This is a genomic window from Streptomonospora arabica (genome assembly GCF_039531585.1).
GTDB lineage: Bacteria > Actinomycetota > Actinomycetes > Streptosporangiales > Streptosporangiaceae > Streptomonospora > Streptomonospora halophila.
On sequence record NZ_BAAAQI010000014.1, the window covers coordinates 57,672 to 138,799 of the forward strand.

67 protein-coding genes, 2 tRNA genes, 1 pseudogene and 2 riboswitches (1 of these 72 only partly in view) are annotated in these 81,128 nt (G+C 73.5%); of the genes and pseudogenes, 46 read left to right on the forward strand and 24 right to left on the reverse strand.

The window, feature by feature from the left end:
• Positions 1-583: the start of an amidase gene (locus ABD284_RS19495; protein WP_344145516.1), read on the reverse strand. It extends 842 nt beyond the left edge of the window; only the first 583 of its 1,425 coding nucleotides appear in the window; the start codon lies at positions 581-583; its stop codon lies off the left edge, out of view.
• Positions 584-860: 277 nt separating this feature from the next.
• Positions 861-991, forward strand: a riboswitch (cobalamin riboswitch).
• 56 nt (positions 992-1,047) lie between these two features.
• Here ABD284_RS19495 and ABD284_RS19500 point away from each other — a divergent pair.
• The gene (locus ABD284_RS19500) at positions 1,048-3,183 is read left to right on the forward strand and encodes a putative cobaltochelatase (protein WP_344145518.1); all 2,136 of its coding nucleotides are present in this window, start codon (positions 1,048-1,050) and stop codon (positions 3,181-3,183) included.
• Positions 3,184-3,322: 139 nt separating this feature from the next.
• Entirely contained in the window at positions 3,323-3,925 is a 603-nt protein-coding gene (gene cobO / locus ABD284_RS19505; protein WP_344145520.1) for a cob(I)yrinic acid a,c-diamide adenosyltransferase, read from the forward strand.
• Positions 3,926-4,546: 621 nt separating this feature from the next.
• Here cobO and ABD284_RS19510 read toward each other — a convergent pair.
• Together ABD284_RS19510 and ABD284_RS19515 are read right to left on the reverse strand one after the other, a co-directional pair.
• The gene (locus tag ABD284_RS19510) at positions 4,547-5,140 is read right to left on the reverse strand and encodes a GNAT family N-acetyltransferase (RefSeq protein WP_386699601.1); all 594 of its coding nucleotides are present in this window, start codon (positions 5,138-5,140) and stop codon (positions 4,547-4,549) included.
• Positions 5,137-6,516 carry a cobyrinic acid a,c-diamide synthase CobB gene (locus ABD284_RS19515; RefSeq protein WP_344145637.1) on the reverse strand — a complete coding sequence of 460 codons (1,380 nt, stop codon included), beginning with the start codon at positions 6,514-6,516 and terminating at the stop codon, positions 5,137-5,139. The genes ABD284_RS19510 and ABD284_RS19515 overlap by 4 nt, the downstream gene beginning before the upstream one ends.
• 280 nt (positions 6,517-6,796) lie before the next feature.
• Here ABD284_RS19515 and cobI point away from each other — a divergent pair, with 280 nt between their 5' ends.
• From cobI to cobJ, 6 genes are all read left to right on the forward strand, one after another.
• On the forward strand, positions 6,797-7,540 hold the full coding sequence (gene cobI, locus ABD284_RS19520; RefSeq protein WP_344145522.1) for a precorrin-2 C(20)-methyltransferase: 744 nt from the start codon (positions 6,797-6,799) through the stop codon (positions 7,538-7,540).
• A gap of 98 nt (positions 7,541-7,638) precedes the next feature.
• Entirely contained in the window at positions 7,639-8,496 is an 858-nt protein-coding gene (gene cobM, locus ABD284_RS19525; protein WP_344145524.1) for a precorrin-4 C(11)-methyltransferase, read from the forward strand.
• 4 nt (positions 8,497-8,500) lie between these two features.
• Positions 8,501-9,694: a cobalt-precorrin-5B (C(1))-methyltransferase gene (locus ABD284_RS19530; protein ID WP_344145526.1), complete on the forward strand. Its 1,194-nt coding sequence runs from the start codon at positions 8,501-8,503 to the stop codon at positions 9,692-9,694.
• Complete coding sequence (locus ABD284_RS19535) at positions 9,691-10,227, forward strand: GNAT family N-acetyltransferase (RefSeq protein WP_344145528.1); 537 nt, start codon at positions 9,691-9,693, stop codon at positions 10,225-10,227. The genes ABD284_RS19530 and ABD284_RS19535 overlap by 4 nt, the downstream gene beginning before the upstream one ends.
• Positions 10,224-11,456 carry a precorrin-6y C5,15-methyltransferase (decarboxylating) subunit CbiE gene (gene cbiE / locus ABD284_RS19540; protein ID WP_344145530.1) on the forward strand — a complete coding sequence of 411 codons (1,233 nt, stop codon included), beginning with the start codon at positions 10,224-10,226 and terminating at the stop codon, positions 11,454-11,456. The genes ABD284_RS19535 and cbiE overlap by 4 nt, the downstream gene beginning before the upstream one ends.
• A 25-nt stretch (positions 11,457-11,481) precedes the next feature.
• Positions 11,482-13,266: a precorrin-3B C(17)-methyltransferase gene (gene cobJ / locus ABD284_RS19545; RefSeq protein ID WP_344145532.1), complete on the forward strand. Its 1,785-nt coding sequence runs from the start codon at positions 11,482-11,484 to the stop codon at positions 13,264-13,266.
• 393 nt (positions 13,267-13,659) lie between these two features.
• Here the strand turns inward: cobJ and ABD284_RS19550 are convergent, their stop codons facing one another.
• From ABD284_RS19550 to ABD284_RS19565, 4 genes are read right to left on the reverse strand one after another with little or no spacing between them, the layout of a single operon-like run.
• On the reverse strand, positions 13,660-14,532 hold the full coding sequence (locus ABD284_RS19550) for an energy-coupling factor ABC transporter ATP-binding protein (RefSeq protein WP_344145534.1): 873 nt from the start codon (positions 14,530-14,532) through the stop codon (positions 13,660-13,662).
• On the reverse strand, positions 14,529-15,284 hold the full coding sequence (gene cbiQ / locus ABD284_RS19555) for a cobalt ECF transporter T component CbiQ (protein WP_344145536.1): 756 nt from the start codon (positions 15,282-15,284) through the stop codon (positions 14,529-14,531). The genes ABD284_RS19550 and cbiQ overlap by 4 nt, the downstream gene beginning before the upstream one ends.
• 6 nt (positions 15,285-15,290) lie before the next feature.
• Positions 15,291-15,689 carry an energy-coupling factor ABC transporter substrate-binding protein gene (locus ABD284_RS19560; protein ID WP_344145538.1) on the reverse strand — a complete coding sequence of 133 codons (399 nt, stop codon included), beginning with the start codon at positions 15,687-15,689 and terminating at the stop codon, positions 15,291-15,293.
• Between the two features lie 3 nt (positions 15,690-15,692).
• Positions 15,693-16,430 (reverse strand): energy-coupling factor ABC transporter permease, encoded by a 738-nt coding sequence (locus tag ABD284_RS19565; RefSeq protein WP_344145540.1) that lies wholly within the window; start codon positions 16,428-16,430, stop codon positions 15,693-15,695.
• 30 nt (positions 16,431-16,460) lie between these two features.
• Positions 16,461-16,667, reverse strand: a riboswitch (cobalamin riboswitch).
• Positions 16,668-16,825: 158 nt separating this feature from the next.
• On the opposite strand from ABD284_RS19565, the gene ABD284_RS19570 reads away from it, so the two are divergent.
• The 12 genes from ABD284_RS19570 (at position 16,826) to ABD284_RS19625 (ending at position 34,090) form a co-directional block, all read left to right on the forward strand.
• Entirely contained in the window at positions 16,826-17,026 is a 201-nt protein-coding gene (locus ABD284_RS19570; RefSeq protein WP_344145542.1) for a 4Fe-4S binding protein, read from the forward strand.
• 39 nt (positions 17,027-17,065) lie between these two features.
• On the forward strand, positions 17,066-17,662 hold the full coding sequence (locus tag ABD284_RS19575) for a precorrin-8X methylmutase (RefSeq protein ID WP_344145544.1): 597 nt from the start codon (positions 17,066-17,068) through the stop codon (positions 17,660-17,662).
• A 276-nt stretch (positions 17,663-17,938) separates the two neighbouring features.
• Positions 17,939-18,877: a sirohydrochlorin chelatase gene (locus tag ABD284_RS19580; RefSeq protein ID WP_344145546.1), complete on the forward strand. Its 939-nt coding sequence runs from the start codon at positions 17,939-17,941 to the stop codon at positions 18,875-18,877.
• Positions 18,867-19,919 carry an Rv2231c family histidinol phosphate aminotransferase CobC gene (gene cobC, locus ABD284_RS19585; RefSeq protein WP_344145548.1) on the forward strand — a complete coding sequence of 351 codons (1,053 nt, stop codon included), beginning with the start codon at positions 18,867-18,869 and terminating at the stop codon, positions 19,917-19,919. The genes ABD284_RS19580 and cobC overlap by 11 nt, the downstream gene beginning before the upstream one ends.
• A 112-nt stretch (positions 19,920-20,031) precedes the next feature.
• Positions 20,032-22,692, forward strand: a complete 2,661-nt coding sequence (cobT, locus tag ABD284_RS19590) for a nicotinate-nucleotide--dimethylbenzimidazole phosphoribosyltransferase (protein ID WP_344145550.1) — start codon at positions 20,032-20,034, stop codon at positions 22,690-22,692.
• A gap of 322 nt (positions 22,693-23,014) precedes the next feature.
• Positions 23,015-24,325, forward strand: a complete 1,311-nt coding sequence (gene cobA / locus ABD284_RS19595; protein WP_344145552.1) for a uroporphyrinogen-III C-methyltransferase — start codon at positions 23,015-23,017, stop codon at positions 24,323-24,325.
• 32 nt (positions 24,326-24,357) lie between these two features.
• On the forward strand, positions 24,358-26,190 hold the full coding sequence (locus ABD284_RS19600) for a GTPase (RefSeq protein ID WP_344145554.1): 1,833 nt from the start codon (positions 24,358-24,360) through the stop codon (positions 26,188-26,190).
• Entirely contained in the window at positions 26,187-28,748 is a 2,562-nt protein-coding gene (locus ABD284_RS19605) for a GTPase (RefSeq protein WP_344145556.1), read from the forward strand. Before ABD284_RS19600 ends, ABD284_RS19605 begins: the two co-directional genes overlap by 4 nt.
• Before the next feature lie 404 nt (positions 28,749-29,152).
• Complete coding sequence (locus ABD284_RS19610; protein ID WP_386699605.1) at positions 29,153-30,544, forward strand: sensor domain-containing diguanylate cyclase; 1,392 nt, start codon at positions 29,153-29,155, stop codon at positions 30,542-30,544.
• Positions 30,545-30,624: 80 nt separating this feature from the next.
• Positions 30,625-31,680, forward strand: a complete 1,056-nt coding sequence (locus tag ABD284_RS19615) for a DUF4192 domain-containing protein (RefSeq protein WP_344145560.1) — start codon at positions 30,625-30,627, stop codon at positions 31,678-31,680.
• A 145-nt stretch (positions 31,681-31,825) separates the two neighbouring features.
• The gene (gene ettA, locus ABD284_RS19620; protein ID WP_344145562.1) at positions 31,826-33,490 is read left to right on the forward strand and encodes an energy-dependent translational throttle protein EttA; all 1,665 of its coding nucleotides are present in this window, start codon (positions 31,826-31,828) and stop codon (positions 33,488-33,490) included.
• A 156-nt stretch (positions 33,491-33,646) separates the two neighbouring features.
• Positions 33,647-34,090: a globin gene (locus ABD284_RS19625; protein ID WP_344145564.1), complete on the forward strand. Its 444-nt coding sequence runs from the start codon at positions 33,647-33,649 to the stop codon at positions 34,088-34,090.
• Positions 34,091-34,473: 383 nt separating this feature from the next.
• Here ABD284_RS19625 and ABD284_RS19630 read toward each other — a convergent pair whose 3' ends face one another.
• The 5 genes from ABD284_RS19630 to ABD284_RS19650 all read right to left on the reverse strand — a co-directional run bounded on the left by ABD284_RS19630 (position 34,474) and on the right by ABD284_RS19650 (position 40,585).
• Positions 34,474-35,712, reverse strand: coding sequence for an MFS transporter (locus ABD284_RS19630; protein ID WP_344145566.1), 1,239 nt, complete (start codon positions 35,710-35,712; stop codon positions 34,474-34,476).
• 191 nt (positions 35,713-35,903) lie between these two features.
• On the reverse strand, positions 35,904-36,587 hold the full coding sequence (locus tag ABD284_RS19635; protein ID WP_344145568.1) for a glycoside hydrolase family 11 protein: 684 nt from the start codon (positions 36,585-36,587) through the stop codon (positions 35,904-35,906).
• Between the two features lie 681 nt (positions 36,588-37,268).
• Complete coding sequence (locus tag ABD284_RS19640) at positions 37,269-37,667, reverse strand: hypothetical protein (RefSeq protein ID WP_344145570.1); 399 nt, start codon at positions 37,665-37,667, stop codon at positions 37,269-37,271.
• Between the two features lie 228 nt (positions 37,668-37,895).
• On the reverse strand, positions 37,896-38,354 hold the full coding sequence (locus ABD284_RS19645) for an acyl-CoA thioesterase (RefSeq protein WP_344145572.1): 459 nt from the start codon (positions 38,352-38,354) through the stop codon (positions 37,896-37,898).
• Positions 38,355-38,473: 119 nt separating this feature from the next.
• Positions 38,474-40,585 carry a prolyl oligopeptidase family serine peptidase gene (locus ABD284_RS19650; protein ID WP_344145574.1) on the reverse strand — a complete coding sequence of 704 codons (2,112 nt, stop codon included), beginning with the start codon at positions 40,583-40,585 and terminating at the stop codon, positions 38,474-38,476.
• A gap of 341 nt (positions 40,586-40,926) precedes the next feature.
• Here ABD284_RS19650 and ABD284_RS19655 point away from each other — a divergent pair, with 341 nt between their 5' ends.
• Together ABD284_RS19655 and ABD284_RS19660 are read left to right on the forward strand one after the other, a co-directional pair.
• Positions 40,927-41,427, forward strand: a complete 501-nt coding sequence (locus tag ABD284_RS19655; RefSeq protein WP_344145639.1) for an HNH endonuclease — start codon at positions 40,927-40,929, stop codon at positions 41,425-41,427.
• A 130-nt stretch (positions 41,428-41,557) separates the two neighbouring features.
• Positions 41,558-41,758: an FmdB family zinc ribbon protein gene (locus ABD284_RS19660; RefSeq protein ID WP_344145576.1), complete on the forward strand. Its 201-nt coding sequence runs from the start codon at positions 41,558-41,560 to the stop codon at positions 41,756-41,758.
• Here ABD284_RS19660 and ilvD read toward each other — a convergent pair.
• Together ilvD and ABD284_RS19670 are read right to left on the reverse strand one after the other, a co-directional pair.
• Positions 41,755-43,617 (reverse strand): dihydroxy-acid dehydratase, encoded by a 1,863-nt coding sequence (ilvD, locus tag ABD284_RS19665; protein ID WP_344145578.1) that lies wholly within the window; start codon positions 43,615-43,617, stop codon positions 41,755-41,757. The two genes, ABD284_RS19660 and ilvD, sit on opposite strands and share 4 nt — an antisense overlap.
• Positions 43,618-43,872: 255 nt before the next feature.
• Positions 43,873-44,670: a nuclease-related domain-containing protein gene (locus ABD284_RS19670; protein ID WP_344145580.1), complete on the reverse strand. Its 798-nt coding sequence runs from the start codon at positions 44,668-44,670 to the stop codon at positions 43,873-43,875.
• Positions 44,671-44,879: 209 nt separating this feature from the next.
• Between ABD284_RS19670 and ABD284_RS19675 the strand changes: the two genes are divergently transcribed.
• On the forward strand, positions 44,880-46,304 hold the full coding sequence (locus tag ABD284_RS19675; protein WP_344145582.1) for an amidase: 1,425 nt from the start codon (positions 44,880-44,882) through the stop codon (positions 46,302-46,304).
• On the opposite strand, the gene ABD284_RS19680 is transcribed toward ABD284_RS19675, so the two are convergent.
• A complete protein-coding gene (locus ABD284_RS19680) occupies positions 46,225-47,523 on the reverse strand; it encodes an MFS transporter (protein WP_344145584.1) in 1,299 nt (432 codons plus the stop codon). The genes ABD284_RS19675 and ABD284_RS19680 overlap by 80 nt on opposite strands.
• A 152-nt stretch (positions 47,524-47,675) precedes the next feature.
• On the opposite strand from ABD284_RS19680, the gene malQ reads away from it, so the two are divergent.
• Entirely contained in the window at positions 47,676-49,727 is a 2,052-nt protein-coding gene (gene malQ, locus ABD284_RS19685; RefSeq protein WP_344145586.1) for a 4-alpha-glucanotransferase, read from the forward strand.
• 126 nt (positions 49,728-49,853) lie between these two features.
• Here malQ and pepN read toward each other — a convergent pair whose 3' ends face one another.
• The gene (gene pepN / locus ABD284_RS19690; RefSeq protein ID WP_344145588.1) at positions 49,854-52,400 is read right to left on the reverse strand and encodes an aminopeptidase N; all 2,547 of its coding nucleotides are present in this window, start codon (positions 52,398-52,400) and stop codon (positions 49,854-49,856) included.
• A 283-nt stretch (positions 52,401-52,683) separates the two neighbouring features.
• On the opposite strand from pepN, the gene ABD284_RS19695 reads away from it, so the two are divergent.
• From ABD284_RS19695 to ABD284_RS19715, 5 genes are all read left to right on the forward strand, one after another.
• Complete coding sequence (locus ABD284_RS19695; RefSeq protein ID WP_344145590.1) at positions 52,684-53,322, forward strand: mycothiol-dependent nitroreductase Rv2466c family protein; 639 nt, start codon at positions 52,684-52,686, stop codon at positions 53,320-53,322.
• An 85-nt stretch (positions 53,323-53,407) separates the two neighbouring features.
• Positions 53,408-53,563: a hypothetical protein gene (locus ABD284_RS19700; protein ID WP_344145592.1), complete on the forward strand. Its 156-nt coding sequence runs from the start codon at positions 53,408-53,410 to the stop codon at positions 53,561-53,563.
• Positions 53,564-53,629: 66 nt separating this feature from the next.
• The gene (locus tag ABD284_RS19705; RefSeq protein ID WP_344145594.1) at positions 53,630-55,057 is read left to right on the forward strand and encodes an aldehyde dehydrogenase family protein; all 1,428 of its coding nucleotides are present in this window, start codon (positions 53,630-53,632) and stop codon (positions 55,055-55,057) included.
• A gap of 119 nt (positions 55,058-55,176) precedes the next feature.
• On the forward strand, positions 55,177-55,338 hold the full coding sequence (locus ABD284_RS19710) for a hypothetical protein (RefSeq protein WP_344145596.1): 162 nt from the start codon (positions 55,177-55,179) through the stop codon (positions 55,336-55,338).
• 106 nt (positions 55,339-55,444) lie between these two features.
• Positions 55,445-55,921 (forward strand): ribose-5-phosphate isomerase, encoded by a 477-nt coding sequence (locus tag ABD284_RS19715; RefSeq protein ID WP_344145598.1) that lies wholly within the window; start codon positions 55,445-55,447, stop codon positions 55,919-55,921.
• A gap of 242 nt (positions 55,922-56,163) precedes the next feature.
• Here the strand turns inward: ABD284_RS19715 and ABD284_RS19720 are convergent, their stop codons facing one another.
• Entirely contained in the window at positions 56,164-57,438 is a 1,275-nt protein-coding gene (locus ABD284_RS19720; protein ID WP_344145600.1) for a GNAT family N-acetyltransferase, read from the reverse strand.
• A gap of 303 nt (positions 57,439-57,741) precedes the next feature.
• Between ABD284_RS19720 and ABD284_RS19725 the strand changes: the two genes are divergently transcribed.
• The 3 genes from ABD284_RS19725 to ABD284_RS19735 all read left to right on the forward strand — a co-directional run bounded on the left by ABD284_RS19725 (position 57,742) and on the right by ABD284_RS19735 (position 60,704).
• Positions 57,742-58,845 (forward strand): PP2C family protein-serine/threonine phosphatase, encoded by a 1,104-nt coding sequence (locus ABD284_RS19725; RefSeq protein ID WP_344145602.1) that lies wholly within the window; start codon positions 57,742-57,744, stop codon positions 58,843-58,845.
• 150 nt (positions 58,846-58,995) lie between these two features.
• The gene (gene mgtE, locus ABD284_RS19730) at positions 58,996-60,339 is read left to right on the forward strand and encodes a magnesium transporter (protein WP_344145604.1); all 1,344 of its coding nucleotides are present in this window, start codon (positions 58,996-58,998) and stop codon (positions 60,337-60,339) included.
• 140 nt (positions 60,340-60,479) lie between these two features.
• Positions 60,480-60,704, forward strand: a complete 225-nt coding sequence (locus ABD284_RS19735; protein WP_344145605.1) for an antitoxin — start codon at positions 60,480-60,482, stop codon at positions 60,702-60,704.
• A 109-nt stretch (positions 60,705-60,813) separates the two neighbouring features.
• Here the strand turns inward: ABD284_RS19735 and ABD284_RS19740 are convergent, their stop codons facing one another.
• Positions 60,814-61,617, reverse strand: a complete 804-nt coding sequence (locus tag ABD284_RS19740) for an ABC transporter ATP-binding protein (protein WP_344145606.1) — start codon at positions 61,615-61,617, stop codon at positions 60,814-60,816.
• A 144-nt stretch (positions 61,618-61,761) separates the two neighbouring features.
• On the opposite strand from ABD284_RS19740, the gene ABD284_RS19745 reads away from it, so the two are divergent.
• Positions 61,762-62,490, forward strand: coding sequence for a (2Fe-2S) ferredoxin domain-containing protein (locus tag ABD284_RS19745; RefSeq protein ID WP_344145607.1), 729 nt, complete (start codon positions 61,762-61,764; stop codon positions 62,488-62,490).
• Positions 62,491-62,688: 198 nt separating this feature from the next.
• Here ABD284_RS19745 and ABD284_RS19750 read toward each other — a convergent pair whose 3' ends face one another.
• The 4 genes from ABD284_RS19750 to ABD284_RS19765 form a co-directional block, all read right to left on the reverse strand.
• Positions 62,689-64,323, reverse strand: a complete 1,635-nt coding sequence (locus tag ABD284_RS19750) for an MDR family MFS transporter (RefSeq protein WP_344145608.1) — start codon at positions 64,321-64,323, stop codon at positions 62,689-62,691.
• 93 nt (positions 64,324-64,416) lie between these two features.
• A complete protein-coding gene (locus tag ABD284_RS19755) occupies positions 64,417-65,052 on the reverse strand; it encodes a TetR/AcrR family transcriptional regulator (RefSeq protein WP_344145609.1) in 636 nt (211 codons plus the stop codon).
• Positions 65,053-65,345: 293 nt separating this feature from the next.
• Positions 65,346-67,238 carry an ABC transporter ATP-binding protein gene (locus tag ABD284_RS19760; RefSeq protein ID WP_344145641.1) on the reverse strand — a complete coding sequence of 631 codons (1,893 nt, stop codon included), beginning with the start codon at positions 67,236-67,238 and terminating at the stop codon, positions 65,346-65,348.
• A 337-nt stretch (positions 67,239-67,575) separates the two neighbouring features.
• Positions 67,576-68,079 carry an adenylyltransferase/cytidyltransferase family protein gene (locus ABD284_RS19765; RefSeq protein ID WP_344145610.1) on the reverse strand — a complete coding sequence of 168 codons (504 nt, stop codon included), beginning with the start codon at positions 68,077-68,079 and terminating at the stop codon, positions 67,576-67,578.
• Between the two features lie 198 nt (positions 68,080-68,277).
• On the opposite strand from ABD284_RS19765, the gene ABD284_RS19770 reads away from it, so the two are divergent.
• From ABD284_RS19770 to ABD284_RS19780, 3 genes are all read left to right on the forward strand, one after another.
• Positions 68,278-68,709 carry a DNA-binding protein gene (locus ABD284_RS19770; protein ID WP_344145612.1) on the forward strand — a complete coding sequence of 144 codons (432 nt, stop codon included), beginning with the start codon at positions 68,278-68,280 and terminating at the stop codon, positions 68,707-68,709.
• Between the two features lie 146 nt (positions 68,710-68,855).
• Positions 68,856-69,314 (forward strand): hypothetical protein, encoded by a 459-nt coding sequence (locus tag ABD284_RS19775; protein ID WP_344145614.1) that lies wholly within the window; start codon positions 68,856-68,858, stop codon positions 69,312-69,314.
• An 87-nt stretch (positions 69,315-69,401) separates the two neighbouring features.
• Entirely contained in the window at positions 69,402-69,524 is a 123-nt protein-coding gene (locus ABD284_RS19780) for a hypothetical protein (RefSeq protein WP_344145616.1), read from the forward strand.
• 138 nt (positions 69,525-69,662) lie between these two features.
• Here the strand turns inward: ABD284_RS19780 and ABD284_RS19785 are convergent.
• A tRNA-Gly gene (locus ABD284_RS19785) sits at positions 69,663-69,733 on the reverse strand.
• Positions 69,734-69,846: 113 nt separating this feature from the next.
• Between ABD284_RS19785 and ABD284_RS19790 the strand changes: the two genes are divergently transcribed.
• From ABD284_RS19790 to clpX, 5 genes are all read left to right on the forward strand, one after another.
• Positions 69,847-69,921, forward strand: a tRNA-Pro gene (locus ABD284_RS19790).
• A gap of 228 nt (positions 69,922-70,149) precedes the next feature.
• Positions 70,150-71,589 carry a trigger factor gene (gene tig / locus ABD284_RS19795; RefSeq protein WP_344145618.1) on the forward strand — a complete coding sequence of 480 codons (1,440 nt, stop codon included), beginning with the start codon at positions 70,150-70,152 and terminating at the stop codon, positions 71,587-71,589.
• A 272-nt stretch (positions 71,590-71,861) separates the two neighbouring features.
• A complete protein-coding gene (locus ABD284_RS19800) occupies positions 71,862-72,467 on the forward strand; it encodes a ClpP family protease (RefSeq protein WP_344145643.1) in 606 nt (201 codons plus the stop codon).
• 47 nt (positions 72,468-72,514) lie between these two features.
• The gene (locus ABD284_RS19805; protein WP_311543648.1) at positions 72,515-73,174 is read left to right on the forward strand and encodes an ATP-dependent Clp protease proteolytic subunit; all 660 of its coding nucleotides are present in this window, start codon (positions 72,515-72,517) and stop codon (positions 73,172-73,174) included.
• Positions 73,175-73,425: 251 nt separating this feature from the next.
• Positions 73,426-74,706: an ATP-dependent Clp protease ATP-binding subunit ClpX gene (gene clpX / locus ABD284_RS19810; protein ID WP_344145621.1), complete on the forward strand. Its 1,281-nt coding sequence runs from the start codon at positions 73,426-73,428 to the stop codon at positions 74,704-74,706.
• A 216-nt stretch (positions 74,707-74,922) separates the two neighbouring features.
• Here clpX and ABD284_RS19815 read toward each other — a convergent pair whose 3' ends face one another.
• The gene (locus tag ABD284_RS19815) at positions 74,923-75,642 is read right to left on the reverse strand and encodes a DUF305 domain-containing protein (RefSeq protein ID WP_344145623.1); all 720 of its coding nucleotides are present in this window, start codon (positions 75,640-75,642) and stop codon (positions 74,923-74,925) included.
• A gap of 324 nt (positions 75,643-75,966) precedes the next feature.
• On the opposite strand from ABD284_RS19815, the gene ABD284_RS19820 reads away from it, so the two are divergent.
• The 5 genes and pseudogenes from ABD284_RS19820 to ABD284_RS25830 all read left to right on the forward strand — a co-directional run.
• On the forward strand, positions 75,967-77,391 hold the full coding sequence (locus ABD284_RS19820; protein ID WP_344145625.1) for an LVIVD repeat-containing protein: 1,425 nt from the start codon (positions 75,967-75,969) through the stop codon (positions 77,389-77,391).
• Between the two features lie 240 nt (positions 77,392-77,631).
• Positions 77,632-79,044, forward strand: a complete 1,413-nt coding sequence (locus ABD284_RS19825; RefSeq protein ID WP_344145645.1) for an LVIVD repeat-containing protein — start codon at positions 77,632-77,634, stop codon at positions 79,042-79,044.
• Positions 79,045-79,183: 139 nt separating this feature from the next.
• On the forward strand, positions 79,184-80,530 hold the full coding sequence (locus ABD284_RS19830) for a bifunctional folylpolyglutamate synthase/dihydrofolate synthase (protein ID WP_344145647.1): 1,347 nt from the start codon (positions 79,184-79,186) through the stop codon (positions 80,528-80,530).
• A 2-nt stretch (positions 80,531-80,532) separates the two neighbouring features.
• Positions 80,533-80,901: a DUF4233 domain-containing protein gene (locus ABD284_RS19835; protein ID WP_344145627.1), complete on the forward strand. Its 369-nt coding sequence runs from the start codon at positions 80,533-80,535 to the stop codon at positions 80,899-80,901.
• 62 nt (positions 80,902-80,963) lie between these two features.
• Positions 80,964-81,128, forward strand: a pseudogene (locus ABD284_RS25830) (IS982 family transposase); the annotation flags it as partial.

An 81,128-nucleotide genomic window follows, 5' to 3' on the forward strand; every position in this document is an offset into this window, starting at 1 on the left:
CCACGTTGTTGAACGACGCGGGGTTGCGCAGCGACCCGCCCATGTCGGAGCCGTCGGCCATCACGTGCATGCCCGCCGCCAGCGCCGCGGCCGCGCCGCCGCTGCTGCCGCCCGCCGAGCGCGCGGTGTCGTAGGGGTTGCGGGTCAGCCCGAACACGGGGTTGAAGGTGTGCGATCCGGCGGCGAACTCGGGGGTGTTGGTCTTGCCGATGGTGATCGCCCCGGCAGCGCGCATCCGCGCCACCACCAGTTCGTCGCGGTCGGGCACGTGGCCGGCGAAGACCGGCGAGCCGAACGTGGTGCGCACGCCCGCGGTCTCGTGGGTGTCCTTGTGCGCCACCGGCAGCCCGTGCAGCGGCGGGGGTTCGCCGCCCGAGGCCAGCAGTTCGTCGGCGGCGTGCGCCTCGTCCATGGCGCGCTCGCCGCACAGCGTCACCACGGCGTTGACGGCCGGGTTCACCGCCTCGACGCGCTGCAGGTGCGCGGCCACCACCTCGCGGGCGGAGACCTCGCGTGCGCGCAGCATCCGCGCGAGCTCGCGGGCCGGTCGGCGGGTGATCTCGGCGGTCTCGTCGTCGCGCATCGCGGTAGGGTCCTCCGGTCGTCTGATGCTGCCCCGCAGGCCGCGGGCCGGGCGGGCGCTGGTGTCCGGGTGCGGCCATCCCATCCCGATCGGGGCGCCGCCGCAAGGGTGATCGTCGCCGGAGCGCCGCCCCGGCGGCGGGCGGATCTCGCCGAGGCCGCTGCGCTGCGCGGCGGTGGACGCGGTGGAGGCCGGACGGGCGCGGTATGAGACTCTTGTTGGCGGTGCCGGCGCCGGGCGTACCCGGCCGGGAGCATCCCGGCCGCGCCGCGGCGCGCAGGAACCCGGTGTGAATCCGGGACGGTCCCGCCACTGTGACCAGGGAGCGGCCCCGCAACGAGCGCCACTGCCGGAACCCCTCCGGTGGGAAGGCGGCGGGCGAGCGGTGATCTGGAAGCCAGGAGACTGCGCGGCACCGGGCAAGACCCCTATGGGCGTGGACTCCCGAGGAAGGACTGACCTGCGTGAGCGCTCCTGCTCGCTACCCCTTCAGCGCGGTCGTCGGCATGGACGACCTGAAGCTCGCGCTGCTGATCAACGCCGTGTCCCCGGACGTCGGCGGCGTACTGGTCCGCGGTGAGAAAGGGACCGCCAAGTCGACCGTGGTGCGCGCCCTGGCGGCGCTGCTGCCCGACCTCGACGTCGTGCAGGGCTGCCGGTTCGGCTGCGACCCCGCCGCCCCCGACCCCGAGTGCCCCGACGGCCCGCACGCCGACTCCGCGGTGCCCGGCGAGCGCCCCGCGCGGCTCGTCGAACTGCCGGTGGGCGCCAGCGAGGACCGGCTGGTGGGCTCGCTGGACATCGAGCGGGCGCTGACGGAGGGCGTCAAGGCCTTCGAGCCCGGCCTGCTCGCCGAGGCGCACCGCGGCGTCCTCTACGTCGACGAGGTCAACCTGCTGCACGACCACCTCGTCGACCTGCTGCTGGACGCGGCGGCCATGGGCACCTCGCACGTTGAGCGCGAAGGCGTCTCGGTGCGCCACGCCGCGCATTTCCTGCTCGTGGGCACGATGAACCCCGAAGAGGGCGAGCTGCGGCCGCAGCTTTTGGACCGCTTCGGCCTGACCGTGGAGGTCGCCGCCACCCGCGACCCGCAGCTGCGCGCGGACGTGGTGCGCCGCAGGCTCGCGTTCGAGGCCGACCCCGAGGGCTTCGCCGCCGGCTACGCCCGGGACGAGGCCGAGCTCGCGGGCCGCATTCTGGCCGCCCGCAAGCGCCTGCCGGGCGTGGTGCTCACCGACGCCGCACTCCGGCAGGTCACGGCGGTCTGCGCGGCCTTCGACGTCGACGGCCTGCGCGCCGACATCGTCACCGCCCGCGCCGCCATGGCGCTGGCCGCCTGGCGCGACCACGGCGAGGTGGCACCCGAGGACGTGCGCGACGCCGCCCGCCTGGCGCTGCCGCACCGGCGCAGGCGCGACCCCTTCGACGCGCCCGACCTGGACGAGGACCGGCTGCAGGAGGCGCTGGACCAGGCGGGTGATGCGGACCCAAAAGACCCGGGTGAGCCGGACGGCGCCGGCGACGACACGGGCGGCGGTGGCGGCGGCGCCGAGGCGCAGGGCCCGGACCCCGGATCCTCGGCGGAGGAGCCCTCCGCGCAGCCGGGCGAGGGCGACGGCGACGGGCAGGGCCCGCAGGACTCCGGTCCCGACTCCGGCGAGGCGCCCGGCGGCGATGCCGGGGGCGCCCCCTCGGGTCCCCGGCCGGCGGGCTCCGGCGACGCCGACGGCGACCCCGGTGGCGAGCAGTCGCCGCCGCGGCCCCAGGATCCGGACCGGGGACCGCAGGCGGAGGCCGGCGAGACCTACCGGCCGCGCCTGTTCAGCCTCGACGGCGTAGGCGAGGGCGCGCCCGGCCGCCGCTCCCGGGCCGAAACGCCCTTCGGCCGCACCTCGGGCGCGCGCGTGCCCCGTTCGGCGGTGCGCGGTCTGCACCTGACCGCGACCCTGCGCGCGGCGGCGCCCTATCAGCGAGCCCGCGGCCGTAGGGGGCCGGGGCTCATCGTGCGCCCCGGCGACCTGCGCGAGTCCGTGCGCGAAGGCCGCGAGGGCAACCTCGTGCTGTTCTGCGTGGACGCCAGCGGCTCCATGGCCGCCCGGCAGCGGATGCGCGCCGTCAAGGGCGCTGTGCTGAGCCTGCTGCTGGACGCCTACCAGCGTCGCGACAAGGTCGGTCTGGTCACCTTCCGCGGCACCGGCGCCCAGGTGGAGCTGCCGCCGACCTCGTCGGTGGAGGCGGGCGCGCGCAGGCTGCGCGAGCTGCGCACCGGGGGGCGCACCCCCCTCGCGGCGGGGCTGGCGCGCGCGGCGGAGGTGCTGCGTGTGGAGCGGCTGCGCGACGCCGCCCGCCGGGCGCTGCTCGTGGTGGTGACCGACGGGCGCGCCACCCGCGGCGGGCTCGACGAGGCGCTGCGCGCCGGCGCGCGGATCGGCGCCCGGGGCGTGCACGGCATCGTCGTCGACTGCGAGTCGGGGCCGGTGCGCCTGGGCCTGGCCCAGCGGCTGGCCGCCGAGATGGGCGGCGAGTCGGTGCACCTGGAGGAGTTGGGCGCCGACGCGCTGAGCGGCCTGGTGCGCTCCAACCGGCGCGCCGCCTGAGTACCCGTCGGGCGAAGCGCGTCCGACGCGCCGCCCCGGACACCGGTCGTCCGCAGCCGCGCTCCGGCGGCGCCCGGACCCGCGGCCTCCGGCGTCCGAGAAACGCGAGAAGTCCGAGAACCGAGGGGAAGAGACCACGATGCCGCAGGGCAGACCCGCTTACGTGCCCGACGACGGACTGACCACGCGCCAGCGCCGCAACCGACCGCTGCTGATCGTGCACACCGGTCCCGGCAAGGGGAAGTCGACCGCCGCTTTCGGGCTGGCCACCCGCGGCTGGTCGCAGGGCTGGGACATCGGCGTCTTCCAGTTCGTCAAGTCGGCCAAGTGGCGCATCGGGGAGGAGCGCGCGCTGCGCGTCCTCGGCGAGTCCGGCGAGGGCGGCCGGGTCGACTGGAACAAGATGGGCGAGGGCTGGTCGTGGATCCAGCGGCAGGGCACCGAGGAGGACCACGCCGCCGACGCCGCGGAGGGCTGGGCCCAGATCAAGCGCGACCTTGCCGCCGAGACCTACCGCCTCTACGTGCTCGACGAGTTCACCTACCCCATGAAGTGGGGCTGGGTCGACGTCGAGGACGTGGTCGAGACGCTGGCGCAGCGCAGCGGCCACCAGCACGTGATCGTCACCGGCCGCGACGCCGACCCCCGGCTGCGGGAGGCGGCCGACCTCGTCACCGAGATGACCAAGGTCAAGCACCCCATGGACGCCGGCCAGAAGGGGCAGCGCGGCATCGAGTGGTGAGCTGACGCGGCTCCCGCCCGCCGCGCACCGGACGTTCCGCGCGCTTTTCGGACGTTTCCGCGAGGCGGCCGGGGAACCGGTGGTGGGCCCGCCTCCGCGCGGGCCGCCCTCGGCGGGGCCGGGCGGGACGCCGGTCCCGCCCGCCGGCGACGCAGACGAGGCGCCGCGGACGCGGCCGCGAACCGGGCTCCGGGAGGAGGCCTACGCGGCGCCGGCCGAGGGGATGTCGGGCCGTGGGCGGCCTGCCTCCACGAGGACGTTCGTCTGGACCGCCATCGGCACCTCTCAGCGTGGTCGGGCGCCTATCACGGCAGGCAGGCCGTGCTGACCGAGCTGCTCGGCCCTCTGCAGGCCCGGCTCGCGCCCGGTGCGCGGTCGCGCCGCACCGTTCCACAGCCGAGGGAGACCCGCGTGGTGGTCGAGGCCGCCGGCGCCGGCGACGCGACCGCGACCGGCCGCGTCTGCGAGAACGAGTACCGCCGGGTGTTCCGGATGAAGGGCGGGCACGGCGGTGCGGGTCGAGGAGTACGCCGACACCGAGCTGATGGCCGCGGTCCCGGGCGCTTCCGCACAGCCGCCGCCCGCATGAGCCTCCAGCCGCTCGGCCGAGCCGGCGTTGGGCTAGGCGGTGCCGTCCCGGCCCAGGTCGGCCGGGATGAGGCTGTAGACCGCCAGGTCGGCGCGGCCCTCGTGCAGCGGCATCGCGTTGCGCTCGGTGCCCTCGTAGGTGAACCCCGCCTTCGCGGCCACCCGCCGCGACGCGGTGTTGCCCGCGGCGGCCTTCAGCTCCACCCGCTCGAAGCGCTGGTCGAGCAGCGCCCACCGCGAGAGGGCCACCACCGCCTCGGTCGCCAGCCCGCGTCCCCGCGCCCACGGCCCCATCCAGTAGCCGACCTCGGTGGAGCTCGCGCGCCACATGGTCCGGGTCAGGCCCACCGAGCCGGCGTAGGCGCCGGTCTCGGCCTCCACGGCCGCCCACTGCTGGCCGTCACCGCTCACCCGCGCGTGCGGCGCGGACACCAGGCACCAGTCCTCGGCGTCGGCGCGGGTGTAGGCCTTTCCGGGACGCGGCATGGGCAGCCAGCGCTGCACCCCGGGGTCGCCCGCGCCGCGCAGGACGGCGTCGATGTCGTCGCCGGTGTGGGCCCGCAGCACGAGCCTCTCGGTGCGCAGCACCACCGACGGCATGAGCGGCGATTCGTCGGCGCCGGTCACTCGGCCACCCCCTCGGTGTCGGCACGCGCGGCCGCCAGGAACCGTTCGGCGATCGCGGGTTCGCCGGCCCAGTGCACGTGCAGGTAGGAAGCGCTGATGCTGCCAGAGCCGTAGCCCTCGCCGCCACCGGATTCCCACTGCCAGGCCGGCTGCGCGCCGGAGCGCGGATCGACCGCCGTGCGGTGGAACTCGTGGCCGCGCACGCGGGCGCCCCGGCGCGCGAGCACCGTGTCGCCGACCGCCACGGCCGAGCGGTAGCCCAGGGTGAGGGAGCCCGTCATCGCGGCGTCGGCGGGCAGCACGCCGCACATCGGCGCGCCGTCCAGGCTGCGGGAGAGGTAGAGCAGCCCGGCGCACTCGGCGGCCACGGGCGCACCGCGCGCGGCGAGGCCGGCCACGGCGCCGCGCAGCGCGGCGTTGGCCGACAGCTCGGCGGCGTGCACCTCGGGGAACCCGCCGCCGACGATGAGCGCATCGGTCCCCTCGGGCAGCGCCTCCTCGCGCAGCGGGTCGACGGTGTGCACCTCGGCGCCGCCGGCGCGCAGCAGCTCAGCCTGCTCGGTGTAGCCGAAGGTGAAGGCGGGACCGCCGAAGACGGCGATCCGCGGCGGGCGCGGCGGCGCCGGCCCTCGCGGCGGCCGCACCTGCGCCTGCGGGTCCCACGGCTCGTCCGCCAGCGCGGGGGCGGCGCGGGCGACGGCGCGCACCGCCTCCAAGTCGCAGGAGGCGGCCACCAGCTCGCCGAGCTCCCGTACGGCGCGGCGGGCCTCGTCGGCCCGCTCGGCGGCGGGGATCAGGCCGAGGTGGCGGGAGGGCGTGCGCACCTCCTCGCGGCGCCGGATCGCGCCCAGCACCGCGGTTCCCGCGTCTTCCAGCGCGGCGCGCAGGATGCGCTCGTGGCGCTCGGAGCCCACCCGGTTGAGGACCACCCCGGCGATGCGCACCCGCGGGTCGTAGGTGCAGAACCCGTGTACCAGCGCGGCGACGGAGCGCGCGGCGCGCGAGGCGTCGACCACCAGGACCACCGGTGCGCCCAGCAGCGCGGCCACGTGGGCGGTGGAGCCCGCGTCGCCCGGCCCGGCGAAGCCCGCGGAGTCGGCGGCGCCGTCGAACAGGCCCATCACGCCCTCGACGACGGCGATGTCGGCGCCCGCCGCACCGTGCAGGAACAGCGGCGCGACGCGCTCCTCGCCGCACAGCACCGGGTCGAGGTTGCGCGGGGGCCGCCCGGTGGCCACCGCGTGGTAGCCGGGGTCGATGTAGTCGGGGCCCACCTTGTGCCCGGAGACGCGCTCGCCGCGCGCCGCCAGCGCGGCCATGAGGCCGGTGGCGACGGTGGTCTTGCCGCTGCTCGACGACGGGGCCGCGATCACCACTCGCGGTAGCACGGGCACGCGCTTCCTCCTCCTCGCTTCGGCGACCGCCGGGACGGCGGCCACCAGGCACCACCGGGTGGCCATGCTAGGCCGTCGGCGGCCGCATCCGGCGGGCCGCCCCTGGTCGCGGCTTCTGCGCAGACCGGTCCCGGACGACGGGCGGCACAGGGCGCACCGATACGCTTGCCTCGGCCCCGCCGGTGCAGCCGCCGCAGCCGAGCGGCGCGGAGCGTCCGCGCGGCGGAGGGGCGCGCAACGCAGTCGACGAGGAAGCGGTGGTATGGGCACGCGCGGACGGCTGGTCGGGGTCGGAGTGGGGCCGGGCGACCCCGAGCTGGTGACGGTCAAGGCGGTGCGGCGCATGCGCGAGGCCGACGCCGTGATCGTCCCGGTACTGGCCGGCGACGAGCCCGGGCGCGCCGAGGCCACCGTGCGGGCCCACGTCGACGCCTCCCGCATCGAACGCGCCGTCTTCGCGCTCAACGACCGCCACGGCCTCAGCGACCGGCGGGTGCGCGCCTGGGACGCGGCGGCCCGCGCGGTCCTGCGGCACTTCGAGGAGGGCGAAACCACCGTGGCGTTCGCCACCATCGGCGACCCCAACGTCTACTCCACCTTCACCTACCTGGCGCAGACGGTGCGCGAGCTGGCTCCCGCCACCGAGGTGGAGACCGTGCCCGGTGTCACCGCCATGCAGGACCTGGCCGCGCGGTCGGGACGCGTGCTGGCCGAAGGATCCGAACCCCTCACCCTCCTGCCGGTCACCGGCGGCGCGGAGCGGCTGCGCTCGGCGCTGGACTCCGACGCCACCGTGGTCGCCTACAAGTTCGGCCGGTTCGCGCCGCAGGTCGCCGAGGCCGTACGCGAGGCGGGCCGCGGCGAGGACTCGGTGTACGGCGCCCGGCTCGGCCTGCCCGACGAGGAGATCGCCCCGCTGGACAAGCTGCAGAGCGCCGGCCTGCCCTACCTGTCCACCCTCATCGCGCCCGCGCGCCGCGAGGCCGGACGCGGCGGGAAGCTGTGACCCCCCTCCGGGGCGCGACCCGGCCGTCCCGGCGCGGGTCCGCGGCGCAGCCGGCGCCGCCCGCGCCCCCACCACGAGCCCCGACCCACGAGAGGTACGTGAACGACGGCATGGCCAGCCAGCACACCAGTGAGCACAGCAGCGGAGCCGCGAGTGGGACCGTCGTGTTCGTCGGCGCCGGTCCGGGCGCAGCGGACCTGCTCACCGTCCGCGCTGCCCGCGCCATCGCCGAGGCCGACGTGGTGATCTGGGCGGCCAGCCTGGTGCACGAGGACGTGCTCGAACACGCCGGTCCCGGCGCCGAGGTCGTCGACTCGGCCAAACTGCCGATGGAGGGCGTGCTGCCCTACTACCGCCGCGCCGCCGAGGAGGGCCTGCGCATCGCCCGCATCCACTCCGGCGACCCGGCGCTGTGGGGCGCCATGCAGGAGCAGGTGGAGGTCTGCGCGGAACTCGGGCTGGCGGTCGAGGTGATCCCGGGCGTGTCCGCGTTCAGCGCGGTCGCCGCCATCGCCCAGCGCGAGCTGACCGTCCCCGAGGTCGCCCAGTCGGTCATCCTGACCCGCCTGGGCGGCGGCAAGACCCCCATGCCCGAGGGCGAGGAGGTCCGCGAGTTCGCGCGGCACGGCACCACGATGGCGCTGTTCCTGTCGGCGGCGCGCTCGGGGCGGCTCCAGGAGGAGCTGATCGAGGGCGGCTACCCGCCCGAGACGCCCTGCGTCGTCGCCTACCAGGCCACCTGGCCCGAGGAGCTGGTGGTGCACTGCGAGCTGGGCGAGCTGGAGGCCACCGTCAAGGAGCACCGGCTGTGGAAGCACACCCTGGTGCTGGTGGGCCCCGCCCTCAGCGCGGGCGGTACCCGCTCGCACCTGTACCACCCGGGCCACTTCCACACCCACCGCCGCGCCGACCGCGAGGCGCGCCGCCGACTGCGCGAGGAGCGCCGGGGAGCATAGAGACGTGACCGAGAGTCCGCGGCGCCGGCGCGGCGCCGAAGCGCGGTCCGCGCCCGGCGGCCACGAGGAGCCGCAGCCGCGCGAGCCCGACCTACCGCGCACCATGAAGGTGCGGCAGAAGGCGCTGCGCACCGGCTGGACCACGGGGACGTGCGCGTCGGCGGCCGCCAAGGCGGCCGCGTCGGCGCTGGCCACCGGCGAGCCGGTCGAGGTCGTCGAGGTGGCGCTGCCCTCGGGGCGGCGGGTGACCTTCGCGACCGAGCGCTGCGGGCTGACCGCGCCGGACCGGGCCGAGGCGGTGGTGGTCAAGGACGCCGGCGACGACCCCGACGTCACCGACGGCGCCCACGTCACCGCGACGGTCACCCGGTGCGGCGAGCCCGGCGTCGAGCTGGACGGCGGCGTGGGGGTCGGCGTCGTCACCCGGCCCGGCCTGGGGCTGGACCTGGGCGGCCCCGCCATCAACCCGGTGCCGGCGCAGATGATCGAGCAGGCCGTGGGCGAGGTCGGCGACGCCGCCGGAGCGGGCCTGCGCGTGGTCATCAGCGTCCCCGAGGGCGAGAGGATGGCGCGCAAGACCACCAACGCCCGCCTGGGCATCATCGGCGGGATCTCCATCCTGGGCACCACGGGCGTGGTGCGGCCGTTCTCCACGGCGTCCTGGCGCGCCAGCGTCGAGCAGGCCGTGTCGGTGATGGCCGCCCAGGGCGAGGACACCCTCGTGCTGTGCACCGGCGGGCGTACCGAGAAGGGCGCCATGCTGCGCCACCCCGGCCTGCCGCAGGTGTGCTTCGTCGAGGTCGGCGACTTCACCGGTGCGGCGCTGCGCCGCGCGGTGGAGTACGGGCTGGCGCGCGTGTCCTTCGTCGGGATGGCGGGCAAGCTGACCAAGCTGGCCTCCGGCGTGCTGATGACCCACTACACCCGGTCCAAGGTCTCCACCGAGCTGCTCGGGGACGTCACCCGCCGCGTCGGCGGGGGAGAGGACGTGGCCGCCGAGGTCGACGCCGCCAACACCGGACGCCACGCCTACGAGATCTGGGAGCGGGCCGGCCTGCTGGAGGCCGCCGGGACCGAGCTGTGCCGCCGCGTCGCCGGAGTCCTCACCCGGTTCACCGAGGGAGCCCTGGAGGTGGACGTCGCGATGGTCGACTTCACCGGTCAGCACGTGGTCGCCGCCGCCCCGGAGGACGCATGACCGGCCGCGACGCCGACAGCACCCGCTCGGTGCGGGCGGAGGCGGCATCGGCCGGAGCCGACGGGGGCGAGGGGGTCGCGATCCGGCGGGCGAGCGCCGGCGACCTCGCGGCGGTGGTCGCGCTGCTGGCCGACGACGTGCGCGGCGCCGATCGGGAGACGCCCGGCGACCTCGCCCCCTACCGCGAGGCCTTCGCCCGGATCGACGCCGACCCCTGGACGCTGGTGGCCGTGGCGGTACGCGGCGGGGCCGCGGTCGGTACGCTCCAGCTGACCTACCTGCCCGGCCTGTCCCACCGCGGCGCGACGCGCGCGCAGATCGAGGCGGTGCGGGTGGCCGCGGGCGAACGCGGCCGAGGGCTGGGCGGCCGCATGGTCTCCTGGGCCGTCGAGCAGGCGCGCACCCGCGGATGCCGGATGGTGCAGCTGACCTCGGACGCCGCCCGCGCCGACGCCCACCGCTTCTACACCCGGCTCGGATTCGCCGCCTCGCACGTCGGCTTCAAGCTCGCGCTGGAGGACCCGCGCGCATGATCACCGTCATCGGACTGGACGGCGGGCCCCTGCCGCGGCGGGCCGCCGACGCGCTGGCGGCGGCGGTGTGCGTGGCCGGAGCCCCGCGCCATCTGGACGCCGTCGCCGGCGGCATCGGGGACGGCGCCGAACGGGTGCCCATCGGCGACCTGCGCGCGGCCACGGACGCGGTGCTGGCCGCGCGCGGACCCGCCGCCGTGCTGGCTTCGGGCGACCCCGGCTTCTTCGGCGTGCTGCGCAGCCTGCGCGCCCGCGGCGCCGACCCCGAGGTGGTGCCCGCCGTGTCGTCGGTGGCCGCCGCATTCGCGCGCATCGGCCTGCCGTGGGACGACGCCGTCGTGGTGTCGGCACACGGCCGCGGCGACTCCGGACGCGGCGTGCGGCGGGCGCTCGCCGCCGCGCTCGCCCACCCCAAGGCCGCCGTGCTCACCGCCCCCGGCAGCGCGGGCCCCGAGGCGTTCCTGCCCGAACTGCTGCGCGCCGGCCGCGAGGTCCACGTCGCCCAGCGGCTCGGGTCGCCCGGCGAGGAGGTCGTGCGCATCGCCGCCGGCGACCCGGCACCCGAGCGCAGCTGGGCCGCGCCCAACGTCGTCCTGTCCGTGGCCCCCGAGCGCGCACTCGCTCCCGCCATGGCCTGGCTGCCCGGCCACCAGGGCGCGCCGGCGGAGTGGGCCCTGCCCTGCGACGCCTTCGAGCACCGCGCCTCCCTGATCACCAAACCCGAGGTGCGCGCGGTCGCGCTGGCCCGGCTGGCGCCCCGGCCCGGCACCGTCGTGTGGGACGTCGGCGCCGGAAGCGGGTCGGTCGCCGTGGAGTCCGCCAGGTTCGGGGCCCGCGCCGTCGCCTTCGAACGCAACGCCGCCGACTGCGACCGCATCCGCGCCAACGCGCGCGCCCACGGGGTAGCGGTCGAGGTGCACCCAGGCGAGGCCGCCGCGAACCTGGACGGCGCCGCAGCGCGGCTGGCCCCCGACGCGGCGTTCGTCGGCGGGGGAGACGACGCGGTCGCGGCCGCGGTCCTGGCCCACCGCCCTCGGCGGGTCGTCGCCGCCCTGGCCTCGCTCGACCGCATCCGCCCGCTGCACGATTTGCTCACCGCCGCCGGCTACACGGCCGACGGAACCCAGCTGCAGGCCTCCGGACTGGCGGGCCTGCCCAACGGCTCCCTGCGGCTGGCCGCAGCCAACCCGGTGACCCTCCTGTGGGGCGTACGCACGGACGCGACCTGAGACGCGCCCCCACTCCGCTCCACCGATGCACCCGACCGGAAAGGCCCAGATGACCGACAGCGGCGCCATCGGCGTCATCGCCGTGACCGAGCGCGGCCGCACCGCGGCCGACCGCCTGCAGGCGGTCTGGCCCGACCGGGTCCGCACGTTCACCGAAAACCGCGCGGGCGAGCAGCTGCGCAGCGCCTTCGCCGACTGCGGCGCAGTAGTGGCCTTCCTGGCCGTCGGCGCCACGGTGCGCGCCCTGGCACCGGTCCTCGGCGACAAGCACACCGACCCGCCGGTGGTCTGCGTCGACGAGGCGCTGCAGCACGCGGTCGCGGTGCTGGGCGGCCACCACGGCGGCAACGCGCTGGCCGTGGAGGTCGCCGGCGTGCTGGGCTGCCGGCCGGTCGTCACCACCGCCAGCGACGCCGCCTCTGCCGCACCGCTCGACTCCTACGGGGCCGACCTGGGCTTGACCGTTGCCGACACCGCACCGCTGGCGCCCGCCGGCGCCGCCCTGCTCTCGGGCCGGCCCGTGCGCCTGGAGTTCGACGGCGACCGGGTCTGGCCGCTGCCACCGCTTCCGCCCAACGCCTCGACGGCAACACCGCGGGAGTCGGCGGAGGCGCTGCTGCGCGTCAGCGACCGCGCCGCGGCTCCGGAGGCCGCTCCGGCGGTGCCGACCGTCGTCTACCGCCCGCCGTCGCTGGTGGTGGGGGTCGGCTCGGCGCGCGGCGCCGCCGCCGAGGAGGTCGGGGCACTCGTCGACCGCACCCTGGCCGAGGCGGGCCTGTCCGCGCGGTCGGTGCGCGCCCTCGCCACCGTCGACGCCAAGGCCGACGAGGAGGGCATCCTGCGGGCGGCCGCCGAACGCGGCTGGCCGGTGCGGGTCCTACCCGCCTCCGAGCTGGCCGGGGTCGACGTACCCAATCCCAGCGAGGTGGTGCGCGCCGAGGTCGGCACCCCCAGCGTCGCCGAGGCCGCCGCGCTGCGCGCGGCCGGTGAGGACGGGGCCTCCGCCGCGCTCGTGGCGGACAAGCGGAAGTCCGAAAACGCCACCGCGGCCGTCGCGCGGCTGCGGCCCCGCGGCCGCCTCGCGCTGGTCGGCCTGGGACCGGGCGCCCGCGACCTGGCGGCACCGCGCGCGCTCGCCGAACTGCACCGGGCCTCGGTCGTCGTGGGGCTGGACCAGTATCTCGACCAGGTGCGCGACCTGCTGCGGCCGGGCACCCGCGTGGTGGCCAGCGGCCTCGGACAGGAGGAGGAGCGCGCACGTACCGCGGTGGCCGAGGCGCAGGCGGGGGCGGCCGTGGCGCTGATCGGCTCGGGCGACGCCGGGGTCTACGCCATGGCCAGTCCCGCGCTCGACTTCGCCGGCGCGGACATCGACGTGGTGGGCGTGCCGGGCATTACCGCCGCCGTCGCCGCGGCGCACCGGCTCGGCGCCCCGCTGGGCCACGACCACGCCTACATCTCGCTGTCGGACCTGCACACGCCGTGGGAGGCCATCGAGCGCCGCGTGCGCGCGGCCGCCGAGGGCGACTTCACCGTGTGCTTCTACAACCCGCGCAGCCGCCGCCGCGACTGGCAGCTGCCCGAGGCGCTGCGCCTCCTCGCCGGGCACCGTCCGCCGCACACGCCCGTGGGCTACGTGCGCAACGCGGCCCGCGACGATGAGCACGCAGCGGTGACGACCCTGGCGGCGATGCTGGACGGCGAGGTCGAGGCGGTGGACATGTACACGGTGGTCCTGGTGGGCAGCTCCGCCAGCCGCACCGTCGCCGGCCGCTTCGTCACCCCGCGCGGCTACACCTGGCGCGGATGAGGCACAGCGCAGAGGGCACGCTAGGTCCAGATGCGGCAGTATGGGCGGATTGTCTGTTTCAGGGGGAGTGAACGGAACCAGCGCTGCCGTACCATAACCCTGCAGGTCACCCAGTCTGCTCCCCGCACGCGCGGGGATGGTCCCTTCGAGCCCAGCGGGTTGTAGGTGACCCGGTTCTGCTCCCCGCACGCGCGGGGATGGTCCCAGCAATGGAAGCACCCCCTATCGGCCAGTTCCCTGCTCCCCGCACGCGCGGGGATGGTCCCCGCTTGAGCCGGTCGGGGCGCCGCACGGTGAACTGCTCCCCGCACGCGCGGGGATGGGTCCTCGCCCCTCCATCGGCCGGGGTCAGCGGCTCGGTGGGCTGCCGCTGAGGCACTGGGGGGTTGTGCGTTATCCCGCGGCCTCGTCGAGGAGCCGCTGGGCCTCCTCCGGGGTGGCCGGGCCGGGGGTACCGGGCGGCAGCAGGCCCGCGGCGCGCAGGGCCCGGCCCGCGGCGGGTGCCCAGGGCGGCCGCAGCCGCGCGGCCGCGAGCAGGGCGGGATCGGCCAGGATCTCGCGGGCCTGTCCCGAGGCGAGTCGGCCGCGGTCCAGCAGCAGCACGGTGTCGGCCCACCGCCAGGCCAGGTCCACGTCGTGGGTGGAGACCACCAGCGTGGTACCCGCGGCACGCAGCCCCTCCAGCGTCTGCACCAGCGACTCCACGCCTTCGGGGTCCAGCCCCGCGGTGGGCTCGTCGAGCACCAGCACCGAAGGCCGCATCGCCAGCGCACCCGCCAGTACCACCCGCTTGCGCTGGCCGTAGGAGAGCAGGTGGGTGGGCTGCTCGGCCAGGTCGGTGATCTCCAGCGCCTCCAGGGCCCAAGTCACCCGCTCGCGCGCGGCGGCCGTGTCCAGGCCCAGATTGAGCGGGCCGAAGGACACGTCCTGGGTGACGCTGGCGGAGAACAGCTGGTCGTCGGGGTCCTGGAAGACCAGCTGGACGCTGCGCCGCAGCTCGGCGAGCGCGCGGCGGCCGCGGCGCACGGGCTCGCCGCCCAGGCGGATCTCGCCTTCGTCGGGCGTGAGGCTGCCCGACAGCAGCCGCAGGAGCGTCGTCTTGCCGCCCCCGTTGGGCCCGAGCACGCCCACGACCTCGCCGGGGGCGATGTGCACGTCGAGTCCGGCGAACACCGGAGCGGAGTCGGGGTAGCCGAAGGAGAGCCCCAGACCGGCGAGAGCGGCGGGCGGGGCGGCGGTGGCGTCGCCGCCGGAAGCGGTGGTCACGGGCCTGCTCCAATGAAGACGTAGGCGGCGGTCGCCGCGGCGACCAGCAGCGGCGGCAGCGCGGCGGCGATCAGCGCGGCGGGCCGCAGGGGCAGTTCGTCGACCAGCACCGTCAGCTCTCCGGTGTAGCCGCGGCACTCCAGGCCGCGCTGCATGCGCTGCGCGCGGTGGAAGGTGCGTACGAACAGTGCGGCGCCCAGCGACCCGACCGAGCGCACCCAGGCGCGCCGGTCGACGTAGCCCAGTCGGCCCGCCTGGGCGGTCTGCACGCGCCGGGCGCTGTCCAGCGTCACGAACAGCATGCGGTAGATCAGCGCCACCACCTCCACCAGCGCTGAGGGCAGCCCGATGCGCGTCAGCCGCGGCAGCAGGTCGGCCAGCGGGGTCGTGAAGGCGAACAGCAGTTGGCAGCACACCGCGGCGGCGGCGCGCCCGGTGATCTCGGCGGCCCGGGCCGGGCCCTCGGGGTCGAGCGCGACGGCGCCCTGCGCTCCGCCGACCGTCACCAGCAGCGCCAGTGACCCGGTCAGGATGAACAGCAGCGGCCCCCAGGCCGCGCGGGCGAAGGCGCGCGGCGACACCCGCGCCGGCCCGAAGGCCGCGGCCAGGGCGACCGCGGCCACCAGCGGCGCGGCGGGCCACGTGGGCAGCGCCAGCGCGCACACCAGCAGGCCGCCGAACAGCAGGCCCTTGGCGGCGGGATGCACCCGCCGCCACGGACTGGTGTAGGCGGCGGCGTCGATCGCCAGCACGCGCGGCTACCGCTCCGCGGAGCCGGAGTCCGCCTCGGCGGTGTCGGCAGCCGCGTCCGCGGACCGCTCGGCGGTCTCGGTGCGCGGGGCGTCCGGCGGCGCCGCCCGGCCTCCCGCGAGCCTGCTGCGCGTGCGGACGACGCCGAAGTAGTAGCCGATGATCCCGGCGCCGATCGCGGCCTGCAGGGCGAAGATGCCCGACTCGATCTCGGAGGAGGGAGGCTCGTAGATCGAGGTGAACCACGGCTCGTAGCCGCGGTCGATGTCGGTCACGGCGCTTTTGGCCTGCGCGTCCGCTCCGGCGAAGGGCTCCTCCAAGTGGCTGCCGGCCCCGATGAGCAGGGGCAGCACGGCGATCAGCGCGGCGGCGGCGATCAGCAGCCAGGTGGTCGCGGTCCTCGGCATCTCTCAGCCCGCCTTCTTCTCGGTCGCTTCGGTCGCGTCGGCGGAGGGCGCCGGGGCGGCGGGCCGCGTCAGTACTCCCAGCCGGCGCAGCTGGTCGGGGCTGACTCGGCACAGCAGCCGCACGAGCACCACGGTGACCAGGCCCTCGATCACGGCCAGCGGGACCTGGGTCACCGAGAAGATACCGGCGAACGTCGCGAACGAGCCGGGGAACCCGGATGCGGGGTCGGGGAAGGCCAGGGCCAGCTGGACGCTGGTCATGGTGTAGGTGGCCAGGCTGCCCAGCGCGGCGGCGCAGAACACGGCCGCGCCCAGCGAGGTCTGCTCGCCGGCGGAGGCGGTGACCGCGCGGACGAGCCGGTAGGCGCCGTAGGCCGCCCACGGCCCCACCACCGCCATGGAGAAGACGTTGGCTCCGAGGGTGGTCAGCCCGCCGTGCGCCAGCAGCAGCGCCTGGAACAGCAGGGTTATCGTGCCCAGCGCGGCCATGACGGGCGGGCGGAACAGCACCGCGCCCAGGCCGGCACCGGTGGGGTGGGAGCAGCTTCCGCTGACCGACGGGATCTTCAGCGCCGACAGCACGAAGCAGAACGCACCGGCGGCGCCGACGAGCAGCTTGGCATCGGGGTCGGCACGGACGGCCTGCGTGAGCGACCGGACACCGTGCGCGACGAACGGGGCCGCGGCGGCGGTCCAGGCAGCGGCGTGCTGCCAGGGCAAATAGCCTTCAGCGATATGCATCTCGGGGGACCCAACTTCCAGCACCTCGTGGACGGTCGTCGCGCCGTGGCCGGTCTCCTGGCTGACGGGTCGCCGCCCTCCGCCGGCCTTCCCAGAAGCAGCGTCGCTGGTGCTCCCAGTGGCCTGCGCCGACGTGCCGCGAACGGCGGTCGGGGCATTGGACTTCCCGCTCACAGTGGCGAGGGCCGCGCCGGTTTCAAACCGGACTTCCCGAACACCACGGCCCATCGAACGTACGGCCCGAGCGGCGGATCCGCAATAGGAGGACATCCCGTGGGCGCTGCCGCGGTCCTGCCCGAAACCCCGTGTACGCTGGGCCTGCGCCGCGCCTGAGGGGCCACCGGGACGCCGCGGTGGCACTGGTCTCAGCGCCGGCGCCGCACGGAAGGAGCGCCTTGCCCGACCCCGCCGAGCCCACCGCTCCGGTGGCTGTGACATCGTCGTGCACGGCCTGCGGAGCCTGCCTGCTGACCTGTCCGGAGCACGCGCTCCGACCGCAGGGCGGGCGCCTGGCCGTACTGGGCGACCGGTGCACGGGCTGCCTGGAGTGCGTGGAGATCTGCCCGGCCGACGCGATCGCCGTCCTGGATGAGTGACCGCGCCGGTAGAGCAGGAGCAAGGGGGAGGAGACGACCGTGGAGCGGCGGGTGCACCCGATCGAGACCGAGTCCTTCGCCATCCTGCGCTCCCGGGTCGACCTGGGGCCCATGCCGCCGCTCAGCCGCGCCGTGGCCGAGCGGGTCATCCACTCCAGCGCCGACCTGGACTACGCCGCCGACCTGGTGATCGACGACGCCGCGGTCGAGAAGGCCGCCCGGCTGCTGGACGAGGGCGCACCGGTGGTGACCGACGTCGCGATGGTCGCCGCGGGCATCACCGCCCGCGACTGCGTGTGCCGCATCTCCGACCCGCGCGCCGAGCGCCTGGCGCGCACAGCCGGGATCACCCGCTCGGCGGCGGCCGTGCGCACCGCCTACTCCGACGTCGGCCCCGGCGCCGTCTGGGTGGTGGGCTGCGCCCCCACCGCGCTGACCGAGATCGTCGCCCGCCAGGTCGAGCCCGCGCTGGTCATCGGCCTGCCCGTGGGTTTCGTGGGCGCCGCGGAGTCCAAGGCCGAACTGCGCGCGAGCGGACTGCCGCAGGTGAGCAACGTCTCGGAGAAGGGCGGATCGGCGGTCGCCGCTGCGGCGCTGAACGCTCTGCTGTACGGTCCCGTACCCGTACCCGAGTGAGCCGGGCACCGTCGGCGGCGCGCCGCGAGGCGCGCGCCGGCACGGCCCGCTGAACGAGGAGTCAGAGAGGAGGAGCCGGCCACCGCGAACAGGCGGCGGCAGCGGCGCCGCACGGCGCCGGGCCGACCGCGCCGCGCAGCGGCGGACCCCGCGGGTCCGGGCCCCTGCGCATCCGAGCACACCGCCGTCGCAACGCGGCTCTCCCCCAACCCGACAAGTCGGACAGCGCTGCCTGAAGGCGTGTCCGAAACACCCCACTCACCGGTTAGGAATCGGATGCAACCCCCTTTGCTGCTGGTCGGACACGGAACCCGCGACGACAAGGGCGTGGCGGACTTCGAGGCGTTCGTCGAGCGCCTGGGCCGCCGCTTCACCGACCGCGAGGTCGCCGGGGGCTTCATCGAACTCTCGCCGCCCCCGCTCACCGAGGCCGTCGGCGACCTCTACGGCAAGGGCCACCAGCGGGTGGTCGCCCTGCCGATGATGCTGGTGGCCGCCGGCCACGCCAAGGGCGACATCCCCGGCGCGCTCGCTCGCGAGAAGGAGCGCCACTCCGGGTTCGACTACGCCTACGGGCGCCCGCTCGGCCCCCACCCCACGGTGCTTCGGCTGCTCGCCGAGCGCCTGGAGGAGGTCCTCGACACCGCGCCGTCCGACGAAGGCGAGGACGCGGGCGACGAGGGCGCCGGAGCCCGGACCACCGCCGTGCTGCTCGTGGGCCGAGGCTCGACCGACCCCGACGCCAACGCCGAGGTGTGCAAGGTCGCGCGCCTGCTGCAGGAGGGCCACGCGGCCGCGCGGGGCGTGGACTTCGTCGAGCCCGCGTTCATCTCGCTGGCCTGGCCCAGCGTCCCCGAAGGCCTGGAGCGCATCCGCCGGCTCGGCGCCCGGCGCATCGTGGTGCTGCCCTACTTCCTGTTCTCCGGCGTGCTGCCCGACCGGGTGGCCGACCAGACCATGGAGTTCGCCGGCGAGCACCCCGACCTCGACGTCCGCTGCGCGCAGGTCGTCGGCGACTGCGACGGGCTGGCCGACGTCATCGCCGAGCGCTACGACGAGGCCCGCGCGGGCGACATCCGGATGAACTGCGACACCTGCGTCTACCGCATCGCGCTGCCCGGCTTCGAGGAGAAGGTCGGCGCCGCGCAGACCCCCCACCACCACCCCGACGATCCCGCGCACGGCCACGGCCACGGGCACGGCCATGGGCACTGAGGCGCCCGACCGCGCCGCCGCCGAGGGCGGCCCCGGCCTGCGCCACCACGGCGACGCCGAGACGGGCCCCGGCCTCCTCGACTTCGCGGTCAACGTGCGCGCGGGCGCCCCGCCGGACTGGCTGGCCGAGCGGATCGCGGCGTCGCTGTCCGGCGTCGCCGCCTACCCCGATCCCGCGCCGGCCCGTGCGGCGGTGGCCCGCCGCCACGGCCGCGACCCGGCCGAGGTGCTGCTGACCGCCGGAGCGGCCGAGGCCTTCGTGCTGCTCGCCCGCGTCCTGCGGCCGTGCCGGGCGGTCGTGGTCCATCCCCAGTTCACCGAGCCCGAAGCGGCCCTGCGCGCGGCCGGCCACCCCGTCGAGCGGGTCGTGCTGCCGGCGCCGCGCTTCGAGCTGGACCCGGAGCTCGTTCCCGAGGAGGCCGACCTGGTCATGGTGGGCAACCCCACCAACCCCACGTCGGTGCTGCACCCGGCCGCCGCGCTGGAGCGCCTGGCCCGGCCGGGCCGCGTCCTCGTGGTGGACGAGGCCTTCGCCGACTGCGTCCCCGGTGAGGCGGAGTCGCTGGCCGGGCGCACCGGGGTTCCGGGGCTCGTGGTGGTGCGCAGCCTCACCAAGACCTGGGGCCTGGCCGGGCTGCGCGCCGGCTACGTGCTCGCCGAGCCCTCCACCGTCGATCTGCTGGCCGGAGCCCAGCCGCTGTGGTCGGTCTCCACCCCCGCGCTCGCGGCGGCCGCCGCCTGCTGCGAGCCCCGCGCCCTGGCCGAGGCCGAGGAATGGGCGCGGTGGCTGACGGGCAGGCGCGCGGAGCTGGCCGCGGACCTGGAAGCCACCGGGCTCCACGTCACTCCCGCCGCAGCCGCCTCCTTCCTGCTGGTCAGGGCGGCCGACGGGCGGTCGCTGCGGCACCGGCTGCGGGAGTCGGGCATCGCCGTACGCCGCGGCGACACCTTCCCCGGGCTGGGACCCGACTGGCTGCGGGTGGCGGTGCGCGACCGGGATACGTCGCTCCGGCTGACACGGACTCTGGCAGAGTTGCGATGAGATCGCTGCGAGGCGGCGGGTGCCCGCGCGGCGTTGTGAGGATTGCGATGCGTGTGTCCAGTGCTGACGACCGCCGGCGTCCCGTGCCGCCGGCCCGTCCTGGGGGGACGACATGACCGGTGAGGACCGGCGCCGCGGCGCCGAGGACAACCCCGAGTCCGAGCGGGGGTGGAAGGGGCTGCTCGACGACCTGCCCGAGACCGGGCGCGGCTCCGGGACCGCGCCCTCGCGGGAGCCGGAGTCCGGCGCGCGCACCGGGCAGCAGCGCCCCAACCCCTTCCACGCCCCGGTCGACCGGCGGCGCGGCGGTGGATCCGGCGGCGCGCGCACGCCTTATGAGCGCCCGAACGTGATCCCCTTCCGCGGCGCCGGCCAGGACCGCGACGCCGAGGAGGAGCAGAACCGCGTCCAGGACGCGGCCCCCGAGCGGGCCCCCGGGCGGGATCGCGGCTCCCAGCGGGACGCCGGCACCGCGCATGAGGAGGACCGCGAGCGCGAGGGCGCGGCCGCCGCACCGCAGGCACGCCACGCCCAGCGCAGCGAACCCCGCGAGCCCGCCAGCGGGCAGCCGCCTTCCCCGGAGCCGCAGCGCAGACCGGGGGGCGACGCTCCGCCCGCCGCGCCGCCCGCGCACTCCCCCGAACCAGAGCCCGCCCGCGAGCGGGAACGCACCGCCGGCCGGCGGCCCCCGGCCCCGATGGCACCGCAGTACCCGCCGCCCTCCCGGACCCCCGCGCCAGGACCCGCCGCCCGCGGCGCTCCGCCGGCGCAGCCCGAGCGCGCGGCGCCCCGGCCTGAAACACCCGAGGCGCCCGAGCGCGCGGCGCCCAGCGAGGGTGCCGCCGAAGACGGACCACCGACCCCGAACGAAGTTGACTCACCTGTGAACGCACACGCCGCAGCCTCCTACCCGGAGCACCCCGACGACCCGGACGGCGAGCGCGCCGAGGCCCCCGCGGCCGGCGCGCGACAGCAGCGACAGCAGGCGCAGGAGCAGGCGCCCGCCCCCGGGCACGCGCCCGCCCGCAGCAGAGGCGAACCCGACGCCCACGCCTACGGCGAGACCGAGCGCGACGCGGTCTACCGCGCCATCCGCGAGCGCCGCGACGTGCGCATGGGCTTCCGCCTCGACCCCGTCCCCGACGAGGTCCTGGAGCGCGTCCTCGACGCCGCCCACCGCGCGCCGTCGGTCGGCTACTCCCAGCCGTGGGACTTCATCGTCGTGCAGGACGAGGACGTGCGCTCGCGCGTGCAGAAGCTGGTGCAGGCGCAGCGCGAGTCCTACGCCCGCGCCCTGCCCGGCGCCCGCGCCCGCGCGTTCTCCGGGCTCAAGGTCGAGGCCGTCCTCGACACCCCCGTCAACATCGTTGTCACCGTCGACCCCACCCGCGGCGGCCGCCACACCCTGGGCCGGCACTCCCAGCCGCAGACCGCCGCCTACTCCACCGCCCTGGCCGTGGAGAACCTCTGGCTGGCCGCGCGCGCCGAGGGCCTGGGCGTGGGCTGGGTCAGCTTCTTCGAGGAGCGCGAGCTCGCCGCGTCGCTGGACCTGCCGCCCCATCTGGAGGTCGTGGCCTACCTGTGCGTCGGCTACGTCGAGGACTTCCCGCCCGAACCGGAGCTTGCGATGGGCGGTTGGGCGCGGGGGCGCCCGCTGCACTGGGCGGTGCACCGGGAGCACTACGGCCGCCGCGGCCTGCCGGGCCAGGCGGCAACGAGCCTGTTGGAGGAGACCATCGCGGCCATCGGCCCTCTGAACCAGCGTGCCGTCAACGACGCCGAGGAACGCCAGGCGGCCATGACCAAGCCGCCCGGCTCGCTCGGCGTGCTGGAGGAGGTCTCGATCCGGCTGGCGGGACTCGCCGGGGAGTGTCCGCCGCCGATACCCGAACCCGCCGCCGTGGCGGTCTTCGCCGGCGACCACGGCGTGCACGCCCAGGGTGTGACCTCCTGGCCCCAGGAGGTCACCGCGCAGATGGTGCACAACTTCCTCGGCGACGGCGCCGTGGTCAACGCGTTCGCCGAGCAGGTGGGCGCCGAGGTGACCATCGTCGACGTGGGTGTGGCCTCGGACCTGCCCGCGGTGCCGGGACTGCTGCCGCGCAAGGTCGCCCGCGGCACCTCCGACTTCACCCGGGGCCCGGCGATGAGCCGCACCCAGGCGGACTACGCCATCGAGGCCGGCATCGAGGTCGCCCGCGACCTGGTCTCCGCGGGCAACCGCTGCCTGGTCACCGGCGACATGGGCATCGCCAACACCACCCCCTCGGCCGCGCTCGTCTCGGTGTTCACCGGGACCGACCCCGCCGAGGTCACCGGCCGCGGCACCGGAGCCGACGACGCCGCGCTGGAGCGCAAGATCGAGGTGGTACGGCGCGGGCTCGCCGCCAACGAGACCGACCCCGAAGACCCCGTCGGCGTGCTGGCGGCCGTGGGCGGCCTGGAGCACGCCGCGCTGGCCGGGTTCATCCTCGGCGCCGCAGCGATGCGCGTGCCGGTCCTGCTCGACGGGGTGATCGCCGGTGCCGCGGCCCTGGCGGCGGCCAAGCTGGAACCGCTTGCCCTCAACGCCTGCTTCGCCGGGCACCGCTCCACCGAGCCCGGTCACGCCGCGGTGCTCTCCCACATCGGGCTGCGCCCGCTGGTCGACCTGGAGATGCGGCTGGGCGAGGGATCGGGCGCCCTGCTGGCGCTGCCGATCCTGCAGGGCTCGGCCCGCGCGCTGCGCAACGTCGCGACCTTCGGCTCCGCGGGAGTCTCGGAACGCGGTTAGCGCCAACGGGGCATGCGGCCCGTGCGGTGCGGCGGAGGAACCCCCGCACCCCACGGGCCCGCGCCCCCCTCGCAGCGGGAGAGGCCGGCAGCGCGGACCGCGCGGCCGAACGGTGATCCACCGGACACGGCCGCACCCGTGCGCGCGTATTAGAGTGAACAACGGCACAGGATGCGCCGGTTGCCGCAATCAAAGCGTGACCCCCGTTTGACACAGTGAACGGCGGGGATCATGCGCTGCCGCCCGCGATCCGCGACACGGCGCGGGCACCGGCGGGCCCCACGGGGGCTGAAGTGCACGGCGCGATGTGGAGGCAGCCTCGGTGACCTATCTTCTCGGCCTGCGGATGGACGGACGCGACGCCCTCGTCGTGGGCGGCGGCCGCGTCGCCCAGCGGCGCGTGCCCGTTCTGCTGGAGTCGGGAGCCCGGGTCACGCTGGTGGCGCCCGAGGCCACCGCGACCCTGGAGGACCTCGCCGACGCCGGGCGCATCACCTGGCACCGGCGCGGGTTCCGCTCGGGCGACGTCGCGGGGGGCGAGCTGGGCGGCTTCTGGCTGGTGCACGCGGCAACCGACTCCGCCCGGACCAATGCCGCGGTCGCCGCCGAAGCCGAGGCCGAGCGGGTGTGGTGCGTGCGCGCCGACGACCGCCACGCGTCGGCCGCCTGGACCCCCGCCAGCGGCGGCGCGGCCGGCGTCACCGTCGGCGTGGTGGCCAACGGCGACCCCCGCCGCGCGGCGGGGCTGCGCGACGCCGTCGTCGAGGGCCTCGCCGACGGCTCGCTGGACGCCCGGCGCGGCCGCGAGCGCCACCGGGGAGTCGCCCTGGTGGGCGGCGGTCCCGGCGACCCCGGCCTGATCACCGTGCGCGGACGCCAGCTGCTCGCCCAGGCCGACGTGGTGGTGGTCGACCGGCTCGCCCCCACCTCGCTGCTGGAGTCGCTTCCCGCCGACGTGGAGATCGTCGACGCGGCCAAGATCCCCTACGGGCGGTCGATGACCCAGGACGACATCAACGACACCCTCGTCCGACACGCCCGTGCCGGAAGGTTCGTCGTCCGCCTCAAGGGCGGCGACCCCTTCCTCTTCGGGCGCGGCGGCGAAGAGGCGCTGGCATGCGCGCGGGCGGGGCTGCCCGTCACCGTCGTCCCCGGTATCACCAGCGCACTCGCCGCTCCCGCCGGCGCCGGCATCCCCGTCACCCACCGCGGCGTCGCCCAGGACGTCCACGTGGTCTCCGGCCATGTGCCGCCGGGCGACCCGCGGTCCACCGTCGACTGGCCCGCGCTGGCCCGCGCAGGCGGTACCGTCGTTGCCCTGATGGCCGTCGAGCGGATCGAGGCCATCGCCGCCGCCCTGATGGAGCACGGGCGGGCGCCCCAGACCCCGGTGGCGCTCGTTCAGGAGGCCACGATGCCGACCCAGCGCACCGTCCGGGCCACACTCGCCACCGTCGGGCGCGCTGTGCGCGAATCCGAGGTGCGCCCGCCGTCCGTGATCGTCATCGGAGAAGTGGTCGACGTGGCCGGTGAACTTGACATACTGCACATGGGGCGCGCTGAGTCGGGGCCCGGCGGCGCCTCCGCCGATACCGCCGGCGGCGACCCACCCGAGGGGAATCGCATCTTGTGACCGCGACGACCGATGAGGAGGGCGGAAGCGCTATGTCCCGGCCGTCTGCGACGACGGACGCCACAGGGGCGGGCCGGCCCGAGCCGCGTACCCGCGAGGCGGCCGACGGGCAACGGGCCGCCTCCGGGCGCCACGAACGCGCCCCCGCCGCCACCCAGGAGAACCAGGGCGCCAAGCACCGCGGCGACGACTCCTTCGACGCCCGGTTCGAGAAGGTCCTGGAGAACCTGGGCGGCCGCATCCGCGCCACCGAGTTCGCTGAAGGGCTGCCCGGAGCCCGCGAGGGGGTCACCGCCCGCACCAACCTGCTGCACCAGCTCGACGACTACGTCCTCCCGCGCGTGCGCCGCCCCGAGACCCCGCTGCTGATCGCCGTCGCAGGCTCCACCGGGGCGGGCAAGTCCACCCTCGTCAACAGCCTGGTAGGCGAACAGGTCACCACGACCGGAGTGCGCCGCCCCACCACCAACAGCCCCGTGCTCGCCTGCAACCCGGCCGACGTCGACTGGTTCAGCGAGGCGTCGTTCCTGCCCACCCTGCCGCGTGTGCGCCAGCACGGCCTGGCCATGCCCGGCAAGGACGGCATGCTCGTGCTGGCCCCGAGCGAGGCCATGCCCCGCGGCGTCGCCCTGCTGGACACCCCCGACGTCGACTCGGCTGTCTCGGCCCACCACGAGTTCGCCTCCAAGTTCCTCGACGCCGCCGACCTGTGGGTGTTCGTCACCACCAGCCGCCGCTACGCCGACGCCCGCGTATGGGAGTTCCTCCAGGTGGCGCGCGACCGCGCGACGTCGCTGGCCGTGGTGCTCTCGCGCGTGCCCGAGCGCGGGCACACGCAGCTCGTCCAGCACTTCGGCGCGATGCTGGAGGCCAACGGGCTGGGCGACGCGCCCCGCTTCATCGTCCCCGAGACCGACCAGATCGCGGAGGAGCGCTTCACCTCCAACGTGGCCGATCACATCCGCGAGTACCTCGCCGACGTCGCCGGCGACCTGGTCCAGCGCGACCGCGTGTCGCTGCGCACGTTCATCGGCGTCATCGACAGCTTCCGCACCCGGGTACCCGACCTCGCCAAGCAGGTCGAGGTCCAGGTCGAGGCCCGGCGCGTGCTGGAGTCGGCGGTCAAGTCCGCCTATGAGGGCGCCGGGGCCGAGATCGACGAGGCGCTGCGCGACGGCGAGCTGATGCGCGGCAACCTGCTGGCCCGCTGGCAGGACATCGCCGCCAGCGGCGAGCTGATGCGGATGATGCGCACCCGCGGCAGGCGCAAGCCGCGCGGTGACCAGGACGAGGAGTCGCGCGTGCGGGGACTGGAACACGCCGTGCGCGACAGCCTGGAGTCGCTGGTGGTGGCCTCGGCCGAGCGCGCCGTCGAGAAGGCCGCCGACGAGTGGGAGACCGTGCCCGGGGGCGGGGACATCGTCGAGCGCGCCGGAGGACGGCGGCTGCCCGAGTCCTTCGTCGAGCGCGTCAGCGGAACCGTCTCGGAGTGGATGCACCGCGTCGGCGAGATGGTCTCCGCCGACGGCGCCACCAAGCGCTCGGTTGCGCGCGTGATCCGGTTCGACAAGCAGGCGTTCACCCTCGTGCTGATCGTGGAGCTGCTGGGCTACGACGCCGCGGGCGCCGCGTCCGAGCGCAGGTCCGGGCCCTCGCCCAACCGTCTGCTCAGAGGTGTGTTCGGAGCGGATTCACTGCGTAACATCAGTAACCGGGCGCGTGATGATCTGCGGCGGCGGATCGGCACGCTGCTCTACGAGGAGCGCACCCGCTTCACCGACACGCTGGCGGCGGTCAAGCTGCCCGAAGAGGACGACGCGGTCCAGCTCTACCAAGCGACGTACAACCTCGAGATTGCGCGATGACGACTCATTGGAACGCCGCTCACGCGGACGAGGAGCCCGGTGCGGCGGGGAACGACGGCGCCGGCCGCCCTGATCAGGGCCGGACACCGGGTTCCGGGCAGGACGCGCGCAGCGGCGACCAGCCGTGGCACGGCTACGTCGTCCCCGAGACCGAGGAGCGCACCAGGGCCGGCTGGGCGCCGCCTGCGGGGGATACGTGGCCGGCGTCGCGCCCCGTCGGGCCGCCCGCCTCGTCCTACCCCGCGCTCCGGCGCGCCGTCGACCAGCAGTCGGGCACCGACGACCCCGAGGACGAGCGGCCCGAGGCGGAGCCGCCCCGCGGCGGCGCAGCGGACGGCGCCGCCCCCACCGCACCGGTGCCCGTCGTCGGCCGTGAGGCGGAGCAGGAGCCGAAGCGGCGTCGCGCCGAGGCCGCGGACGACACCTCGGCTCGGCGGAACGGCGGCGAGGATGCCGCCGACTCGGAGGGGCCCGAGCCCTTGCCGAAGCGGCCCCCGCGCCGGTCGGCCGAGGGGTCCGGGCCGCGCCAGGCCCGGCGCGAGCAGGAGGGCGAGTCCGGGGCCGGCACCGCCGAGCCCTCCGGCCACGGCCGCCACGCCGCCGCGGCGCCGCCCGCCACCGCTCCCGCGCGCCCGGAGGGCGCCGGCCGCGGCGTTCGCCGGGGCGACCCCGACGACCCCGACCGCCTGGCCGACTGGGTCGGCAGCCTCGCCGACGCCGAGGAGACCGTCATGATCGCCGGGCGCCGTACGGGGCCGATGCCGATCGTGGACCCCGTCCAGGACACCTCCGCCGATCCCGAGCCCCGGCCGCTCCCCGAGCCCGCCGCGCAGCACGGAGCGCCCGCCGGCGCAGCCGGGACGCGCTACTGGGCGGACCCCGGCGCCACCGGCGGCGACGAGGAGTACCACCCCGCGACCGCCGACGACTTCTGGGAGCCGATGCCCGAGGTCACCCGCGAGCAGCTGATCGCCCGTCTGGACGCGGTCTCGGCGCTGGTGGGCATCGGCGCCGACGACTTCGACCCCGACCTCGTCGAGCGGGCCCAGAACCTGCTCGACCACGCCGGAGCCCGGCTGCGGCTCTCGGGCGAGCACACGGTGGTCGCCCTGGCCGGCGGCACCGGCAGCGGCAAGTCGTCGCTGTTCAACGCCCTGTGCGGGCTGGACTTCTCGCGTGTGGGCATCACCCGCCCCACCACCTCCGACGCGCACGCCTGCGTATGGGGCAACGACGGCGCCGAAGGGCTGCTGAGCTGGCTGGGCGTGCCGCGGCGGAACCGCCATTCGCGCACCAGCGAGCTCGACAGGAACGACTCCGAGCTGTCCGGGCTGCTGCTGCTGGACCTGCCCGACCACGACTCGGTGCGCGCCGAGCACACCGCCGAGGCCGCCCGCCTGATCGGTTCCTCCGACCTGCTCGTGTGGGTGCTCGACCCGCAGAAGTACGCCGACGCCGCCGTGCACCACCGCTACCTGGCCGAGATGACCGGCCACGGCTCGGTCACCGTTGCGGTGCTCAACCAGGTCGACCGGGTCGCTCCCGAGGAGCTGGAGGAGCTGCTGACCGACCTGCGCCGGCTGCTGGAGACCGAGTCGGGCGTGCATCCGCGCGTGCTGACCACCTCCACGGTCACCGGTCAGGGCATCCGCACACTGCGCTCCCTGCTGGCCGAGACCGTCTCCCAGCGCCGGGCGATGATCGACCGGCTGGCGGCCGACCTCGACCGCGTCGTCGTGGAGTTCGAGCGCTACCACGGCGATCCCGGCCAGGCCGGCACCGCGGTGCCCGACAAGGTGCGCTCCGGGCTGGTCGGCGACCTGGTGGAGGCCGGCGGGGTCGAGGCCATCGCCGACTCCGCGGAGACCGCCTACCAGCAGCGCGGCGAGGGCCGCGTCGGCTGGCCGATGGCCCGGTGGGCCAAGGCGCTGCGCCGCGACCCGCTGAGCAGGGTCGGCGGCGAGTTCGCCGGCAGCACCGAACGCTCCGCCCCGGTCGAGGCCTACGGTGCCGGCATCGACAAGGCCGCCGTGGACGTCGCCGACCACGTCGCCGGCTCACTGCCGGCGCCCTGGCCGCGCCGGGTGCGGGCGGCCGCCCGCAGCGGCCTGGACCAGCTTCCCCAGGAGCTCAGCGACGCCGTGGCGGCCTCGGTCCCCGATCCCCACGACACGCCCACGTGGTGGCGGATGGTGCAGGCGCTGCAGTACGCGCTGGTGGGCCTGGCCGCGGCCGGTGTGCTGTGGTTCTGCACGGTGCTGGTCAGCTGGCTGGCCGGCGGCCTGACGGGCGTGGCGATGCTGGACGCCCCCGTCTTCCTCGGCTTCGCCGGTGCGACGGCGGTGGCCACGCCCGTGACGGGCTGGCTGCTGGGCACCGGCTGCGCCAACCTGATCGCCGTGTCGGCGGTGCAGCGGCGCGAGCATGTCGAGCAGCGCAGCTCCCAGCGTGCCCGCGAGCTCGCCGAGCAGCGCATCCTCGCCCCGGTCGAGCAGGAGCTCGCCCGCTACGCCGAGTCCTGCGGCGCCCTGGCCACCGCGCAGGGCTCGGAGGACTGAGCCGCCCCGGTCGTTGTGCCGGGGCGGCGGTCGGCGCGGGACAGCGCGCGTCGGCGCCGTGCCCGCGCGGCACCCCGCCTTCCGTCCGCGATACCGAATTCCATCGCGTAAAGCGTCACTTAAGGCGTCCATTCGGTGACCGAAAGTGCGCGCTCGATGCCGGGTCGAACGGGGGCGGAGGGCTGTCGCGATTCGATTCGGCCGCGGGGGCGGGCTTTTCGGGCCCGCAATCCGCCGGTTCCGCTGAATGCTGCACAATCGGCGATTAGAATATCACTGACTGTGATTCATTGTGGGGCCTCAGCGATCGGCACCGGATGCGCGAGGGCACGCTCACCGCGGCCCGCGCCGCCGTCTCCGCGGTGCCGCGCTGGACGTCCTGAGCGCGAGCGGGGGAGATCCACGTGGCGGTGGCCGAGCGGAGCGCGGTGGGCCGCAAACTGCGATGGCGGTATCGCCAGCCCTCCTGGCCGCTGCTGTCCCAACCCCGCGGCCTGGCCCTACTGATCGGCGTCGTCGTGGGCGGGGCCGTCCTGCTCGGGGTCGGTGCGGCGGCCTTCACCCCCGTCCGGGGCGCGGAGCTGGCCACCTTCGGCGCACTGGTTGCGTGCGCGGGCCTGTGCGTCGAGGCCATGCGCCGGCTCGGCAAGCCCTCGGGGCTCACCCGCGACCTGCTGGGCGCCTGGTGGCTGCCCACCGTGCTGATGCTTCCGCCGCTGTACTCGCTGCTGATCCCGATACCGGTGTACCTGCTGCTGCAGTTCCGCATCCGGCGCGCGGTGGTGCACCGCAGGGTCTTCAACGCCGCGTCGGTGGGCGCCGCCGGGTTCGCCGCCTCCACCCTGTTCCACGGTGCGGTGGCGGGCGACTGGTCGCAGGCGGTGGCGCTGCCGCTGGCGGCCACCGAGGTCGCGATGTCCTCGGTGCAGGGCGCGCTGCTGGCGCTGGCCTGCTGCGCGGTGTTCACCGCGCTCAACAACCTCGCCGTGGCCGCGGCGATGTTCTTGAGTGGCACGGGCACACCGTGGCGCAAGATGCTGTGCGACCGCGAGGCGCTGATCGTCGACGGCGTCGAGCTGTGCGCCGGCATCACCGCGGCCATCGTCACCGGTCTGTCCCCGCTGCTCCTGGCCGTGGTGCTGCCGCCGGTACTGCTGCTCCAGCGCAGCCTGCTCTTCCAGCAGTTGCAGACGGCCGCGCGCACCGACCCCAAGACCGGCCTTCTCAACGCGAGCACCTGGGAGGCCGAGGCCGGCGCCGAGATCGCGCGGTCGCGGCGCGGGGGGCGGTCGGCGGCGGTGCTCATCGTCGACATCGACCACTTCAAGGCTGTGAACGACACCTACGGCCACCTGTTCGGCGACCATGTGCTGCTGGGGGTGGCCACCACCCTCACCGGGCAGCTGCGCTCCAGCGACGTCGTCGGGCGGTTCGGGGGCGAGGAGTTCGTGGTACTGCTGCCCGGCGCGGACATGGCCGAGGCGTGCCGCGTCGCCGAGCGGCTGCGCCTTCGGGTGAACAGGATGGAGCTCAAGGCCGAGGGCGCGGAGGTGGCGATCACCGTCTCGCTGGGCCTGGCCGTGCTGCGGGTCCACGGCGACGACCTCGTGGGCCTGCTCGCGGCCGCCGACCTGGCCCTCTACCGCGCCAAGGGAGCAGGGCGCGACCGGGTCTGCCTGCCGGTGGTCGCGCGGCCCGAGATCCCGGCCCAGCTCGGCGTGCACGGGGTCCCGCACGGCGGGGCGGTGCCGTCGGCGTCCGGAGCCGCGGCGCCCGAGAGCCGCGACCCGGACTGAGCGCGCCGCACCGGGCGGCACCGTCCACAGGACGCGAATCGGCGTTGCCCGAGGGCACGCCGCGAGGCGACCGTGAGTACATGGCCCAGGACAACCAGTCGCCCCAGGTCCCCTCCCGCCTCACCCTCTCCGGCCCCTCCGACATCCTCGCCGCCGTCCCCTATATCGTCGGCTACCACCCGAACGACACCCTGCTGGTGCTCGGCCTGCGCGGCGACGCGCCGCGGCTGCACACCACCTTCTGCCGCGACCTCGCCGCCGACGGGGCGGACGACGACCGCGAAGAGGCCGCCGACCGCCTCGCCGCGGCCCTGCGCGACGAAGGCTGCACCGTCGCGCTCGCCGTGGGCTACGGTCCGGCGGGCGCCGTCACCCGCAACGTCGACGCACTCCGGCGGGCCGCCGCGCGTGCGGGCGTCGCGCTGCGCGAGGCGCTGCGGGTCTCCGAGGGGCGGTACTGGTCCTACACCTGCACCTCGCCCGAGTGCTGTCCGCCCGAAGGCGTGGCCTACGACCCCTCGTCCTCGGCCGTTGCTGCTGCCGCCGTCGCCAACGGGCTGAGCGCATGGCCCAGCCGCGAGTCCATCCGCGACCACCTCGCCCCGGCCGTGGGCCCCCGCCGCGCCCTGATGCGCGCGGCCACCCGCGCGGCCGAGGAGCGCGCCGCGCGCCTGTGCGCGCCCGGGCACCGCGGGCGCGACGCCTATGGGCCGCGGTTCCGCGTCGAAGGCGCCCGCGCCGTCCGCGCCGCCGCCGACGCGGCCGCGTGCGGCGAGCTTCCCGAGGACCCCGGCCACATCGCCTGGCTGGGGGTGCTGCTGGAGTGCGTGCGCGTGCGCGACGAGGCCTGGTGCCTGATCGGCCCCGACACCGCCGAGGCGCACCAGCGGCTGTGGCGGCACGTGCTGTGCCACTGCGAACCCGGATACCGGGCGGCCCCCGGCTCGCTGCTGGCGGTCGCGGCCTGGGCCCGGGGCGACACCGCCCTGGCCGACGCCGCATTGGAGCGCGTGCGCCGAAGTGACCCCGACTACTCCATGGCGGCCCTGGTCCACCGGGCTCTGCGTGCGGGCCTGCCCTGGCGCGGCTACCCTCCGGCAAGCCTGCAGGCTGCCTGGCCGCTGGAGGACCCGTGAGGACGGCGGGACGGCCCCGTGCGGACCGCCGGTACGCGGCCGCCCGCCCCTGCTCCGCCCCGCTACGCGCTCCGCCCCGCCCGATCACCGCGGCACCGGCGGCCGGCTGGTCCCAAGCCTGTGCGCCACGCCCTAGGCTGGAAACATGCCGGAGTTCATTTACAGCTTGCAGAACGTGCGCAAGGCGCACGGAGACAAAGTCGTCCTCGACGACGTCTCGGGGCAGTTCCTCTACGGTGCGAAGATCGGTGTGGTCGGGCCGAACGGCGCGGGCAAGTCCTCGCTGCTCAAGCTCATGGCCGGGGTCGAGCAGCCGTCCAACGGCGAGGCCCGGCTGATGCCCGGCTACAGCGTCGGCCTGCTGGCCCAGGAACCCCGCCTCGACCCCGACAAGACGGTCCTGGAGAACGTCGAGGACGGCGTCGCCGAGACCAAGGCGATGCTCGCGCAGTTCAACGAGATCGCCGAGAAGATGGCCACCGACTACTCCGACGACCTGCTCGCCGAGATGGGCAGGCTCCAGGAGCAGCTGGACCACCGCAACGCCTGGGACCTCGACAGCCAGCTCGCCCAGGCCATGGACGCGCTGCGCTGCCCGCCGCCCGAAGCCGACGTCACCACCCTCTCCGGCGGCGAGAAGCGCCGCGTGGCGCTGTGCCGCCTGCTGCTGGAGCAGCCCGACCTGCTCCTGCTCGACGAGCCCACCAACCACCTGGACGCCGAAAGCGTCCAGTGGCTGGAGTCGCACCTGGAGAACTACACCGGGACCATCATCGCGATCACACACGACCGCTACTTCCTGGACAACGTCGCGACCTGGATCCTGGAGCTCGACCGCGGCAAGCTCTACCCCTACGAGGGCAACTACACCACCTACCTCGACACCAAGGCCGCCCGCCTGAAGGTCGAAGGGCAGAAGGACGTCAAGCGGCAGAAGCGCCTCTCCGAGGAGCTGGAGTGGGTGCGGTCCAACGCCAAGGCCCGCCAGACCAAGAGCCGCGCCCGGCTGCAGCGCTACGAGGAGATGGCCGCCGAGGCGGCCAAGACCCGCAAGCTCGACTTCGAGGAGATCCAGATCCCGCCGGGCCCGCGCCTGGGCACCAGCGTGGTCGACGCCAAGAACCTCACCAAGGGCTTCGGCGACGTCGTGCTGATCGACGGCCTGAACTTCTCCCTGCCGCCCAACGGCCTCGTGGGTGTCATCGGCCCCAACGGCGTCGGCAAGACCACCCTGTTCAAGATGATCGTCGGCGAGGAGAAGCCCGACTCCGGGTCCGTCAACGTCGGCGACACCGTGCAGATCTCCTACGTCGACCAGTCGCGCGCCCGGATCGACGGGGACAAGAACGTCTGGCAGGTGATCTCCGACGGCGAGAGCTTCATCCAGGTGGGCAACGTCGAGATCCCCAGCCGCGCCTACGTCGCCGCCTTCGGGTTCAAGGGCTCCGACCAGCAGAAGCCGGCCGGGGTGCTCTCCGGCGGCGAGCGCAACCGGGTCAACCTCGCGCTGACCCTCAAGCAGGGCGGCAACCTGCTGCTGCTGGACGAGCCCACCAACGACCTCGACGTCGACACCCTGGGCTCGCTGGAGAACGCGCTGCTGGACTTCCCCGGCTGCGCGGTGATCACCAGCCACGACCGCTGGTTCCTGGACCGCGTCGCCACCCACATCCTCGCGTGGGAGGGCGGCTCGGACTGGTTCTGGTTCGAGGGCAACTTCGAGGCCTACGAGAAGAACAAGATCGAGCGGCTGGGCGCCGACGCCGCGCGGCCGCACGCGGTGACCCACCGCAAGCTGACCCGCGACTGACCACCGGTCGGCGACCTCCGGCACCGGTTCCTCCGGGGGCGGCGCGCTCTCGCGCACGCCGCCCCCGGAGCGGCCGCCGCCCGCGCCGCCGGTGATCGGCATCGCGGGGCGAGGACTCGCGCCGCGGTGCGGCACCGCATAGGCTGACCATCGACTATGACTTCCCCGCGCGAAGAACCCCAGACGTTCTATGACGCCGTCGGCGGCGAGGAGACCTTCGTCCGCCTCGTCCGCCGCTTCTACCAGGGCGTGGCCGAGGACCCCGTCCTCCGGCCGCTCTACCCCGAAGAGGACCTCGGTCCCGCCGAGGAGCGGCTGCGCCTGTTCCTCATGCAGTACTGGGGCGGCCCCCGCACCTACAGCGAGCGGCGCGGCCATCCCCGGTTGCGCATGCGGCACTTCCCCTTCCGCGTCGGAACGCGCGAGCGCGACCACTGGCTGACCCACATGCGCGCCGCCGTCGACGAACTGGAGCTGCCCGAGGCTCTGGACCGCCAGCTCTGGGAGTACCTGGTCTACGCGGCGCACAGCATGGTCAACGCCCCGGACGAGGCACCCGGCGGCGAGACCCGGCTGGGCGTGCAGAGCCCGCCGGAGTAAGCCGGCGGGCCCCACCGGGCGCGCCCGCGGCCCCGCGCCGGCGGCGGGTCATCCGGCCGGGGCTTCGAGGCCGGCCGGCACCGCTCGGTGAACAGCCGCCGCATCCGCTCCCAGCGGTCGGGCGCGTCCAGCCGGCTCCACAGCAGGCGGTACACGCGGCCGTAGCCGAGGACGCCGGTGTCCATGCCCGGAGCCCGGAGCAGGTCGAGCGCGCGGTCCGCCTCGGACTCGCCGAGCAGCGCCCACCTGGCGAGGTAGGCGGCCGTTCCGAGCTCGGACCGGACCTCGTCCTGGACGGAGTCGAAGCCCGGATCGCCGCCTCTCCCGGCGCCGGCGGGCGGGGCGGCGGGGGCCGGTAGCCGGGGCCGCCCGGAGCCCGGCGCTCAGCCGGCCGGCCGGGGCCTGCGCAGCCCCCGGCGGGCGGGCGCGGGTACCACCGCCGCCGCGGCCGTGCAGAAAAGCGCCGCCGCGGCGTAGACCGCGTCGATCCCCAGCCACGTGATCACCAGGCCCATGAGCACGGGGGCCACGGTGTTGCTCAGGGCCTGCAGCGAGTTCTGCGCGGCCATCGCGCGTCCGGACCAGGCCATGCCCGCGGTCTCGGCGACGGCGGTGAAGGTCAGGCCGTTGTGGCTCACCGCGAGTACCAGGCAGGCCAGCAGCAGCGGCACCGCGGCGTCCGGGACGAGCGCAGGCGAGAGCGACAGCAGGAGAAGCGCCGCCGCGGAGAGGAGCGCGAGCACGCGGACCGGCCGCAGGCGGCTGCCCAGCCGGTCGGACACGACGCCCAGCAGCATCCGGTTCACCGCTCCGCAGGCCTGCGTCACCGCCACCGCGGCGCCCGCGGCGGGCGCCGACCACCCGTGCTCGCTCACCAGGTAGACGAGCGCGTAGGTCATGACGCTGAACTGCGGCACGCCCAGCAGCATGCTGGCGCCGTGGACGCGCCAGATCACCGCGTGCCGGTAGGGGGAGCGCGCGGCGGGTTTGGCGGCGGGGGAGTCGTCGGCGGTCGGCGCGGCGTCTCCTCGGGCGCCCTGGTCGTCGGCGGCGTCCCCGGCCGTCCGGGGAGGGCGGGCGAAGACCAGCACCAGCGGGACCATGACGATCGCGAGAGCGGCGGGCAGCGTCATCGCGGCGACGAACCCCCAGCGCTCGGCGACGAGCGGCATCAGCGCTGCCGATCCGCCGACGCCGATCGGCTGGGCGGTCTGGCGGATGCCCATCGCCAGGCCGCGCCGGCGGATTTCGAACCACGACATCACCAGGCGTCCCCCGGCGGCGTTGACCGGGCCGCCGGCGGCGCCGACGCACACAAGGACGGCTCCGGCGCCGAACACGCCGTCGACGGTGCCCAGCAGTGCGAGGCAGCCCGCGGTCAGCGCCAGGCTGGCCGCCATCGTGAACCGCTCGCCGTAGCGGTCGATGACCACGCCCCAGCCGAACAGGGTCGTCAGCAGTCCGAGCGCGGGCAGTCCGGCCAGCGTCCCGGCCTGGGCGATGCTCAGCCCGAACGCCTCGCGCAGCTCCGGCAGCACGAACGGCACCCCGAACAGCGCCCCGACACTCGCGACCTGCGATACGACGGCGATACACAGGATGATCCAACGCCTGTTGCGCACCGGGTCAGCCTAGTCAGCACCGTTGAGCGGGGACGCGGCGGGGATCGCCGGGCAGCGGGCGGTGCCAAGGCCGCGCGAGGCCGCGGGAGGCGCTGTGGCGCGGCGGCCGCGGCCGCCGCGCCACAGGTGCGGTCTCTCGGGTGCTGGGGGAGGGGGTCAACCGGCGGCGTCGTGCGCCGGAGGTCCGAGGGTCAGCTGACCGAGATGTTGGAGCTGCCGCTGCTCTGGTAGCCCTCGGTCGCCATGATCATGTAGTAGTCGAAGCTGCCGAGGTTCATACCGCTTCGGGCCCACGCGTTGAAGTGGTTTCCGGTGGTGATGGTGCCGCCGGTCTTCTTCGACCGGCGGACGCTCCAGAACTGGGGGAAGGTCGCGGTGCCTTCCACGGAGGGGGCGTCGTAGCGCATCGTGCGGTAGATGTCGTAGGTGCCGCCGTCGCTGCTGACGGCGCCCCGGTACTCGCCTTCGGGCCGGTAGTTGCCCCAGTTGTCGACGATGTAGTACTCGACGAGCGGGTTCGACGTCCACCCGTAGAGGCAGAGGTAGCCGTTGCCGGAGGGGTTGAAGCCGCCGGAGTAGTGCACGGTCCTGCGGCCGCCGTTGCTCCAGCCCTTGCCGCAGACGAAGTTCCCGGTGTCCTGCCAGGACATCCGGTAGCTTCCGCCGGAGCTCAGGGTCATGGACACCCATCCGCCGCCGTCGGACCAGAACGAGTAGTAGTAGCCGTTGTGCATGCCGGTCTGGTTGGAGGTGATGGTCGTGTCGGCGAGGGCGGTGCCGGGAAGCATCGCCGCGGCGGGTACGGCGAGCGCCGCGGCGCCGGCGCCGCCGATGAGTCTCCGGCGGCTGATCCCGTGGTTCTGGGGCTCGTTCATCTGCGTGTCTCCTCCTGGTCGAAGCCGGCAGGGCCGGACTTTGGGGGATGCGACCCGGCGGCGTTCCGGCTGCCGGCGTGCGGCGCCGGGCGCCGGAGCCGGACAGGGCGGCGGGGGAGGCCCGCTCGCGTCCGGTCGGCGGCCGCTAGGGCGGATCGCGGGGGGCGATCCCGGTCGACGTTGGTTCGGTCACGAACAGATAGTGTTGGCCCGATTCCGATAAGTTGTCAATACTTTCCGGAAATATTGCGGAACAGGGGGCGCGGTCAGTCGCTGGTTAGGAGCGCGTTTGCGCAGATCAAAGGGCGATGGGTTCGCTGCGGCGGGATCAGCTCAGCCGCAACCGCCGAATGAGTGAGCGCGATGGCGGGTGAAGTCCCGAAACTTATCGGAATTTGGCCGGGGTCCGGTATCGGAGGGTCCTCTACCCGCCGCCGGGCCGCACCGGCGGCGTTCGAGCGCCGCGCCGTCCTGGTCAGCACCGTCGACCGAGGCGCCGGGAAGCGGCGGTCCGGGAGGTGCCGGGAAGCGTTGTGGGGCGGCGGCCGCGGCCGCCGCCCCACAGGTGCGGTTTCGCGGGTAACAGGGGGACGGCGGTGCCGGCGTCCTGCCCGGACATCCGGTGGCTTCGGCCGGAGCTCAGGGCCGCAGCCACCGGCGCGCCGGACCGGCACGCACGACCTACGGCTCGGGGACCTTGGTGAGCACCATGGACGGAGGCCCGTCCGGATCGCCTCTGAACGCCAGCTCTCCGCCGCCGGTCGCGTAGAGCTGGATGCCGGAGATCCTGCCGGGTGCACTCTCGTCGAGCGACAGGTAGACGAAGTCGTCGGAAGCCGGGTTGCCGATGAACTCCCACGTGCCGCTGAAGTCGGAGGCGCCGGGGTACACGCCCGTCAATACGGCGGTGGCGGTGAACGTCCCGCCGGGATCGAGCTCCACCTCGCCGCCGGCCGCGTCGCTGCGGTATACGCCGGGAAGCTCGCCGGGGTCGACGGGGGCCATGCACCCTGAGGTGAGTACCGTGCAACCGGTCAGGGCGGCGACGAGCCACGGTGCGTTCGTCTTTTCGCCTGTCACGGGCCTAGCGTAACGTCCGGTCCCACGAGCTGGTTCTTGGGGCCGCCTCGGCCCGGAGCCGCCGGCGACTGTCTGGGCGAACGACCCGGCGGTGCCGCTCCACCCTGCGCGCACGCGCTTTGCGGGCGCGCAGGCCGCAGACCCGATGTCCGGCTCGCTGGTGCGGCCGGGTGGCCCCTTCCGGCCGCCCCGGGGGCGAAGCCGCGTCGAGGCGCCCCCGCGCGGTGCTCAGCCCTCGGGCAGCAGGAAGTCGTCGAGGTAGTCGCGCTCGTCCTGGTCGAGGCGGCGGATGGACTGGCCCTGCACGTCGTAGCCGACGAGGACCGAGACCGCGCGGGCGTAGACGTGGTCGTCGTCGCAGATCTCGTAGGCCAGCCGGAAGCTGGCGTTGCGGACCTCGGTCACCCGCGTCTCGACGCGGACCGGATCGCTGCGCAGCAGGATCGGTTTGAGGTAGTCGATCTCGTGGCGGGCCACGACCAGCCCGCCGAACGGGCTGGGCCGCCCGGACCCGGAGTCCGGCCGCAGGAACGCGATGCGGGCGTCCTCGAGGTAGGTCAGCATCCGCACGTTGTTGACGTGGTTCAGCGGATCCAGGTCGGCGAAGCGCACCTGCGCGTGGAAGACGTGCCGGCGCGGCCCGCCGGCCTGCTTCGGCGCGTCAGCCTGCGTAGCGGCCTCCACCACGGCGATCCACCCTCCCGACGGCGACTGTGCGGACACATAACCCGTGCCCGTCCGCCAACGCTATCGGCCCTCGCGGTCCGCACGGCCGCCGGGGCCGTGCCGAGGCGGCGCGGCCCCGCTCACTCCGGGGCGGTCTCCAACCCGGTGAAGCGGGCGAGAAAAGCCAACTGGTCGGCGCTGAGGCCGATCGTGCGGGAGATCGCCCGGGTGCTGTGGCCGACCTCGGACTCCCGGCGCAGCAGGACGGGCCGCTCCCGCAGCGGGGCGGCGGTCGCGTGCTGCAGGGCGGCGCACATCTTCCGGGCGTGCATGGGGTCGACCCGGCTGTCGTTGTCGAAGACGGTGAACAGGGTCGCCGGATACACCGTGCCGTCGGCCACCCGGTGGTAGGGGGAGTAGTCCAGCAGCCAGCCCAGCGCCTCGGGATCGGACGCGCTGCCGTACTCGACGTTCCACAGCTCGCCCAGTCCGAAGCGCTCATAGCGCACCATGTCCAGCAGCGGGGCCGAGCACACCGCTGCGGCGAACAGGTCGGGCCGCTGCGTGAGGGCCGCTCCGACCAGCAGGCCCCCGTTGCTGCCGCCCATCACCGCCAGCTGTCCGGGCGTGGTGCGGCCGGACTCGATCAGGTGCTCGGCCGCCGCCGCGCAGTCGTCGAAGACGTTCTGCTTGGCGCCGAGCATGCCCGCGCGGTGCCACTCCTCGCCTTCCTCCAGCCCGCCCCGCAGGTTGGCCACCGCGTAGACGCCGCCGGCGCGCACCCAGCTCAGCGCGGTCGCGGAGTAGCCGGGCGTCATCGCGATCCGGAAGCCGCCGTAACCGTAGAGGATCGCCGGGCGCGGCCGCTCCTCACCGGCGGGGAAGACCACCAGCATGCGCACCGCCGTACCGTCGCGCGAGGTGAAGGCGACCTGCTCGGTGCGGACGTCGGGCACCTCGGGCGCGCCGGGGGCCGCCGCCCACAGCGACAGCCGCCCGTCGCGCGCGTCGTAGGCGTAGACCGACGTCGGCGAGGTGGTGTCGGTGTAGCCGAACCAGGCCTCGTGCCCGCCCTCCGGCCGTGCCGTGAACCCCCCGACCGACCCCAGCCCCGGAAGCTCCACCGCGCCGCGGCGTGCGCCGGTTTCGAGGTCGTGCACGGTGACCTCGCTGATGGCATGGCGCTGCCACGACACCAGCAGCACGCCTCCGTCCGATTGCGGCCCGTCCAGAACCGCGAAATCCATCAGCACGGCGTCGGGATCGGCCGCCACGAGCGTGCGCCAGCGCTCGGGGCCGGGCGTGCGCGGGTCGGCCACGCACAGCCGCCCCCGCGGAGCGCCGCGGTCGGTGAACACGTACATCCGCCCGTCGCGGCCCACCGACGGCAGGACCTCGGCGTCGTGGCCCTCCTGGACGGTGACGAAGCGCGGCCGCTCCCATCCGTCCTCGGCCAGGTCGGCGATCCAGGCGTCGTTGCTCGCCGAGGTCCCCTTGGCGGCCGTCAGCACCAGCCAGCGTCCGTCCCGGCTGACCTCGACCCCGTAGTGCTCGGTCTTGTCCCGGCCCTCGCCGAAGACCAGCACGTCCTGGTCGGTGGGCGTGCCGACGCGGTGCAGGTAGACGCGGCGGTGGTACTGCTCGTCGCCCTCGGGCACCTGCCCGGGCGCGAGGCGGCGCACGTAGTAGAACGCCTCGCCGCCGGGCAGCCACGCCACCGGCGAGTAGCGGCACCGCTCGATGGGCCCGTCGACGACCGCGCCGGTGTCGACGTCCATGACCCGCAGCAGCGACTCCTCGTCGCCGCCCGCCGAGAGCTGGTAGGCCAGCAGCCGCCCTTCGGGATCGGGCCGCCAGGAGTCCAGCGTGGTGCCGCCGCTCGGATCCAGCGCCACCGGGTCGATCAGCGGGCGCTCGCGCGCCGCGCCCAAGCCGGAACCGGGCTCGGCCAGGTACAGCACACCGTGCTCCTGCTCGCCCGTACGCCGCATGAACAGGCAGCGGCCGCCCCGCCAGGCCGGCGCGCCGACGAACCCCGCGCCGAGCAGCGCCCGGATGTCCTCGGCGAAGTCCTCGCGCCCCTGCCACCGCCGCGCCTGCTCGACGTACAGGGCGTCCTGGGCGTCGCTCCACTCCTTGGACTCCGGGGAGCGGGGCTCCTCCAGCCAGCGGTAGGGGTCGGCGACGCTTCGCCCGTGCAGGACCTCAACGCAGTCGGTGCGCTCGGCGGCGGGATAGCGAGGTTCAGGCATGTCCAGAACTCTATCCGCCCGGCGCGGCGCGCCTCGGACACGGCCGGACGCCCCGGCACGACCATGGATTACCCGGTGGTTTTCGCCGCCTCCACATAATTGGGGTGGCGGCGGAGCGGTCCGACCAAGCACACTGAATGCGGGACGTTACTCGGCGGGAACCACCCACGGGAGGTCCGTGTGGCAACGCGAACACCACCGGTCATCCGACCGGTCGACAAGGAGGCCTCCTGGCTGGCCGATCGGCTTGCCGGGGATGAGACACGGCCGCCCGCAGCGGCGGTCGGGGAGAAGCCGTGAGCGGCGCGCGCAGTACGGAGGGCGGCTCACTACACCGCCATGTGCTGCTGCTCAACGCCAGCTACGAGCCGCTGACCACGGTACCGCTGCGGCGGGCGATCCTGCTCGTGCTTCGGGACAAGGCCGAGGTGGTGCACGGCGACGCCGGCGGCACCGCCCTGCACTCGGCCACCACCGCGCTCTCGGTGCCCTCGGTCATCCGGCTCCGACGCTACATCAGGGTTCCGTACCGGCGCCGCGTCCCCCTCACGCGGGTGGCGCTGATGCGCCGCGACGGCAACCACTGCGCCTACTGCGGAAAGCGGGCCGAGACCATCGACCACGTCATCCCCCGAAGCCGGGGCGGTGCGCACGTATGGGAGAACGTAGTGGCCTCCTGCAAGCCGTGCAACCACCGCAAGGCCGACCGGCTGCTCGACGAGCTCGGCTGGAAGCTGAACGTCACCCCGACCGTTCCCCGCGGGCTGCACTGGCGGCTCATCAACGGCGAGAACCACGGCGACCCGCAGTGGGCGCCGTACATGGCGCGGGCGGCCGCCTGACCCGCTGAAGCGACCCCGCCCCGGCATCCGGGGGCGTGCGGGCGGTCGCGGGCGGCGCGCCATACGGTGCGGGCGCCCGACGGCGGGCCTGAAGGGTCCCACCCGCCGCCGGGCGCTTATTCTTGTTCGCATGCCACGCTATGAGTTCCGCTGCCGCGAATGCGGCGAGACGTTCGAGCGCTCCCGCCCGATGGCGGAGTCGGCCGAGCCCGCGGCGTGCTCCCGCGGCCACGACGACACGGTCAAGCTGCTGTCCACCGTCGCCGTGGGCGGAGCGGCCCCGGCCCCCGCCGCGGGCGGCTGCTGCGGCGGGGGGTGCTGCGGAGGCTAGCCCTCGATCTGGGCGACATCGCGCGCCGCGCCGGTGGAGGCCGAGGTGGCCATCGCGGCGTAGGCGCGCAGCGCCTGGGTGACCGGGCGCTCCCGGTCGCGGGGGCGGAACGTGCCCAGCTCGTCGAGCAGCGCCGCGCGCCGGGAGTCCAGCTCCTCGCCCGCCACGTCCAGCCGCATCGAGCGGTTGGGGATGTCGATGACCACGGTGTCGCCGTCGCGCACCAGGGCGATGTCGCCGCCCTGGGCCGCCTCGGGCGAGGCGTGGCCGATGGACAGCCCCGAGGTGCCCCCGGAGAACCGGCCGTCGGTGATCAGCGCGCAGGCCTTGCCCAGGCCGCGCCCCTTCAAAAAGCTCGTCGGGTAGAGCATCTCCTGCATGCCGGGACCGCCCTTGGGGCCCTCGTAGCGGATGACGACCACGTCGCCGGGCTCGATCCGCTTGTTCAGGATGCCGTCGACGGCGTCCTCCTGGCTCTCGAACACCTTCGCCGGCCCGGTGAAGGTGTAGAGCTCCTCCTCGACGCCCGCGGTCTTGACGATGGCGCCGTCGGGCGCGAGGTTGCCGTAGAGGACGGCCAGCCCGCCGTCGGCGGTGTAGGCGTGGGCGACGTCGCGGATGCACCCGGCCTCGCGGTCGGTGTCGAGGGTCTCCCACCGGGTGTCCTGCGAGTAGGCCTGCGTGGTGCGCTTGCCGCCGGGCGCCGCGTGGAAGAGGTCGCGCGCGTCCTCGTCGCAGGTATCGGCGGTGATGTCCCAATGGGCCAGGTACTCGCCGAGGGTGGCGCCGTGCACCGTGGGCACCGAGGTGTCCACCAGCCCGCCGCGGGCCAGCTCGCTCATGATGGCGGGGATTCCGCCCGCCCGGTGCACGTCCTCGATGTGGTACTTGTCGGTGTTCGGCGCGACCTTGCACAGGCAGGGCACCCGGCGCGAGAGCTCGTCGATGTCGGGCAGGCCGAACTTCACGCCCGCCTCGGTGGCCGCGGCCAGCAGGTGCAGGATGGTGTTGGTGGAGCCGCCCATGGCGATGTCCAGCGCCATCGCGTTGGCGAAGGCCGCGGGCGAGGCGACGGACAGCGGCAGCACCGAGGAGTCGTCCTGCTCGTAGTAGCGGCGGGCGGCCTCGACGACCTTGCCTCCGGCGCCCTCGTAGAGGCGCTTGCGGTCGACGTGCGTGGCCAGCACCGTGCCGTTGCCCGGCAGGGCCAGGCCCATGGCCTCGGTCAGGCAGTTCATCGAGTTGGCGGTGAACATGCCCGAGCAGGAGCCGCAGGTGGGGCAGGCGGCCTCCTCCATCTCGTCGAGCTGGGACTGGGAGACGCTCTCGTCGGCCGAGGCCACCATCGCGTCGATCAGGTCCAGCTTGCGCTCGGTGACGGCGGTGCCGTTGACCACCGTGGCCTTGCCGGCCTCCATCGGCCCGCCCGAGACGAAGACGGTGGGGATGTTCAGCCGCATCGCCGCGAGCAGCATGCCGGGCGTGATCTTGTCGCAGTTGGACACGCACACCAGCGCGTCGGCGCAGTGGGCGTTGACCATGTACTCCACGGCGTCGGCGATCAGCTCGCGGCTGGGCAGCGAGTAGAGCATGCCGCCGTGGCCCATGGCGATGCCGTCGTCGACGGCGATGGTGTTGAACTCCCGCGGTACTCCGCCGGCCTCGCGCACGGATCCGGCGACGACGTCGGCGACCTCGCGGAGGTGGACGTGGCCCGGCACGAACTGCGTGAAGCTGTTGGCGATCGCGACGATCGGCTTGCCGAAGTCCTCGCGTTCCACGCCGGACGCGCGCATGAGGGCGCGCGCGCCTGCCATGTTCCTGCCGTGGGTGACGGTGCGTGAGCGCAGCGCGGGCATGGGGTGCTCCCATCGACGCCAGGGGCGTTGACGACATGTCTTCCCCTCCGATGGTAGCCCCGCCGAGGACCGGAAACGTCTCGGCACCAAAGATCGGGTGTCCGCATGATGAGATAGTGCGAGGAAGTGCGCCCGGGGAGCGGTCCGCGGACGCCGAACGCGCCGGACCTCGCCGGTCCGGCGCGTTCGGCGGGCGTGTCGGTGCGGGCGGACGGAAGGGGCGGGTGAAGGGCGGTTCCGGGCGGCTCCGGCGGCTCAGTAGCGGGCCGGCAGCACGGTCTCGGCGGCGCTGGCGATCTCCTCGATCTCCTTGTCGGACAGCCGGTCGTTGCCGCCGCGCAGCCACTTGCGGACCTTCGTGCCGGCGATGACGTCGACGCCGCGCAGGTTGTGGCTGTCCCAGGGCAGGGTGGGGCCGTAGATCGCCAGCGAGGGGCGCACCCGAATGTCGCGGCCGAGGCGCTCGGCGATGAGGCGCTCGGCGGTGCGCGCCTCCTCCAGTGCCTCGTCGATGCGCTCGTTCTTGGAGAACTTCCCGTGGTAGAGCTTCTCCAGCTTGTTGCGCAGCGGCAGGCGCTTGTCCCAGGCCTCGGAGTCGATCGCGAACGCGCCGCGCCGGCCCACGATGAAGTGGTCGATCTGGCCGTTGCCGCCGGGGATGCCGCGGGCGTGCAGGACGCGGTAGCCCAGGCGCTTCATCACCCGCAGTTGGGCCTCGGTGCGGCGCTGCGCCGCGGAGGCCCTGCGCCAGCGCGGGACCTCGGAGTAGCGCCGAGAGGAGTGGACGATGAGGGCGACGAGCGCGGCCGCGGCGAACGTGGCGCCGATCCGCCAGTCCTGGGTGAGGAAGCCGCCGACCGCGCCGGCGGCTGCCGCGGCGCCGCCGCGCAGCAGCCAGCGCCGACCCGATGCCGAGGTCAGCGCACCGTAGGTCTTGCGGGCCGTGGCCTGCGATGTGCCGGTGCCCCTGGAACTCGTGTCGCGGGAACTACTGAAGGGCGAACCGGAGCGGCTCTGCTGCGCGGCGCCGTTGACTGAGGTTGCCGAATCCACGCTGGAAAGAGTAGTTCGATCCATATGCGAGTCCTAGTACATCGAATCTCACACTTTACTTCCCCGGCCTCTGGTGCATTCTCACGTGTGCATACGGTTGCTTCGGGGAAAGACAGTCCTTCCCCCTGCTTCTCTAGAGAGGCACCTTCGACAGCATCCCCGGGCCGAGCGGTTCTAACACCGCCTGTTGCGGACTACGCTCTGATCGCATGGCCGAGATCCACGAGCTGACGGCGATCCAGCAGGCCGAGGCCGTCCGGCGCCGCGAAGTCTCCCCGGTGGAGATTGCGGAGCACTACCTCACGCGTATCGAGCGCCTCGATCGGCAACTCGGGGCATTCATTGCGGTTACGGGTGAATCCGCGCGCGACCAGGCCCGAAAGGCGGAGGAGGAGGCGCTCTCCGACACGCCGGGCGAACCCCCTCCGCTTCTGGGCGTGCCGATTCCGATCAAGGATCTGGACCCCGTGGCGGGCCTGCCGCACACCTCGGGCTCGGCCGTCCACGCCGACCGCATCGCCGACACCGACTCCGACGTGGTCGCCGAGCTGCGCGCGGCCGGCGCCGTGTTCACCGGCAAGACCAACACCCCGGAGTTCGGCTGCGCCTGCTACACCGAGAACGACCTCGCCCCCGCCGCACGCACACCGTGGGACCTCTCCCGCTCGGCCGGAGGGTCCAGCGGCGGGGCGGCCGCGGCCGTGGCCGCGGGGCTCGCCCCGGCGGCCCACGCGAGCGACGGCGGCGGCTCCATCCGCATCCCGGCCGGCGCCTGCGGCGTGTTCGGGATCAAGCCCACCCGCGGGCGGGTGACCCAGGGACCGGTCAAACCCGACTTCATCGGGCTCGCCACCGCCGGACCGATCGCCCGCACCGTCGCCGACGCCGCCCTGGTGCTGGACATCATCTCGGTCAACCGCCCCGGCGACTATTTCACCGCACCGCCGCTGGGACCGGGGGAGACCTTCCTCGGCCACGCGCTTCGCGAGCCCGGACGGCTGCGCATCGGCCGCTACTGCACCTCGCCGGTGCCCGGCGCGCCCGTCGACCCCGAGGTTCGGTCCGCCTGCGAGGAGACCGCCAAGCTCCTGGCCGACCTCGGCCACGACGTCGAGGAGATCGACCCGCCGGCCGACACGGCGATGCTGGAGGACTTCGCGCTCGTCTGGTCGGCGATGGCGGCCGCCGAGCGGATCGACCCGGCCGACGAGCACCGGCTGCGCCCGCTCACGCGCCATCTGCGCGAGCGCGCCGCCCGGTCCTCGGTCGCCGACTACATGGGCGCCGTTGCCCGGCTGCAGAACAGCGTGCGCGCGCTCCTGCCGCGCGTGCTGCCCTACGACGCCGTGCTCGGCCCGGTCACGGCCGCGCCCCCGGTCGAGGTGGGCCACTTCGGCGACGACCCCGCCGAGGAGATGCGCCTGATGACGGAGTACGCGCCGTTCACCTCGCCGGCCAACATCACCGGCCAGCCGTCGGTGAGCGTCCCCCTGCACTGGACCCCGCAGGGGCTACCGGTGGGCGTCGGCTTCACCGGCCGGCCGGGCGGCGAACCTACTCTGCTTTCGCTTGCGGCCCAGCTGGAGGCGGCGCGTCCGTGGGCGGACCGCCGGCCGCCGGTGTGGCAGGGGTGACGGCCTCCGGGCGGACGGCGGTCGAGCGCAGGCCCAGCGAGGCCAGCGCCGCCAGGCCCGCCGCGATCGCCGCGCCCGCGGCGCCGGCGGCGACCCCGCCCGCGTCGATGAGCCAGCCGGTCATCGGCGCCGCGAGGGAGATCCCCGCGGTGATCCCCGAAGCGAGCCAGCCGTAGGCCTCGCCCCTGCGGCTCGCGGGCGCGGCGTCGCCCAGGCGCTCGGTCACCGCGGCGATCGTCGGCGCGATGGCCAGGCCGCCCGCGAACAGGACCGGTGTCAGCAGCCACGGCGACGGCAGGTGCAGCAGCGGCGGCAGCAGCGGGACGAGCAGCGCCGCGCCGGCCGCGGTGCCCAGCGCGCGCCGCGCCGGCCGGGGCGGTCCGGTGAAGGCGCCCGAGAGCAGCCCGCCCACGCCCGAGCCCGCGGCGTAGACCGCCATCAGTGCTCCGGCGAAGCCCGGCGACCCCATCTCGCGCGCCCACGCCACCATGGTCAGATCCACCGCGCCCAGGCCGACCGCCAGCAGCGCCGTCATACCCAGCACCAGCGCGATCTGCGGGTTCCGCAGCAGCGAGCGGGCCGCGCTGTGCTCCGGGCCCCCGTCCGCTCCGGCGGGATCGGCGGGCAGGGGCTCCGACAGCCCCGCTCGCCGCAGGCTCCACGCGAATCCGGCGGCGCCCAGACACGGCAGCACGGCCATCACCGCCACCCCGAGGCGGCCGCCGCCCAGCGCCACGGCAGCCGCCGCCAGCAGAGGTCCCGCGATGAACAGCAGCTCCTGCAGCGTGGCCTCGGCGGCGAACATGGTCTGGCGGGTCGGGCCGGAGGTGATGCGCGGCCAGATCGAGCGCGCGATCTGGGTCGCCGGGGGCTGGAACAGCCCGGTGGCCAGCGCCAGCGGCACCGAGGCCCACCACAGCTCCGCGGGCAGCAGCGCCAGCCCGGCCAGCCCGGCGCCGTAGACCGCCGCCGAGGTGAGCATCAGCCGCGCCTTGGAGCGGCGGTCGGCGAGGCGCCCCCGCAAGGGGCCCGCCACCGCCGTTCCCACCGTCAGCCCGCCCGCGACCAGCCCCGCCAGGCCGTAGGAGCCCGTCCAGCCGGCCACCAGGAACGTCACCGCGATCGGCAGGCCGCCCAGCTGCAGCCGCGCGCACAGCGACCAGAACAGCAGAGCCGGCAGATGGGGAACCGCGAAGAGCCGGCGGTAGGAGGCGAGCATTGTCGGCATCGTATCGGGAGAATGCACCAGAAGAAGTGGCAATAGGAATTTAATGCGCTTTCCCGGCAAACCTCACATTCACCTGCCGGGAAAGCGGGAGCGGGCATGGCGCAGCCGCCACGAATCCGCGTGGTGCGGCATTATCGTTGTCTGTGAGCGATGCGGAGCTGGCCCGGCTGGCCGAAGAATACGGCGTGGCTACCACCTACGAGGACTGGCGCGGCGGCCGCGTGTACGTCCCGGTCGACACGCTGCGCCATGTGCTGGGCTCAATGGGCGTCGACGCCTCCTCGCCCCGCACCGCCTTGGAGGCGCACTGGGCACGCCAGGCCACGCGGCTGCTGCCCCCCTGCGTGGTCACGCGGGTGGGCCGCCCCCCGCAGCTGCCGCTGCCCGACCAGTCGCGCTGCTGGGTGGAGAAGGCGGGCGGCGGCTGGAGCGAACCCGGCCCGCGCCTGCCGCTGGGCAGGCACACCCTGCACGTGGAGAACGGGGCGGTGCGCCAGCAGGCCCCGCTGCTGGTGGTGCCGGACCGGCTCGACCCCCGCCCCGGGGAGCGCCGGGTCTGGGGCATGATGGCCCAGCTCTACTCGCTGCGCTCGCGCGCCTCCTGGGGCATGGGCGACCTGCGCGACCTCGCGGAGCTCGCCGACTGGAGCGCGCGCGACCTGGGAGCCGACTTCACCCTGGTCAACCCGCTGCACGCCACCGAGCCCGTCAACCCCATCGAGCCCTCGCCCTACTTCCCCGTCAGCCGCCGCTACGGCGGCCCGCTCAACATCCGCATCGAGGACATCCCCGAGTACGCCGCCCTGGAGCCCGCCCAGCGCGAGTCCATCCAGCGCCTGGCGCGGCCGCTGCGGGAGCACGCCCGCACCGCCGACCTCCTCGACCGCGACGCCGTCTGGGACGCCAAGCGCGCCGCGCTGAGCATGCTCTTCCAGGTGCCGCGCGCACCCGCCCGCGAAGCCGCTTACCAGGCCTTCCTGGCCCGCGAGGGCGCCGCGCTGGTCGAGTACGCCACCTGGTGCGCCCTGGCCGAGGAGCACGGCCGCGACTACCGCGCCTGGCCGGCGGGGCTGCGCGACGTCTCCAGCCACGAGGTCGGCGCCGAAGCGCTGCGCCGCTGGCCGGGTGTGGAGTTCCACCGCTGGCTGCAGTGGGTCCTCGACGACCAGCTCGCCGCGGCCCAGGCCGGAGCGCGCGCCGCCGGCATGGCCGTGGGCATCGTGCACGACGTGGCGGTGGGGGTGCAGCCCGGCGGAGCCGACGCGTGGATGTACGCCGACTCGCTTGCGCCCGGCGTCAGCGTGGGCGCGCCTCCCGACGAGTTCAACCAGCACGGCCAGGACTGGGGCCAGCCGCCGTGGCATCCGGTCCGCCTGGCCGAGCGGGCCTACGCGCCCTTCCGCCAGGTGCTCGGCCAGGCGCTGCGGCACGCCGGCGGGCTGCGCATGGACCACGTGATGGGCCTGTTCCGGCTGTGGTGGGTGCCCGAGGGGGCGGCGCCCGACCAGGGCACCTATGTGCGCTACGACCACGAGGGCATGGTCGGCAGCCTCCTGCTGGCCGCCCACGAGTTCGGCGCCACCGTGGTGGGCGAGGACCTGGGCACGGTCGAGCCGTGGGTGCGCGACCACCTCGGCGAGCGCGGCGTGCTGGGGACGTCGGTGCTGTGGTTCGAGCGCCGGGACGACGGCAGCCCCCGCCGCCCCGAGGAGTGGCGCCCCGACTGCCTGGCCACCGTGGCCACCCACGACCTGCCGCCGGTGGCCTCCTACCTCTCCGCCGAGCACGTGGAGCTGCGGGACCACCTGGGGCTGCTCGGCCGCTCCGCCGCCGCCGAACGCGCCGACGCCGAGGCGCAGGTGGCGGCCTGGCGCGACCGCCTGGTGGAACTGGGCCTGCTGGAGCCCGACGCCGACCTGCTCTCCGAACCCGCGTCGGTCGTCTCCGCGCTGCACGCCTACCTCGTGCGCACGCCGGCGCACATGATCGGGATCTCGCTGGCCGACGTAGTGGGCGACCGGCGGATGCAGAACCAGCCGGGGACCAGCGACGCCTACCCCAACTGGCGCATCCCGCTGACCACCGCCGAGGGGGAGCCGGTCCTGCTCGACGAGCTGATGGCCGACCCGCGCCTGGCCGAGCACGCGCGCCGGACGCTGCGCCCGCTGATCGAACCGTCCTTCCTGGAGTCCTGAGCCGGGCCGGGCCGGGCCGCGCGGCCCCGCTCGCCGGCCGGCCCCCGTGCGGACGCGCCCCGTCCGTACACGCGAACGGGGCGCGCGGCCGTGCCGCGCGCCCCGCCGGCCGGAGCGGGCCGGGTGCTAGTCGGCGGCCCGGGCGTCGCAGCGCTGGGCGTCCAGCGCCCGGCGCACGCCCGCCGCGCCCTCGACGAGCAGGCGGCGCAGCGCCGGCGCGGGCTGCTGCTTCTCGATGCAGTCCTCGGTGCGCCGGATGGTCTCCTCCTCCACCAGGTGGCGGGGGTAGGCCATCTCCGCGAACGTCTGGGCGAACTCGCCGGTCCATTCGCGCCAGGCCGGCTCCAGCTGGTCGAAGTAGCGGTCGACGTAGGGCCGGTACAGCTCGCGCTGGGAGGGTTCGGTGAAGCCGGCGAGTGTGGCGCGGAACTCGGCGTTGGCCATCTCGCCCGAGCGGATCCGGTCCCAGGCCCGGGCCTTGGCGTCGGGCGTGGGGATCGCCGCGCGGCAGCCGGCCGCCTGGCGCTCGCCGGTGGCGGTGGGGTCCAGGTCGAGCTCGGCGGCGATCTCCTTCTCGCCGGCCCGCCCGGCGGCGACCAGCCTGCGCAGGAGCGTCCAGCGCAGGTCGGTGTCGATGGTCAGGCCGTCGACGGTGATCGCCCCGTCCAAAAGCCCCTGCAGCAGCGACAAGTGTTCGCCGCCGACAGCGGCCTCGGCGAACCCGTTGGCGTAGGCCAGTTGCAGGTCGCCGCCCGGCTCGGCCGAGGTGAGCAGGTCGCGCAGGCGGCCGGCGAGCAGGTCGAACCCGCGCTCGCGCCAGGCCGGGTCGGTGTAGTTGTGCAGCGCCGCGACGGCCTGGCGCAGTAGCGACTGCACCACCATCACGTCGCTGACACCGCCGATGCCCGAGACGACCAGCCGCACGTAGTCGCGGGCGGCCATCTCGGCGTCGCGGGTCATGTCCCAGGCCGCGGAGAACGACAGCGCGCGCGGCAGCGACTCGGCGATCTCGCCCGCGCCCTCGACGACGGTGCGCAGCGAGCGCTCGTCCAACCGGATCTTGGTGAAGGTGAGGTCGTCGTCGTTGACCAGCACCAGGTCGGGCCGGGTCGTGCCGACCAGTTCGGGTACCTCGGTGCGCTCTCCGGAGACGTCCAGCTCGACGCGCTCGCGGCGGACGATGCCCTGGTCGGTGCGGTCGTAGAGGCCGACCGCCAGCCGGTGGGAGCGCAGCGTGGGGTGCTCCTCCGCCGCCTCCTGGCGCACCGCGAACGACGTGAACGCGCCGTCCGGTCCGACCTCGAACTCCGCGCGCATGGTGTTGACCCCGGCGGTCTCCAGCCACTCGCGCGACCAGGTCGAAAGGTCGCGTCCGGAGGCCTGCTCCAGGTGGCGCAGCAGGTCGGCCAGCACAGTGTTGCCCCAGGCGTGCTCGGCGAAGTAGGCGCGCACCCCGGCGAAGAACGCGTCCTCGCCGACGTAGGCCACCAGCTGCTTGAGCACCGAGGCGCCCTTGGCGTAGGTGATGCCGTCGAAGTTGACCTCGACCGCCTGCATGTCGGGGATGTCGGCGGCGATGGGGTGGGTGGAGGGCAGCTGGTCCTGGCGCAGCGCCCACGCCTTCTCCACGTTGGCGAAGGTGGTCCAGGCCTCGGGCCACTTCGTGGCGTTGACCTGGCAGTAGACGCTGGCGAAGGTCGCGAACGACTCGTTCAGCCACAGGTCGTCCCACCAGCGCATGGTGACCAGGTCGCCGAACCACATGTGGGCCATCTCGTGCAGGATGGTCTCGGCGCGGCGCTCGTAGCGGGCGTCGGTGACCCGCGAGCGGAAGACGTAGTCCTCCAGGAAGGTCACGGCCCCGGCGTTCTCCATCGCCCCGGCGTTGAACTCGGGCACGAACAGCTGGTCGTACTTTCCGAAGGGGTAACGCAGCCCGAACAGCCCGTGGTAGAAGTCGAAGCCCTGCTTGGTCACCTCGAGGATCGCGTCGGCGTCGAGGTACTCCGCCAGTGAGGCCCGGCAGTAGACGCCCAGGGGGATGCCGTCGTGCTCGTCGCGCACCACGTGGTAAGGCCCGGCGATCAGCGCGGTGATGTAGGTCGAGACCGGGGCCGTGGCGGGGAAGTGCCACCGCGACTTGGGGCCGGCCGGGTCCTCGACCGCCTCGCCGGCGACGTCGGGAGCGCTGTTGGAGACCACCTCGAAGTCGGCCGGCGCGAACACGGTGAGCTCGAACGCGGCCTTGAGGTCGGGCTGGTCGAAGCAGGCGTACATGCGCTGCGCGTCGGACGTCTCGAACTGGGTGTAGAGGTAGGTGCGGCCGTCGACGGGGTCGACGAAGCGGTGCAAGCCCTCGCCGGTGCGCATGTAGGCCGCCTCGGCCAGTACCCGCAGCTCGTTGGTCTCCCGCAGGCCGCGCAGCTTGATGCGCCCTCCGTCGAACACCTCCGCGGGGTCCAGCTCCTCCCCGTTGAGCACGACGGAGGACACGCTGGGCGCGGTCAGGTCGATGAAGGTCTCGGCACCCGGCTCGGAGCAGTCGAATCCGACCACCGTGCGTGACTCGAACGTCTGGTCGCTGCCGGTGAGGTCGAGCTCCACGGTGTAGGAGGAGACGGTGAGGACGCGAGCCCGCTCCCGTGCCTCCTCGCGTGTCAGATTGCCCGCCACATCCGCTCCCTTCAGGCCGCCGTCGTCGCCGGCCGGAATCGCTTGTTCCCCGTTGCGGCATCGCTGTGTGGTGCGGTCGCGCCGGAACCGAGGGGTGCAATGCTTGCCGCGTCCGATCCTGCCACGGGCGGCGGCGGAATGCGGAACCGGTCGCCGAGGTTGCAGCCGATTGGACGCGGGTGCGCTCGCGGCCGTGCGGTCGCCTCGTACGGCCGGCAGCGGACCGCCGCCGCGGACGGGCGCCGCGGCGAACATGCACGACGAGGCGGCGAGGAGGTTTTTTGTGACTGAAAGCGACGGGCGGGCGAGCGCCGAGACCGTCACCGCCGACTTCTGGTTCGACCCGGTGTGCCCCTGGGCGTGGCTGGCTTCGCGGTGGCTGCTGGAGGTCGAGAGGATGCGTCCCGTCCAGGCGCGCTGGCATGTCATGAGCCTGGGGGTGCTCAACGAGGGCCGCGACGTCTCCGAGGGCTATGCCAGGCTGCTCCGGGACGGCTGGGGTCCGGTGCGCATCGCCGTCGCCGCCGAGCAGCGGTTCGGCAACGAGGTGCTGGGCCCGCTCTACACCGCTCTCGGCACCCGGATCCACCAGCGCAAGGAGCCGCGCTCGGCCGAGACCTACCGCGCCGCCCTCGCCGAGGCCGGGCTGCCCGAGGAGCTCGTCGAGGCCGCCGACTCCGCGGAGTACGATCAGGAGTTGCGCCGCTCCCACCACGACGGCATGCGGCGCGTGGGCTACGAGGTCGGCACACCGGTGATCTCGGTGGAGGGCGTCTCCTTCTTCGGCCCCGTGGTCACCCCCGCGCCGAAGGGCGAGGCCGCCGCGCGGCTGTGGGACGGCGTGCGGCTGGTCGCCGGCACCGACGGGTTCTTCGAGTTGAAGCGCAGCCGCGACCGCGAGCCCGTCTTCGAGGCCGGGTAGCCGCGGGCGTCGGCGGGGCGCGGAACTTTCGGCGCGGCGGCGGCGTCGACCCGTAGAGACCGACGAACGGACGGGAAGGCCTGGGATGAGCGCACCCGAGGACGAGCGCGTGGTGGATCTGGGCGATGACGACTTGGAGATCCTGCCCGACACCACCCGCGACGAGTACGGGCCCGGCTGGGGCGACGAGCGCGACGACAACACCGACCGGCTGCTGGAGGAGCGCCCGCCGCACTGGTGAAACCGCCGATCCCGGAACGGCCCGGGGAGCCGAATGCCAGAACGCCGTTCTGGGAAAGTGGATGCCATGCGTTCCCTCTACCTGAACGGCGCCTGGACCCCTTCGGCCTCCAGCGGCGCCATCGACGTCATCGACCCCGCGACCGAGGAGGTCGTCGACGCGGTCCCGGCGGGCGAGGCCTCCGACGTCGACCGCGCCGTCGAGGCGGCCGGCGCCGCCTTCCCCTCCTGGTCGGCACTGCCCTACACCGAGCGCTGTGCGCACCTGGCCCGCGCCCTGGAGCTGCTCCAGGAGCGGGCCGGGGGCGTCGCCGAGACCATCGCCACCGACATCGGCGCGCCGCTGAAGTTCGCGCAGAAGGTGCAGACGGGCTTCCCGCTGCTGATGTTCCGCACCTTCCTGGAAATCGTGGAAGTCCACGGCGAGCGGCTGTTCGCCGGTGAGAAGGCGGGCGAGGGCGAGTCCCTCGTCGTGCGCGAGCCCTATGGAGTGGTCGGCGCCATCACTCCGTGGAACTACCCGCTGCACCAGATCGTGCTCAAGGCCGTGCCCGCGCTGGCGGCGGGCAACACCGTCGTGCTCAAGCCGACGGAGGTCGCGCCGCTGGCCGCCTACGCCCTCACCGAGGTGCTGCACGACGCCGGGCTGCCTGCGGGCGTGTTCAACCTCGTCTCGGGCACCGGCCCGGTGGTGGGCGAGGCCGTCGCCGCGCACCCGCGGGTCGACATGGTCTCCTTCACCGGTTCCGGCCGGGCGGGCAAGCGGGTCAGCGAGGTGGCCGCGGCGACGGTCAAGAGGGTCGCCCTGGAACTGGGGGGCAAGTCGGCCAACGTGATCCTGCCCGACGCCGACCTCTCCTCCGCCGTCAACAACGGTGTGGCCGACGTCATGCGCAACACCGGGCAGAGCTGCGACGCGCTGAGCCGGATGCTCGTCCCGCGCGAGCACTACGACGAGGCGGTACGCACGGCCGCCGAGGCCGCGCGCAAGTACGCGCCGGGCGCCCCCTTCGAGGAGGGCGTGCGCATGGGCCCGGTCGTCTCCGCGGCCCAGCGCGAGCGCGTGCGCGACTACATCGAGATCGGCGTGAAGGAAGGCGCCCGGCTGGTGACCGGCGGCACCCAGGCCCCCGAGGGCCGCGACCGCGGCTTCTTCGTGCGGCCCACCGTCTTCGCCGACGTCGACAGCGGCATGCGCATCGCCCAGGAGGAGATCTTCGGCCCCGTCCTTGCGCTGATCGCCTACGACACCGAGGACGACGCCGTGCGGATCGCCAACGACACCGACTACGGGCTCTCCGGCGCCGTGTGGTCGGCCGACCCCGACCGCGCGCTCGCGGTGGCGCGGCGGCTGCGCACCGGCCAGGTCAAGATCAACGGAGCGGGTGTCGAGCCGCGGCTGCCCTTCGGCGGCTACCGCCGCTCGGGCGTGGGCCGCGAATGGGGCCTGCACGGCATCGAGGAGTTCTGCGAGGTCAAGGGTATACAGCGATAACGGCGATAACGCCGCCCCGGTGCTGGGCGGTCGCCGGCGTATGGCACCATCGGCAGCGGTGCGAAGCTCCCGGCGGGCGCTTCGCGCCCTGTGTCCGGTCATCCGATACGAGGTGCGAGTTGAGCAAGCTGACGGAGTCGAAGGCCGGCCCGCTGAGCAAGGACATCAAGGCCATCGTCCTGGCCAACGTCATCGCGGTGGTCTCGCTGGTCGCCTTCGCCGCCATGGGGATGGGCATCGCGACGGTCGCCACCGGCGAGTCGCTCTTCCAGGGGCTGTGAACCGGTCCGGGCGGCCCGGCCGCCCGGTGGCGACCCCCGCTGTCCGCCCGCCCGCGACCGGCGCAGGAGCGCCGGGGCGGGCGCTTCTCATGGGAAACTAGAAGACGTGCGTGTATACCTTGGCAGTGACCATGCGGGATTCGAGCTGAAGGAGCACCTCGTCGCCTGGCTCAAGGAGCAGGGCCACGAGGCCGCCGACGCCGGTCCCGCCGGATACGACCCCGCCGACGACTACCCGCCGTTCGTGCTGCGCGCCGCCGAGGGCGTTGCGGGGGACGCCGGGACGCTCGGTGTGGTGATCGGCGGTTCGGGCAACGGCGAGCAGATGGCGGCCAACAAGGTCGCCGGCGTGCGCGCCGCGCTGGCCTGGAGCGAGGAGACCGCCCGGCTGGCCCGCCTGCACAACGACGCCAACGTCGTCGCGATCGGCGCCCGCATGCACACCGAGCAGGAGGCCGAGGCCTTCCTCCGGGTCTTCTTGGAGACCCCCTACAGCGGCGAGGACCGCCACACCCGGCGCATCGACATGCTCGGCGCCTACGAGCGCTCGGGTGAGCTGCCGCCGCTGCCCGGCGGCGGCTGAGCCCGCGCGCCCCTGCCGATGGGAACGGCGGATCCGCGGCGCTGCCGGTGCGCGGATCCGCCGGTCCGCGAGCGCGGGCGCCGATCGGGCGGTGCGGCCGCGGGCGGTGCGCGCGCTCTGCTGTGACGGTAATACCAACGACCCGGGCTGGAAAGCCCCGTTCGGCGCGGATCTCCCGTGAGTGCGGGGGATCCGCGCCGACCACCGGGTACGCGTCCGCTCCCCGGCCGGCCGGGAGCGGCCTAGAAGATGTTGCCGCAGTGCGGCCGGTCGGACCGGTGCAGCGCCGTGTCGAGCCGGTGCACGGCTCCCGGAGCCGCCTCGCTGATCAGTCCGGCGGCCAGGTAGCCGCCCAGGCGGGTATCGCCGAGGTAGGCGGCGCCCAGGTGCGAGACGTCCAGGCTGACGTCGGGCGCGGCTTCGGTCGAGGTGCAGCGGGCGGCGGTGGTGTCGGCGCTCAGCCGCCAGCGGCCGGCGTTCCACGGGCAGTGGCGGTCGCGCACCTCGATCACCGCGTCCACCGGGGCCGCGTAGGTCCGCTTCTCCAGCGCGGCGGGCAGGTCGACCAGCCGGATCCACAGGTTGTCGACCTGGCGCCTGCGGACGCGGTAGGGATCGGCCAGCAGGTGCAGCAGCGGGTCGTCGGGCGCGGCCATGTCATGGGAGACCCGCTGCACCAGGTCGCGGGTGAGCACGTGCTCCCACAGCAGTGTGGCGGCGGCCGGCGCGGTGGAGTAGATCTCCTTCACCCGCAGGCTTCCCTCGGCGGCGCCGTGCTCGCTCCAGCGCTGCGCGGTGCGGTAGAGGACATAGCCCAGGGGGCCCGCGTCGTCCTCGGCGACGGCGCACTGCAGGGCGCTCTGGCCGCGGCGGTGCGCGGGCTTGTCGCGCAGCAGCGCGTCCCACCACGAGGTGCCGCGCTGGAACTCCCCGACGCGCTGGGCCGCGGCGGCCTTGTGCACCTCCTCCAGCTCCTTGCGCACGTCCTCGGCGCCGGCCAGGCGCAGCCGCAGGGCCGGGTCGCGCGGCGCCTCGGGGCGCAGAGCGGCCTCGCGGGTGTGCACGTCGAAGTCCACGGCCGCCGCCGCCGGTCCGTAGCCGAAGCGGCCGTAGATGCCTCCCTCGGAGGCGAACAGCGCGGCCACGTCCTCGCCCCGGTCGCGGATGTCGGCCAGCTGCCGGCGCATCAGCGCGCTGAGGACGCCGCGGCGCCGGTGGGTGGGCCACACGCCCACGTCGGTGACCCCGGCCACCCGGCGCGGGCCGCCGGGCATGGTCATGGTGAAGGAGTGGACTCCGGCCGCGCCCACACAGCGGGCCCCGTCGTAGGCCGCCAGGGTGCGGTCGGCCTCAACGCTCTCCCGCACCTCCTGGAAGTCGTAGTCGGGGATCAGCAGCGCCTCGTGGACGACGTGGACGGCCGCGGGCAGCTCGGACTCCTCGGGCACCCGGACGTCCCACCGCGCGCCCGGGTCCGGCTCCGCCTCGTGAGCGGAGGATTCAGGGGAGAAGGACATATCCACTGTCTCTATCACCGTCCGCATTCCGGCGCGAGCGGTTTTTCGCTCACCGGTTGTGACCGGACCGCAGCCCGGTTTTCCGGGTGTCCCGGACTGTGATTTCGCCGCGAATCGCCTGAGATCTCCGCACCGGACTGACGGACGGGCCATTATCCGCCCATACTGGAACGTGCGGGGTTGTATACGGGATTCGGTGTGTCAGCTGGGGGGATATCGGTTGGTCCCATACCGGGGACAGCGGCGTCGGGGCAGCAGGGGCGGCGTGCCGGGGGCGGCCGTGCGCGCTACAGTGCGGGCACAATGAACGCCAAGCCCACAGCCCGCGCCCTCCGCCATGTGCGCTCCCTGTGGCAGCGCGTGGCCGCGCTGCTGCGGCGCAAGGTGCTCTTCCGCTACCGGCTGGTGCTGATCACTCTGGTGCTGCTGGCGGTCGGCATCGGCGTGGGCGCGGTCTGGGGCCCGCCCGGATGGTTCCCGCCCAGCGCCGTGATCGTCACCGTGGTGGCGGGCGGCCTGCTGCTCAAACGCAAGAGCCTGGCGTTCCTGCTCGGGGTGGACGCCGCGGTGCTGCTGTTCACCGCCTTCACCCTGGACTTCTCCCAGGTCGGCCCCGGGCTGCTGGTGACCATCGGCGCGACCGCGGTGGTGGCCTATCTGCTCTCGGGTGTGCGCGAGCGCCTGGGCATGCAGGGGCTGAGCGGGGAGCGGATGCTGCTGGAACTGCGCGACCGGCTGCGCGCCCAGGGCGAACTGCCCCGCCTGCCGCACGGCTGGGGCGGAACCGCGGTGCTGCGCCAGGCCGGCGGCTCCTCCTTCGGCGGCGACTTCGTCGTCTCCATGCGCCAGGGCGACCGCCTGGAGGTGGCGGTGGTCGACGTCTCCGGCAAGGGCGTCGACGCCGGCACCCGCGCCCTGCTGCTCTCAGGCGCATTCAGCGGCCTGATCTCGGCCGTGCCCAGCGGCGAGTTCCTCGCCCACTGCAACGACCACCTCATCGGCACGGCCCTCGGCGAGGGCTTCGTGACGGCGGTGCACCTGAGCCTGGACCTGGAGAGCGGCGACTACCTGCTCGCCTCGGCGGGCCACCCGCCGGCGATGCAGTTCGACTACGGCGCCGGACGGTGGTCCTCCACCGAGGCCAAGGGGATCGTGCTGGGCGTGATGCCCGAGACCCAGTACACCCCGGTCAAGGGGCGGCTGCGCCCCGGCGACGCCATCATGCTCTACACCGACGGGCTGATCGAGACCCCCGGCGAGGACCTCGACGCCGGGGTGGACCGCCTGCTCGGCGCGGCCGACACCGCCGCACTCCAGGGCTTCGGCGCCGGCGCGGAGACCATCGTCAACTCGCTCAGCAAGGGCAAGAACGACGACACCGCGCTCGTGGTGATCTGGCGCGACTGAGACCGCCCGCGGCCGCAGCGTCCCGGGCGCCGCGCACGTGGCGGTAGGGTCGTCGTGTTCCCCGGGCAGACCAGTGGTGCCTCGTTGCCGTGTCCAGAGGCCCCCGCGCCCCAGCGGAGTTTTCGCGTTCGTCAGGAGGGGGTGCTCAGCATGGCCGAAGACGACTCCGGCGCGGAGCTGACCGAGCTGGTCGAAGCCAACGACCTCACCGGCATCCGGTTGTGGCTGGCCGAGCATCAGCCCTATGAGATAGCCGACGAGCTGGAACGCGTCTCCAGTCATATAGCCCTGGTCCCCTTCCGGCTGTTGGACAAGGACCGCGAGCTGGAGGTCTTCGAGGAGCTCGACCCGGTCCACCAGCAGGAGATCCTGCTGGGACTGCGCGCCACGGCGTTCCACGAGCTGCTGGAGTCGATGGACCCCGACGACCGGGCGCGGCTCATCGGCGAGGCCCCCGCCAAGATCGCCACCCGCGCCCTGGCCGGCCTCAGTCCGGCCCAGCGCAAGATGACCGCGGCGCTGCTGGGCTACCCGGAGGGCTCGGTCGGGCGCTACATGACCCCCGAGACCGTCATCCTGCACCGCGACCTGACCGTCGGGCGCGCCCTGGAGGTGGTGCGGGCCAAGGGCGCCGACGCCGAGACGGTCTACACGCTTCCGGTGGTCGACGACGGCCGCCGCCTGGCCGGCACCGTGCAGCTCAGCGACCTCGTGATCAGCGACGACGACAGCCTGGTCAAGGACATCGTCGACGTGCTGGTGCCGCGGGTGAGCGCCACCGAGCCGGCCGAGGAGGCCGCCCGGCTGATGCAGCAGGCCAACATGGTCGCGATGCCGGTGGTGGACTCCGAGGAGCGCTTCGTGGGTCTGCTGACCTTCGACGACGCGTTGGAACTGATCGAGGCGGCCGACTCCGAGGACATCGCCCGCCAGTCCGGCGCCAGCCCGGTGGCCGGGCACTACGTCGCCGCGGGCGTCGTGCGCCTGGCCCGTGCACGCTCGGTGTGGCTGCTGCTGCTGATCGTCGCGGCCACGCTGACGGTCAACGTCATGCAGGGCTTCGAGGCGACCCTGGAGCAGGTGACCGCGCTCGCGCTGTTCGTGCCGATGCTGACCGGAACGGGCGGCAACGTCGGCTCCCAGTCGGCCACCGCGATCGTGCGCGCCCTGGCGGTGGGCGAGGTGCGGCTGCGCGACCTGCCCAAGGTGGCCTGGAAGGAGTCGCGGGTGGGCCTGCTGCTGGGGCTGATGCTCGCCGCGATCGCGATGCTCATCGGCACGGCGCTGGTGGGTGCGCACATCGCGGTGGTCGTCGCCGCCTCGGTGATCGCCATCTGCACCTGGGCGGCGGTCATCGGCAGCACGATGCCGCTGCTCGCCCGCCGCGTGGGAGTGGACCCCGCTGTGGTCTCGGCGCCCCTGGTCTCGACCCTCGTCGACGCGACCGGGCTGCTGATCTACTTCACGGTCGCGCGGCTGATCCTGGGCGTGTGACACCGGCGGCGGTCGGCCGGACGGCCCCGCCCGAGCCGCCGTCTGCGGACTACCCACAGGAGGAATAACGCGCGGCTGACCGGGTATCGCGGAGGGCGACCGGACAAGCCCCGCGACGTGTCCGACAGGGGGTGGGCGACATGTCCGAAGGCAGCGCGTTCGACAGGCTCAAGCGCAAGGTCGGCGAGCACAGCGGGAAGGTCGAGCAGGGCGTCGGCAAGGTGAAGGACTTCGCCAAGCAGAAGACCGGCGGCAAGTACGACGACAAGATCGACAAGGCCGGGGACAAGGCGACGGAGTACCTGTCCGACGACCAGCAGCAGAACCGGGACCAGGGCGGCTCCGGCGAGCAGGGGCAGCGCTAGGCGCCCGCACCGCTACGCGGCGCACCGCGGCGGTCGCGGACCACGAACCCGCGGTCCGCGGCCGCCGCGTCGTGTGCGGTTCGGCACCGAGGTCCGGGCCGGACGGTGCTCAGGCCGAGGCGTCGTCGGTCCGCGCGCTCCAGCGGCCGCCGCGGCGCTCGATGGCGATGGGGTGGTCGAAGCAGGCGGTGACCGGCTTGGTGGCCAGCGTCTCCTCGGCCTCTCCCGACGCGACGACCTGGCCGGCGCGCAGCAGCAGGGCGTGCGTGGTCGAGGCGGGCAGTTCCTCCAGGTGGTGGGTCACCAGCACGGTGGCCAGCTCAGGGTGCTCGCGGCGCAGTTCGTCGATGCCGGTGATCAGCTGCTCGCGGGCGGCGACGTCGAGCCCGGAGGCCGGTTCGTCGAGCAGGAGCAGCCGGGGTGCCGGCATCAGCGCGCGGGCGATCAGCAGCCGGCCGCGCTCGCCTTGGGAGAGCGTCGGCCAGGTGTCGTCGCGCAGCGCGCCCACGCCCATCGTCTCCATGAGGGCGTCGGCGCGGGCCGCCTGCTCGGGGGAGGGGCGCCAGCGCGGCGGCGGCTCGATGCTGCCGGTGGCGCCGGTCAGCACGATGTCGCGGCCGCTCAGCGCGGAGCGCAGGTCGTGGCGCGGGTTGACGTGGCCGATGTGGCGCCGCAGCTCGCGGACGTCGGTGCGGCCGAGCCGCCGGCCGAGCACCTCGACGGTGCCGCGCGTGGGGTGCTGCTCGGCGCTGAGCAGGCTGAGCAGCGTGCTCTTGCCGGCGCCGTTGGGCCCGAGCAGGGCCCAGTGCTCTCCGGGGCGGACGACGACGCTCACGTGGTCGAGGAGCTTCTTGCCGGATCGGGCGACGTCGACACCGTCGGCTGCGAGGACGGGAGAGGTCGGGGAGGTCACCGGTCCAGGGTAGCGGCGTTCTCCGGCGGCGGCGGCGTGCCGGCTGTCTGAAATGTCTGGATACCGTGGTGTCGAGGGCCGTGTGCCCCGAACCCCCGGGAGCGCGGACGGCCACCGCCGCCGGCCAGCGAGGAGCAGACACCGGTGACCCCGACAGGCCGACCCTGCCGACTGATCGTGTGCCGCGGCTGCTGCTGCGGCACGGCCGAGAAGCGGCCCGGCGTCGACCACGAGGGCCAGCTGAAGCGGCTGAGCGGCCTGCGCGACGGCGCCGGGCGCGACGTCCCCGTGCGCACGAGCACCTGTCTTGGGCCGTGCTTCCAGGCCAACGTCGTGGTCGTGCAGCCCTCGGCGGAGGGGCGCGAGGGGGGCGGGCGGCCGGTCTGGCTCGGCGGGTTCACCGAGGACCGGCTGATCGACGACCTCGACGACTGGATCCGCGCGGGCGGACCCGGCGCTGCGCCGCTGCCGGAGTCCCTGGCGGAGCGCGTCACGTCCAAGGACGCCAAGAAGCCGAAGAAGGACAAGAAGTCCAAAAAGGCGAAAAAGGACAAGAAGGCCGAGAAGGCGAAGAAGGGTAAGGCGCAGAAGAGTCGCAGTGCGGCCGCCCGGACGGATGGGGCGGGGGAGCCGCCCGAAGGGAAGAGCGGCAGGAAGTCCAAGAACGACAAGAAGAAGTCCAAGAAGGACAAGAAGGCGAGAATGGCCGCGCAGGGCGGGGAGGGCCCGTCCGGGACGCGGCCGCCCGGCAGGCCGGACGGCAAGGACGGCAACGACGGCGAGGACGGCAAGCAGGCCGGGAAGAGCCGCAAGCGGAGGAAGGCCGGCGGCGGGGGCCGCACCGAGGAGCCGGCGAAGCGGGCGAAGGAGTAGGTTCGCGCCGACCCGCCCCGGCCGCCCCGGCCGCCCCGGCCGGACCGGCCGGGGCGGGTCGGCGCGGGTCTACTTCTGCGAGACGGGTGCGGGGCGGCCGCGTGCCCGGCGTCCGCCCCGCACCCGCTTGGGAGCCGCTGCGGCCGCCCCCCGTAGGCCGCCCGCAGCGGGCCCCTGCCCCGCGGCTCCCGCTTGTGGCTAGTCGCCGACCGGGGCCGCGGCGGGCTTCGGGTCGCCGCCGGCGCCGCCCTCCGCGTCGCCGCCGCTCGTGCCCACTGTGGTGGCCAGCGCCTTCTCGCGGATGAAGAACGCCAGCACGAATCCGAGCAGCACGACCGGCACGCCGTAGATGAAGATCGGCGGCAGGGCGTCGGCGAAGGCGTGCACGATCAGCTGCTGGGCCTGCTCGGGCATCCGCGCCAGCATGTCCGGGGTCAGCGAGCTCAGCCCGGCCTCGCCGCCCCGGGCCTGCAACTGGGACGAGGCCGCACCGGGCATGGCGGCCACCTCGTCGTTGAGCCGGCTGACGAAGATCGAGCCGAACACCGCGATGCCGAGCGAGGCGCCGATCTGGCGGAAGTAGTTGGTGGCCGAGGTGGCCGTGCCGAGGTAGCGCTGCGGCGCCGAGTTCTGCACGATCAGCACCAGGTTCTGCATCACCATGCCCACACCCAGGCCGAGCACCAGCATGGCCGACGCGTTGTACAGGTAGGAGGTGTCGGCGTCCATCCGCGAGAGCAGCACCAGGCCGGCGGTGATCACCGCGGTGCCGGCGATCGGCCAGACCTTGTAGCGCCCGGTCCGGCTGATGATCTGGCCGGTGGTGATGGTGGCGGTCAGCATGCCCGCGACCATCGGGATCATCCGCAGCCCCGACTCCGTGGCGCTGGCGCCGTTGACCATCTGCAGGAAGGTCGGCAGGTAGGACACCGTGGAGAACATCGCGATGCCCACGGTGATCCCCACCAGCGACGTCAGCACGAACTCGCGGTCGGCGAACAGGCGCAGCGGGATGATGGGCTCGGCCGCGTAGCGCTCGGCGAGCACGAACAGCGCTGCGGCGGCCGCGGCGCCGGCGCCCAGGCCGATGATCACCGGGCTGGACCAGTCGTACTCGGTGCCGCCCCAGCTGCTGACCAGCACCAGGCACACGCTGGCCGCGGCCAGCAGGAGCGTGCCCGCGTAGTCCAGCCGGGGGCGCGGGCCCGACGGCCGGGGCAGCTTCAGCACGATGCTGGTGACCAGCAGCGCGGCGGCGCCCAGCGGCAGGTTGATGTAGAAGATCCAGCGCCAGGAGAGGTGGTCGGTGAACACCCCGCCCAGCAGCGGGCCGGCGACCGACGCGAGGCCGAAGACGCCGCCGATGAAGCCCATGTAGCGACCGCGGTCGCGGGCGGAGACGATGTCGGCGATGATGGCCTGCGCGCTGATCATCAGCCCGCCGCCGCCGATGCCCTGCAGGGCGCGGAAGAGGATGAGCTGGTTCATGTCCTGGGCCATGCCGCACAGCACCGACCCCAGGAGGAACACGATGATGGCGAACTGGAACACGACCTTGCGGCCGAAGAGGTCGCCGGCCTTCCCGTAGATCGGCATGCCGACGGTGGCGGCCAGCATGTAGGCGGTGACCACCCAGGAGAGGTGCTCCAGTCCGTTCAGCTCGCCCACGATGGTCGGCAGGGCCGTGGAGACGATGGTCTGGTCCAGGGCGCCGAGCAGCATCGTCAGCATGACCCCGAAGAAGACCCACATCACCGTGCGCCGCGGTAGCGGCCCCGCGGAGTCCTGCTCCGGCGCGGGCCCGGGCGGCTGCTGCCCCCGAGTCGATGTCATCGGCGGATTCTCGCTTCCCTGGTCGGATGTGGTGCGGACCAAGCGCCCCGCGGTGCGGGGAGGCCGTCCGCTGCGTGTGGACCGGTGCGTGTTCTAGGCAGCCGGGCGGAAGGTGCGGCGGAGCGCGTCGAAGGCCTGGTCGAACAGTGCGCGGAGCTCGGACACGTCGTCCCGGGCGTCCGCGGAGCCGTCGGCGCCCGCATGGGTCTGCAGCCGGCGCATGGAGAACCGCATGGCGGTGATCCCCAGCGACGCGACGATCTGCGGGCGGATGTCGTCGGGGTCCTCGCCGAGGCGCTCGGCGACGCTTTCGCCCACGTACCGCTCCATGTCGGCGAAGGCGGCCATGACCCGCGGCACCAGGTGCGGCTCCCGCTGCGCGAGCCGCTTGCGCTCGTGGACGTCGGCCAGCCGCTGGCCCAGGTCCTCCGCGTCGGAGTCGGCCAGCGGGGAGAGCAGGAAGATCTTCAGGTCGTCCAGCAGGTCGCCGGTGGGGCCGTGGGCGACGAAGACCGCACGGGCCTCGTCGTCCGGGCGCGGCGGCCCGTCGCCGACGATCGCCTCCTCCTTGGAGGAGAAGTAGTTGAAGAACGTGCGCTTGGAGACGTCGGCGGCGGCCGCGATGTCGTCGACGGTCACGTGCTCCGAGCCGCGCTCGACGGCCAACCGGACCGCCGCCCGCTGGAGGGCGCGCCGTGTGGTCGCCTTCTTGCGCTCGCGCAGGCCCATGGTCCACCTCCTCGGCCGAGTCCGGAGGCGCTCTCCGCATCTCCCGTTCAATGATTGCACTTGATGAAAAAATGCGCAAAGTGAATTAATGCGTGACGTGTATCTCTTTGTCCGTAGGCGTCCCATCCGCATGGGGGCGGCTCCGCCGCTGCGGCGCGGCCGCACCGGCGGCTGCGCGCGGCGCTCAGAGCTGAAAGGGCGTCTGGACTGCGCGAGAGCGCGAGCCGCGGCGCAGGCTCCGGTCCCTGCCGGCCCGGCGAAGGCGCGGGGCCGCTGCGCGGCTGCCTGAGCGCTCAGGCGCGCGTGGCGGCGGTGCCCCGCTCCTCCTTCTCCTGCGAGGCGAACTGGGTGCGGTACAGCGCCGTGTACAGGCCGCCCTCGCGCAGCAGCTCCTCGTGGGTGCCCCGCTCCAGAATCCGGCCGTCCTCCAGCACCAGGATCTGGTCGGCCTCCCGCACGGTCGCCAGGCGGTGCGCGATCACCAGTGAGGTGCGCCCGGCGAGCGCGGTGCGCAGCGCCTCCTGCACCGCCGCCTCGGACTCCGAGTCCAGGTGCGCGGTCGCCTCGTCCAGCACCACCACCGAGGGCGCCTTGAGTAGCAGGCGCGCGATCGCCAGCCGCTGCTTCTCGCCGCCGGAGAGGCGGTAGCCCCGGTCGCCGACCATCGTGTCCAGGCCGTCGGGCAGGTTGGCAAGCAGGCTCTCCAGCTGCGCGGCGCGCATGGCCTCGACCAGCTCCTCGTCGGTGGCGTCGGGGCGTGCGTAGCGCAGGTTGGCTCCCACGGTGTCGTGGAAGAGCTGCGGGTCCTGGGTCACCACGCCCGTGGCGTCGCGCAGCGAGCGGTCGGTCGCCTCGCGCAGGTCGACGCCGCCGATGCGCACCGAGCCCTCCAGCGGGTCGTACAGCCGCGACACCAGGTGGGTCAGCGTCGTCTTGCCGGCGCCCGAGGGGCCCACCAGAGCGACGAGGCGGCCGGCCTCGGCGGTGAAGGACACGTCGCTGAGGACCTGGGTGTCGGCCGTGGTCTCGGCCTGCGGGGTCAGCTCCAGCGACTCCAGCGACGACTCGTCGGCGGTGGGGTAGCGGAAGGAGACGCCGTCGAACTCCACCGACAGCGGGCCGTCGGGCAGGTCGCGGGCGTCGGCGCTTTGCGCGATCATCGGCTTCAGGTCGAGCACCTCGAACACGCGGTCGAAGCTGACCAGCGCCGTCATGACCTCCACGTGCACGTTCGACAGCGCCGTGATGGGCGCGTAGAGGCGCGTGAGCAGGGTCGTCATGGCGACGAGCGTGCCCAGCTCGAAGGCGCCGCCGATGACCAGGTTGCCGCCGACGCCGTAGACCACCGCGGTGGCCAGCGAGGTGATCAGCCCGATCATGGTGAACAGCAGCCCGCCGTAGACCGCCTGGGCGACGCCGACGTCGCGTACGCGCGCGGCGCGCTCGGCGAACGAGTCGGCCTCCTCCTCGGGGCGGCCGTAAAGCTTGACCAGCATCGCACCGCCGACGTTGAACCGCTCGGTCATCAGCGAGCTCATGCCGGCGTTGAGGTCCATCCCGTCGCGGGAGATCTCGGCGACCTTGCGGCCGATCAGCTTCGCCGGCAGGAGGAACAGCGGGACCAGCAGCAGCGCGATCAGGGTGATCTGCCACGACAGCAGCGCCATCGTGGTGATCACGGCGACCGCGCTGATGAGGTTGGAGACCACCGACTGCAGCACCGAGGTGATCGCGCGCTGGGCGCCGACGACGTCGGTGTTGAGGCGGCTGATGAGCGAGCCGGTCTGGGTGCGGGTGAAGAAGGCCAGCGGCATGCGCTGGACGTGCCGGAAGACCTGCGTGCGCAGCAGGTAGATGACGCCCTCGCCGATGCGCGAGGACAGCCAGCGGCTCGTCAGGCCGAGCGCGGCCTCGAACACCGCGAGCAGCGCGACCCCGACGGCCAGCATCGCCACCAGTGAGGTGTCCTGCTGCGATACGCCCCGATCGATGATGGCCTTGAGGAGCAGCGGGTTGGCGACGACGATGCCGGAGCTGACGGAGGTCGCCAGCAGGAAGAGCACGATCGCGCGCCAGTGCGGCCGGGCGTAGTCCGCGATGCGCCGGACGGTGCCCGGCGGGAGGCTGGTGCGCTTCGCGCTGCCGTCGTTGACCAGCGACCGGTAAATCGGGGGGCCGCCGCCCATCCCGCCCGTCATCATGGCGCTACCCCGTTCCAATCCGTCTCAGCCGCGATCCCGGCGCCCGTTGCCACAGGTCGCAGGAGGTCGCGGACAGGTGTTCGTACGGATGTGTCAACACCGCCGACACATACCTGCTTCCCCGCTGCTCCGCGCGGATGCGGGGGCGTGGGGAGGCTACCGGCTCGCCCGCGCGGCGCAGTGGGGCGGGCCGGGAGGGAAGCCGTGCGGGAGGCCGAAGAGGAGGCGGCCGCGGCCGCGGCCGGGCGGGTCGGCGGCCGCTGCGAGGCTCCGGGCCCCCAGGGGGTTCGGAGCCGCGACAGACTCCGGGCTCCGGCGGAAGCTACGGGGACCCGGACAGGCGGCTCAGCGCGGCGCTGGTCGAGCGGCCCCGGGTCATGGGCATCTCCCACGCCTCGGCGCCGAGCGCGTCCGCGCCGCGCCGCTTGGCCTCGGTGTGGGGGTCGCCGTCGGTGAAGGCCAGCGCCGCGATGCCCAGGGGGCGCAGGAGGTCGGCATAGGCGTCCCAGCTCGTCACGTCGCCGGGGCCGGAGATCACGAAGACCCCGTCCACGCAGATCAGCGCGGACAGCACCTCGGCACGCTCGTCGTCGGGGTTCACCGGCCGGCTGGGGCCCTTCCACCCGCGTACACGCGCGTCGTCCTCCACCCCTACAACCAGCGGAAGGTCGGGCCGGCGCCGCCGGACGTCGGAGAGGAACCGGACGTGCCCCACGTGCAGCACGTCGAAGGCGCCGGTGACCACGACGGGAGCGGCAGGGGAGTCGGGCCGGGAGAACCAGCGCAGCGTCAGAGAGGGCACCTGCAGCGGATCAGGGTTCGTCATCACTCACCTTCACGGCCGGCACAGCTACCTCGGTCGGCTACCCATCCGGCTCCGCCCGCACAGACAACATATCCGCGCGGTCCGGTATTCCGTTGCAAACAAAGTGTTCAACACGATACGTTGAAAACATAATGTTCAACATCGCGTCCGACGTGTCGGACGCGTCCATGACGCCGGAGAACCGATCCGGAGGGACCCATGACCGGCAGCAGCCGCGACCCCGCCACCGCCTTCACCCCGCCCTCCGCCGACGCGGCCCGCCGCGAGCGCGAGTACACAGCCCTGTTCCACATCACCCGGCGCCACGCGGCCGGCGAGGCCCGTCGCCGCTGGGAGGAGGACTCCATGGTCATGGAGCCGCTCGACGCCGTCCGCCGGGTCCACGACTTCGCGGCCGGCGGCGCCGAGCGCGAACCGGGCGAGGAGGAACCGGACCACACCGACATCAACGCGGCGCTCACCCTGGCCCCGCGCATGCGCGCCGACCTCGACGCCCTGGAGTCGGGCCTGCTCACCATGGCCCGCGGCCGCGACATGACCTGGCAGGAGATCGCCTTCGGGCTCGGCCTCAGCACCCCGCAGGCAGCCCGCCAGCGCCACGACCGCCTCAACGGCCGAACGGGGGAGTGAGCCCGCTGCCGCGCCTCCCGACTCCCTCGGGCGATTGTCCTCCCTTGGGGATACCGGTTCGCTGCGATGGTAGCCGCGCGACTCCAGCCCGAGGAGGGTTGAAAGGGAGTGGCATAAGCCGGTAGCGCAGCGCGGAGGAGTCGCTGATGCGGGCGTGCAGGCGCGGGGCGATCATGGAGGACAAGGTGCACGCTCCCCGCATGCTGATCACCGCGATGATCCTCGGCGGCATCGGAGTCGTGATCGGCCTCATCGGCGGGTTCGGCGCGCTGCTCGTCGGCGGCCTCGGCTCGACCTTCGAGAACGGGGGCCCGGGAAACTTCGTCGGGCTCGCCTTCACTGCCGGGTTCATCGGCGTCGCGGCGGTCATCGGTGGCGCGCTGGTCAGAGGAGCGTCCAAGACCGCCGCCCTGCTGCTTCTGGTCTCCGGTGTCGGCGGCTTCCTCGCGGTGTCGACGGCATGGATTGTCGCCGGACCGCTGCTGATCGTCGGCGCACTTCTCGCCTGGTTCGGCAGCGGCAGGCCAGGGGCGGTCACCGCCCGTCCGCCCCCGCAGCCCGAACCCAAGAGCGGCCCCGGAGGCGGCCCCGGAACGGAGAACTGACCGCCCGCGCCGCTCCCGGAGCCTGCCCGCGCACCCCGGTCGGCACGGCGGCCGCTGTCCGGCATCGGCGGCTTCATCGCGGTGTCGATGGCATGGCTGGTCGCCGGCCCGCTACTGGTCGCCGGCGCGCTCCTGGCGTGGTTCGGCCGCAGGGGGACGAAGGCAGCGCCCGCCCGACACCCCACGCCCGAGCAGAACCCGGTGCCCTGACAACGGGGCCCCGCCGGCCGTCGCCTCGCGGCGCCCGGCCGTGCCGGAACAGGGCGGCGCTCGCGCCGATCAGCACCCTCTACGGCCAAGGGCCAGGTCCGCCGGGGCTCCCGGCTGACCTGGCCCTTCGGCGGTCAGAGCGGGCGACGGGAATCGAACCCGCATGGCCAGCTTGGAAGGCTGGAGTTCTACCATTGAACTACGCCCGCGTGGCGTCAGTGCCCCGGAGTTTCCTCTAGACTCGTGGGGCCGACGGAGACCAGACTACAGTCTTCGCAGCGCGGGTTGTGCCAAATTTTCGCGGGCACCGGCGCGAGGTTCACGGGGAGTAGCGCAGCTTGGTTAGCGCGCATGCTTTGGGAGCATGAGGCCGCGGGTTCGAATCCCGCCTCCCCGACAAGAAGACTCGTGGCGCCGGGCGCGTGCCGCGTGCGCCGTGAGGGCCGCTCTGACTGCCCTAGACTTGGCACGATCAGCAGGAAAACGCCAAAGCCAGTCTCGGGCCCCGCAGCTCGGTGACACACAGCCTGCGCCGGCCTGCCGGTACGTCAGTCCGGTGGCCGGGAGTGTGCCCTGCGTGCCGGGTCGTCCCGGAAAACTGCCCGCAATCTAGGAGTACCGCCCCGTGAAGACCGATGTCGAGGAGCTCAGCCCGACCCGGGTCAAGCTGACCATCGAGGTTCCCTTCGAGGAACTTGAGCATGCCTTCGACGTGACCTACAAGTCGCTCGCCAAGCAGGTGCGCATCAAGGGCTTCCGCCCCGGCAAGGCGCCCGCTCGGCTGATCGACCGGCACGTCGGGCGCGGAGCGGTGATCAGCGAAGCGGTGAACCACGCCGTCCCGGAGCTGTACAACGAGGCCATCCAGAAGGAGGAGATCTTCGCTCTCGGCCAGCCCGACGTGGAGGTCACCAAACTGGAGGACAACGACGAGCTCGCCTTCACGGCCGAGGTCGACGTCCGACCCAAGTTCGAGGTGCCCGACTACGAGGGCATGCAGGTCACCGTCGACGACGCCGAGGCGACCGAGGAGCAGGTCGAGGAGCAGGTGGGCAACCTGCGCGAGCGCTTCTCCACCCTCGTCGGCGCCGGGCGGCCGGTCCAGCAGGGCGACCACGTCTCCATCGACCTCTCCGCCTCCGTCGACGGCGAGCCGCTCGAGGACGTGCAGACCAGCGGCCTCTCCTACGAGGTCGGCACCAACACCATCCTTGAAGGCCTCGACGACGCCCTCGAAGGCATGTCCGAGGAGGAGTCGGCCACCTTCTCCACCAAGCTCGTCGGCGGCGAGTACGAAGGCCAGGACGCCGACGTCACCGTCACGGTGCACAGCGTCAAGGTCAAGGAGCTGCCGGAGCTCGACGACGAGTTCGCGCAGATGGCCAGCGAGTTCGACACCATGGAGGAGCTGCGCGCCGACATCCGCTCGCGGATGGCGCAGGTCCGCCGCCTCCAGCAGCTCAACCAGGGCCGCGACCGCGCCCTGGAGAAGCTGGTCGAGTCGGTCGAGATCCCGCTGCCCGACTCCGTGGTCGGCGAGGAGGTCGACCGCCGCAACCAGAGCCTGGAGCAGCAGCTCTCCCAGAGCGGCCTGAGCAAGGAGTCCTATCTGGAGTCCCAGGGCCAGTCGGAGGAGGAGTTCGAGGAGGAGCTCAAGACGGGCGCCACCTCCGCGGTCAAGGCCGGGTTCATCCTGGACCAGATCGCGATCGAGGAGGAGCTCTCGGCTGACAACAGCGAGCTCACCCAGTACGTCGTGGAGCAGGCCCAGCGCATGGGCGTCTCGCCCGACCAGCTCGCCAACCACCTCGTCGAGTCCAACCAGATCCAGGTGGCCTACACCGAGGTCGTCCGGGCCAAGGCGCTGGACCTGGTGATGGAGAAGGCCACCATCACCGACGAGTCCGGCAACGTGGTCGAGCGGGAGGCCGAGGACGAGGCCGGTGCCGGCGAGGCCGAGTCGGCCGCCGACGCCGAGGCCGCGGTCGCCGAGGGAGCCGAGGAGCTGGACACCGGGTCCGACAGCCCCGAGGTCCGCGACAGCGCCGAGGCCGAGCAGAGGTAGTCCGCTGCCTGTGCCCCCACCCGGGGAGAGGTACCGCGCGTTGTCGCATCACGAGCATTCGAGCCCCGCACCGCCCGCCCGGGTCGGCGCGGGGCTCGTTCGCTCATTGCGGAAAGTCCAGGCAGGCGCCGCGGCCACCTGCGCTCAAAGCGAACAGGCCCGCCAATCGTGCGAGCCGAACCGCTGCGGGCGTTAGTGTCGCAGGCGTCGCAACCGTTTCGAGTCCGGAGCAGGTGACGAGAGTGCCGCCGACCTTCAATGAGTCCCAGGGAATCGACGCCCGTACGCCCGAGTCGCCTTTTCCCTCGATGTACGAGCATACGTCCCAGCGCCTGCTGCGCCAGCGCATCGTCTTCCTCGGCCAGCAGGTCGACGACGAGATCGCCAACCGCATCGTGGGCGAGCTGCTGCTGCTGTCGGCCGAGGACCGCCAGCGCGACATCACGCTTTACATCAACTCGCCCGGCGGTTCGGTTACCGCCGGCATGGCCATCTACGACGTCATGCAGTACATCCCCAACCACGTCCGCACGGTGGGGATGGGAATGGCGGCGTCCATGGGCCAGCTCCTGCTGTGCGCCGGCGCGCCCGGCAAGCGCTACGCGCTGCCGCACACCCGCGTCATGATGCACCAGCCCTCCGGCGGGATCGGAGGCACCGCCTCCGACATCCGCATCCTGGCCGACCAGCTGCTGTACGTGAAGCGGATGTTCTTCGAGCGCGTCTCGCTGCACACCGGCCAGGCCCAGGAGCAGATCGAGAAGGACGCCGACCGCGACCGCTGGTTCACCGCCCAGGAGTCCAAGGACTACGGCTTCATCGACGAGGTGCTCGAGGGAACCCTCGACGTGACCGGGGAGCAGTCGCAGGCCGGGTGACCGGCGAACCCATCCGTGTGGACAGGTGCACTGTGGAAGGCCAGAACATGACCGAGTACAACCCCAGCCCCTATGGCGGCGGCATGGCGCCGATGAGCCCGCAGAGCCGCTACATCCTGCCCTCCTACGTCGAACGCACGTCGTACGGCGTCAAGGAGATGAACCCCTACAACAAGCTCTTCGAAGAGCGGATCATCTTCGTCGGGGTGCAGATCGACGACACCTCCGCCAACGACATCATGGCGCAGCTCATCACGCTTGAGCAGATCGACGCCGACCGGGACATCCAGATGTACATCAACTCCCCGGGCGGCTCCTTCACCGCGCTGATGGCCATCTACGACACGATGCAGTTCGTGCGCCCCGACATTCAGACGGTGTGCATCGGCCAGGCCGCCTCCGCGGCCGCGGTGCTGCTCGCCGGCGGGACCAAGGGCAAGCGCGGCTGCCTGCCCAACGCCCGCGTGCTGATCCACCAGCCCGCGACCGAGGGCACCCACGGCCAGGCCAGCGACATCGAGATCCAGGCGAACGAGATCATGCGGATCCGTGAGCAGATGGAGCAGACGCTGGCCCGGCACACGGGCCAGACCCAGGAGCAGGTTTCCCGCGACATCGAGCGGGACAAGATCCTCACCGCCGAAGGCGCCAAGGAGTACGGGCTGGTCGACTACGTCCTGCCCTACCGCAAGACGTCCCTGAAGTAGGGGCGCGCCGGGGCGGCGAGCGTCCGAGGCGGGCCGGCCACCACACGCCGTGCGACCGCTGTGTGGTGATGCCGGTCCGCGGCTTCGCTTAGTCTCGGAGGAACGACGCACAGATCGCCCCGCCCATCGTTCGCGCGAAGGGCATATCCTGCAGAAGCGGTAGCTTGCTCGAAGACAGGGCACGTCATCCGCTTTCGCGGCACCGCCGGGTGGCCGATGACGGGGTGGCCTACGTTTTAAGGAGTGGCTGGGTGGCACGCATCGGCGACGGTGGAGACCTGCTGAAGTGCTCGTTCTGCGGCAAGAGCCAGAAGCAGGTGAAGAAGCTCATTGCCGGCCCCGGCGTCTACATCTGCGACGAGTGCATCGATCTGTGCAACGAGATAATCGAGGAGGAGCTCGCCGACTCCACCGAGCTCAAGTGGGACAGCCTGCCCAAGCCGCGCGAGATCTACGAGTTCCTCGACTCGTACGTGATCGGCCAGGAGCAGGCGAAGAAGGCGCTGTCGGTCGCCGTCTACAACCACTACAAGCGCGTCCAGTCCGAGGGCGACCGCCCGCGCGACGAGGACGTGGAGATCGCGAAGTCCAACATCCTGCTGCTCGGCCCCACCGGGTCGGGTAAGACCCTGCTCGCCCAGACCCTGGCCAAGATCCTCAACGTCCCCTTCGCCATCGCCGACGCCACCGCGCTCACCGAGGCCGGCTACGTCGGCGAGGACGTCGAGAACATCCTGCTGAAACTGATCCAGGCCGCCGACTACGACGTCAAGAAGGCCGAGACCGGCATCATCTACATCGACGAGGTCGACAAGGTCGCGCGCAAGAGCGAGAACCCCTCGATCACCCGCGACGTCTCCGGCGAGGGCGTGCAGCAGGCGCTGCTGAAAATACTGGAGGGGACCACCGCCAGCGTGCCTCCGCAGGGCGGGCGCAAGCACCCCCATCAGGAGTTCATCCAGATCGACACCACCAACGTGCTGTTCATCTGCGGCGGAGCGTTCGCCGGCCTGGAGAAGCTCATCGAGTCCCGCGTCGGCAAGCAGGGCATGGGCTTCAACGCGGTGCTGCGGCCCTCGGCCGCCAGCGGCGAGGACGCCTCCGACCAGTTCACCGACGTCATGCCCGAGGACCTGCTCAAGTTCGGCATGATCCCCGAGTTCGTCGGCCGCCTCCCGGTCATCACCAGCGTGCACAATCTGGACCGCCAGGCGCTGATCCGCATCCTCACCGAGCCGCGCAACGCGCTGGTCAAGCAGTACCAGCGGCTGTTCGAGCTGGACAACGTCGAGCTGCAGTTCAGCGACGACGCGCTGGACGCCATCGCCGAGCAGGGCATCATCCGCGGCACCGGTGCACGCGGGCTGCGCGCCATCATCGAGGAGGTGCTGCTGTCGGTGATGTACGAGGTGCCCAGCCGCGAGGACGTCGGCCAGGTCATCATCACCCGCGAGGCGGTCCTGGAGCACGTGAACCCGACCATCGTGCCGCGGACCAAGCGGGGCCCCGAGCGCGAGGAGAAGAGCGCCTGAGCGCTTCGGCGCCCGCAGCTCGCACACGACGGCGGGCGGACTCCCCTCGGGGAGCCCGCCCGCCGTCGTTTCGGCGCGGTACCGGTACCTCAGGCCGTTCCGACCGCTGCCGCCGCGTCCTGCCGACGGTCACCGCCCGGCGCTCGGGCCCGGCGCGGGTGCGCGTGCTGCGAGCGGGGCGCGCCCGGACGCGTGCCGCGCTCCGGCGGCGCGGGCTCAGCCGTCGAGGACCTCGTCCATGCGGTTGATGTCGGCCGTCTGCTCGGCGATGACGTCGTTGGCCATCCGCAGCACGACCGGGTCCTTGCCTTCGAGCACGGCCTCCTCGGCCATGGTGATGGCGCCTTCGTGGTGGGTGGTCATCAGGTCGACGAACATCGTGTCGAACTCCGCGCCCTCGGCCGCCTCCAGCGCGTCCAACTCCTCCTGGCTGGCCATCCCGGCCATGTCGGCGTGGTTCACCTCGACCGGGCAGCCGCCCTTCCCGTGGTCGTGGCCGCCGCCGTCGCCGTGGTGGCCGTGCTCGGGTGCACAGGCGCCCGGTGCGGGGTCGTTTGCGCCCGAGCCGTAGACGTTCTCCTCCAGCCACGCCTCCATCGCCTCGATCTCGGGGCCCTGCGAGGTCTCGATGCGGTCGGCGATCTTCTTGAGGTCGGAGCTCTTCATCCGCTCCTTGGCCAGGTCCGTCATGACGAGCGCCTGCTCGTGGTGCCCGATCATCAGCGCGACGTAGCTGATGTCGGCCTTGTTGTGTTCGAGGCCCTCGGCGGCCGCGTCGATCTGCTGCTGGGAGGCCGGTGAGGCGGACTCGCCGGGTGCCCCCGGCGCGAGGACGGGCGGTCCGTCGGCGGAGTCGGCGGGCTGGTCGCCGCCGGTGCAGGCGGTGAGGCCGGCGAGGAGGACGGCGGCTGCGGCCGCCAGGACCCTGTTCCGCACGGGGGCTCCTTCCACGGGGGACGGCGGCGTCGGGGGTGCCGCTCCAGTGCTTGTCTACTCACCGCGCAGACGGCTTGTCCAGAGTGTCGACCTGGTTCTCGGCCCCTTCCGGGCACCGCGGGAGGAGGATTCCCGTCGCCGATCGGCGCCGTTTTGCCACGTCAATGCCACTTTTGCGGATGAAGCTGGCGGTATGTGAAATGTATCCCCGCCGAAGATCGCGGAATGTTGAGTTCGGGTTTCGTGAGGAAGGTGGTCTGTACAACCCGGTCGGGGTATGGGTAGCTTTCTTAAGATTCGGGATGCTTCGGATTAGGAGGGCACATGTCGACATCCCCCCGGCCTTTCCTGCTATGGAGCGCTCGCGCGCGGCGGACCGGTGCGGTCGTCGCCGGTGCCGCGACGGCGGCTCTGGCCGCGGCGGCGCTGGCGCCGGCGGCGTTCGCGGACACCGCGGACGACGTCTCGACCAGCAAGAACGTCGAACATATCGCCAACCTCGCCAAAGAGGGTCCGTTCGCGGACTACGGCGCCTTCAATTCCGATCTCGCTTTCACCGGCGACTACGCGATCGACGGCAACTACAACGGCTTCATGGTCTACGACATCTCCGATCCGGAGTCTCCGCAGGTCGTAAGCCAGGTTCTGTGTCCGGGCGGGCAGGGCGACGTCTCCGTGAGCGGCGACCTGCTGTACTACTCCGTGGACTATCCGCGCGAGAGCGAGGAGTGCGGCGCTCCGGCCAGCACACCGGAGGACGCCGACGCGTTCGAGGGTGTCCGGATCTTCGACCTCTCCGACATGGCCGCTCCCCAGTACGTCGGCGCGGTGCGCACCGACTGCGGTTCGCACACCAACACGCTGGTGCCCGGCGACGCCGACACCGACTACGTCTACGTGTCCTCCTACGCGCCCTCCGACTCCTATCCCAACTGCCAGACGCCGCACGACAAGATCTCGGTGATCGAGGTGCCCAAGGACGACCCGGCCTCGGCCTCGGTCGTCAGCGAGCCGGTGCTGTTCCCCGACGGGGGCAATCCCGGCGGCAGCGGTGAGCTCCGCCCGACCGAGGGCTGCCACGACATCACCGTGCTTCCCCGCAAGGACATGGCCGCGGGGGCCTGCATGGGCGACGGCGTGATGATGGACATCAGCGACCCGCTGGAGCCGGTCGTCACCGACGTCGTCCGCGACGACAACTTCGCCTTCTGGCACTCGGCCACCTTCAGCAATACGGCCCGCTCGGTCATCTTCACCGACGAGCTCGGCGGCGGCGGTGCCCCCACCTGCAACGAGGAGATCGGGCCCGAGCGCGGCGCCGACGCGATCTACTCCCTCAAGGGCGGCAAGCGGCACCCGCGGCTGAAGTTCGCGAGCTACTTCAAGATCGACCGCCACCAGACCGACACCGAGAACTGCGTCGCGCACAACGGCTCCCTGATCCCGGTGCCGGGCAAGGACTACTTCGTCCAGTCCTGGTACCAGGGCGGCGTCTCGGTGATCGACTTCAACAATCCGAAGAACCCGCGCGAGATCGGCTACTTCGACCGCGGCCCCCTCGACCAGGACGAGCTGCAGCTGGGCGGATCCTGGTCGGCCTACTACTACAACGGCTACGTCTACTCCTCCGACATCCAGCAGGGCTTCGACGTGCTGAAGCTGGACGACCGCCGGCTGAGGAAGGCCGAGAAGGTCACCTACGACGAGTTCAACCCGCAGAGCCAGCCCAAGTACCGGCCCGGTCGCTGACCGTCCCGGCTCTGCCTGATTCGCCCGAGTACGGCGCGAGCACGGTCCGCGGCCAACAGCGGCGGGCCGTGCTGCGCGTTGCCGCGGCAGCGGAGCGCCCGGGCGTGTGGCGGCGGTGGCCCCACCGCCGCCACACACCCGCCCTCTGCCCGCGGTTCCGGCGGGTCCGTCCCCCGACAGCGGGCCACCGCCCGCACGGACCCGTCCCGTGCAGGTAACCACCGGGAGTGATCCATGCCGATGCGACCCGCATCCCCCGTCCCCCCGTCAGCCCCTCGCCGAACCCGGCGCCGCGCCGGCCGCCTCACCGCCGGCGTGGCCGCCTCCGCCGCAGCGCTGCTGCTGGGCACGGCCCTGGCACCGGCCGCGGCGGCCGACGACACCTCCAGCGACAACGTCGAGCACCTCGCCAACGTCCCGCTGCAGGCCCCGGTCGACAGCGTCGGCTCGGACCTGGCCTTCTCCGGCGACTACGCGATCGACGGCAACTACAACGGCTTCATCGTCTACGACATCTCCGACCCGACGTCCCCGCAGGTCGCCAGCCGCGTGCTCTGCGAGGGCGGGCAGGGCGACGTCTCCGTGAGCGGCGACCTGCTGTACTACTCCGTGGACTATCCGCGCGAGAGCGAGGAGTGCGGTGCGCCGGCCAGCACTCCCGAGGACGCCGACGCGTTCGAGGGCGTCCGGATCTTCGACCTCTCCGACAAGACGGCGCCGAAGTACGTGGGGGCGGTGCGCACCGACTGCGGTTCGCACACCAACACGCTGGTGCCCGGCGACGCCGACACCGACTACGTCTACGTGTCCTCCTACGCGCCCTCCGACTCCTATCCCAACTGCAAGCCCCCGCACGACAAGATCTCGGTGATCGAGGTGCCCAGGGACGACCCCGCCTCGGCCTCGGTGGTCAACGAGCCCGTGATCTTCCCCGAGGGCGGGAACGAGGACCAGGACGGCCTGCTGCTGCCCACGCAGGGCTGCCACGACATCACCGTCTTCCCCGCGCGCGACATCGCCGCCGCCGCGTGCATGGGCGACGGCGTGATGCTCGACATCAGCGACCCGGTGGAGCCGGAGGTCACCGAAACCGTCCGCGACGAGAACTTCGCCTTCTGGCACTCCGCGACGTTCACCAACGACGCCAGGTCCGTGCTGTTCACCGACGAGCTCGGCGGCGGAGGCGCACCCACCTGCACCGAGGAGATCGGGCCCGAGCGCGGCGCCGACGCGATCTACTCCCTCAAGGGCGGCAAGCGGCACCCGCGCCTGGAGTTCGCGAGCTACTTCAAGATCGACCGCCACCAGGGCGAGCAGGTCTGCGTCGCGCACAACGGGTCGCTGATCCCGGTGCCGGGCAAGGACTACTTCGTCCAGTCCTGGTACCAGGGCGGCGTCTCGGTCATCGACCTCAACGACCCGGAGAACCCGCGCGAGATCGGCTACTTCGACGTGGCGCCGGACGAGGAGGCCGGTGTGATCGGCAGCGACACCTGGTCCACCTACTACTACAACGGCCACGTCTACTCCTCCGACATCGTGCGGGGCCTGGACGTGCTGAAGCTGGACGACCGCCGGCTGAGGAAGGCCGAGAAGGTCACCTACGACCAGTTCAACCCGCAGAGCCAGCCCAAGTACCGCCCCGGCCGCTAGACCGGCCCGGGACTAGCGCGACACGGCGGTCCGCCGTCCTCCGCGGAGGACGGCGGACCGCCGCATGCCCGGCGCCGACACGCCTCGGGGGTGAGTAGGGTGGTCGTGTGTGCACACCAGTCGAAACGCCGGCCGCGCCGTGAGTGAGGCCGGGATCCACGAGCAGTACACCCGGATCGCCGCCGAGATCACCGCCCGCCGGGTCGAGACCGACATCGACCCCTCGACCGAGCGGATCCGCGCGCTGATGGACCTGCTGGGCGACCCCCAGCACAACTACCGGGTCATCCACATCACGGGCACCAACGGCAAGACCTCCACGGCCCGGATGATCGACGCGCTGCTGCGCGAGCGCCACCTGCGCGTGGGCCGCTACACCAGCCCGCACCTGCGCACCATGCGCGAGCGCGTCGTCGTCGACGGCGAGCCGGTCTCCGAGGAGCGCTTCGTCGAGGCCTACAACGACATCCGGCCCTACGTGGAGCTGGTCGACTCCTCCCACGAGATCCCGCTGTCGTTCTTCGAGGTGCTGACAGGCATGGCCTACGCGCTCTTCGCCGACACCCCGGTGGACGTCGCCGTGGTCGAGGTGGGCATGGGCGGCACCTGGGACGCCACCAACGTGGCCGACGCCGACGTCGCCGTGGTCACGCCCATCGCCGTCGACCACACCGAGTTCCTGCCCGACACCGTCGAGGGCATCGCCGAGGAGAAGGCGGGCATCATCAAGCCCGACTCCATCGCCGTGCTCGCCCAACAGCCGCTGGACGCCGCCGAGGTGCTGATGCGCCACGTCTCCGAGATCGGGGCGCAGGTGGCCCGCGAAGGCCTGGAGTTCGGCGTCGCCCACCGCGGCATCGCCGTGGGCGGCCAGCAGCTCTCGCTGAAGGGCCTGCGCGGCGGCTACGAGGGCCTGTTCCTGCCGATGTTCGGCGCACACCAGGCCGGCAACGCCGCCGTGGCGGTGGCCGCGGTCGAGGCGTTCGCCGGACCCGGCGAGGGCGACGAGCGGCTCGACCCCCAGCTGGTCTCGGAGGCGCTGGCCGGCGTCGAGTCCCCCGGGCGCCTGGAGGTCCTGCGTACCACACCCACGGTGCTGGTCGACGCCGCGCACAACCCGGCCGGGATGGCCGCTGTGTCCGAGGCCGTGCAGGAGGAGTTCGGGTTCATCCGGCTCGTCGGCGTCCTGTCGATCATGGCCGACAAGGACGTCGAGGGCATCCTGGAGCCCCTGGAGCCGCTGCTCGCCGAAGTCGTGGTCACCACCAACTCCTCGTCGCGCAGCCTCACGCCCGAGCAGCTCCACGACATCGCCGAGCCGGTCTTCGGCTCCGAGCGGGTGCACCTGTCCGAGCGCCTCGACGACGCCATCGACACCGCGATTGCACTCGCCGAGGCCGACGGCGAACCCAGCGGCGCCGGCGTGCTGATCACCGGCTCGGTCGTCACGGCCGGCGACGCCCGCCATCTGCTCAAGGGGGACTGACCATGCGGCGGATGTGCGCGATGGTGCTCTCCCTGGAGTTCGTCGTCATCCTGCTGGCCGTTCCGGTCGCCGTCCAGATCGTCGGCATCGCACCGGCGACGGCCGGCACCGTGTGGGGCGGCCTGTCCCTGGCCGCGCTCGTGCTGTCGATGCTGCAGCGGTTCGCCTGGGCCCACTACGCGGGCTGGGCGCTGCAGGCGGCGTTCTTGGCCACGGGCTTCGTCGTGCCGGGCCTGGCGGTGCTGGGCGTCCTCTTCCTGGCGCTGTGGGTGACGGCCGTGATGCTGGGCCGGCGCACCGACGCCCAGGACGCGGCGCAGGCGCGCCGCGCGCAGCAGGAGAGCCCGGGCGAGGCCGGCGCAGCGGGCTAGATCGTTGATGGGAGTTTCCCGAACCGGCTGCGGGCATGGCGAAGGGCGCCGAAGATCAGTGTGTGAAGACAAACCTCGACGCCCTTCTCACCGCACTCTGTGTCCACCTGGACGACCACGTCCTGCCCTCGGGCAGGAAACCGGGAAAACGCGGCCCCGCCCGGCTGCTCACCGACGCCGAACTCGTCTGCGTCGCCATCGCCCAAGTCCTGCTGCGCTGCGACTCC

Coding starts and splice junctions, on each gene's coding strand:
- cobO (WP_344145520.1), top strand. CDS start 3,323: ATGCCGCAGGGCAGACCCGCTTACGTGCCCGACGACGGACTGACCACG.
- cobI (WP_344145522.1), top strand. CDS start 6,797: ATGGGCACGCGCGGACGGCTGGTCGGGGTCGGAGTGGGGCCGGGCGAC.
- ABD284_RS19535 (WP_344145528.1), top strand. CDS start 9,691: ATGACCGGCCGCGACGCCGACAGCACCCGCTCGGTGCGGGCGGAGGCG.
- cbiE (WP_344145530.1), top strand. CDS start 10,224: ATGATCACCGTCATCGGACTGGACGGCGGGCCCCTGCCGCGGCGGGCC.
- cobJ (WP_344145532.1), top strand. CDS start 11,482: ATGCACCCGACCGGAAAGGCCCAGATGACCGACAGCGGCGCCATCGGC.
- ABD284_RS19560 (WP_344145538.1), bottom strand. CDS start 15,689: ATGCCGAGGACCGCGACCACCTGGCTGCTGATCGCCGCCGCCGCGCTG.
- ABD284_RS19565 (WP_344145540.1), bottom strand. CDS start 16,430: ATGCATATCGCTGAAGGCTATTTGCCCTGGCAGCACGCCGCTGCCTGG.
- ABD284_RS19580 (WP_344145546.1), top strand. CDS start 17,939: ATGCAACCCCCTTTGCTGCTGGTCGGACACGGAACCCGCGACGACAAG.
- cobC (WP_344145548.1), top strand. CDS start 18,867: ATGGGCACTGAGGCGCCCGACCGCGCCGCCGCCGAGGGCGGCCCCGGC.
- cobT (WP_344145550.1), top strand. CDS start 20,032: ATGACCGGTGAGGACCGGCGCCGCGGCGCCGAGGACAACCCCGAGTCC.
- ABD284_RS19600 (WP_344145554.1), top strand. CDS start 24,358: ATGTCCCGGCCGTCTGCGACGACGGACGCCACAGGGGCGGGCCGGCCC.
- ABD284_RS19605 (WP_344145556.1), top strand. CDS start 26,187: ATGACGACTCATTGGAACGCCGCTCACGCGGACGAGGAGCCCGGTGCG.
- ABD284_RS19615 (WP_344145560.1), top strand. CDS start 30,625: ATGGCCCAGGACAACCAGTCGCCCCAGGTCCCCTCCCGCCTCACCCTC.
- ettA (WP_344145562.1), top strand. CDS start 31,826: ATGCCGGAGTTCATTTACAGCTTGCAGAACGTGCGCAAGGCGCACGGA.
- ABD284_RS19625 (WP_344145564.1), top strand. CDS start 33,647: ATGACTTCCCCGCGCGAAGAACCCCAGACGTTCTATGACGCCGTCGGC.
- ABD284_RS19635 (WP_344145568.1), bottom strand. CDS start 36,587: ATGAACGAGCCCCAGAACCACGGGATCAGCCGCCGGAGACTCATCGGC.
- ABD284_RS19650 (WP_344145574.1), bottom strand. CDS start 40,585: ATGCCTGAACCTCGCTATCCCGCCGCCGAGCGCACCGACTGCGTTGAG.
- ABD284_RS19660 (WP_344145576.1), top strand. CDS start 41,558: ATGCCACGCTATGAGTTCCGCTGCCGCGAATGCGGCGAGACGTTCGAG.
- ilvD (WP_344145578.1), bottom strand. CDS start 43,617: ATGCCCGCGCTGCGCTCACGCACCGTCACCCACGGCAGGAACATGGCA.
- ABD284_RS19675 (WP_344145582.1), top strand. CDS start 44,880: ATGGCCGAGATCCACGAGCTGACGGCGATCCAGCAGGCCGAGGCCGTC.
- ABD284_RS19680 (WP_344145584.1), bottom strand. CDS start 47,523: ATGCTCGCCTCCTACCGCCGGCTCTTCGCGGTTCCCCATCTGCCGGCT.
- ABD284_RS19700 (WP_344145592.1), top strand. CDS start 53,408: ATGAGCGCACCCGAGGACGAGCGCGTGGTGGATCTGGGCGATGACGAC.
- ABD284_RS19705 (WP_344145594.1), top strand. CDS start 53,630: ATGCGTTCCCTCTACCTGAACGGCGCCTGGACCCCTTCGGCCTCCAGC.
- ABD284_RS19720 (WP_344145600.1), bottom strand. CDS start 57,438: ATGTCCTTCTCCCCTGAATCCTCCGCTCACGAGGCGGAGCCGGACCCG.
- ABD284_RS19725 (WP_344145602.1), top strand. CDS start 57,742: ATGAACGCCAAGCCCACAGCCCGCGCCCTCCGCCATGTGCGCTCCCTG.
- mgtE (WP_344145604.1), top strand. CDS start 58,996: ATGGCCGAAGACGACTCCGGCGCGGAGCTGACCGAGCTGGTCGAAGCC.
- ABD284_RS19735 (WP_344145605.1), top strand. CDS start 60,480: ATGTCCGAAGGCAGCGCGTTCGACAGGCTCAAGCGCAAGGTCGGCGAG.
- ABD284_RS19750 (WP_344145608.1), bottom strand. CDS start 64,323: ATGACATCGACTCGGGGGCAGCAGCCGCCCGGGCCCGCGCCGGAGCAG.
- ABD284_RS19755 (WP_344145609.1), bottom strand. CDS start 65,052: ATGGGCCTGCGCGAGCGCAAGAAGGCGACCACACGGCGCGCCCTCCAG.
- ABD284_RS19760 (WP_344145641.1), bottom strand. CDS start 67,238: ATGGGCGGCGGCCCCCCGATTTACCGGTCGCTGGTCAACGACGGCAGC.
- ABD284_RS19765 (WP_344145610.1), bottom strand. CDS start 68,079: ATGACGAACCCTGATCCGCTGCAGGTGCCCTCTCTGACGCTGCGCTGG.
- ABD284_RS19770 (WP_344145612.1), top strand. CDS start 68,278: ATGACCGGCAGCAGCCGCGACCCCGCCACCGCCTTCACCCCGCCCTCC.
- ABD284_RS19775 (WP_344145614.1), top strand. CDS start 68,856: ATGCGGGCGTGCAGGCGCGGGGCGATCATGGAGGACAAGGTGCACGCT.
- ABD284_RS19780 (WP_344145616.1), top strand. CDS start 69,402: ATGGCATGGCTGGTCGCCGGCCCGCTACTGGTCGCCGGCGCGCTCCTG.
- ABD284_RS19805 (WP_311543648.1), top strand. CDS start 72,515: ATGACCGAGTACAACCCCAGCCCCTATGGCGGCGGCATGGCGCCGATG.
- ABD284_RS19820 (WP_344145625.1), top strand. CDS start 75,967: ATGTCGACATCCCCCCGGCCTTTCCTGCTATGGAGCGCTCGCGCGCGG.
- ABD284_RS19825 (WP_344145645.1), top strand. CDS start 77,632: ATGCGACCCGCATCCCCCGTCCCCCCGTCAGCCCCTCGCCGAACCCGG.
- ABD284_RS19835 (WP_344145627.1), top strand. CDS start 80,533: ATGCGGCGGATGTGCGCGATGGTGCTCTCCCTGGAGTTCGTCGTCATC.